Source organism: Demetria terragena DSM 11295, assembly GCF_000376825.1.
Taxonomy (GTDB): Bacteria; Actinomycetota; Actinomycetes; order Actinomycetales; family Dermatophilaceae; genus Demetria; species Demetria terragena.
Window position 1 is genome coordinate 1,031,524 of record NZ_AQXW01000004.1, and the last position, 114,528, is coordinate 1,146,051.

Annotated in this window: 112 protein-coding genes and 1 tRNA gene (2 of these 113 cut by a window edge); 54 read left to right on the forward strand and 59 right to left on the reverse strand. The window is 65.1% G+C overall.

The features are described from left to right. The 4 genes in view from F562_RS0109045 to F562_RS0109060 are tightly spaced (at most 21 nt apart) and all read left to right on the forward strand, a layout consistent with a single transcriptional unit that may run on beyond the window. On the forward strand, positions 1 to 87 hold the final stretch of the coding sequence (locus F562_RS0109045) for a nucleotidyltransferase family protein (RefSeq protein ID WP_018156631.1). 783 nt of this gene lie to the left of the window's left edge; the window shows 87 of its 870 coding nt (coding positions 784-870); its start codon lies off the left edge, out of view; the stop codon is at positions 85 to 87. A 21-nt stretch (positions 88 to 108) separates the two neighbouring features. Further along, positions 109 to 1,989 carry a nucleoside-diphosphate sugar epimerase/dehydratase gene (locus tag F562_RS18590; protein WP_018156632.1) on the forward strand — a complete coding sequence of 627 codons (1,881 nt, stop codon included), beginning with the start codon at positions 109 to 111 and terminating at the stop codon, positions 1,987 to 1,989. After that, complete coding sequence (locus tag F562_RS0109055) at positions 1,986 to 3,146, forward strand: glycosyltransferase (RefSeq protein WP_018156633.1); 1,161 nt, start codon at positions 1,986 to 1,988, stop codon at positions 3,144 to 3,146. Before F562_RS18590 ends, F562_RS0109055 begins: the two co-directional genes overlap by 4 nt. Further along, positions 3,143 to 5,059: a D-glucuronyl C5-epimerase family protein gene (locus F562_RS0109060; RefSeq protein WP_018156634.1), complete on the forward strand. Its 1,917-nt coding sequence runs from the start codon at positions 3,143 to 3,145 to the stop codon at positions 5,057 to 5,059. Before F562_RS0109055 ends, F562_RS0109060 begins: the two co-directional genes overlap by 4 nt. A gap of 16 nt (positions 5,060 to 5,075) precedes the next feature. On the opposite strand, the gene F562_RS18595 is transcribed toward F562_RS0109060, so the two are convergent. From F562_RS18595 to F562_RS0109110, 10 genes are read right to left on the reverse strand one after another with little or no spacing between them, the layout of a single operon-like run. Further along, positions 5,076 to 6,023 carry an MraY family glycosyltransferase gene (locus F562_RS18595; protein WP_018156635.1) on the reverse strand — a complete coding sequence of 316 codons (948 nt, stop codon included), beginning with the start codon at positions 6,021 to 6,023 and terminating at the stop codon, positions 5,076 to 5,078. Then, complete coding sequence (locus tag F562_RS20155) at positions 6,020 to 7,210, reverse strand: glycosyltransferase family 4 protein (protein ID WP_018156636.1); 1,191 nt, start codon at positions 7,208 to 7,210, stop codon at positions 6,020 to 6,022. Before F562_RS20155 ends, F562_RS18595 begins: the two co-directional genes overlap by 4 nt. Further along, positions 7,207 to 8,571, reverse strand: a complete 1,365-nt coding sequence (locus F562_RS0109075) for an O-antigen polymerase (protein ID WP_018156637.1) — start codon at positions 8,569 to 8,571, stop codon at positions 7,207 to 7,209. The genes F562_RS20155 and F562_RS0109075 overlap by 4 nt, the downstream gene beginning before the upstream one ends. After that, positions 8,568 to 9,815, reverse strand: coding sequence for a polysaccharide biosynthesis protein (locus F562_RS0109080; protein ID WP_018156638.1), 1,248 nt, complete (start codon positions 9,813 to 9,815; stop codon positions 8,568 to 8,570). The genes F562_RS0109075 and F562_RS0109080 overlap by 4 nt, the downstream gene beginning before the upstream one ends. Next, a complete protein-coding gene (locus tag F562_RS0109085; protein ID WP_018156639.1) occupies positions 9,812 to 11,104 on the reverse strand; it encodes a glycosyltransferase family 4 protein in 1,293 nt (430 codons plus the stop codon). Before F562_RS0109085 ends, F562_RS0109080 begins: the two co-directional genes overlap by 4 nt. Then, positions 11,101 to 12,081: a Gfo/Idh/MocA family protein gene (locus tag F562_RS0109090; RefSeq protein ID WP_018156640.1), complete on the reverse strand. Its 981-nt coding sequence runs from the start codon at positions 12,079 to 12,081 to the stop codon at positions 11,101 to 11,103. The genes F562_RS0109085 and F562_RS0109090 overlap by 4 nt, the downstream gene beginning before the upstream one ends. Beyond that, positions 12,081 to 13,169, reverse strand: a complete 1,089-nt coding sequence (locus F562_RS0109095; RefSeq protein ID WP_018156641.1) for a DegT/DnrJ/EryC1/StrS family aminotransferase — start codon at positions 13,167 to 13,169, stop codon at positions 12,081 to 12,083. The genes F562_RS0109090 and F562_RS0109095 overlap by 1 nt, the downstream gene beginning before the upstream one ends. Beyond that, positions 13,166 to 13,762 carry an acyltransferase gene (locus F562_RS0109100; RefSeq protein WP_018156642.1) on the reverse strand — a complete coding sequence of 199 codons (597 nt, stop codon included), beginning with the start codon at positions 13,760 to 13,762 and terminating at the stop codon, positions 13,166 to 13,168. The genes F562_RS0109095 and F562_RS0109100 overlap by 4 nt, the downstream gene beginning before the upstream one ends. Further along, entirely contained in the window at positions 13,759 to 15,066 is a 1,308-nt protein-coding gene (locus tag F562_RS0109105; protein WP_018156643.1) for a nucleotide sugar dehydrogenase, read from the reverse strand. Before F562_RS0109105 ends, F562_RS0109100 begins: the two co-directional genes overlap by 4 nt. Before the next feature lie 52 nt (positions 15,067 to 15,118). Continuing rightward, positions 15,119 to 16,867 (reverse strand): tyrosine-protein kinase domain-containing protein, encoded by a 1,749-nt coding sequence (locus F562_RS0109110; protein ID WP_018156644.1) that lies wholly within the window; start codon positions 16,865 to 16,867, stop codon positions 15,119 to 15,121. A 164-nt stretch (positions 16,868 to 17,031) separates the two neighbouring features. Between F562_RS0109110 and F562_RS0109115 the strand changes: the two genes are divergently transcribed. After that, positions 17,032 to 17,325, forward strand: a complete 294-nt coding sequence (locus F562_RS0109115; protein WP_156822598.1) for a PqqD family protein — start codon at positions 17,032 to 17,034, stop codon at positions 17,323 to 17,325. Continuing rightward, complete coding sequence (locus F562_RS18605) at positions 17,325 to 17,843, forward strand: arsenate reductase/protein-tyrosine-phosphatase family protein (RefSeq protein WP_018156646.1); 519 nt, start codon at positions 17,325 to 17,327, stop codon at positions 17,841 to 17,843. Before F562_RS0109115 ends, F562_RS18605 begins: the two co-directional genes overlap by 1 nt. 16 nt (positions 17,844 to 17,859) lie before the next feature. On the opposite strand, the gene F562_RS0109125 is transcribed toward F562_RS18605, so the two are convergent. Then, a complete protein-coding gene (locus tag F562_RS0109125; RefSeq protein WP_018156647.1) occupies positions 17,860 to 19,023 on the reverse strand; it encodes a nucleotide sugar dehydrogenase in 1,164 nt (387 codons plus the stop codon). Positions 19,024 to 19,174: 151 nt separating this feature from the next. On the opposite strand from F562_RS0109125, the gene F562_RS0109130 reads away from it, so the two are divergent. From F562_RS0109130 to mctP, 6 genes are all read left to right on the forward strand, one after another. Next, positions 19,175 to 20,095 carry an ABC transporter substrate-binding protein gene (locus F562_RS0109130; protein ID WP_018156648.1) on the forward strand — a complete coding sequence of 307 codons (921 nt, stop codon included), beginning with the start codon at positions 19,175 to 19,177 and terminating at the stop codon, positions 20,093 to 20,095. After that, entirely contained in the window at positions 20,092 to 21,123 is a 1,032-nt protein-coding gene (locus F562_RS0109135; protein WP_018156649.1) for an amino acid ABC transporter permease, read from the forward strand. Before F562_RS0109130 ends, F562_RS0109135 begins: the two co-directional genes overlap by 4 nt. Further along, on the forward strand, positions 21,123 to 21,953 hold the full coding sequence (locus F562_RS0109140; RefSeq protein WP_018156650.1) for an amino acid ABC transporter ATP-binding protein: 831 nt from the start codon (positions 21,123 to 21,125) through the stop codon (positions 21,951 to 21,953). Before F562_RS0109135 ends, F562_RS0109140 begins: the two co-directional genes overlap by 1 nt. Then, complete coding sequence (locus F562_RS0109145; RefSeq protein ID WP_018156651.1) at positions 21,950 to 22,462, forward strand: hypothetical protein; 513 nt, start codon at positions 21,950 to 21,952, stop codon at positions 22,460 to 22,462. Before F562_RS0109140 ends, F562_RS0109145 begins: the two co-directional genes overlap by 4 nt. 145 nt (positions 22,463 to 22,607) lie before the next feature. Beyond that, positions 22,608 to 22,865, forward strand: a complete 258-nt coding sequence (locus F562_RS0109150; RefSeq protein ID WP_018156652.1) for a DUF3311 domain-containing protein — start codon at positions 22,608 to 22,610, stop codon at positions 22,863 to 22,865. After that, positions 22,862 to 24,532 (forward strand): monocarboxylate uptake permease MctP, encoded by a 1,671-nt coding sequence (gene mctP / locus F562_RS0109155; RefSeq protein ID WP_018156653.1) that lies wholly within the window; start codon positions 22,862 to 22,864, stop codon positions 24,530 to 24,532. Before F562_RS0109150 ends, mctP begins: the two co-directional genes overlap by 4 nt. Here mctP and F562_RS0109160 read toward each other — a convergent pair. Beyond that, positions 24,529 to 25,887 (reverse strand): HD-GYP domain-containing protein, encoded by a 1,359-nt coding sequence (locus F562_RS0109160; protein ID WP_156822599.1) that lies wholly within the window; start codon positions 25,885 to 25,887, stop codon positions 24,529 to 24,531. The genes mctP and F562_RS0109160 overlap by 4 nt on opposite strands. Before the next feature lie 3 nt (positions 25,888 to 25,890). Then, entirely contained in the window at positions 25,891 to 27,240 is a 1,350-nt protein-coding gene (locus tag F562_RS0109165; protein ID WP_026181146.1) for an HD-GYP domain-containing protein, read from the reverse strand. Positions 27,241 to 27,488: 248 nt separating this feature from the next. Here F562_RS0109165 and F562_RS21370 point away from each other — a divergent pair, with 248 nt between their 5' ends. Next, a complete protein-coding gene (locus F562_RS21370) occupies positions 27,489 to 27,563 on the forward strand; it encodes a 50S ribosomal protein bL37 (RefSeq protein ID WP_425386861.1) in 75 nt (24 codons plus the stop codon). Positions 27,564 to 27,638: 75 nt separating this feature from the next. Here F562_RS21370 and rsrA read toward each other — a convergent pair whose 3' ends face one another. From rsrA to F562_RS0109205, 7 genes are all read right to left on the reverse strand, one after another. Beyond that, complete coding sequence (gene rsrA, locus F562_RS0109175) at positions 27,639 to 27,917, reverse strand: mycothiol system anti-sigma-R factor (protein ID WP_018156656.1); 279 nt, start codon at positions 27,915 to 27,917, stop codon at positions 27,639 to 27,641. Further along, on the reverse strand, positions 27,914 to 28,552 hold the full coding sequence (locus F562_RS0109180) for a sigma-70 family RNA polymerase sigma factor (protein ID WP_018156657.1): 639 nt from the start codon (positions 28,550 to 28,552) through the stop codon (positions 27,914 to 27,916). Before F562_RS0109180 ends, rsrA begins: the two co-directional genes overlap by 4 nt. Before the next feature lie 157 nt (positions 28,553 to 28,709). Next, on the reverse strand, positions 28,710 to 29,279 hold the full coding sequence (locus tag F562_RS0109185) for a hypothetical protein (RefSeq protein WP_018156658.1): 570 nt from the start codon (positions 29,277 to 29,279) through the stop codon (positions 28,710 to 28,712). Beyond that, entirely contained in the window at positions 29,266 to 29,625 is a 360-nt protein-coding gene (locus F562_RS0109190; protein WP_018156659.1) for a hypothetical protein, read from the reverse strand. The genes F562_RS0109185 and F562_RS0109190 overlap by 14 nt, the downstream gene beginning before the upstream one ends. A gap of 57 nt (positions 29,626 to 29,682) precedes the next feature. After that, positions 29,683 to 30,684, reverse strand: coding sequence for a glucose-6-phosphate dehydrogenase (coenzyme-F420) (fgd, locus tag F562_RS0109195; RefSeq protein ID WP_018156660.1), 1,002 nt, complete (start codon positions 30,682 to 30,684; stop codon positions 29,683 to 29,685). A gap of 9 nt (positions 30,685 to 30,693) precedes the next feature. Continuing rightward, a complete protein-coding gene (locus F562_RS0109200; RefSeq protein WP_018156661.1) occupies positions 30,694 to 31,320 on the reverse strand; it encodes an alpha/beta hydrolase family protein in 627 nt (208 codons plus the stop codon). Positions 31,321 to 31,355: 35 nt separating this feature from the next. Next, positions 31,356 to 32,192, reverse strand: a complete 837-nt coding sequence (locus tag F562_RS0109205) for an SOS response-associated peptidase (protein ID WP_026181147.1) — start codon at positions 32,190 to 32,192, stop codon at positions 31,356 to 31,358. Positions 32,193 to 32,317: 125 nt separating this feature from the next. Between F562_RS0109205 and F562_RS20580 the strand changes: the two genes are divergently transcribed. The 4 genes from F562_RS20580 to F562_RS0109225 are packed head-to-tail and all read left to right on the forward strand — an operon-like array spanning position 32,318 to position 36,341. Then, a complete protein-coding gene (locus F562_RS20580) occupies positions 32,318 to 33,211 on the forward strand; it encodes a DoxX family membrane protein (RefSeq protein ID WP_018156663.1) in 894 nt (297 codons plus the stop codon). Beyond that, positions 33,208 to 34,515 carry a 3-phosphoshikimate 1-carboxyvinyltransferase gene (gene aroA / locus F562_RS0109215; protein WP_018156664.1) on the forward strand — a complete coding sequence of 436 codons (1,308 nt, stop codon included), beginning with the start codon at positions 33,208 to 33,210 and terminating at the stop codon, positions 34,513 to 34,515. Before F562_RS20580 ends, aroA begins: the two co-directional genes overlap by 4 nt. 7 nt (positions 34,516 to 34,522) lie before the next feature. Then, positions 34,523 to 35,527, forward strand: coding sequence for a ribosome small subunit-dependent GTPase A (gene rsgA / locus F562_RS0109220; protein WP_018156665.1), 1,005 nt, complete (start codon positions 34,523 to 34,525; stop codon positions 35,525 to 35,527). Between the two features lie 25 nt (positions 35,528 to 35,552). Further along, complete coding sequence (locus F562_RS0109225; protein ID WP_026181148.1) at positions 35,553 to 36,341, forward strand: inositol monophosphatase family protein; 789 nt, start codon at positions 35,553 to 35,555, stop codon at positions 36,339 to 36,341. Here F562_RS0109225 and F562_RS0109230 read toward each other — a convergent pair. Genes F562_RS0109230 through F562_RS0109250 form a run of 5 tightly spaced genes read right to left on the reverse strand, consistent with a single transcriptional unit; the run spans position 36,288 to position 42,315 of the window. Beyond that, positions 36,288 to 37,592: an MFS transporter gene (locus tag F562_RS0109230; protein WP_018156667.1), complete on the reverse strand. Its 1,305-nt coding sequence runs from the start codon at positions 37,590 to 37,592 to the stop codon at positions 36,288 to 36,290. The two genes, F562_RS0109225 and F562_RS0109230, sit on opposite strands and share 54 nt — an antisense overlap. After that, positions 37,589 to 38,197 carry an ArsR/SmtB family transcription factor gene (locus F562_RS18615; protein WP_018156668.1) on the reverse strand — a complete coding sequence of 203 codons (609 nt, stop codon included), beginning with the start codon at positions 38,195 to 38,197 and terminating at the stop codon, positions 37,589 to 37,591. Before F562_RS18615 ends, F562_RS0109230 begins: the two co-directional genes overlap by 4 nt. A gap of 59 nt (positions 38,198 to 38,256) precedes the next feature. Further along, entirely contained in the window at positions 38,257 to 39,615 is a 1,359-nt protein-coding gene (locus tag F562_RS0109240; protein ID WP_018156669.1) for a M16 family metallopeptidase, read from the reverse strand. Beyond that, positions 39,615 to 40,889, reverse strand: coding sequence for a M16 family metallopeptidase (locus tag F562_RS0109245; protein ID WP_018156670.1), 1,275 nt, complete (start codon positions 40,887 to 40,889; stop codon positions 39,615 to 39,617). The genes F562_RS0109240 and F562_RS0109245 overlap by 1 nt, the downstream gene beginning before the upstream one ends. Positions 40,890 to 40,923: 34 nt before the next feature. Next, on the reverse strand, positions 40,924 to 42,315 hold the full coding sequence (locus F562_RS0109250) for an NAD(P)/FAD-dependent oxidoreductase (protein ID WP_040385690.1): 1,392 nt from the start codon (positions 42,313 to 42,315) through the stop codon (positions 40,924 to 40,926). Positions 42,316 to 42,439: 124 nt separating this feature from the next. Between F562_RS0109250 and F562_RS0109255 the strand changes: the two genes are divergently transcribed. From F562_RS0109255 to F562_RS0109275, 5 genes are all read left to right on the forward strand, one after another. Beyond that, positions 42,440 to 43,690, forward strand: a complete 1,251-nt coding sequence (locus F562_RS0109255; RefSeq protein ID WP_018156672.1) for an FHA domain-containing protein — start codon at positions 42,440 to 42,442, stop codon at positions 43,688 to 43,690. A gap of 69 nt (positions 43,691 to 43,759) precedes the next feature. After that, a complete protein-coding gene (locus tag F562_RS0109260) occupies positions 43,760 to 46,324 on the forward strand; it encodes an FHA domain-containing protein (protein WP_018156673.1) in 2,565 nt (854 codons plus the stop codon). 75 nt (positions 46,325 to 46,399) lie between these two features. Next, entirely contained in the window at positions 46,400 to 47,140 is a 741-nt protein-coding gene (locus tag F562_RS0109265) for an ABC transporter ATP-binding protein (RefSeq protein ID WP_018156674.1), read from the forward strand. After that, positions 47,137 to 47,871 carry an ABC transporter permease gene (locus tag F562_RS0109270; RefSeq protein WP_018156675.1) on the forward strand — a complete coding sequence of 245 codons (735 nt, stop codon included), beginning with the start codon at positions 47,137 to 47,139 and terminating at the stop codon, positions 47,869 to 47,871. The genes F562_RS0109265 and F562_RS0109270 overlap by 4 nt, the downstream gene beginning before the upstream one ends. Then, positions 47,868 to 48,455, forward strand: a complete 588-nt coding sequence (locus F562_RS0109275) for a TetR/AcrR family transcriptional regulator (RefSeq protein ID WP_026181150.1) — start codon at positions 47,868 to 47,870, stop codon at positions 48,453 to 48,455. Before F562_RS0109270 ends, F562_RS0109275 begins: the two co-directional genes overlap by 4 nt. 14 nt (positions 48,456 to 48,469) lie before the next feature. On the opposite strand, the gene F562_RS0109280 is transcribed toward F562_RS0109275, so the two are convergent. Next, on the reverse strand, positions 48,470 to 49,300 hold the full coding sequence (locus F562_RS0109280) for a T3SS (YopN, CesT) and YbjN peptide-binding chaperone 1 (RefSeq protein WP_156822601.1): 831 nt from the start codon (positions 49,298 to 49,300) through the stop codon (positions 48,470 to 48,472). Between the two features lie 188 nt (positions 49,301 to 49,488). Here F562_RS0109280 and F562_RS0109285 point away from each other — a divergent pair, with 188 nt between their 5' ends. The 3 genes from F562_RS0109285 to F562_RS0109295 all read left to right on the forward strand — a co-directional run bounded on the left by F562_RS0109285 (position 49,489) and on the right by F562_RS0109295 (position 53,479). Then, positions 49,489 to 50,394, forward strand: coding sequence for a methylenetetrahydrofolate reductase (locus tag F562_RS0109285; RefSeq protein ID WP_018156678.1), 906 nt, complete (start codon positions 49,489 to 49,491; stop codon positions 50,392 to 50,394). A gap of 76 nt (positions 50,395 to 50,470) precedes the next feature. Beyond that, on the forward strand, positions 50,471 to 51,778 hold the full coding sequence (locus F562_RS0109290; RefSeq protein WP_018156679.1) for a glycine cleavage T C-terminal barrel domain-containing protein: 1,308 nt from the start codon (positions 50,471 to 50,473) through the stop codon (positions 51,776 to 51,778). A gap of 24 nt (positions 51,779 to 51,802) precedes the next feature. After that, complete coding sequence (locus tag F562_RS0109295) at positions 51,803 to 53,479, forward strand: formate--tetrahydrofolate ligase (RefSeq protein WP_018156680.1); 1,677 nt, start codon at positions 51,803 to 51,805, stop codon at positions 53,477 to 53,479. A gap of 183 nt (positions 53,480 to 53,662) precedes the next feature. Here F562_RS0109295 and F562_RS0109300 read toward each other — a convergent pair whose 3' ends face one another. After that, entirely contained in the window at positions 53,663 to 54,139 is a 477-nt protein-coding gene (locus tag F562_RS0109300; protein WP_026181151.1) for a peroxiredoxin family protein, read from the reverse strand. Positions 54,140 to 54,240: 101 nt separating this feature from the next. Here F562_RS0109300 and F562_RS0109305 point away from each other — a divergent pair, with 101 nt between their 5' ends. After that, positions 54,241 to 54,894, forward strand: a complete 654-nt coding sequence (locus F562_RS0109305; protein WP_018156682.1) for a TetR/AcrR family transcriptional regulator — start codon at positions 54,241 to 54,243, stop codon at positions 54,892 to 54,894. Positions 54,895 to 54,930: 36 nt separating this feature from the next. Here F562_RS0109305 and F562_RS0109310 read toward each other — a convergent pair. Further along, positions 54,931 to 55,004 (reverse strand) — tRNA-Met (locus tag F562_RS0109310). Between the two features lie 61 nt (positions 55,005 to 55,065). Beyond that, positions 55,066 to 58,149, reverse strand: a complete 3,084-nt coding sequence (locus tag F562_RS0109315; RefSeq protein WP_083915512.1) for a UPF0182 family membrane protein — start codon at positions 58,147 to 58,149, stop codon at positions 55,066 to 55,068. Positions 58,150 to 58,220: 71 nt separating this feature from the next. On the opposite strand from F562_RS0109315, the gene F562_RS0109320 reads away from it, so the two are divergent. Further along, positions 58,221 to 58,748, forward strand: a complete 528-nt coding sequence (locus tag F562_RS0109320) for a PPA1309 family protein (protein ID WP_018156684.1) — start codon at positions 58,221 to 58,223, stop codon at positions 58,746 to 58,748. A gap of 22 nt (positions 58,749 to 58,770) precedes the next feature. On the opposite strand, the gene F562_RS18620 is transcribed toward F562_RS0109320, so the two are convergent. Together F562_RS18620 and F562_RS0109330 are read right to left on the reverse strand one after the other, a co-directional pair. Then, positions 58,771 to 59,868 carry a YlbL family protein gene (locus tag F562_RS18620; RefSeq protein WP_156822602.1) on the reverse strand — a complete coding sequence of 366 codons (1,098 nt, stop codon included), beginning with the start codon at positions 59,866 to 59,868 and terminating at the stop codon, positions 58,771 to 58,773. Beyond that, positions 59,865 to 60,302 (reverse strand): molybdenum cofactor biosynthesis protein MoaE, encoded by a 438-nt coding sequence (locus F562_RS0109330; protein ID WP_018156686.1) that lies wholly within the window; start codon positions 60,300 to 60,302, stop codon positions 59,865 to 59,867. Before F562_RS0109330 ends, F562_RS18620 begins: the two co-directional genes overlap by 4 nt. A gap of 268 nt (positions 60,303 to 60,570) precedes the next feature. Between F562_RS0109330 and F562_RS18625 the strand changes: the two genes are divergently transcribed. Together F562_RS18625 and F562_RS0109340 are read left to right on the forward strand one after the other, a co-directional pair. Continuing rightward, complete coding sequence (locus F562_RS18625) at positions 60,571 to 62,064, forward strand: zinc-dependent metalloprotease (protein ID WP_018156687.1); 1,494 nt, start codon at positions 60,571 to 60,573, stop codon at positions 62,062 to 62,064. Then, the gene (locus F562_RS0109340) at positions 62,061 to 62,645 is read left to right on the forward strand and encodes an NUDIX hydrolase (protein WP_018156688.1); all 585 of its coding nucleotides are present in this window, start codon (positions 62,061 to 62,063) and stop codon (positions 62,643 to 62,645) included. Before F562_RS18625 ends, F562_RS0109340 begins: the two co-directional genes overlap by 4 nt. On the opposite strand, the gene F562_RS0109345 is transcribed toward F562_RS0109340, so the two are convergent. Further along, a complete protein-coding gene (locus tag F562_RS0109345) occupies positions 62,642 to 63,223 on the reverse strand; it encodes a M48 metallopeptidase family protein (protein WP_051080213.1) in 582 nt (193 codons plus the stop codon). The genes F562_RS0109340 and F562_RS0109345 overlap by 4 nt on opposite strands. 132 nt (positions 63,224 to 63,355) lie before the next feature. On the opposite strand from F562_RS0109345, the gene F562_RS0109350 reads away from it, so the two are divergent. Then, positions 63,356 to 64,222 (forward strand): TOMM precursor leader peptide-binding protein, encoded by an 867-nt coding sequence (locus F562_RS0109350; RefSeq protein WP_026181153.1) that lies wholly within the window; start codon positions 63,356 to 63,358, stop codon positions 64,220 to 64,222. On the opposite strand, the gene F562_RS0109355 is transcribed toward F562_RS0109350, so the two are convergent. Continuing rightward, a complete protein-coding gene (locus F562_RS0109355) occupies positions 64,172 to 64,870 on the reverse strand; it encodes a GntR family transcriptional regulator (protein WP_040385695.1) in 699 nt (232 codons plus the stop codon). The genes F562_RS0109350 and F562_RS0109355 overlap by 51 nt on opposite strands. A gap of 116 nt (positions 64,871 to 64,986) precedes the next feature. Between F562_RS0109355 and F562_RS0109360 the strand changes: the two genes are divergently transcribed. From F562_RS0109360 to F562_RS0109370, 3 genes are read left to right on the forward strand one after another with little or no spacing between them, the layout of a single operon-like run. After that, on the forward strand, positions 64,987 to 66,045 hold the full coding sequence (locus F562_RS0109360) for an SIS domain-containing protein (protein WP_018156693.1): 1,059 nt from the start codon (positions 64,987 to 64,989) through the stop codon (positions 66,043 to 66,045). Then, positions 66,042 to 67,244, forward strand: a complete 1,203-nt coding sequence (nagA, locus tag F562_RS0109365; protein ID WP_018156694.1) for an N-acetylglucosamine-6-phosphate deacetylase — start codon at positions 66,042 to 66,044, stop codon at positions 67,242 to 67,244. Before F562_RS0109360 ends, nagA begins: the two co-directional genes overlap by 4 nt. Further along, complete coding sequence (locus F562_RS0109370) at positions 67,241 to 68,563, forward strand: ABC1 kinase family protein (protein WP_018156695.1); 1,323 nt, start codon at positions 67,241 to 67,243, stop codon at positions 68,561 to 68,563. Before nagA ends, F562_RS0109370 begins: the two co-directional genes overlap by 4 nt. A 79-nt stretch (positions 68,564 to 68,642) precedes the next feature. Here the strand turns inward: F562_RS0109370 and F562_RS21280 are convergent, their stop codons facing one another. The 5 genes from F562_RS21280 to nudC all read right to left on the reverse strand — a co-directional run bounded on the left by F562_RS21280 (position 68,643) and on the right by nudC (position 72,707). After that, on the reverse strand, positions 68,643 to 68,771 hold the full coding sequence (locus F562_RS21280) for a hypothetical protein (protein ID WP_018156696.1): 129 nt from the start codon (positions 68,769 to 68,771) through the stop codon (positions 68,643 to 68,645). 44 nt (positions 68,772 to 68,815) lie between these two features. Continuing rightward, on the reverse strand, positions 68,816 to 69,106 hold the full coding sequence (locus tag F562_RS0109380; RefSeq protein ID WP_018156697.1) for a WhiB family transcriptional regulator: 291 nt from the start codon (positions 69,104 to 69,106) through the stop codon (positions 68,816 to 68,818). A gap of 140 nt (positions 69,107 to 69,246) precedes the next feature. After that, positions 69,247 to 69,507 carry a hypothetical protein gene (locus tag F562_RS0109385; RefSeq protein WP_018156698.1) on the reverse strand — a complete coding sequence of 87 codons (261 nt, stop codon included), beginning with the start codon at positions 69,505 to 69,507 and terminating at the stop codon, positions 69,247 to 69,249. 132 nt (positions 69,508 to 69,639) lie between these two features. Continuing rightward, a complete protein-coding gene (locus tag F562_RS0109390; protein ID WP_018156699.1) occupies positions 69,640 to 71,757 on the reverse strand; it encodes an ATP-dependent DNA helicase UvrD2 in 2,118 nt (705 codons plus the stop codon). Between the two features lie 47 nt (positions 71,758 to 71,804). Beyond that, positions 71,805 to 72,707: an NAD(+) diphosphatase gene (nudC, locus tag F562_RS0109395; RefSeq protein ID WP_026181156.1), complete on the reverse strand. Its 903-nt coding sequence runs from the start codon at positions 72,705 to 72,707 to the stop codon at positions 71,805 to 71,807. A gap of 41 nt (positions 72,708 to 72,748) precedes the next feature. Here nudC and F562_RS20160 point away from each other — a divergent pair, with 41 nt between their 5' ends. After that, entirely contained in the window at positions 72,749 to 74,008 is a 1,260-nt protein-coding gene (locus F562_RS20160; RefSeq protein WP_018156701.1) for a protein kinase family protein, read from the forward strand. 9 nt (positions 74,009 to 74,017) lie between these two features. Here F562_RS20160 and F562_RS0109405 read toward each other — a convergent pair whose 3' ends face one another. Genes F562_RS0109405 through moeB form a run of 4 tightly spaced genes read right to left on the reverse strand, consistent with a single transcriptional unit; the run spans position 74,018 to position 82,039 of the window. Continuing rightward, entirely contained in the window at positions 74,018 to 77,377 is a 3,360-nt protein-coding gene (locus F562_RS0109405; RefSeq protein ID WP_018156702.1) for an ATP-dependent helicase, read from the reverse strand. Further along, positions 77,374 to 80,511, reverse strand: a complete 3,138-nt coding sequence (locus tag F562_RS0109410) for an ATP-dependent helicase (RefSeq protein WP_018156703.1) — start codon at positions 80,509 to 80,511, stop codon at positions 77,374 to 77,376. Before F562_RS0109410 ends, F562_RS0109405 begins: the two co-directional genes overlap by 4 nt. A gap of 53 nt (positions 80,512 to 80,564) precedes the next feature. Further along, positions 80,565 to 80,930, reverse strand: coding sequence for an MGMT family protein (locus F562_RS0109415; protein WP_018156704.1), 366 nt, complete (start codon positions 80,928 to 80,930; stop codon positions 80,565 to 80,567). Beyond that, complete coding sequence (gene moeB / locus F562_RS0109420) at positions 80,930 to 82,039, reverse strand: molybdopterin-synthase adenylyltransferase MoeB (RefSeq protein ID WP_245553636.1); 1,110 nt, start codon at positions 82,037 to 82,039, stop codon at positions 80,930 to 80,932. Before moeB ends, F562_RS0109415 begins: the two co-directional genes overlap by 1 nt. Before the next feature lie 192 nt (positions 82,040 to 82,231). On the opposite strand from moeB, the gene F562_RS0109425 reads away from it, so the two are divergent. The 3 genes from F562_RS0109425 (at position 82,232) to F562_RS0109435 (ending at position 83,528) form a co-directional block, all read left to right on the forward strand. After that, positions 82,232 to 82,804 carry a TetR/AcrR family transcriptional regulator gene (locus F562_RS0109425; protein WP_018156706.1) on the forward strand — a complete coding sequence of 191 codons (573 nt, stop codon included), beginning with the start codon at positions 82,232 to 82,234 and terminating at the stop codon, positions 82,802 to 82,804. A 112-nt stretch (positions 82,805 to 82,916) separates the two neighbouring features. Next, positions 82,917 to 83,138, forward strand: coding sequence for a DUF3107 domain-containing protein (locus F562_RS0109430; RefSeq protein WP_018156707.1), 222 nt, complete (start codon positions 82,917 to 82,919; stop codon positions 83,136 to 83,138). A gap of 117 nt (positions 83,139 to 83,255) precedes the next feature. Further along, the gene (locus F562_RS0109435) at positions 83,256 to 83,528 is read left to right on the forward strand and encodes a GlsB/YeaQ/YmgE family stress response membrane protein (protein ID WP_018156708.1); all 273 of its coding nucleotides are present in this window, start codon (positions 83,256 to 83,258) and stop codon (positions 83,526 to 83,528) included. A 22-nt stretch (positions 83,529 to 83,550) separates the two neighbouring features. On the opposite strand, the gene F562_RS0109440 is transcribed toward F562_RS0109435, so the two are convergent. Next, positions 83,551 to 84,243, reverse strand: coding sequence for a ferritin-like fold-containing protein (locus tag F562_RS0109440; RefSeq protein WP_018156709.1), 693 nt, complete (start codon positions 84,241 to 84,243; stop codon positions 83,551 to 83,553). A gap of 193 nt (positions 84,244 to 84,436) precedes the next feature. Here F562_RS0109440 and F562_RS0109445 point away from each other — a divergent pair, with 193 nt between their 5' ends. From F562_RS0109445 to F562_RS0109455, 3 genes are all read left to right on the forward strand, one after another. Further along, on the forward strand, positions 84,437 to 85,966 hold the full coding sequence (locus tag F562_RS0109445) for a DEAD/DEAH box helicase (protein ID WP_018156710.1): 1,530 nt from the start codon (positions 84,437 to 84,439) through the stop codon (positions 85,964 to 85,966). An 11-nt stretch (positions 85,967 to 85,977) separates the two neighbouring features. Next, positions 85,978 to 86,946, forward strand: a complete 969-nt coding sequence (locus F562_RS21045) for a LuxR C-terminal-related transcriptional regulator (protein ID WP_018156711.1) — start codon at positions 85,978 to 85,980, stop codon at positions 86,944 to 86,946. 406 nt (positions 86,947 to 87,352) lie between these two features. Further along, on the forward strand, positions 87,353 to 89,119 hold the full coding sequence (locus F562_RS0109455; protein WP_018156712.1) for a BCCT family transporter: 1,767 nt from the start codon (positions 87,353 to 87,355) through the stop codon (positions 89,117 to 89,119). Here the strand turns inward: F562_RS0109455 and F562_RS0109460 are convergent. Next, positions 89,116 to 89,964 (reverse strand): PHP domain-containing protein, encoded by an 849-nt coding sequence (locus F562_RS0109460; protein WP_018156713.1) that lies wholly within the window; start codon positions 89,962 to 89,964, stop codon positions 89,116 to 89,118. The two genes, F562_RS0109455 and F562_RS0109460, sit on opposite strands and share 4 nt — an antisense overlap. A gap of 117 nt (positions 89,965 to 90,081) precedes the next feature. Here F562_RS0109460 and F562_RS0109470 point away from each other — a divergent pair, with 117 nt between their 5' ends. Together F562_RS0109470 and F562_RS0109475 are read left to right on the forward strand one after the other, a co-directional pair. After that, entirely contained in the window at positions 90,082 to 90,609 is a 528-nt protein-coding gene (locus F562_RS0109470) for a hypothetical protein (protein WP_018156715.1), read from the forward strand. 81 nt (positions 90,610 to 90,690) lie between these two features. Then, a complete protein-coding gene (locus F562_RS0109475) occupies positions 90,691 to 91,362 on the forward strand; it encodes a hypothetical protein (protein WP_018156716.1) in 672 nt (223 codons plus the stop codon). 7 nt (positions 91,363 to 91,369) lie between these two features. Here F562_RS0109475 and F562_RS18635 read toward each other — a convergent pair whose 3' ends face one another. After that, positions 91,370 to 92,824: a threonine/serine exporter family protein gene (locus F562_RS18635; RefSeq protein WP_169333375.1), complete on the reverse strand. Its 1,455-nt coding sequence runs from the start codon at positions 92,822 to 92,824 to the stop codon at positions 91,370 to 91,372. An 84-nt stretch (positions 92,825 to 92,908) separates the two neighbouring features. On the opposite strand from F562_RS18635, the gene F562_RS0109485 reads away from it, so the two are divergent. Next, positions 92,909 to 94,426: an aminopeptidase P family protein gene (locus tag F562_RS0109485; RefSeq protein WP_018156718.1), complete on the forward strand. Its 1,518-nt coding sequence runs from the start codon at positions 92,909 to 92,911 to the stop codon at positions 94,424 to 94,426. Between the two features lie 12 nt (positions 94,427 to 94,438). Here F562_RS0109485 and F562_RS0109490 read toward each other — a convergent pair whose 3' ends face one another. After that, positions 94,439 to 94,945, reverse strand: coding sequence for a general stress protein (locus tag F562_RS0109490; RefSeq protein ID WP_211206445.1), 507 nt, complete (start codon positions 94,943 to 94,945; stop codon positions 94,439 to 94,441). Between the two features lie 315 nt (positions 94,946 to 95,260). Between F562_RS0109490 and F562_RS20165 the strand changes: the two genes are divergently transcribed. Genes F562_RS20165 through F562_RS0109515 form a run of 4 tightly spaced genes read left to right on the forward strand, consistent with a single transcriptional unit; the run spans position 95,261 to position 98,803 of the window. Continuing rightward, positions 95,261 to 95,677 carry a hypothetical protein gene (locus F562_RS20165; protein ID WP_018156721.1) on the forward strand — a complete coding sequence of 139 codons (417 nt, stop codon included), beginning with the start codon at positions 95,261 to 95,263 and terminating at the stop codon, positions 95,675 to 95,677. A gap of 28 nt (positions 95,678 to 95,705) precedes the next feature. Next, complete coding sequence (locus F562_RS0109505; RefSeq protein WP_245553637.1) at positions 95,706 to 97,025, forward strand: magnesium transporter MgtE N-terminal domain-containing protein; 1,320 nt, start codon at positions 95,706 to 95,708, stop codon at positions 97,023 to 97,025. Continuing rightward, a complete protein-coding gene (locus F562_RS0109510; protein WP_018156723.1) occupies positions 97,022 to 97,633 on the forward strand; it encodes a DUF1003 domain-containing protein in 612 nt (203 codons plus the stop codon). Before F562_RS0109505 ends, F562_RS0109510 begins: the two co-directional genes overlap by 4 nt. A 24-nt stretch (positions 97,634 to 97,657) precedes the next feature. Then, a complete protein-coding gene (locus tag F562_RS0109515; RefSeq protein WP_026181159.1) occupies positions 97,658 to 98,803 on the forward strand; it encodes an Mrp/NBP35 family ATP-binding protein in 1,146 nt (381 codons plus the stop codon). A gap of 17 nt (positions 98,804 to 98,820) precedes the next feature. Here the strand turns inward: F562_RS0109515 and F562_RS20170 are convergent, their stop codons facing one another. Genes F562_RS20170 through sigE form a run of 4 tightly spaced genes read right to left on the reverse strand, consistent with a single transcriptional unit; the run spans position 98,821 to position 101,818 of the window. Then, positions 98,821 to 99,255: a twin-arginine translocase TatA/TatE family subunit gene (locus F562_RS20170; RefSeq protein ID WP_018156725.1), complete on the reverse strand. Its 435-nt coding sequence runs from the start codon at positions 99,253 to 99,255 to the stop codon at positions 98,821 to 98,823. Positions 99,256 to 99,273: 18 nt separating this feature from the next. Continuing rightward, positions 99,274 to 100,554, reverse strand: coding sequence for a S1C family serine protease (locus F562_RS18650; protein WP_156822607.1), 1,281 nt, complete (start codon positions 100,552 to 100,554; stop codon positions 99,274 to 99,276). 38 nt (positions 100,555 to 100,592) lie between these two features. Next, positions 100,593 to 101,177, reverse strand: a complete 585-nt coding sequence (locus tag F562_RS18655) for an anti-sigma factor family protein (protein ID WP_018156727.1) — start codon at positions 101,175 to 101,177, stop codon at positions 100,593 to 100,595. Further along, positions 101,174 to 101,818, reverse strand: a complete 645-nt coding sequence (gene sigE / locus F562_RS18660) for an RNA polymerase sigma factor SigE (RefSeq protein ID WP_051080163.1) — start codon at positions 101,816 to 101,818, stop codon at positions 101,174 to 101,176. The genes F562_RS18655 and sigE overlap by 4 nt, the downstream gene beginning before the upstream one ends. 145 nt (positions 101,819 to 101,963) lie before the next feature. Here sigE and F562_RS0109540 point away from each other — a divergent pair, with 145 nt between their 5' ends. Continuing rightward, the gene (locus F562_RS0109540; RefSeq protein WP_026181160.1) at positions 101,964 to 102,596 is read left to right on the forward strand and encodes an O-methyltransferase; all 633 of its coding nucleotides are present in this window, start codon (positions 101,964 to 101,966) and stop codon (positions 102,594 to 102,596) included. 96 nt (positions 102,597 to 102,692) lie between these two features. On the opposite strand, the gene F562_RS20585 is transcribed toward F562_RS0109540, so the two are convergent. After that, positions 102,693 to 102,860, reverse strand: a complete 168-nt coding sequence (locus tag F562_RS20585; protein WP_018156730.1) for a DUF3117 domain-containing protein — start codon at positions 102,858 to 102,860, stop codon at positions 102,693 to 102,695. Positions 102,861 to 103,016: 156 nt separating this feature from the next. Between F562_RS20585 and F562_RS18665 the strand changes: the two genes are divergently transcribed. Both F562_RS18665 and F562_RS0109555 read left to right on the forward strand, forming a co-directional pair. Further along, positions 103,017 to 103,847: a PaaX family transcriptional regulator gene (locus tag F562_RS18665; protein ID WP_018156731.1), complete on the forward strand. Its 831-nt coding sequence runs from the start codon at positions 103,017 to 103,019 to the stop codon at positions 103,845 to 103,847. Next, positions 103,844 to 104,647, forward strand: coding sequence for an enoyl-CoA hydratase/isomerase family protein (locus F562_RS0109555; protein WP_018156732.1), 804 nt, complete (start codon positions 103,844 to 103,846; stop codon positions 104,645 to 104,647). The genes F562_RS18665 and F562_RS0109555 overlap by 4 nt, the downstream gene beginning before the upstream one ends. Before the next feature lie 12 nt (positions 104,648 to 104,659). Here F562_RS0109555 and F562_RS0109560 read toward each other — a convergent pair whose 3' ends face one another. The 6 genes from F562_RS0109560 to F562_RS18675 form a co-directional block, all read right to left on the reverse strand. Beyond that, positions 104,660 to 105,883 carry an MFS transporter gene (locus F562_RS0109560; protein ID WP_018156733.1) on the reverse strand — a complete coding sequence of 408 codons (1,224 nt, stop codon included), beginning with the start codon at positions 105,881 to 105,883 and terminating at the stop codon, positions 104,660 to 104,662. Position 105,884: 1 nt separating this feature from the next. Beyond that, on the reverse strand, positions 105,885 to 106,433 hold the full coding sequence (locus tag F562_RS0109565) for an ArsR/SmtB family transcription factor (protein WP_018156734.1): 549 nt from the start codon (positions 106,431 to 106,433) through the stop codon (positions 105,885 to 105,887). 64 nt (positions 106,434 to 106,497) lie between these two features. Next, positions 106,498 to 107,697 (reverse strand): hypothetical protein, encoded by a 1,200-nt coding sequence (locus F562_RS0109570; protein ID WP_018156735.1) that lies wholly within the window; start codon positions 107,695 to 107,697, stop codon positions 106,498 to 106,500. Continuing rightward, positions 107,694 to 108,275 (reverse strand): DNA-3-methyladenine glycosylase I, encoded by a 582-nt coding sequence (locus F562_RS0109575; RefSeq protein WP_018156736.1) that lies wholly within the window; start codon positions 108,273 to 108,275, stop codon positions 107,694 to 107,696. Before F562_RS0109575 ends, F562_RS0109570 begins: the two co-directional genes overlap by 4 nt. Then, positions 108,272 to 108,733, reverse strand: a complete 462-nt coding sequence (locus tag F562_RS18670; protein WP_018156737.1) for an SRPBCC family protein — start codon at positions 108,731 to 108,733, stop codon at positions 108,272 to 108,274. Before F562_RS18670 ends, F562_RS0109575 begins: the two co-directional genes overlap by 4 nt. Continuing rightward, the gene (locus F562_RS18675; RefSeq protein ID WP_018156738.1) at positions 108,730 to 109,059 is read right to left on the reverse strand and encodes a DivIVA domain-containing protein; all 330 of its coding nucleotides are present in this window, start codon (positions 109,057 to 109,059) and stop codon (positions 108,730 to 108,732) included. The genes F562_RS18670 and F562_RS18675 overlap by 4 nt, the downstream gene beginning before the upstream one ends. A 141-nt stretch (positions 109,060 to 109,200) precedes the next feature. On the opposite strand from F562_RS18675, the gene F562_RS0109590 reads away from it, so the two are divergent. Beyond that, entirely contained in the window at positions 109,201 to 109,767 is a 567-nt protein-coding gene (locus F562_RS0109590) for a hypothetical protein (RefSeq protein WP_018156739.1), read from the forward strand. On the opposite strand, the gene F562_RS0109595 is transcribed toward F562_RS0109590, so the two are convergent. Further along, positions 109,764 to 110,525, reverse strand: a complete 762-nt coding sequence (locus F562_RS0109595; RefSeq protein ID WP_018156740.1) for an LOG family protein — start codon at positions 110,523 to 110,525, stop codon at positions 109,764 to 109,766. The genes F562_RS0109590 and F562_RS0109595 overlap by 4 nt on opposite strands. 3 nt (positions 110,526 to 110,528) lie before the next feature. Continuing rightward, a complete protein-coding gene (gene dapE, locus F562_RS0109600) occupies positions 110,529 to 111,596 on the reverse strand; it encodes a succinyl-diaminopimelate desuccinylase (RefSeq protein WP_040385713.1) in 1,068 nt (355 codons plus the stop codon). A gap of 72 nt (positions 111,597 to 111,668) precedes the next feature. Here dapE and dapD point away from each other — a divergent pair, with 72 nt between their 5' ends. From dapD to F562_RS18685, 3 genes are all read left to right on the forward strand, one after another. Beyond that, complete coding sequence (gene dapD / locus F562_RS0109605; protein WP_018156742.1) at positions 111,669 to 112,610, forward strand: 2,3,4,5-tetrahydropyridine-2,6-dicarboxylate N-succinyltransferase; 942 nt, start codon at positions 111,669 to 111,671, stop codon at positions 112,608 to 112,610. A 36-nt stretch (positions 112,611 to 112,646) separates the two neighbouring features. Further along, positions 112,647 to 113,606, forward strand: a complete 960-nt coding sequence (locus F562_RS18680; RefSeq protein ID WP_018156743.1) for a hypothetical protein — start codon at positions 112,647 to 112,649, stop codon at positions 113,604 to 113,606. A gap of 80 nt (positions 113,607 to 113,686) precedes the next feature. Next, positions 113,687 to 114,528 carry the 5' portion of an alpha/beta hydrolase gene (locus F562_RS18685; RefSeq protein ID WP_018156744.1) on the forward strand. 118 nt of this gene lie beyond the right edge of the window, so only the first 842 of its 960 coding nucleotides appear in the window; the start codon lies at positions 113,687 to 113,689; the stop codon falls past the right edge of the window.

A 114,528-nucleotide genomic window follows, 5' to 3' on the forward strand; every position in this document is an offset into this window, starting at 1 on the left:
GGTGTGTCACTGAACCGGATCTGGCGTGGCGCGCGACAACTGCCCGGAATCGCCGTGCGACTGGCCTCCTATCGTCGTTCACGATAGGGCTTAAGAAGGAGCCAGCCGGTGTCACGAGAGTTTGCGCTGACGCGCGTCATCCGCAGTCGGGGTCGTCTGCCCGGCATGGACGCCTTCGTCTGGCTCGCCAGCCTTGCGGGGGCGGTGTGGCTGCGCTACGACTTCGATATCTCCCGCCTTGGATCCGTCGCCTTGCCGTGGTTCATCCTCGGCGCCATCGTGATGCAGATCGTCTTGGGCTCGGTCCTCGGCCCGTACAGCCGCGGGCACCAGCGGGGCTCCTTCGAAGAAACCCTGGACGTGGTGCGCACCGCAAGCATCGTCGGGCTCACCCTCATCATCATCAACTTCATCATCGGAACGCCGCTCCCGCGGTCCGTGCCGTTCATCGCCATGGTGTTAGCCATCGGCGGGATGTTCGCCGCTCGCTTCGTCAAGCGCTCCTGGGACCTGCGTCGTGCCACCAACTCCGAGGGAGCGCAGGCCGCGATCATTCTGGGCGCCGGAGAGGCCGGCCGCCGACTTGCTCGTTCCATGCTGCGCGATGACAACAGCGGCTATCTGCCGGTGGCCTTCCTCGATGACGATCAGCACAAGCGCAAGATGCGCATCGAAGGCGTTCGCGTCCGCGGTACTCGCGACCTCATGGCTTCTCTCGCCGAGGAGACCGGCGCCACCGTTCTGGTCGTCGCGGTGCCCAAGATGGACGCTGCAGAACTGCGTGAGGTCTCCCAGCTCGCAACCGAGGCCAACCTTCGGGTCTTGACCATTCCGCCAGTACGCGACCTGCTCGACGGCACCAGTGGCGGGGTCAAGGATCTGCGCGATGTCGACCTGACCGAGCTCCTCGGTCGGCGTCCGGTCGATCTCGACAGCACCTTGGTGTCTGGCCAGCTCAACAGCCGCCGAGTCCTGGTGACCGGCGCGGGTGGCTCCATCGGATCGGAACTGTGCCGCCAGATCGCGCGCTTCGGACCGGCCAAGCTCTACCTCCTGGATCGGGACGAGTCCGGACTGCAGGCCACCCAGATGACGCTGGTCGGCAACGGTTTGCTGGACAACGACGAGGTCGTCCTCGCCGACATCCGCGACCCACGCACCCTCAATGAGTTGTTTGATCGCCTACAGCCCGAGGTTGTGTTCCACGCCGCGGCACTCAAGCACCTGCCGCTGCTGGAGAAATACCCCAGCGAGGCATGGCAAAGCAATGTCCTGGGCACGCTCAACATCCTCAGCGCCGCAGCGCGGGTCAACGTCAAAACCTTCGTCAACATCTCCACCGACAAAGCTGCCAACCCCACTTGCAACCTCGGCTACAGCAAGCGATTGGCTGAGCGACTCACCGCAGACTTCGCCCAGCGCGAGGAAGGCCGCTACGTCAGCGTCCGCTTTGGAAATGTGCTGGGCTCCCGTGGCTCGGTGGTGCACGCGTTCACCGCACAGATTGAACGCGGCGGACCAGTCACCGTCACCCACCCTGACGTCGAGCGCTACTTCATGTTGATCCCCGAGGCGTGTCAGCTCGTCCTGGAGGCCTCCTCCATCGGCGAAGACGGCGAAGTCATGGTCCTCGATATGGGCGACCCGATGAAGATCGTCGACGTCGCCAAGTCGCTGATCCGCCATTCCGGCAAGGATGTCGAGATCGCCTTCACGGGCTTGCGGCCCGGTGAAAAGCTCAGCGAAGAGTTGTTCTCGCCGTTCGAACAACGGCGGACGACTGACCGCGACTGGGTCGACAGCGTCGATGTTCCCAGCCTTGACCCGTTGACGGTCACGACGACCTCGCACGAGACTCCCGAAGCCGCGCATGAGTGGATGAAAGAGCACGCCTTCGGCGGTCTGGACCTCTCGGTTCGCCCGGGCGCGCCCGAGGTCACCGCCGCTGACTCGGCCACGCCGGGGGACGGAATGACAGCGCAAAAGTGACGGCGGGTCACCAGGCTGGCACCTCGTCGACCGCCACGCAGGTGGTCATCGATGCCAGCAACATCCATCAGGGCGGGGCCTTGCAATCGGCGGCCTCGGTCGTCGATGAGATCACCCACATCCTGCGCCAGGGCGAGCTGCGCGATCGTTATCCCTGGCTCGAGTGGCTACGTATCGTCATGTCCCCCGAGGTTGCAGCCGAGATGGGCCGCGAGCCGCTTCAGCATGAAGTGGTCAGTCGCCGGTGGCACTCGCCCGCACTGTGGCATCGGCGGGGACCCCTGCCCGACGTCTACGTGACGATCTTTGGACCTGCCTACGGTGTGCGTCGGGGGCGGGTCGCGATCTCCGGCTTCGCCGATGGAACTGCGATCCTGCGTGATCCCACGCTGTCCGACCAGACCTTGAAGCGCCGGCTGCGGCGTCGTATCAGGACCCGCGCCTCGCGCTTCTTCTTCGCTCGTCAGGACCTCCTCTACACCGAGGCCGAACGGACGGCCACCGAGTTGTCGCGTTCGCTGCGCTTCGACGCCACCAGGGTTGGTGTCATACCCAATACGCCCAATGGCGTGCTCTCCCAGCCAGCATTGTGGAGACCCGCCCCGTTGCCCGCTAAAGAACCCGGCACCTTCGATGTCGGCTTCGTGACCCGGTGGTACCCGCACAAGAACTTCGAGATTCTCGGCAGCGCGGCACAACTGTTGCAAGAGAACGGAATTCGAGTTCGCTTCATCGTGAGCCTACGTCCCGATGAGCTGGAGCGCCTCGACCCGGCAACTCGTGCGTTCGTCTATTCCGTCGGTGAGTTAAGTATCAGGCAGGTGCCCTCGGTCTATGAGTATTGCGACGCCATGGTCTTCCCCAGCCTGATCGAATCCGCATCGGCAGCACCCCTGGAGTCGCTGCGATTGAACGGCCATCTCGCGGCCTCCGATCGCGACTTTGTGCGTATCCCCTGCGGAGATGCGCCCCACTATTTTGAACCGACCGACCCGCGCGCATGCGCCGAGGCGTTGGCCGAGATATTGACCAATGAGAACGTGCGTACGCAGCGGGCCGAGGCCGCACGCGTGATCGCAGGAACCTTCCCGAGCCCCAGGACACGCGCCGAGGACTTTCTGCAGTTCGTTGACCGAGGAACCCGAGGAGAACCATGACGCCCGTGAGCATGAACCCGCCTGGACGTATCGCCGTTGTCGGAGCATCTGGCTTCGTCGGAACCGCCGTTGCCGGTGCCGCTGAGAGGGCTGGGCACGAGGTCGTCGCGCTCTCGGCGCCGCGGTTGAGCGGGCCGTGGACCTCGGCCGATGTCAGCGCCTTAGCCGATCGGCTTCGCGGCTGCGATGCGGTCATCAACGCCGCGGGCTGCTCCGACGCCGGGGCTGGCGACGTGGACACGCTGAACGCCGCCAACGGTCACCTGCCAGGTCTGATCGGTGCGGCAGCGGTCGCGGCGCGGGTCCCCCGGTTCGTGCACATCAGTTCGGCCGCCGTTCAGGGGCGACGCCCGATGCTCGATGACTCGATGCACCGTGAGCCCTTCTCGCCGTATTCAGAATCCAAGTGCCTCGGCGAAGATCAGGCGTTGCGGCACGGCCCGGAGCAGACTGTCGTCTATCGACCGCCGGGTGTGCACGGCGCTGGTCGCAGGACCACCTCGTCGTTGGTGCGCATCGCTCGGAGTCCCGGCGCCGTGGTCGCCGCGCCAGGCACCGACAACTCCCCCCAGGTTCTGGTGGGCAATGTCGGGTCCGCCGTGACGTTCTTGGCCGCGGTGTCCGATGCTCCGCCGCGCGTCGTCATCCATCCCTCCGAGGAATTGAGCACGCGGGACATCCTGTTTCTCCTCGGCGGCAAGGAACCACGGCGGATTCCTCGGAGGGCCGCGATAGGTGCCATCGCCGCGTTGGAGCGCGGCGGCCCGTCCGCTCGGATCGATGCCCATGTTCGTCGTGCTCGGATGTTGTTGCTCGGACAGCAACAAGCCCATAGTTGGCTCACCGGGGCCGGGTGGCGCCCGCTGTACTCGCGGGACGCCTGGAAAGCACTCGGCGACTTACCCGCCACGGAGAACCAGGAGAACGTCACTGAGACCGCAGAACAGGGCCCTGGTCCAGGTGCGCCTGGCCTCTTCAGTTCAGCCAAGAACTTCGCACCCGAGTTAGGCGGACACGTCGAGCGCGGAACTCTCGGGGGCTACTTCATTGACTTCCGCATCAAGACTGACGAGGCCTCTTGGCCGCCACCGTGGATGGCGGATGAGGGCTCACGGCTACCCGTTGCCGTGGCGCAGTGGGCCTTGGGATGCTACGAACGCTATCTCGATGGCGAGGGCGACCAATGGCTCCAGGCTGCAACAGACGCTGGCGAGTACCTCTTGGACACCCAGGTGAGTGGCGGCCCCAAGGACGGTGCCTGGCTGTATCCCAAGCCGTCGAAGCACACCTACAAGATCTCTGCCGGTTGGGTGTCCGCGATGGCACAGGGCGAGATCGCCAGCCTGCTGGTGCGTTTGCACAAAGAACATGGCGGGGATCGCTATGTCGACGCGACCCGACGGGCCATTCGATTGATGTCGATCCCGGTTTCCGAGGGAGGCGTTCAAGCGCCGCTGGGCGATGGGTTCTTCCTCGAGGAGTACCCCACGCAGACCCCGTCGCTGGTCCTGAACGGTGGCATCTTTGCCATTTGGGGCTGGTACGACGTCGGCGTCGCCTTCGACGACGCTGAGACCACCGCGCTATTTGCCGCGTCTGCACGAGCGCTCGGCGACAACCTGCATCGCTACGACCTCGGGACCTGGTCCCGCTACGACCTCTTCCCCTTCCCGGTCGTCAACATCGCGAGCTCGGCGTACCACCTTTTGCACATCACCCAGTTGAGGGCGATGGCGAAATTAGTGGATCACCCCGAATACACCCGAATTGCAGACCGATTCGAGGCCTATAACGCGTCGCCGATGAAGCGCAGGATCGCGTTTGGGCGTAAGACGGCGTTCCGTCTGGTAATTCCGCGCAATGCGCATTTGGCACACCGGGTGCCGTGGGGGCCGCGCGGCGAGCGGAGCTAAACGGCGCGAAGGGCTCCTAGCCGCGCGGCCGGACGCGCGGCACCCAGACCCCGGCTGACAGATAGGCACCGGCGACGGTCGCCACGATTCCGCCCTGCGCGCCAGGCGAAAGCGGAGCACGGACGGCGGCGGCGATCGCCGTCGCGGCGATCGCGTGAAGCGCAGCGATCTCGATATGGCTCGCCCCACTGCCATCCAAAGCCTGTTGGTACACATGCCGTCGGTGCGCCTCAAAGAGGTTCTCGCCACGGCGAGCTCGCAGCACGATGGCTTGGGCAACGTCGAGCACATAGAGCGAGTACGGCGCGGCCACCCTGATGAGCGCGGATGGCCCGGCGCTGCTCGCGCCAATCAGGCAGGTCGCGATGAGACCACCCACGTAATAGCTGCCCGCATCCCCAAGGAAGAGCCATGCCTTCGGCGCGTTCCAGGGCAGGAAACCCACAGCGGCTCCAGCGCCGGCGAGCGCCAGCGCTCGAGTGTCGGCGTCAAGTCCGCTTTCGAGCGCCGCGTTGGTCAGCACCACCGTGGCAGTCGTCGCCGAGATGCCGTTGATGCCGTCCATAAAGTTGAACACGTTGACGGAGGCGGGCACTGCCACCAGACCGACAACCGCTTCCCGGAGGTTTCGGCCAGACAGAGCACCGATGGCTGCCTGGGCACCCAAGCGAGCAGAGGCGGGAAGTCCGCCCGTCACGTCATCGGCCAACCCGAGGGCGAACGCGGCGGTGGGTCCGACGGCTCTTCGGCTCTGTGCGTGGTGAAGAGCAAGCCCAGCGGCTGAGCCACCAAAGACCGCGAGCCCTCCCCCGCGCGGAATCGCCTGCGAGTGGGAGGAACGCGCATTGGGAATGTCCACGACGTTGGCGCGCAGGAGACCCTTCCGCACGATCGGGACGAGCAGCCCGGTTGCCACAGCGCTGGCGACGGCCAGCCCGACACAGCGGCCAAGAGTCGAGGTCATCGCAGAGCCTCCAGGAGTTGTTGTGCGCAGGCTGGTGCGGAGAAGTCCTGCTGGACGCGCTCGGCGGCACGCTCGGCGAGTGCGCGGGCGAAGCCAGGATCGGTGAGCACCCTGACCAACGCGTCGGCAAGCGCCTCGGGATCTTCCGCGGGTACAAGTAGCCCGGACGTACCGTCTTCGATGAGTTCTGGGATCGATCCGGTTGTGGTCGACACCACGGGAACTCCAGCCGCCATAGCCTCCATCAGCGACACCGGAATTCCTTCGTGCAGACCTTGTCCCAAGTCCACGCTGGAGAGCACCACTACGTCGGCGAGTCCGTCCGCGTAGCGCTTGAGCACATCCGGACGATGAAGTTGGCCCACGAAGTTCACCGCGTCGGTGAGATCGTGCTGGGCCACCAACGCGCGCAGCTCGGCGTCACGTTCGCCGGAACCGATGAGGTCTAGTTCCGCGGCGATACCGCGATCGCGCACGAGTCGGAGAGCGGCAATGAGGTGTTGGTGTCCCTTGACCGGAATCAGGTTGGCCACCATCGTGATTTGCTTGGTGGCCTCAGGTGGACTCGGGGCCGAAGGCGCCGCGATGTCGTCGATCTCCACGCCCATGTGAATGACCCGAACTCGTTCATGCAGATCGGCGTCGATGCGATCTCGCACGAGACCGGCTGCCCGGTCGGAGATGACCCTGACGAAGGTGGCGGCGCGAGCCTTGGCGTTCATCAAGTTGGCGTCGTAGATGTCCCACCGGTGGCAGCTGATCGATAGCGGAACGTCCGCGAGGTTGGCCGCCACCATGGCCAGGGTGGAACTGGTCGACATCCAGTGCGCGTGCACTCGGGTGAGTCCGCGCTGAGTGATCATCGCGGCCACCGCGGCACCGCCCGGGACGGTCAGGAGGTTTTTGGTCAGGTGAGCTCGGTCGGCCGGCAGGGTGCGTGCGACTCGGGCCAGCGCGCCCGACCGTCGAGCTGCCATGCGCAGGGCCACCATGGGCTTGGCGGCCTGCCACTCAAATACCGGAATCGCTGCCAGGTCAGGTGGGAGGTCACGCTTTCGCATGCCTCGATAGTTCGTGGGGACAAGGACCGGCTCGACGCCCTGGTCGAGCAGCGCGCGCAACTCGGCGTCAAGAAACTCCTCACCGACGCCGAAGGGGTAGCAGGCCGTGACGTAGGCGATCTTCACCGGCCCACTCCCACCGGCATCTTGGCGGCCGCACGTCGCCGGACGCCCTTCTCGCCGAAGACCTCAGAGTTTTCGCTCGAGGTTCGACACAGCGCAGCCACGATCGCGAACAAAATCAGATACCTCACTGATGTCGAGACGCTGCTGGAGAACGGTCCACGCATCGACAGGAAAACGACGTACATGACGGCGGAGTAGAACACCGAGAGACGCAACGCGATCGTGCTGATGTTTCCCGGGTCGAAGCAGATGTTCCGGATCTTGCCGACCAAATAGCCACAGATCGCGAGCAGCACGACGACGCCCAAGTAAGACCAGATCTGGATGCCCTCGGCGGGCAAGGAATAACCGAAGCCCTGGCCTGGCCGCCAGTCATTCATATTGTCGCGCGCGAACTGTTCGGAAAGGTCCGTCGGCCGACCCGGCCACACCGAACGCGGTACCCACTGAAAGAGCCCCGTCAGGAATGAGCTTCCGTAGTTGTAATCCAGGCTGGCCGATCCCGACTTATCGAGCGTATTCACCAAGCTGAACATCGGTCCGGATGGCTCAGTACTGGTGAAGAAGCCACTGCTTTGGGTGACTTGGCCAACGGTTCGGGTATTTCCGCCTCGGTTCACCGAGTAGACGACGACAATCACCGCTGAGCCCACAACACCGCCGCCGAGCGCCAGCATGAGCGCGAGTCGACTCTTGAACCGTTCGCTGTGTCGGACGTACAGGCCACTCAGAGCCAAGGCGCCGACGAGCATCGAGTCCTTATCATTCGACCAGACCGACCAGCCGATCATGAGCGCAACGACCACCAGACCAATGGGCCGCGAGATTCCGATTCCGAAGGCCAGCAGATAGAAGGCGACGGCCCCACCAACAACAATCGCGAATCGCAGCAAGAGCGCATAGGTCGAGTTCTCGTAGCCTTGCGCAACGTTGGCTTCGTAGTCGCTGGCGGCGATCAAGTTCGATGAGTAACGCAAGACCAAGATCCCGACGAGGAAAGCGAAGGAGCCAAGCAACACCCATACGGTTCGACGATCCGCGAACGCGCTTGGATAGATCTCTCCGATCTTGTGCGACTTATCAATCGTGGCTGAGTAGGCGAGGCTGAAACTGAGATAACTGATGAGGGCCACGAGAAGCACGCGGATCTTCATGCCATCGTCCATCACGTAGCCCTGCCCGCCCTGCAGAACGACCTCCGTCCACCCGCGAAGGTGCAGCTCCAGCGGCACTCCGACCAGGTAGTACAGCGTGGCGAACCCGAAAATCATCGGCGGCGAGACGAACGAGTCATAGGTACGCAGCCGAGCCGTCATGACGACAACCGACAGGAAAACCAGGGCACTGAGGGCAATAATCATGTTGCCTCTCCACGTCGAATCAGTACGAGCACGGCGGCCGTGACAGCCACCCCTAGAACGCCGTAGGCCACACCCACGCCTGAGAGTAGCCCGTCGAACTGGGAGTCAGCCTGAGTCATCGCGATCAGCACGGCAAGCGCTAGCAGGGAGGACAGCGGTGACAGCGGGACATTCGACCAGCCATCCAACAAGGTGCGTACAGCCGCGAAAATGGACAGTCCGATCGGCGCCAGCCACATGGCCTCCAGCACGTAGGCACCGGATCGGTACTCCTCGCCCAACGCGATCGCGATGAAGGGCTCAGCCGCAAACTTCATGACCAGTGCCACCATGAGGCCGATCGCTGCGCTACCCGCCAACAGAATGAACGCCAGCCGTCCTCGCCTGCCGCTCTTGGCGTCCACACCCGCTACTCGCGGAAGCAGGACGATCGCAATGGGCTGCGTCGCGGCCAGCACCATGCTCAACAGCACGAAGAAGTAGTTGAAGACGCCGCGATCCGCAGCCGCGATCGACGCCGGGGCCATCAGGACGGGCAGCACAAAGAGGCCAGCGAAGGCGGCATCACCAGGAACCCGGGCCAGCGAGCGAAGGAAGAATTTCTTGGAGCGAATGCGGCGTGGGAGAGTCTGAGCGCCAAAGCGACGCGCCAGCCCGTAGGCCAACAGCAGGTTCGCACAGCCCCACCCCACCAGCGCAGCCCAGAGGCCACTGGGAACAGCAAAGACAGCCGCCACCGCGAAGACACCATTGGCCAGCACGTTCAGGATGGCCCCTGCGGTGAACCTCTCGTGCCCGCGCAGGTAGGCAAACAGAATCGTGACATAGGTGATGGATGCCGTCAGGAAGATCGCCGCCAGGAGCACTTCGTACGGCAACAGAAGCAGGTCCTCAACCGGGTTCCGGAAGATCACCACCAGTGCCGCGAGGACCAAGGCGAGGATGATCGTGGCGGCGTACTGCTCTCCGGCTAGTCGTTTGGCGGCGCGTGGCCTACCCGGATTCTTCGCGATGAAGACCGGCAGAGTAATGACATAGCCGAGAGCGGCGATGGGGAGAACGAAGGACACCAACCGCCGTGCGGTGGAGTAGTCGACGAGCTGGTCCGGGTCGCCGATCCGGCTGACCAGGCTGTAGGTCGCGGCGCTCAGAAGGGCCACGAACGCCGTACTGGCGATCGTGACGACGTACGGGTTGGTCACGGCGCGGCGTACGCGACTCGGCGCGGGCGCCGCTGCGGTCACCGTAACCGCCGCCCACGTCCTGCCGAGAGGCGCCGGCGCTCGACTGCCGACCGCAAAACTCCGGCCAGCCGGCGTCCGAGTTTGTTCATATCGTGCTCGGCCTCGGCATAGGCGCGACCGCGCGCGCCCATCGCGTCCCGCTGTTCAGGGGACAGATCGGCGACGAGTTCATAGGCGTCGGCGAGGGCCACCGGGTCCTCGGCTGGCACCGTCACTCCGGCTCGCGCGCTCGCAACCGGGTCCAACTCTGGACGCAACGACAGACCCTGCACGACCGGACGCTGAGCTGCGAAATAGTCGAAGATCTTGTTCGGGCTTACGCCGTGCTCATACAGCGCCGTGTCCCGCCAGCACAGGGTGAGCCCATCGGCGGCTTCCAGGATCCCGGCGACTTCACTCTTGGCCACGAACTCGTGGAAGATCACGTTCTTCAGATTCTTGGACTGCGCCCGCTCCACCAGATCGGCCTTGCTGACCCCGTCGCCATAAAGGTGGAACTCCAGGTCGTGGCGACCGCGATCGCGCAGAATCTCGGCTGCGTCGATCAAGGTGTCCAAACTGTTGGGTACCCCGTGAGTTCCGGTGTAGGCGAAGACAAATGGGCGATCGCCGCGAGTCCGTTGCGAACTCGTCGATGGTTCCGCGAGCTCGACACCGTTAGGAATCCAGGTCACCTTGTCGCGCCCGCCGGGGACGACCTCCTCGACGCGGTCCCCCACGCCTGGGAGCACCCCGACGATCTGGTCGGCATTGCGGTAGAGAACCTTCTCGATCACGCCCAGGCCTAGCGCAACCGGATGGTTCGGGCTCATCCCGGTCATGTGGATGAGCGAGCCGGGCCACATATCGCGAACTTCGAGTACGAACGCCGAGCCCACCCGCCGCGCCAGCAGCCAGGCACCAAAGGCACCGAAAAGGTGCGGGCTGGAACCGATGATCACGTCGGGCTTGGGCCCCTGAACCGACACCCGAGCCACGGTTGCCCCAAAGGCCAACATGCTCAGGACGCGCTCAAAGCCGTTGCCCTGATAGTTACGAACCGGAAGCCACCGGTACTCGACGCCCTCCAGGATCTCGCTGCCGGCGCGGCCCAACATGTTGGACGTTTGGCGGGCGTAATGGCGACCACCCGCAAGGATGCTCACGGCGATACCACCCTGCGCGAGACGCTCGGCCAGCATGTTATGCCGCGCGATCCCTGCGTCGCCGGGCCGGATGGCGTACTGGTTAACAAGCCATACAGTAAGCGATTCGGGCTGCGAATCCGCAGGTTCGGTAAGGGAACTCATAGATCGATGCTTGCTCCGTTGGACTTGATCATCGCCTCGGCGACGCGGACAGTCTTCGCACCTTGAGCCAAGGTGACGATGTCAGCGTCCTTGCCCAGCACCGCGTCGCGGAAGTTCTCATGCTCAACCTTCAACGGCTCCGGCTTTGCGATGGCGTAGCGAATGACATCTCCCTCAGAGACGCCGCGGAACTGCTGCATGCTGGCCCAGGTGGTTGGCGTACTGCCATTGCCATAGAAGGTCAGGTCCGCAGTCAGGGTATCGGCGACGAAGCAGCCCTTCTCACCCGTGATCACGGTGAGACGCTCCTTGAAGGGCGTCAACCAATTGACCAGGTGCGACGTGACGACACCCCCACTGAGGTGGCCCACGGCCGAAACCATGTCTTCATACTCACGGCCCGAACGGTGGTTGGTACGCGCGGAGACCGAGACGTAGTCCTGCTGGGTCACCCACGCGGTGAGGTCGATGTCGTGCGTGCCCAGATCCTTGATCACACCAACGTCGGCGATCCGGCCGGGAAAAGGGCCCTGCCGGCGCGTCGCCACCTGGTAGATATCGCCGAGGTCACCCGCTTCTAGACGGCGACGGGCCTCCTGCAGCGAGGGGTTGTAGCGCTCAATGTGGCCCACCGCGCCCACGAGCCCGGCCTTGTCGAACGCCTCCGCGAGACGGCCGGATTCCTGGGTGTCGTTCGCGAGTGGCTTCTCGATGATCGCGTGGACGCCGGCCTCGGCGAGTGCCAATCCGATCTGCTCGTGAAAGACCGTCGGCACCGCAACCATGCAGTAGTCGATGCCCACGGCGATGAGTTCCTCGACCGAGGAAAGCAGTGGACGGTCACCTGCCACGCCGTGCGGGTCTCCGCCGGGGTCAGCGATCGCGACGAGTTCGACGCCCTCAAGGGAGGACAGCACCCGGGCGTGGTGACGCCCCATCATGCCGACACCAATCAGGCCGGCGCGCAGCGTGCTCATCAGCTTCCCGCCTTAGCCAGCGCGTTGACAGCCTCGACGATTCGCTCACGGTCGCCATCGGACAGCGAGGGATGCACCGGAAGCGACAGGCATTCACGGGCCGCCTTCTCGGTGACCGGCAGATCGACGTCGGCCTGGAACGGCTTCAACCGGTGGTTGGGAACGGGGTAGAACATGCCCGATCCGATGTTGTACTCCTCGCGCAGAGCGGCGGAGAAGCCATCGCGATCCTGCGGGACGCGCACGGTGTATTGGTGGTACGCGTGCACGGCACCGTCGGCCAACGGCGGAACTACGACACCGGAAAGGTGCGCGTCGAAGAAGGCCGCGTTGTCGCGGCGCTGCTGGGTCCACGCGTCGACCTTGGTCAACTGGACGCGGCCGATCGCCGCGTGAATGTCAGTCATCCGGTTATTCAGACCGACCACCTCGTTGTGGTACTGCTTTTCCATGCCCTGGTTGCGGTAAAGCCGCAGCAGCCGGTCGGTCTCAGCGTCCGCCGCCGAGACCATTCCGCCCTCACCGGAGGTCATGTTCTTCGTCGGGTAGAGCGAGAACATCGCGAACGCGCCGAACGCGCCGACGGGAGTGCCGTTCAGGCTGGCTCCGTGTGCCTGCGCCGCGTCCTCGAAAACCTGCAGATTGTGACGGCCCGCGATCTCCAGGATCTGGGGCATCTTGGCCGGGTGACCGTAGAGGTGCACCGGCATGATGCCGACGGTCCGATCGGTGATGGCCGCCTCGATCGCCTGCGGCGAGAGGCAGAAATCGTCCTCGTCGATGTCGACGAAGACCGGGGTCGCGCCCGTCAGCGCCACACTGTTGGCGGTCGCGGCAAAGGTGAATGACGGGACCAGCACCTCATCGCCAGCTTTCACACCCGCGGCGAGTAGCCCCAGATGCAGACCTGAGGTTCCGGAGTTCACGGCGACGCAGCTTCGGCCGAGGCCGAAATGCGCGCTGAACTCTTCCTCAAATGCCTTGACCTCGGGGCCTTGCGCGAGCATTCCACTGCGCATCACCCGGTCAACAGCCGCGCGCTCGTCATCACCAACGATTGGCTTCGCTGGAGAGATGAATTCGGTCATGCCACTTCCTCCGTCAACTGACCTTCGGTTTCGATGTACTTCGCCCCCGTGCTCGGGCAGGTCCACTGCCCGTTGCTGCCCTCTTCAAGCGGTACGCCCGCCTTACCAACCCATCTGATCCGTCGGGCGGGAACCCCCACGACCAAAGCGAAATCCGGAACGTCCTGGACCACGACGGAGCCAGCGGCGACCATTGCCCAGCGCCCAATGGTGACGGGTGCGACGCAGACTGCGCGGGCGCCAATCGAGGCACCTTCTCGGCAGGTCACACCGACCGGCTCCCAGTCCGAAGCCGACTTCGCCTCCCCCGTTGGAGTAACCGCGCGGGGATAGTGGTCGTTGGTGAAAACCGCTGCAGGACCAACGAATACACCGCGTTCAAGCGCGGCAGGCTCGTAGACAAGGGCGTAGTTCTGGACCTTGCAGGCATCGCCCAAATGCACGCCGGTGCCGATGTAGGCGCCACGACCAATCACACAGTCGCGCCCCAGCACGGCATTTTCCCGGATCTGCGCCAGGTGCCAGACCGAGGACCCATCGCCCACCTGCGCACTCGCATCAACCTCAGCCGAGTCGACAATCCGTGCTGTCACTGGCTCGACTCTTCGACAGGGCGACCGACGGATACGACGGTCACGCCGGGCAACTGGCTCGCATCGAGGATGTTGCGCCCATCCATCACAAGACTGACGCCAGGCAACTGCTCAGCGGTCACATCCTTGTACTCGGCGTGGTCGGCCTGGACGATCGCGATGTCCGCCTGCTCACCGAGCGCGTATGGCTCCCAACCGAATTGGCGCAGTTCGTCATTGGTGTACATGGGGTCGTGGACGACAACCTCGCCGCCGGCGGTGCGTACGGCCTCTACCGTGGGGAAGACACCCGAGAAGGCCGTTTCTTTGACACCGCCGCGGTAGGCCGCACCGAGTACCGCGACCTTCTTGCCGGCCAGTGAGCCGCCGCTGAGCGCGGTTGCCTGAGCGACGACGTAGTCCGGCATGGCGGCGTTAGCGGCTCGTGCAGCGCTGACCACGGTTGCCTCCGGGTCGTTCCACAGGTAGAGCCGCGGATAGACCGGGATGCAGTGACCGCCCACGGCGATGCCGGGCCGGTGGATGTGGCTGTAGGGCTGAGAGTTGCTCGCGTCGATGACCTGGTAGATGTCGATGCCGTTGTCCGCTGCAAAGCGGGCGAACTGGTTTGCCAGGCCGATGTTGACGTCACGGAAAGTGGTTTCGGCGAGCTTGGCCATCTCGGCGGCTTCGGCCGAGCCCAGATCCCACACGCCGTTGCCGCGCTCGAGGTCGGGTCGCTCGTCGAACTGCAAGACCTGCTCGTAGAAGTGCAGCGCCCGCTGCGCGCCTTCCTCGCTGAGGCCACCCACCAGTTTGGGGTACTTGCGCAGGTCGGCGAAGACTCGACCGGTCAGCACCCGCTCGGGCGAGAACACCAGGTGGAAATCGGTGCCCTCAGACAGGCCGCTTCCTTCTTCCAGGCGTGGCTTCCAGCGGGTACGCGTGGTGCCTACCGGAAGGGTGGTCTCGTAGATCACCGTGGTGCCAGCGGTGAGCCCCTCGGCAATCGCGGCCGTGGCGCTGTCCATCATCCCGAAGTCGGGACGTGCTTCTGCATCCACGAAGAGCGGAACCACCACGACTACGGCTTCGCTGTCGCGGACAGCCCCTGCCGTGTCCGTGGTCGCGGTCAGCTGGCCAGGAACGACCTCGGCGAGGTAGTCGTCAAGGTGATCTTCACCAGGAAAAGGTGCCTTGCCCGAGTTCACGATCTCGACAACGGCCGGATTGGTGTCTGCCCCAAACACCCGATGGCCGGATTTCGCGAACTGGACGGCCAGCGGCAAGCCAATCTTGCCGAGGCCAACAACGGTGATGTTCATTTATCCTCTACAGCTTTGAAGGGACGGTCTCGATGTCATGTCGCGCCCGGGACTACTTGCCGTGACGATGGCGATACGCACGACGACTCATCACCGAGATCGGAGCGGTGTCGTCACTCGACTCTGGCTCAGTCGCCGCGGCGCGGGGCTGGGAAGCACCCGCCGGACTCGCCGCCTTCGGTGCGGGCGGCGGTGATTGCTTGGCGGGCGTCGTCGGCGGTACGGCCTTGGACGCCGGGTTGACGGTCACCGCACGGTCGGGGATCGGCGCGGCGGCAGGCTCGGGGTCGGCTTTGACAACCTGCTTGTCGGCCTTCGCCGCAGACTTCTTGTCGGCCTTCGTCGCAGACTTCTTGCCTGCCTTCTTGGCACCCGGACCCGCGGTCGGGGTCGCTTCGTTATCGCCGCCCGACTTCTTGCTGGAGTAGCTCGCTCCGCCGTACGTCCCGTAGGCGCCGTAGCCGTACTGGCTCTCGCCGTAGACGATTCTGTTGAGGCGCTTGGTGTTGACACGGTTGAGGACAGCACCGAGCACCTTGCCGCCGACGTTGCGGATGTTCTGGACCGCGCGGGCGACCTGTTCCTCGCGGGTCTCGCCAGCGCGCACCACGATGAGTGCCCCATCGGCGCTCGCCGTCAGCAGCGCGGCGTCAGTCACCGGAAGCAGCGGCGGCGCGTCCAAGATGACCAGGTACGTCTCGGTGAGCTGATCGAGCAGGCTCTCCATGCGGTGGGAGCCCAACAACTCACTGGGGTTCGGCGGAATCTGACCGGCAGTCAGGATCGACAGGTTGCGGTGTTCAGCGAGCTGCACCGCGTCGGCCAGTGTGGCCGTCCCGGCCAGAACCTGCGTCAGTCCGACAGACGCGTCCAGGTCGAAGATGCCTGCCACGGACGGACGCCGCAGGTCGGCATCGACGAGCATGACGTTCTCGCCACTCTCGGCGAGAACACGCGCCAGGTTGACGGACGTCGTCGACTTTCCTTCACCCATGCGCGCGCTACTCACCACAATGCTGCGCGGCCGGTGGTCGACGTCCACAAAGCGCAGATTGGTGCGCAACTGACGGAGCGCCTCTCGGCTTTGGAAACTGTCTTCACCGGCGGCCTGGCGCGCTCCACCTGCAAGCGCCTTGGTCTCGGGAACGACCGCCAGCACGCTGGCGCCGATCTGAGCCTCGACGTCTTCCGGCGCGCGCAAACGAGTGTCCTGTCGGCGACGGACGATGGCGACACCGAGGCCGAGCAGGACACCAAGCAAGGCGCCAAAGGGCAAGATTCGCTCGGGCCGCGGCGAACTGGGCCGGGTCGGGAGGTCGGCGTCGGACACCAACTTGATCGTCACGGTGGAAGACTTGCCCTCAAGCGACTTGGCCTCAGCGGCAGTTGACCGCACAACAGAGTTGGCAATTTCTTGAGCCCGCTCCGGTTCGTCGGACGTGGCCGTCACCTTGATGTTCGGCGTGTCCGGCGTCAGCTCGGCCGTCAGGGTCGCGGCCAATTCGTTCGGGGAGTCCTGGAGTTTGAGGTCCTTGACGACGCGCTCAGCCACCCCGGTGCTGTTGACGAGGTCGACATACCCCTTGGCTTTGACCTGGGCCAGCAAACTGTTGGAGTACGCCGCGCCAGATCCGCCCTGCTGGTCGGAATCGCCGACGACCACTACCGCGGTAGCGTTCGCGGTATAAACAGGTGTGCGGGTCCAGACATACACAGCAGAAAGAGCCGTACACACGACAACGCTGATGAGGATGAGCGTCCAATAGCGACGGACGATCTTCCAGAGGTCTTCAAGCGTCAACGAGTTGTCTCCGTCATGGTCGAGTTCGGGAACTCCCCGAACCGAGTGCGTTGCTGTCCTACCCCCAGTGGCCAGATGTGGCTCCGCGACAGCATGTGGCCGTCCGTATGCTACCGGCCAGGAAGCACATCACCCAACCATGACGGCCAAAGGGGAACTTGATCATGATCACAGTTAGCCCAGCGCCGGACATTAGTTGGGTGGTCTCCGACACCACCGGACAGGTCTCCGTCTGTCCGCTGCCCACTGGCCCTATCCAAGTCTTGAGTGGCGCGGCTGCGCACCTGTGGGAGCTCAGCGTTGAGGGCATAGAGCGGGCGGACCTCATCGAGCGCACCCTCGCCCAGTTCGACGATGCGCCGCCCGAGGCTCGAGACTCCCTCGAGGACATGGTCGACCAGTTGCTCCATCAAGGACTGCTGACCACCTCTGACCACGAGAACGGAGCGATCCCCTGATGCGCGTGCTGTTTGTGTGTACCGGAAACATTTGCCGTTCCGCCTTTGCCGAGCGCTACGCCCAGTCGAGTGCGCCCGACCCGCAGTGGCAATTCACCAGCGCGGGCACGTACGCCATGGTCGGCGATCCGATGGACCCGCCGATGGCGGCGGTGGCCCAGGCGCATGGTGCTGACCCCATCGGATTTGTCTCCCAGCAACTCGACCGCGACCTCATCGATCAGGCCGATCTGATCCTGCCGATGGAGAGCCACCACCGCAGTTACATCCTGGACGACTTCCCCACCCTGGTGAAGCGCACCTTCACTCTTGGCCAACTTGACCGGTTGATTTCCAGCGTGCCGGACGAACTCACCGGCGCCGCGCTCGTGGCTGAGGTGGGAGCCCGCCGTGACCGGGCTCGGTCTCGGGACAATGTCGCGGACCCCTATCGGCGCGGCGATGAAGCCATGAACGCCGCCGCATCGCAGATCGCGGGCGCGCTGGACCGCATACTTCCTCGCCTCACTGAGGGGTAAGGGACGTCCACGGCCTTCAGTCGCGGCCGAACAGATCTCGCGTGTAGACCTTGTCCGAGACTGGCTCGAGTTGGTCGGCCCACCGATTCGCGACAATCAACTCGGCGCGCTCGGCGAAATCGTCGAAGTCAGCCACGACCTCAGAATGGAAGAACTCTGGTTCATCCAACGCCGGCTCAAAGACCAGGACCTCCAAGCCCTTGGCCTTCAACCGCTTCATGATTCCCTGGATGCTGGAGTCGCGGAAGTTGTCCGAACCTTCCTTCATCACCAACCGATAGAGCCCGACGACCTTGGCGTCACGCTTCAGGATGTCCTGGGCGATGACGTCCTTACGGGTGGTGTTGGAGTCCACAATCGCGCGAATGAGGGTCTGCGGGACGTCCTCATAGTTCGCCAGGAGTTGGCGGGTGTCCTTGGGCAGGCAGTAGCCGCCGTACCCGAACGAGGGGTTGTTGTAATGCGCACCGATGCGCGCGTCGTAGCCCACTCCCTCGACGACCGCGCGGGCGTCGAGATCGTGCGCCATCGCGTAGGAGTCCAGCTCATTGAAGTAGGCGACGCGCATCGCGAGGTAGGTGTTGGCGAACAACTTGATGGCCTCGGCCTCGCGGGCTCCGGTGAGGAGCACCGGCGGCTCCTCGAGAGCACCTTCGCGGAGCAGGTCGGCGAAGACCTTCGCCTCGCCGTCGTCGCCGCCGACGACGATGCGACTCGGGTGCAGGTTGTCGTAGAGCGCCCTGCCCTCACGCAAGAACTCTGGGGAAAACAGAATCTTCAGGCCGGGATATTCAGCGCGCATCCGCTCGGTGAAACCCACCGGAATCGTCGACTTCACCACGACGGTCACGCCGGGCGCCAACCGGGAAACATCGTCGATGACCCGCTCGACACTCGTGGTGTCGAAGAAGTTGAGGTCAGGGTCATAGTTCGTCGGCGTCGAGACCACGACCAACTCCACCCCGTCGTAGGCGATCTCCGGGTCGGTCGTGGCCAGCAGGTTCAGCTCGCGGTGAGCCAGGTAGTCCTCGAGTTCGGCGTCGACGATCGGCGCCTTGCGGGCGTTGACCAGGTCGACCGTTTTCGCGATGACATCGAGACCGCGTACGTCATGCCGCTGAGCCAACAGCACCGCGTTGGCTATGCCGACATATCCCAACCCCACGACCGCAATCTTCATGGCCGCGAGTCTAGGTCACCGATCCGATCCAGCTTGAGCGTCGGCAGGATCACGGACCGGCCACGGCTTGCCCGAGTCGCCCACCTCATGTCCGCTCATAGGACACACTGGGCCAGTTCATCCCCATCTTGACGTGAGAGGCCCGTTCACCATGAACCTCGCAACTCGTCGGTCCCGTACCGCATTTGTCGCCGCCTGCGCGGCTCTTAGCCTGTCGCTTGCTGCGTGCGGGTCCGACTCCCTTGAGGAGGGCGGCGAGACCAAGTCGTCCGCTCCCGCCGTGAAGGCCACCAAGGATTCGGCGCTTGCCGACCTGGTGCCGGCCGACCTCAAGGACAAGGGGACACTCTCCATCGGCACCGACGCGACCTACCCGCCTAATGAGAGCTTTGCCTCCGACGGCAAGACGATCCAGGGGATGGATATCGACCTCCTCCGGGCCGTCCTAGGCAAGTTGGGCCTGAAAGGCACGTTCCAGAATGCCGGTTTCGACTCGCTCATCCTCGGCGTGAAATCCGGCAAGTACGACGCCAGCATCTCTTCCTTCACGATCAACGAAGAGCGCAAGAAGCAGGTGTCAATGGTGAGTTACTACACCGCGGGCACCCAGTGGGTCGTCGCGAAGGGCAACGCCAAGAAGGTCGACATCGACGACCCGTGCGGGCTGACCGTCGCAGTGCAAAAAGGCACGGTGCAGGTCTCCGACTTGGACAAGCGCAGCAAGAAGTGCGTGAGCGATGGCAAGAAGCCGATCAAGTCGCTCATCGACGACGGACAGGACAAAGCCACGCTGAACGCGGTCTCGGGGCGAGCCGACGCGATGGTCGCCGACCTTCCCGTGGCGGTCGACGCCGTGAACAAAAACGACGGCAAGATCGAACTCCTCGGCAAGCCGTACGACACCGCGCCCTACGGCATCGTCATCCCCAAGGGCGACAAGAAGTTTGGTGACGTGCTCGTCAAGGGCCTCGAGGCCATCAAGAAGGACGGGACTTACGACAAGGTCCTGAAGAAGTGGGGTACCGAGGGTGGGGCGTACGACACCTTCGAGATGGACCCTGCGACCTCGTGAGTGGGGTCTCGACAAGCTCGACCGGCGACGGCAGTTCGACCGGCGACGGCAGCTCGACCGACGACGGCAGCTCGGCCGGCGGGAGTGGCTCGACCGGCGCGAGCGCGCGGCCAGGCCGGATTGAGGCCCGCCCGGTCCGCCATCCATGGCGTTGGGTGGCCGTCGCGGCCATCGTGCTGCTGCTGGCGATGGCCGCGAACTCGCTCATCACCAACGACAAATGGGACCTGTCCTATGTCCCCAAGGTGATGAACTTCTCCCCCGTCCTAGAGGGCATGGTCAAGGGCACCCTGGTCGTGACCGTCGGCGCGATGATCATCGGCGTCGTGGGTGGGGTCGTCCTAGCCATCATGAGGCTGTCGGACAACCCGGTACTCAAGGGTGTGGCGTTCGTCTATACGTGGTTCTTCCGGGCGGTGCCCCGCCTGGTGCTCCTGGTCATGCTGGGAACTGGCGCGGCCTACCTGTATCCGCAACTCGACCTGGGGCTTCCGTTCGGCAAGGAACTCGCGTCATTCATCGGACTCTCCAGCGATCTCACCATCGCCAGCCTCGACATCAATGCCCTCTCCCAAGGTGTCTGGGTCGGCATCATTGGGCTCGGTCTGTCTGAGGCTGCGTACTTCGCCGAAATCGCGCGCGCCGGAATCCTCTCGGTCGACGACGGCCAATCCGAGGCGGCCAAGGCCATCGGCATGAGCAACGGCAAGACCATGCGGCGCATCGTGCTCCCGCAGGCCATGCGCGTCATCGTTCCGCCGACGGGCAACGAGACCATCGCGATGGTCAAGGACACCTCCCTGCTGTTTGCGGTGCCGATCTCGATGGAGTTGTGGTTCCAGATCGATCAGGTCGCCAACCAAACCGCGCGCATCATGGGCGCCTACCTGGCGGGCTTCCTCTGGTACCTCGTCATCACCACCGTCCTCATGGTGGGGCAGTACTTCCTCGAGCGGCACTTTGGCCGCGGTCATGGCACGCAGGCCGCGAGTCGCACCAAGCTGTCGATGATTGGAAAGGGCGCCTGATGGTGGTTTCGACAAGCTCAACCGACGTTTTGGTCGAGGCCATCAACGTGACCAAGGCCTTCCACAAGGTTGAGGTGCTCAAAGGCATCGACTTGTCCGTACGCGAAGGTGAGGTGGTTTGCCTGCTCGGCCCGTCCGGGTCGGGCAAGACCACCTTCCTGAGATGCATCAACCAACTCGAGGACATCGACGGTGGCCGCATCTTCGTCGGCGGCGACCTCATGGGCTACGCCGACCGCAATGGCCAGCTCTATCGGCTGTCCGACAAGGCGATTGCCGACCAGCGCCGAGAGATCGGCATGGTGTTCCAGCGGTTCAACCTGTTCCCCCACAAGACCGCACTCGAGAACGTGATCGAGGGACCCATCCAGGTCAGCGGTGTGAAGAAGAAGGAGGCGCAGGTCGCGGCACGCGCCCTGCTCGAGCGGGTCGGTCTCGGCGACAAGGGTGACCACTACCCCTCGCAATTGTCGGGCGGGCAGCAGCAGCGGGTTGCGATCGCGCGGGCGCTGGCCATGCAGCCTCGACTCATGCTCTTCGATGAGCCAACCTCAGCACTCGACCCAGAGCTGGTCGGTGAGGTGCTGTCCGTCATGCGCGAACTGGCGTCCGAGGGGATGACGATGATCGTGGTGACCCACGAGATGTCGTTCGCGCGCGAAGCGGCCGATCGGGTGGTCTTCATGGATGGTGGCGTCGTGGTCGAAGAGGGCCCGTCCGGGACGGTGATCGACAATCCGCAGCACGAGCGGACCAAGTCGTTCCTGTCACGCATGCATGCCGATCTGGAGTCACGGGCACAGGCCGCGGAGCAACTTCTCGACGAATGAGCCCACCGCGCACGACGTTTCGGCTGCGAGTCGCGACATCCGGGGCGACCGGGTTCGTCGACCTGGTCGTGTGCTGCCTGCTGATCGCGCGCACCGGAGTTGCCATTGCCCTTGGCGCGGGCATCCTCGGTGCAGTGGGATTCGCCGCGACTTCGGCGTTTCTCCGTCGTCGTCGCGAGGACCAGCACGACGGTGAAGACTTGGCTGACCGAATGGAGCGGGTATCCGAGGAGGTCGAGGACCATATCGACGAGTCGAGGCCGGATCCGTTACTGGTCCGGTGGGGGCTCAATGTCGTTCTCGCACTGGGATGGTTGGTGTTTTCCATCCTCACCGTGGCGGCGGGCAGCGTCCGCACGATTGTGGTCGTGGTGCTCTTTGGTTCGCTGACCCCGGCGGTACGCGTAGCGGACGTCGTCATTGCCCTCGGCGTGTGCATCGGGTTGGCATTCGCCCTGCACTATCTCGTCTTCGAGCCGATCGCCCGGCGCCACGGCGTCGAGTTGTGATCTCACGTCACGGTGGTACCCAAAACAGCGGCATGGCGTTCAGCGCGACAACTCGACGAAGCGGAGCGTCCTCGTTTGACCACGAGGACGCTCCGCTTTCGCATACCTTGTCCCGAGTAAACCCACCTCCTCGATCGGAGCTTTCATGTCGCAACCGTCTCGCCGCGACACGGCACCGCCCACGGATTCCCGCTACCTGTGGGCTGCAGGCGTTTTCCTCGTGATTCCACTCATCGCATTGGCAGCCGTGCCGACCTACGCCAAGGTCGGGCCCGAATTGGGTGGCTGGCCGTTCTTCTTCTGGTACCAAACGCTGTGGGTATTCATCACCGCCGCCTGCACCACCACGGCGTTCTACCTGGTCAAGAAGGCCCGTGCTCCACGTGACGGTGGTGAATCATGACGAGCCTGGCGCAGCTCCTGCCCGCTGCCGCTGACCCCAGCCGGCCCAACACCGGCGTCAACACGACCGCGTTGGTCATCCTCATCGCCATCTTCCTCGTCGTCACGGTGATGGGCTTCATGGCCTCCCGATGGCGCCGCACCGAGTCGATGGAGTCGCTCGACGAATGGGGCCTCGGTGGGCGCTCGTTCGGCACCTGGGTCACCTGGTTCCTACTCGGCGGCGACCTCTACACCGCCTACACCTTCGTCGCTGTCCCGGCCGCGATGTTCTCGGCGGGCGCGGTCGCGGGCTTCTTCGCGGTGCCGTACACCATCATTGCCTACCCGATCATCTTCTTCTTCATGTCACGCCTGTGGTCGGTGAGCCACTCCCACGGCTATGTGACCACGGCGGACTTCGTCCAAGGTCGTTACGAATCAAAGGGACTCGCGCTTGCGGTCGCGGCAACGGGCTTCCTCGCGACCATGCCGTACATCGCGCTGCAGCTGGTCGGGATCCAAGCCGTGCTGGAGGTCGCTGGCGTCGGTGGTTCCGAGAACATCATCGCCAAAGACGCGCCGCTGTTCATCGCGTTCGCCATCTTGGCGGCCTACACCTATTCGAGCGGGCTGCGCGCACCCGCGATGATCGCGTTCGTCAAAGATCTGCTGATCTACATCGTCATCATCGTCGCGATTGTCTACTTACCGGCCAAGGTCGGCGGTTGGGACGCGATCTTCGGCGCTGCCGAGGAAAAGATGAACACCACCAACCCGGCAACCGGAAAGCCCACCGGAGTCTTCGTTCCGGCCGCCGAGCAGCACCTGGCCTACGTCACGTTGGCCTTCGGCTCGGCGATGGCACTGTTCATGTATCCGCATTCGGTCACAGCGGTGCTCTCCTCCAAGAACCGCAACACGATCCGGCGGAATGCCTCGATCCTGCCTGCATACTCCTTCGTGCTGACACTGCTCGCGCTCCTGGGCTGGGTTGCGATCGCGGCCGGCACGACACCCATCGGGTTGGATGGCAAGCCCAACCCACAGCTGGTCGTGCCCCAACTCATCGAGGACCAGTTCCCGGACTGGTTCACGGGAATCGCGTTCTCCGCCATTGCGGTTGGAGCGTTAGTCCCGGCGGCGGTGATGTCGATCGCGGCCGCAAATACGTTCACGCGCAACGTCTATCGCGCCTGGCTCAAACCTGACGCGACGCCCGCGCAGGAGGCAAAGGTCTCCAAGATCGTCTCGCTACTGGTCAAGCTGTTCGCATTGGCCTTCGTGCTGACCATGGACAAGCAGAACGCGATCAACTTCCAGTTGCTCGGCGGAATCTGGATCCTGCAGACCTTCCCGGCGGTCGTGATCGGGCTCTACACGCGGTGGTTCCACCGATGGGCTTTGCTTGGCGGCTGGGCTGTCGGCTTCGCCTACGGCACGTACGCCGCCTACACCGTCGCGAGTCCTGCGACAGACCACTTTGGCGGGTCGCTGCTGACGATTCCAATCATCGGGAAACTCGGCTACATCGCGATGACAGCACTCATCCTCAATCTCGTCGTGGCGGCAGTCTTGACCTTCATCTTCCGCGCAATGAAGGTGTCTGAGGGCCGCGACGAGACACGGATCGGCGACTACCACGCCGATGCGGGCGACCCTCGAATCGAACGCGCCGACAACCTTTAGGGCCGGCTCGGCGCCGCCTCGTCCTCGGCGCCAGCCGGCACTTCGGTCGGTGGGGTGAGATTGACGGTGACCGTTCGCAATACGTCGACCACCGCGGGGTCGTACTCATAACCAAGACCCAACATGATGCGCTCTAGTGCAGGCTCGCGGCGGAGCGGGTCACCTCGAGTGAGGTCGTCGTACGCATTGCACACCTTCAGGATTCGCGCTTCGACAGACAACCGCTTCGCCTCTTCGTGCAGCACCCGAAATGAGGTCGGATAACTGCGGATGATGGCCGCCGACTGCGTGAGGTAGACCGCCTCCTCCACCAGGTCCGCACTATCGTCGGCGATCTGCTCTTGGTCCAGTGGGGCCAGGTTGATGGTGGCGCCGTAGGGCACTGAATGTCGGAGTCCGATCTGTCCGACATCGTGCAGAAGTGCGGCGGTTTCAAGGTGGATGATGGATCGAGCAGGCAGATGAACCTCGCGCCCGACCAGCCCGCAGAGAACGGCCACCCGCTCCGCATGGCCGGGCTCGGTGTAGCCCGCAAGGTCGGTCAGTCGGCTGAGCGCCGTGATCGATTGGCGCCGCGCCTGGATAGCACCCGTGCGGCGAGCGATCGAGATGCGCATGAGCACCAGTGGCGCCAAGAACAGCACGATCGCCATGAGCCCAAGGCTGCGTAAGCCGATCGCGACCACCACCCCCGTGGACATCGCGGCGGCCGCAATGGGCAGCATGTCCCTGGCGTCCTCGGCCAGAATCTCTCGCCATTGTTGCCGCCCGAGCGCCGTTCGCATCCACACGTGGAGGCTGAGTTCTAGGAGCTGCGCCAGACAGGTCAGACCCAGCATGGTCAACGCAAGCGCCCACGGTTCGATCTCGCCCTGGGCCGCTGCGTGCGCAAGGCTGCCGCCCTCCATGAGGGGGAGCTCGCGGAACGCGACGGCGAGAAAGCCCATCACGATGACCCGAATGGTGTGCCCGGCGATGCGGAAACTCAGGTTGTCGGGCTTCTCCAACCACACGGCCGTGAGCAAAATGATCAGTGCCACGGTGACCACGACGAGCGGAGCGCCATAGGCCAACTCGTGATTGTCTGACACCGAAGCCAGCGCGAGCGCCACGGCTGCACCGGTTGCGACAGGGGCAATACTGCGGTGGGTCGGTCCGCCGACCCGCAAGAATTCACCGCCCGCCATGGCGATCGCCAGGGCACCCACCACCATCGCGTCGCCCATCCCCAGGTCATCCGCGCGGAGCACCCCGAGGTACGCCAAGGCGAGCAGCGTCATCCCGATGAGCACGATGATTCGGGGACGGTGGCGTCGCGTGGCGGCGACCGCTGGCGACAATCCGCTACTGGTCAAGGGTCAACGCCCTAAAGCAGCGATGCGATCGGCGACCTCGGGAGCATCGTGGTCAACCAGCAACTCGCTGCCCTCGGGGGCCGGCACATGCTCGATTCGTCCCCTTTTCAGTGCCCCTGCCAGCGCGGCTACGCAGGTCGGGTCGAGGTGCGAACCCGCTCGCTCTTCAGCCACGGCCAACGCCTTCTGGGGCGACATCCGTTCCGGCCCCCACGTGAGCGCGACGTACAGATCCGCGACCGCAAGGATGCGGGCAAAAAGGGGAATCTGCTCACCGACCAGGCCGTCCGGATAACCCCGCCCGTCCCAGCGCTCATGATGGTGAGCGATGGCATCCTGAGACTCCGCGAGGAAATCGATGCCCTCGACCATCGCGCGACCGCGGGCGGGGTGTTCGCGGATTTGCTCCAGGGTCAGTTCCTGCCCAGAAGCCGCAGCATCAGGAGGCGCAATGAGGCCAAGGTTGTGCACCGCGGCGGCAAACTGCAAGACCTCGGCCCGCGTCGTGGACAAGCGCATCCCCTCGCCCACCGCGGCGCATACCTCGGCGACCCGCTCACTTTGTCCGCGGCGCTGCGCTCCCCGGACCTCGACGGCCGCCACCAACGTGCGCGCCATGCGTTGGCGCGCCTCGCGCTCCCATGCTGCGTCCGTGACCGACCACTGCGCGATTAGCAGCGGCCCAGCAATGAGAAACACGCTCAGCGGCCCGACCCCCTCCACGCGCCACAGCACAACGAAGAGAAACGACACCGCGCCGTACCCCAGAAACACCAGGCGCGCCTCACGCATGATCTGCAGTGCTGAGGACCGCACAGGGATGCCTTCGGCTAGCCGGATGATCCCGCCGAGCACAACGCCGTTGGTAATCAACATGAAAACCGACGCCGCCACCAGCGGCAACAGCACCCGGCCCAACAGGTAGGGAACACCGGCGTCGCTGACGGTCGCCGTCGCGCCACCACACCACAGATAGACCAGACCAGAGGACAGCCCGAGCAGGCCAGCTTGAGCGAAATTGAACAGTCGAGCATGGAGCCGCGTGCTAGACAGTCGCACGATTAACGCTGGCAGCGCACCGACCAGAGCGGCCCCGACCGGTCCCGTCAACGGGATTGCGGCGACGATGACGACCGCCTGAACGCTCCCATTGGTACTTCGGTGAGCCCCCTGACGGCTCGCACGCTGAAACCCAAAGGCAAGTAGCAGAAGGCTGGCGAGTGCCGTCCCGTCGATGGGGACGTCGAGTAGCGTGTAGGCCAGCAGGCAGCCCACTCCCAGGAGAACGAGCAGGGCAGCCACATAACATAGGACCGGTCGCCGAGGCCCGGCCATGCGGTTTGCGGTCGTCACCTAGGGTTCGTACGACCAGACCCTGGTGATCGAGGGATCAGCCACCATGGGACTGCCCGAGAGAAGCGCCAAGAGCATCGCCAACATGTCTTCCTCCGTTTCTGCACCATCCGCCAGGGAATATCACCAGGCGCAACAGGTACATCTTGCCACGTGAGACGATGAGATGGGCCGTCTCGTCACGACCGATTCTGTTCAGCAGTCATGTAGTGGCCACTATCTGACCTGCCACCTCAAAGGAGACCAAGATGAGCAAGCGTGGACGCAAGCGTCGCTCCCGCAAGGGCAAGAGCGCCAATCACGGTAAGCGCCCCAACGCCTGACCAGGTGTTGTGTGGAAACAGCCCCTGCCCCGCCGTCGCGGGTCAGGGGCTGTTCCGTGCCGACACGGCGAACGGTCAGCCGTCCGCGCGGTACTCCACTCGGGTGTAGGACACCGTCGTAATCTGCGTCATGATCTGCGCGCGCAGCGTCGTCGGGGCTTGCTCACAGGCGCACGAGCGCTGCACCAACCGCTTCAGCAGCTGGTCCCGTTCATATTCAGTGACACACGGTGGGCATTCCTCGAGATGGGATTTCAGCCGACTCACCTCGGCGCCTTCGAGTTCACCGTCGAGATAGGCGTAGATCTGTTCGACGACGGTGCGGCAGTCAACGTCTTCTCCTTCGCCACTCACGAGGACGCACCTTCCACCTTGAAGCCGCGCTCGATGGCGTAGTCGGTGAGCATCTCGCGCAACTGCCGGCGACCACGGTGCAACCGCGACATGACCGTGCCAATCGGGGTGCCCATGATCTCGGCGATTTCCTTGTAGGCGAAGCCCTCAACATCGGCGAGGTAGACGGCCAACCGGAAGTCATCGGGAAGATCCTGCAGCGCACGCTTGACGTCGGCGTCTGGCAGGTGGTCGAGAGCATCCACTTCGGCCGAACGCAAGCCCGAGGAGGAATGGGCCTCGGCTCGGTGCAGCTGGTAGTCCTCAATATCCGCCGCGTCGGATTGAAGCGGCTGGCGCTGCTTCTTGCGGTAGGAGTTGATGTAGGAGTTGGTCAAGATGCGGTAGAGCCACGCCTTGAGATTGGTCCCCGGCTTGTACTGGTGGAAGGCCGCGAAGGCCTTGGCGTAAGTCTCTTGAACCAGGTCCTCAGCGTCGGCCGGGTTGCGGGTGTTGCGCAACGCCGCACTGTAGAGCTGGTCAAGGTAAGGCATCGCGTCGCGCTCGAAACGGGCGGCGCGCTGCTCGGCGGTCTCGGTGCTGACGTCGACCTGGCCGTCGTCAGCGGTCACCTCGGACGTGGGTGTGTCACTCATCGTGGTCCAGCCTAGTGCTCCACTCTTTGGGCTTCCCGTCCCGGACAGGACAGGCTCGGCGATAGCACCACTGGATGGATGTGTAGCCAACAACAACAGGACCTCCAACGCGTCGGTTTTCGCCCTGGTCAACAGTCATTGGCGCGCTGGCATTCCCTCAGAACGACCCGCTCACGTCGGGAGGGATCACCAGCAGACCGGAGATCTGGTCGCCGTCGTCAAAGGCGACCTTGGCTTGCCAGTCGCCGCCCTGGTGAACCAGCGCCATGCACACCACGGCGGGACCTTTGACCATGGGCACGTCTTCGGCAACTGCTACGCCACTCTGCTCGACCGTCAGCAACTCCACCGCACGCAGGGGGCCAATCGCCGCGGTCGTCTCCGCCCACGCGGTGCGCAGCGCTTCCTCACTAATCACGTCTAAAGCATGGGGTGTCAGCGATTTTCGGAGGGTAGCGATCTGGCCGGAGTCGAGTTGCCGTACGGCGCGCTCAGCTGCCTCGAATAACGCCTTAGTCGTACGCACTGAAGACACCTTTGCCTCCCTGATGCTCGTGGCAAAGCGCTTGAACGCAGCCTGCCGGGTCATGCCGAGGACGTCACCGATCTCAGCCCAGGTATGCCCGGCCTCACGCGCCGCCGTAACGGATTGTGCGAGGTCCACCCGAGCCGCAGCGAAGGCGTCGTCGCTTGCTCGAATGCGGGCCAGCGGCTCAGGCTGATTCACGAGATTCCGAGATCGAGGAAAACGACCCCACGACCCCTCCCATGATGAACGCCGCCGGCCAGAATAGGTAGCCCGCCATCGCCACCAGAACACCGCCGAGAAGCAGCGCGATCACGGCGGCGAGTTGATAATCCCGGGCAGGAACTCGGGCCTTGTGGATGCCGACCTTGCCGGCCGCTCCCGAGAACAACATCAGCCAAAGGCAGACGGCGAGCGCGGCGCCGAGGAGGGTGGTAGCCAGCACGGAGGGTTCGTCGTCGATCAGCCTTGTCACGACCGGCACCACCACGGTGATGACTGCCGCTGTCGCGAGGTGGCTTTGCCAGGCCCGAGTCTCGGTATCCACAGATTAAGTAAGCCTCACGCCGCGTCGCGTGTCAACCAATGGTTTACGCCTCGCGATTCACAGCTCGCGCAACGCCGGGAGCACATCCGCCGAGAACTGGTCCAGAAAGCGCCGCTGGTCATGGCCAGGAGCGTGGACCACAAAATGGGTGAATCCCAGGTCTACGTACGGCTTCACCTGATCGACCACCGTCTGCGCGTCACTGGCGACAATCCAGCGCTTGGCGACCTGCTCAATGGGCAGGGCGTCGGCCGCCGCCTCCATCTCCTGCGGATCATGCAGGCTGTGTTTCTGCTCAGCAGTCAGTGACAGCGGCGCCCAGAACCGGGTGTTTTCCAGCGCGCGCTCCGGATCGCGGTCGTAGGAGATCTTGACCTCGAGCAACTGCTCGACCGAGCCTTCGGCTCGCTCACCCTTGGCCATGCCCTCGTGCATCGCGGGCACGAGTTGGTCGGCATACAGCTCCATGCCTTTGCCCGAGGTGACGATCATGCCGTCACCCATCCGCCCGGCGTACTTCGCCACGGTCGGGCCACCAGCGGCGACATAGACCGGGATCGGCTGGTCGGGCCGGTCGTAGAGGGTGGCATCGCTGGTGCGGTAATAGTCGCCCTCGAAGGTCACCCGGTCTTCACGCCAGAGCCGCCGCATCAGACGTACGGCCTCCCGCAAGCGACCGAAGCGCTCCTTGAAGTCCGGCCACTCCCCGAGCCCGACCGCGACCTCATTGAGAGCCTCGCCCGAACCAGCGCCCAGCACGATCCGACCCGGATACAGGCACCCGAGCGTGGCGAATTGTTGCGCCAGAACGGCCGGGTTGTAGCGGAAGCTCGGCGTCAGCACCGACGTTCCCAGCGTGATTCGCTCGGTGCGCTCCCCTACTGCGGCGAGCCACGCCAGCACGCTGGGCGCATGCCCGCCCTCATGGCGCCACGGCTGGAAATGATCGCTGGCAAAAGCCGAATCGAGCCCAGCCTGCTCCGCATGGACAGCGATCTCGACCAGTTCACGAGGGTCAAACTGCTCGGCGGAGGCCTTATAGCCGATGGTAAGAGTCATGCGACAAGGCTACGTCGTGAAGGTGCTGAGCCAGCGGCGTACGGCATCAAGGACATCCTGCGGATGCCGACTAAACGAGTGGTCGCCGCGCGCTTCAAAAACCTGTGCGCGGTCACCGAGCTCTGCCCGCACGTCGTGCGGGCTGCCGAACGGGTCACGCAGACCCTGAACGACACCCAGTGGGAGGCCGGCGTCGAGCACGCTCTGGGCTTCCGGCGCACGCGTCGTGTCGGGTTTACCCGGAGGACGCAAGGGAAATGACAGTGCCAAGACACCATCCACGCCCACGTCGACCGCAGTCCGGCAGGCCACTCGGGCACCCGCAGAGCGCCCGCCCTGGATGAGCGGGGTCGGCAGTCGCCAGCGCCCCGACGTCAACGCCGACATGACAGGCAACCAGGCCTGATCTAGCGTCGGCGGGCGCGGTGCCATGCGCTTTCCCGCGACCCGCCATGGCTGCTCCACCAGGACGTAGGTCCAGCCATCCTCGGTCAGCTCGCTCAACGCCGTGAGATCGGCGGCGTTGATCCCGCCGCCAGCGCCGTGACTCAGCACGATCGCGCCGCGGGCACGTGGCACTCGGCGGATATGCGCCCGAGCCAGGCCGACGGGTGTCTCGATGTCGCGGACTCTCATGACTCCATCTTGCCCACGTCGTCCCCGTGGCGAACTCACTCCCCGCCGATGACCTCGCCCGTCATTGGGTCGACGACGCCCACCAGATCGCCAGCAGGAACGGGCTCCAGGAGCCCCGCGCCCTGGGCTCGCCCGCCCCCAACAGCCCGTGAAACAGGCCAGGCCTCGAATCGTCCCGTCGGCTGGTCCTCCAGGAGTGCGCGGACGTCGTGCGCAGCCGTCACGCTCGGGTCCAGCCATGAGTCCCACTGGTCGGGATCCAGCACCACGGGTTGACGGTCGTGGATCCGATCGAGGCCGGGCTCGGCGGCACGAGTCGCGATCGTGAAGGTCGTCAACCAGGCACCCGGATCATCGTCACCCCGGGTCGCATCGCGCCAGAACTCATAGAGCCCGGCAAAGGCCAGCGGGGTCTCATCGGCACGATGGATAAAGAACGGCTGCTTGCGCGGTTTGCCTTTCGCATCCACCGCAGTCGGGCTGACCTGCCACTCGTACCAACCATCGGCTGGGACCAGACACCGGCGTGCCGTCGCTGCCTTCGCGAACGCGCCCTTCTCCAGCAGCGTCTCTGAGCGGGCGTTGATCATCCGCAGCCCGACCTTCACGTCCTTGGCCCAACCTGGGACGAGCCCCCAGGTGAGGAGTCGGAGTTGACGGGTGGGGGCGGCGCTCCGGTCGTCCCGAGGCGCCCGGGTGAGAACCACCGGCGCCTGCTTGGTCGGGGCCATGTTGTAGTCGGGCGCACCAGGTGGCGGCTCCTGCGGATTCTTCAAGATGCTGCGACCAGGATCCGCGAGGTGCTCCTCGTCGATGTCGAACTCCGCCATGAGGTCACCAGGGTCCGCGCTGGAGGCGTATCTGCCGCACATCCACCCAGCCTAAGGTCGAGTTGTCGCCCCGCCCATGTCCGATTCTCGGACAAGCCGCATGTGCCGCTCACCGTGGAGCGCATACCGTAGGCACTCACGACCCGAACCACACAAGGAGTTGGAACATGCTCGTCCGCCGTCTGGCACGACCTCTGCTCGCCTCGTACTTCATCATTGACGGACTGGACCGACTGGGCGCTCCCCAGATTGCCGCCAAGGAAGCCGCTCCGATCGCAGAATGGCTCTCGCAGCGCACGCCCGTACCCAATGACCCCGAGCTTCTCGTCAAGGGCGTGGCGGGCGCCTCGGTCGCTGGCGGCGTTCTTCTCGCGACGGGCAAACTGCCTCGCCCGGCGGCGGCGCTGCTCGCCGGCACGGTGATCCCGAGTACGTACGTCCACCAGAACTTCTGGGCCGAGACTGACCCGACGCTCAAGGCACAGAAGAAGTCCAACTTCCTGCGCAATGTCTCCCTCCTTGGCGGCGTGGTGCTCGCCGCGGTCGACACCGCCGGTCGCCCGAGCTTGCGCTGGCAGGCAAGCCAGAACATTGAGCAGACGCGACGCGATGCCCGACGTGCAGCCAAAACCGCTCGCCGCGAGGCCAAACTGGTCGCCCGCGGAGGGTTCGGTGGCGGTAGCAACCAGATCAGCGACGCCGCCCACAGCGCCTTCGCGACCACCCGCACCAATGCGGAAAATCTGGCGTCCACCGCTCGCCAGAACGCCGAGAGCGCCACGACCACCGCCCGCTCTGAGGGCGGCAACCTGGCCGACGCCGCTCGACGCAATGTCGAGAGCGCCGTCTCCACCGCACGCTCCGAAGGCGGTTCCTTGGCCGACACGGTCCGCAGCGAGGCCAAGCACGTTGCCAAGGTGACGCGCAAGGCGGCCAAGAACACCCGTAAGCAGGCGGCGAAGACCGCTAAGACAGCTCGGCGCGATGCCCAGCGTGCGGCCAAGAACACCCGGCGTGAGGCACGGTCCCTGGCGAAGAAGGCCGAAGGCGCATTGCCTTGATCGAAGCTCACACCAATCCCGGAACCGCGGCTGACGACTGGCCAGCACCACGCGCGGCGGCGCCGCTTGATGCCTCAGTCGCGGTTCCGGGAAGCAAGTCCCTGACCAACCGGTTTCTTGTCGTCGCATCGCTGGCTGGCGACGAATCGTTGCTCCGCTCGCCATTGCGCTCGCGCGACACCCTGTTGATGGTGCAAGCGCTGCGCTCACTTGGCACCGAAATCGAAGACACCGCCGATGGCTGGCTGGTCAACCCTCGACCCCTCGTGGGTCCAACTCAGGTCGACTGCGGCCTGGCTGGCACGGTCATGAGATTTCTTCCGCCAGTCGCCGGGCTTGCCCAGGGGCCAGTAGAATTCGATGGTGACCCACATGCCAGAGAGCGTCCAATGGGGCCGATTCTCGGCGCACTCGGCGACCTCGGCGTACGCATCAACAGCGAGGGCCGAAACTCCCTCCCGTTCACGATCAACGGAACCGGCCAGGTCGCCGGCGGTCGCGTGGTCGTCGACGCCTCGGCGTCCTCGCAGTTCATCTCAGCCCTCCTGCTCTCTGGAGCACGCTTCGATCAGGGGGTGACCGTCGTCCACGACGGCAAGCCCCTGCCGTCCCTCCCCCACATCGCCATGACCGTCGAGGTGCTGCGCGACGCCGGTGTCGTGGTCGATGACTCCGACGCGAACACCTGGAATGTCGAGCCTGGCGAGATCCACTCCCTCGATGTCGAGGTTGAGCCGGATCTATCCAACGCCGCGCCCTTTGCGGCGGCAGCCCTGGTCGTCGGTGGCACCGTTCGCATCCCCGGCTGGCCCCAATTCACCACGCAGGCTGGCGATGCCATCCGCGACATCCTGGATGCCATGGGCGCCGATGTGTCGTTGGAGCGCGACGGTCTCACCGTCTCGGGTACCGGCGAGATCGTCGGCCTCGATATCGATCTGCACGATGTCGGCGAACTGACCCCTGTCGTCGCTGCCATCGCCGCCTTGGCCGATTCCCCCTCACACCTGCGCGGAATCGCCCACTTGCGTGGACACGAGACTGACCGCCTGGCCGCTCTCAGCACCGAGCTCAATCGACTCGGCGGTGACTGTGAAGAAACCCCCGACGGATTGATCGTGCGTCCCCGACCCATGCGGGGGGATCTGTTCCGGACGTACGCCGACCATCGGATGGCGATGGCCGGTGCCGTCCTCGGCCTGAGCGTGCCCGACATCGTGGTCGAGAACGTTCAAACGACCGGCAAGACCCTTCCCGAATTCACCCGGCTGTGGTCCGACATGGTCCACCCCGCTGGGGCCTGAGCACGCCGTGGCGACTCGCCGGACTTACGACGAGTCCGACATACGCATCCGTCCAAATCGCCGAGGATCACGGCCACGCACCAAGGAGCGACCGGCCCACAAGAACGCGGTCATCGGCATGGTGACCGCCGTCGACCGTGGCCGCTGGCGAGTCCTGGTTCAGGGTCGCGCCGTGACCGCGATGCGAGCCCGCGAACTGGGCCGCACCAGCATCGTGGTCGGCGATGAGGTTGCGCTCGTAGGAGATTCGTCGGGCGATGAGGGCAGCTTGGCGCGCATCGTACGAGTGGAGAATCGCCGAACACTTCTGCGGCGTACCGCCGATGACACCGACCCCGTCGAACGGGTGTTGGTGGCCAACGCCGACCAGCTGGTCATCGTCACGGCCCTCGCCGATCCGGAGCCAAGGCCGCGCATGGTCGACCGCTGCTTGGTCGCAGCCTATGACGCAGGCATGACCCCCCTGTTGCTGCTGACCAAGGCCGACCTGACGGCGCCAGGGCCTTTTCTCGATCAGTACGCCCCCCTCAACGTCGACGCGCTGGTGACGCACATCAATGGATCCAGCATTGAGGGCCTCGATGCCGTGCGGTCTGCCCTAGAGGGCAAGGTGAGCGTCCTCGTCGGTCATTCTGGCGTCGGAAAATCAACTCTCGTCAATGTCCTTGTGCCCCAGGCAGATCGGGCAACTGGCGACGTCAATGCCGTCACCGGACGCGGCCGACACACTTCCACGTCCGCCGTGGCACTTGCCCTACCTGAGGGCGGCTGGGTCGTCGACACCCCCGGTGTCCGCTCATTCGGCCTGGCACACATCGACCCAGACAAGATCGTGCACCTATTTCCCGACTTGGCTCCCGGGACTGACGGTTGTCCTCGTGGATGCACCCACGACGAACCCGAGTGCGGACTCGATGCGTTCGTGGCATCCGGTGATGCCGGCGCCGCTGGCGACTCACGGTTGGAGTCCTTGCGCCGCCTCTTACGTTCCCGCGCGGGTGACAGTCGCTGAGAGCGCCATCCGCTACGGTCGGCGGGTGCCCACCTATGACGATGACCTCCGCCTCGCTCACGTCCTCGCTGATGCCGTCGAGCCCACCACGACGGGTCGTTTTCTTGCCGACGACCTCGTGGTCGAGACGAAGCCAGATCTCACCCCCGTGTCCGACGCGGACCGCGCGGTCGAGGAACTGATCCGCGCCCAGCTCAAGCGAACTCGCCCGCGGGATGCCGTCATCGGCGAGGAGTTTGAGAACACCGGGCACGGCCCGCGGCAGTGGATCATTGACCCCATTGACGGAACGAAAAACTACGTCCGCGGCGTCCCTATCTGGGCGACACTGATCGGCTTGGTCGTCGACGGGGAGCCAGCACTCGGACTCGTCGCGGCTCCAGCTCTCGGTCGTCGCTGGTGGGCCGCTGCCGGCTCGGGGGCATGGACCGGTCGCAGCATTACGAGTGCCCGGCGGATGCAGGTGTCGCAGGTGAGCGAGGTGGCCGATGCCTCGATCTCCTTCGGAGACCTTGAGGAGTTCACTCGCACGGGGCGACGCGAACAGGCACTCGCGCTGATGGATGACTGCTGGCGGATGCGGGCCTACGGAGATTTCTGGTCGCACATGTTGGTGGCCGAGGGCGCGATCGACGGAGCACCCGAGGCGGCCTTGGCCGTCCACGACATGGCCGCGCTCGCGCCGATCGTCACCGAGGCCGGCGGTCGCTTCTCCGGACTCGATGGCAAGGATGGGATCTGGTCGGGGAACGCGCTCTCCTCAAATGGTCTCTTGCACGACGACCTGCTCAACCGACTCACTCCCTGCGACTGAGGGGTCTGGTCGGCGACCAAACTCGCGAAAACTCTTCCGCGCCAAAGGCACCAGCGTCGTCAGGAAGTAGGCCGCTCCGATAGCGATCGTCGCCGTCGCCGTGCTGGTCCAGGCGATCAGGACACCACCGAGCAGGCCGCCGAACGGAATGAGCGACCAGCACAGGGAGGTGTTCAACGCGCTCACCCGGCCCCGCAACTCCTTGGGGATGCGTTCAAAGATCACCGCACCCAGGATGGGGTTGATGAAGCCTGAGGCGAATCCGCCGATAGCCAGAACCGGCAGCAGAAGCGCAAGCGGTGCTTCGAGTCCCAGCGCGAGATAGCGCGGCAGACCGGTCAGGATGAAGGCGACCGCGTATACCGGCAGTCGAGGCAACCGCTCGGCCCAGACAGACGCCAGCACGGCTCCCAGGATGGAAAATCCGGAGAACACCGCAAAGACGAGACCGATCGCGCTGGCGCCGACACCTGTCTGTTGGGCCCATACCGGAACCAACACGACCGTGTAGGCCTGGTCGAGCAGGTTGGTGAGAGCGACCATCACCGTGATGCCCACCAGCACCTGATCGCCACGCAGGAACGTCCAGCCCTCGCGCAACTCGGCGAGATAGCCGCGCACCCGGTGAGTGCTTGAAAGCGCTGCGCCCTCAGGCGTTTTCGCCTCAGACGATGTTGGCGTCGCCCCTGGAACACCCCACGAAAGAACCAACGCCGCGATGCAGAAGGTGGCCGCGTTGATGCCCAACGCGGCAGTTGGACCCAGCACCGCCACGACGCCACCGGCAAGCGCCGCGCCAGCTGTCGAGCCAAAGCGCTCGACCGCACCGCTGAGGCCAGTGACCCGCTCTAGGGGCAGGCCGCCGACCTCGGCCACCTCTGGCGCCAACGCGTGCTTCGCGGCATCAGCCGGGCCTCTGAGCAGGCCAAGCACAGCAACGACGGGAAAGAGAAGCTGGATCGACAACTGATCCGCAAGGTGCAGGAGCGGAACGAGTGCGAGGACTGGCACGGACAAAACATCCAGGAGGACCGCGACGCGCTTGGCACCAAGCCGGTCGATCATCGGACCACCCACGGCTTTGGCGAGGACGTACGGCAACATCTCGGCCATCGCGACGGCGCCGGTAAGGATCGCGTCGCCTGTCGTGACCAACACCAACCAGGGGATGGCAATGGTCGATAACCGCGTTCCGGTGATCGAGAAAGCCTCGGCGCTCAGGAGAGCGACGACGGGGCGGCCGAGTTTCATGAGTGTTGCTCGTCCCGATGTGTGAGGTGTCCGGGACGAGGGAATGCATGCACTTGAAAGATGATGGGCTCAGCGTCCGGCGGAAGCTCATCGTCGGGAAGCTCATTGGCCATCGCCTCGTCGATGAGCGCGCCGATCCGGTCAGTGAGCTCGCGCGCCTGGTCTGCCGTAAGCCGAATCCCCCAGTCACTGCCCCCAGAGACGTCGGCCCACTCGCGCGGCAATTCATCCAGTTCGGCTGCCGCCGCCTGGATCTGGCGCACCTGCTCGCCGATCGCGGTCTTCCAGAAGGCCATCGTGGCCGCTCGCGCGTCTGGGTCGTTCTCCTCGGATAGCGCCGTGCGCGTCGACTGGTGCGCCGCCTGCCACCACCGGTCACGCTTGTTGCCACGGTCTGGCGCGTCCTTCACGAGGCCGTAGTCGGCCAGTTGCCGCAGGTGATAACTGGTCGCTCCCGAGTTGAGGCCAAGGCGCTGGGCCAATTGACTCGCCGTGGCCGGGCCCTCGGAGCGCAGCAGCCCAAGCATGCGCAACCGCACCGGATGCGACATCGCCTTCAGGGTGTCGGTATCGGGGTGAATCGTCGGAATCTCACGGTTGGCCATGGGCCAACTCTAAAACTGCAAAGACTTCTTTGCAAACATTCCTTTGCGATCGTTCTGGGTCATCCCGAGACGACGGTTACCTCACCTCGCCCCAGCGCCGTCACGGCACCGGCATACGCTTCGGCATCGCCGACCAGGACCACGCTCCACGGCTGCGCCGCAATCGGGGACCAAGCCTGCTGCAGTTGATCGGGAGTCACCTCCGCAAGATCCGCGAGATAGGTCGTGACGAAGTCTGTGCCCAGGCCGTCGGCGGCCAGCATGGCTGCCTCATCGGCGATGACATCGGCGGTCGCGAACCGCGCCGGCGCGGTCTTCCCGATGTAGTCGATTGCCGACTGAGTCTCGTCGGCGGAAAAACCTTCAGCCGCAACGGATTCCAACACTCCATGCACCAGGTCCAGCGCCTCAGCTGTGACATCGCCGCGCACCGAACCACTCACCAGAACCTCGCCACCAAATGCCCTCGGCCGGAAGGTGGAGCGCATGCCATAGGTGTAGCCCTTGTCTTCCCGAAGGAGTGCGTCGATGCGGGCGTTGGGCGAGCCGCCGATGAGGTACGACAGTGCTCGAGAGACCGCTCCACCCTGCGGGTCGCGACGCGAGGGACCTGCGGTCCCGAGGTACATCTCAGTCTGCACCGACCCCGGACGGTCGACAAAGACGATGCGTCCGCGTTCGGGCGCGAGCGCGTACGGACTCGCATCGTCGACTGGCATCTCGCCCGGCGAGGGCGGCGCCCAGGTGGCCAGTGTCCGTTGGACTGAACCCAGCACCTCGGACGCCTCGACATCGCCCGCGATCACGACCGTGGCTCGGCTCGGATTCACCTGTGCGCGATGAAAATTCGCACAATCATCCCTGGTAATGGCGGCGACACTTTCGGACCGACCGCCCGATGCGCGCGAGGCCCGGTCCTGGGGCGCGTAGTGAGTTCGCGCCCATTCGAGGGCAGCGCGGGATCCCGGCCGTGCGAGCGTGTGCTCAATCTCCACCAGACGTTGCCGCCGGTGCCGACCGACTTCTCCTTCAGCGAAGGTGGGCATAGTGAGGCACTCCGTGAGGAGATCTAGGCCAGCCTCGAGTTGTGGCCCCGTGGCGTCGATGTCAAGCATCAGGCCCGCCTCCATGGCGCTCGCCCCAAGCCCAATTCCGTTGCGCTCCAGCGCTTCTGCCATCTCGTCGCCCGAACGGCGCTCGGTTCCCTCGTCCATGGTCCGACTGACCAGGGTTGCGACGCCCTCGCGATCGACCGGCTCGGAGCGAAGCGGCGCCGGGATGACCAGTCGAGTCGCCGTGACGTACTGACCAGGCACTGGATAGATCAGCACCGTCATGCCGTTATCGAGTTGGTGGCGCTCGTGCGACGGGAACGCCCACGGTTGCGGTGGTTGGGTCGTCGGTCGGGGCAGGCTCATCAGGCACCTTCCTGCGGGGTGTAGGCCACCACAGCCCGGGACTGCGGGGTGATCCAGTCGCGGGCCACATCGCGGATTTCTTCGGGAGTCACCGCTTGGGCGCGGTCGACAAAGGTGTTGATGATCTCCGGCTCGTCGTGCAGCAACGCATACTGGCCGAGTGTGTCGGCGCGCTCATCGGTGCTGGCCATGGCTGATAACCACCACCGCTCCGTCTCGTGGTGCAACGTCTCCATCTCCACCGCGGTCGGCACGGACTCGCCGAGGCGGGTGATTTCCTCACAGACAGCGGCTTCCACGGCGTCACAGTCAGCGTCATCGCTGACGTCAACCACCAGCAGGCCAAGGGACACGCCGTCCACCAGGCCCATCGCACTACGTGAGACGGATGATGCTGACTGCTCGCGGCGTACCAGCCGTCGATAGAGGCGCGACGAGGCCAGACCGCCGAGGAGATCGAATGCGAGCTCGGCCGCCCAGAACTCCTGCGTGTGGGCGACCGGAAGCCGCCAGGCGAAGTACAGCCGCCGGGTCGGCACCGCCTCGACGACCTCCTCCCGAAGCGGCTCGGACAGCGGGGCTAAGGCCGCGACCGGAGCGCGCCGAGGAGCGGCCGTCGGCTCCAGGTCACCGAAGTACTTCTCGGCCGCCGCGAAGCCATCCTCGACAGTCACATCGCCGACGAGGCTCAGGACCGTGTTGTTCGGTCCGTAGTGCTCGGTGAAAAAGGCGTGCACATCATCGACAGAGGCCGCGTCCAGGTCTTCCATCGACCCGATCGTCGAGTGGTGATAGGGGTGACCCTCCGGGAAGATCAGCGCGTAAATCCGCTGCAGCGCATCGCCGTACGGCGCGTTGTCATAACGCTGGCGCTTCTCTTCCTTGACCACATCGCGCTGGTTGTCGAGGTTGGCCTGATTGACCGCGTCCAACAACCGACCATGCCGGTCGGCCTCCATCCACAGCGCCAAATCGAGCGCGCCGGTCGGGACCGTCTCGAAGTAGTTCGTGCGATCGAACCAGGTCGTCGCATTGAGCTGAGCCCCTTCGGCCATGAGGCGACTGAAGTGTTCACCCTCAGCAACGTTGCGCGAACCCTGAAACATCAGGTGCTCGAATAAGTGCGCGAACCCGGTCTTGCCCTTCGGCTCGTGACGGGATCCGACGTTGACCCACAGGTTGACCGTGACAGCCGGTACGAGGTGGTCCGGCGAGACCACCACGCGCAAGCCGTTCGGGAGGGTCCGCTCAGCAATGACATAGTCCAGCGGCATGCGCGCCACCCTAGGCGAGGCGGCTCAGGCGATGTCAGGCGCTGGTATGCCCATCGCGATCGGAACTCTCCAGGCTGGGCCGGAAATCCTTGCCAAGGTCCTCAATCGCGAGCCGCCCAAAGGTCTGCTGCTCGGTCGTGGTCCGTTCGCCACGGCCCTTCCCGAGGAAAGCCACAACCCAGTGCAGCATCGTGGTGACCCGACTCTTGAAGCCGATGATGTAGACGATGTGGACGCCGAGCCACAGCACCCAGGCGATGAACCCGGAGAACCGAAGATTGCCGATACTGGCGACCGCGCTGAACCGCGAGATGGTGGCCATGCTGCCTTTGTCGCGGTACTTAAAGCCCGCCTGGGGCTTCTGGCCGGCAAGTCGTCGTCGAATGCTGCGGGCGGCATAGCGGCCACCTTGGATCGCGACCTGAGCCACTCCTGGCAGGTTGCGCAGCGACATCATGTCGCCGATGACGTAGACATTGGGATGACCGGCGATGGTCAGGTCGTCCTCCACCTGAACGCGGCCCGCGCGGTCGATGTCGGCGTCAGATTGGTCGGCGAGTTGTTTCCCGAGCGGGCTGGCCTGCACGCCGGCCGCCCATACCTTGCACATCGAATCGATTCGCGAACGGCTTCCGTCGGAGCGCTCGACATCGATCCCCGTGGTGTCGGCATCGATCACCTTGGCACCGAGTTGGACGTCGACCCCCATGCGCTGCAGCCTGGCCTGGGCCTTTGCGCCCAGCCGATCACCGAAGGCGGACAACACCGTCGGCGCAGCATCGAGCAACACCACGCGCGCGCCGGTTGGATCAATGTGCCGGAAGTCGCGCTTGAGGGTGCGCCGAGACAGCTCGCTGATCTGTCCGGCCATCTCCACACCGGTCGGACCGGCGCCGACCACCACGAAGGTCAGGAATCGCGCGGCTTCCTCCGCACGACCCGCGGACGCCGCCAACTCGGCCATCTCGAAGGACCCGAAGATCCGACCGCGGAGCTCAAGAGCGTCATCGATGCTCTTCATTCCGGGCGCATAGCGGGCAAAGTGGTCGTTGCCGAAGTAACTCTGACCGGCGCCTGCCGCGACGATCAGCGAATCGAAGTCGTAGGTCGAGTCCCGGTCTACGGCCCTGGCGGTCACGACCTGCTGAGCCAGATCGATGTCCGAGACGCGGCCGTAGACCACCTCGGCGTTGTCCTGTCCAGCAAGAACTTCGCGCGTCGACGGTGCGATCAGGCCCTCGGACAGAATGCCGGTAGCAACTTGGTACAGCAGGGGCTGGAACAAGTGGTGGGAGGTCCCCGAAATCAGGGTGACCTTGACGTTCTTGTCTTTACGCAGGGCCCGGGCGGCGAACAACCCTCCAAACCCGGATCCGATGATGACGACGCGGTGCGGTTGGAGGGTGGAATGCGGCGCGCTGGTCATACCTGCAGGATAGTCGCGGATACGCGCATCGAGAATGTGATCTTCACCGGCGATACGCTGTCTGAGAGCACGAGGCACAGTCGAGACGTTTCCGGCGTACTCGCCAAAGTTTGGAGAGCACCACATGTCCAGTCCGTACGACGCGCACGGCCAGATGCCCCCTGCCCAGCAGTCCGCGCAGCAAGGTGGCCATTCGTGGTCGTCGCAGGGCGGCCAGGCGTCGGCACCTCCGGGGTACCAGGCGCCGAAGCCTGCGCCTTACGACCAGGAGCAGTACGCCATTTCACCGCGTGATCCTGCCACGATCGTGCGGGGGCCGCGTCGTCCTGCCACTCGACCGGCGGCTTGGGCTGGCCCACCGGCAGGTGGCGGCTCCGGCTCGACGCCTGCCTTCGCCTGGAATGGCCAGCAGGCACCCGCACAGCCTGAAGCGCCCGCACAACCAGAGGCGCCCGCCCAAGCCTGGGACGCCCAACCAGAGGCACCCGCCCAGTACGAGGCGCCGGCACAAGCTGACGTCGACGGCCCTAGCTGGGCAGGGTCTGCGAGCGCCGAAAGCGCCGCCGCCTACGCCCCCCAGCAGACTGAGCAGCCGGCCCAGCCCGCACCATCAACACCCCCGGCGTGGGGTCAACCTCACCAGGAAGCGCCACCGGCTGAGCCTGCCCAGCCCTACGAGCCACCGGTTCAGCAGGACGAGCCCGCGCCGCCGTACCAGCCCTACGAGCCACCGGTTCAGCAGGACGAGCCCGCGCCGCCGTACCAGCCCTACGAGCAACAGCAACAGGCTCCCTCATGGGACGAACCCGCCCCGCAGCCGCCCGAGCACGACAACTCCAACTGGGCTGCTGCTGGCGCGGCGGGTGCTGCCGGTGCGGTCGGAGGTGCCGCGGCATACGGGCACCAGCGCTCCGAGCCCAGCCCGGCAGAGCCGCAGGAGGCTCAGGCCCACCAGGCGGAGCCGCCTGCTCAGCCCCCGCAGGCCCAGCAGCCCCAAGCTGAGCAGTACCCATCCGAACCGCAGCAAGCGGAGGAGCCCGGGAACGTACCGGCCCCGGACGAGGCCGAAGAACTCCCCACCCAGGTCACGCCTGCGGTGGCAGAGCCTCCGACCGGCGACGAGCCCGCCGAGGAGGCCCTCACGATCGGTCGTGGCCGCTCCAACTCGATCGTGCTCGATGACATGTTGGTTTCCCGCCAGCATGTCCGCATCACGGTGGACGATGAGGGCTTGGTGATCGAAGATCTGGAGAGCCGGAACGGCACCTTCGTGAATGGCCGACGTGTTGAACGCACCCACCTACACGAGGGCGATCGCATCGGCATTGGCGCCTCGACGTTCGAGGTCCGCGACGGCTGGCTCGTCTCCGTGTGATCGAACGCAGTACCGACACCGCAGCACGACGCACACGTCGCATCAACGCAACACGCCAAGGGGTAGGGCATGACACAGCCGGCAGGTGGCTCTCAGGGGGCTCTTCGACTGGCCTATGACAGTCAGGTCGTTTCGCTCTCGCCTGGCCAGGAGGCCACGATCGGACGAGACCGCTCGTGCGATGTCGTCGTGAGCGACAGCCGCGCGTCTCGTCGACACGCGCAGGTGCGCCATGAGACTGGCCAGTGGGTCGTCGTTGACCTGGGCAGCAGCAACGGAACCTACGTTGGTGGCCAGCGCATTCCAGCCCAGAGCCCCACGCCACTGGGTGGCGGCGGGTCGCTACGCCTGGGCGCCAGCGACGGGCCGCAGGTACGCGCTCAGGCAACCGCCGCTCCCCCACGCGGACAGACTCCACTTCCCGGCGCGCCCGGGCGTAGTGGGCCTCTCCCCGCTCGCCCCGAGGCCCATCCCACGCCGGCGCCCTCAGCCCAGAAGCCAGATCAAGACCGGGCGGGCGCCATGTTGCCCGACTCCCCTGGGCAGCACGCCGGTGTGGTGTTCGAGCGCTGGACGCTGCCGAGTGGTCCCATCCCAACCAAGTCGGGCCATTCCACGGTCACCGGTCAGGTGCCGCAGATCCTGCCGATGGCACAGTCGTCCAGCGGCTCGCACTCCCAGGTTCTGACCATTGGTCGCGGCCTGGAGAACCAGATCGTCATTGACGATCTGCTTGCCTCCCGACATCACGTACGCCTGAGCCCACGGCAGGGCGGCTTCGACGTCGAAGACCTCGGCAGCCGCAACGGCACATACGTCAACGGACAACGCATCGATCGCGCCTTCCTCGGCGACGGCGGCCTCCTCGCCGTCGGGCATAGCCGGTTCACCGTGCGCCATGGGCAACTTGTCGCCAGCGTTGATGAGGGCGACGTCAACTTCGTGGCCAACCACCTGTCGTTCACTCTCGACAACGGTGTGAAGCTGTTGGACGACATCACCTTTGCGCTCGAAGGTTCGAGTCTGCTCGGCGTCGTCGGCCCTTCCGGGGCTGGAAAGTCCACCCTCCTGAAGGCCCTCACCGGTTCGCAACAGGCCACCGAGGGCGAGGTCTATTACGACGGTCGCGATCTCTACGACAACTACGACGATCTGCGTCACCGCATCGGTGTCGTTCCGCAGGATGATGTCGTCCATCGGCAACTGACCGTCAAGCAGGCGCTGCGCTACGCCGCCGAGCTTCGCTTCCCGGACGACCTCGATGCCCACCTTCGCGATGAGCGAGTCAGCGAGGTCATCGAAGAACTCGGCCTCACTCAGCACCAGGACACCCGCGTCGATCGGCTTTCTGGCGGACAACGCAAGCGCACCTCCGTGGCCCTGGAGTTGCTGACTCGACCGTCGCTGTTGTTCCTCGATGAACCGACCTCAGGGTTGGACCCGGGTTTGGACAAGCAGGTCATGACACTGTTGCGTGACCTTGCTGACGGCGGTCGCACGGTCGTGGTCATCACGCACGCGGTCGCCAATCTCAACGTGTGCGACAAGGTTCTCCTCCTGGCTCCGGGCGGCAAGGTGGCGTACTTCGGACCGCCGCAAGGACTCCTCGGACACTTCCACGCCACCGATCACGCCGACGTCTTCACCGAGGTGGCGCGCGATCCGGAGCGGGCGAAGGCGGCCTTCCGCAGTTCGCCGCTGATGGAGGAACAGGTCTCGGCGCCGCTGCGAGCGCCGCGCCGACATTCGGCGGCCACCGGGGAGAAACCTCCACGCCAGCAGTCGATCCCCTCCCAGTTGTCGACCCTGGCCCGGCGACACCTCAAGGTGATCTTGGCCGACCGCGGATATGCCGCCTTCATGCTGATCATGCCGGTCATCCTTGCCGTGATCACGATGGTGGTGCCCGGCGAATTTGGTCTTGGCGCCCAACCCGAGACCGGCCCAGACGGCCGACCGACGGCGCCGTTGAGCGAGCCCATGCAGATTCTGGTCGTGCTGATCGTGGGAGCGATCTTCATGGGCAGCGCTGCGTCCGTACGAGAACTCGTGGGTGAACGCGCAATCTTCCTGCGGGAGAAGGCAGTTGGTCTGTCACCGCAGGCTTATCTCGCCAGCAAACTGGTGATCTTTGGGATTCTGACGCTCATTCAGAGCGCGATCCTGGTCTTCCTGGTGTTGCTGGTCAAGAGCCCGCCGGCAGACCCGATCATGCTCGGGTCTCCCACGGTCGAACTCATCATCGTCTGCTGGTTCACCTCGTTCTGCGCCGTGTCCTTGGGGCTGCTCATCTCCTCAATCGTGAAGACCTCTGAACAAGTCATGCCGCTCTTGGTGATCTCGGTGATGGCTCAACTCGTCCTGTGTGGTGGGCTCTTCCCGCTGACCGGTCGCCCGGTCCTTGAGCAGCTCTCGTGGTTGAGCCCATCGCGCTGGGGGTACGCCGGCGCCGCCGGCATCACGGACGTTCAGCAGATTTTCACGCGGCAGGGCGTCATCCAGGGCAGCGGCGTCGATGACCCGCTATGGAAGCACTCGGTCACCTTCTTCGGCCTGTCACTGGCGATGCTGACCGTGCTCGGACTCATCCTCGCCGCCGTCACGCTCTGGAGAGTTTCCCGCGAGGACGACTGAGCTCGGCCCCTGATTGGTCGCGCCGCCGCGGCATCATCCTTGACAGTTCGGGCTCTTGTGCCGCATATTCAACACATGATGAATTCAACACTTGTTGACATCGCGGTCTCGGCCCGCGCCGTGGTGGTGGCACGCGGCAAGAACAGGGTCTTGCACTCCCTGACCTTTGATCTCCCGACCGGCACCATCACCGGACTCATGGGGCCATCGGGCTGCGGCAAAACCACCTTGATGCGCACGATCGTCGGAGTGCAACATCTGAGCGGAGGAGACCTTCACGTCCTGGGCCAGGCTGCTGCGTCTGCTGGGCTTCGCCGGCGTCTGGGTTATGTCACTCAGGCCGTCAGTGTCTATCGCGACCTCACTGTGCGTGACAACGTGCGCTATTTCGCGGCGCTGCACGCGACGGATCCGGCCGAGGTGGAACGCGCCATCGACATGGTTGGCCTCACCTCCCAGACCACCCGACGCGTCGAGAACCTCTCGGGCGGCCAAGCCAGCCGCGCCTCGCTGGCGTGCGCTCTCGTGGGTTCCCCCGAACTCCTCGTGCTGGATGAACCCACCGTGGGTCTCGACCCGGTCACCCGCGAAGACCTCTGGACCTCGCTGCGAGATCTCGCGGACTCGGGCGTCACGATGCTGGTTTCCAGCCATGTGATGGATGAAGCCACCCGGTGCGACGGCGTACTGCTCATGCGGGACGGGCGATTGTTAGCCCACCTCACCCCACAACAAATGCTGGATCGGACCGGGACTCAATCCCCCGATCAGGCGTTCCTGCAGATCATTCGCGACGACCAGGGAACGGCAGCATGAGCGCACAGTTGACCTTGGCAACGGCCCGTCGCATCCTGGCGCAACTACGCGCCGACCCCCGAACGATCGCCTTGATCGTGGTCGTCCCATCGGCGCTGATCACCCTGCTCTACTTCGTCTACAACGGGAGCCCGGCATTTGACCGAATTGCGGTGTCAATGCTCGGCATTCTGCCGATGCTGGTCATGTTTCTCATCACCAGCATCGCCATGTTGCGCGAGCGAACATCCGGCACCCTCGAACGCTTGCTGACCACCCCTCTTCACCGAGCCGACCTGCTCCTGGGGTACGGCATCGCGTTCTCGGTGATGGCCGGAATTCAATCGCTCGCACTATGGGCCATCACCCGGTGGGCCCTTGGCGTCGAGACCGCTGGGCCCATGTGGTGGCTCCTGGCCGTTGCCGCTGCGTCCGCGGGAGTGGGCGTGGCCACTGGGTTACTCGCCTCCGCCTTCTCGCGCACCGAATTTCAGGCGGTGCAACTCATGCCGATCTTTATTGGTCCACAGATCTTCTTGTGTGGACTGCTCGCAGCCCGCGACTCCATGCCGGATCTGTTGCAGTGGGTCTCCAACGCCCTTCCCATGACCTACGCGGTGGAGGCTTTGGGCGCCATCGCCACTACATCGCAGCCTGGCTCCGAAGCCAGCACTGACATCGCCATCCTCTGCGGGTTCGCCCTCGCGGCGCTGGCATGTGCAGCAGCCTCGATGCCGAGGCAGACTCGATGACGCCACCAACAGGTCGCCCGAGTGGGACGTCGGACTCGCGCGAGCGAATCCTCGCCTCAGCCCGAAAATTGTTTGCTGCCAAGGGTTTTCAGCAAACAAGCCTGCGGTCAATTGCGGCGGACGCCGGGGTGGACGTCGCCCTCATCAGCCACTACTTCGATCACAAGCGCGGTCTTTTCCTCGCCGTTGCCGACATTCCGATCGACCCCGCGCAGGTGGTCTCCCGCCTTCACGACGTGCCGATCGAGCACATGGGGTCTGCGCTCTTGCGTCAGGTCCTGACGATCTGGAGCTCGCCGGCGGGTCCGGGGCTCATCGCCGTGTTTCGGTCGAGCCTGGGCGGCGAACCAGAGATCGTCCGGGACCTGGTCACCAACCTTGTGGCCCCTGCCCTACGCGCCCGCCTCCTCGACTCCGTTTCGGATGTGGACCAACGACTACCGCTCGCGGCAACTCAGATCACCGGGGTGATGGTCGTGCGCCACATCCTCCAGATTGAGCCTGTCGCCAGCATGAGCATTGACCAGGTGGTGAAGGCTGTCGGCCCGAACGTCGACCGCCTCCTCACGGGAGACCTCGAGTGAGCCGCTGCTGACGGTCAGCCGACCACGGAATCTCCCCACCGCTCAAGGAGGTCTCGACGCACTTCACGGTGGTGATGCGCAAAAACCAGCAACAGCTGATCGAGTAGGTCTGGCGAGAACGGATCAGCAGGCACCTCCATCACGTGCGAGATCACCTGGCCGCGGCGCACTAGCCGCGACCACACGTGCTGTCGATTGAACGCCTCGGCCTCCGCACCCGCGGCGTGCGTGACGGGCACTCCCTGAGCGATGGGGCGAAAGACCAGGATCTCTGAAGCGTCGGGGCTGGCCCGGATCCACATACCGACGCCGCCGATCTCGATGGCGAGGTCACCGTCCTCATCGGGCGTCAAGCCATGACCACACCGCATCCGCAGGTGATCCAGCACCACCAAATCCAGTGCCGCGCGGCGTTCACCCGCCTCATCCGAGACAGCGCCGACCTGCGTCGCGTCGCATGCTGGGTACCGCCGATGACCCACGGCATCCTCTCCGACGCTGCCGCTATCCGCGAGCCTGAGCGCAGCCACCCGATTCACGAACACGCCAGCAGCCCGGACCGTGATCAGCGCCGGATGCGGCACCCAGGTGCGCAGTACTGCGCAGAGTCGCTGCGCCGCCTCGACTGGCGTCACCTCCGACTCCGACGACCACGGACCGCCGGCCACTCGCAGTTCTCCTCGGCGGAGCTTGAGAGCGATCAAACCGCCACGGGCCGGAGCCGAAAAGGTGAGGTCTCCGGATGAGGTGCCGACACCGAACTCTTGTGCCAGCGCCGCAAGACGCGACTCGAACTGACGCCACGGAATGGCCCAAGACTCCCGACCAGCATGCCGGTCCGTCATGCACTCCACCATGCACCTGCCTCCTCGACTTCTCCCGATGCCCGCAGAGTGCCATCGACCACCGACAACCGGTGCTGCAACACACCACAAACCTCTCGTCAAATTTGCCTCCCTCACCCCCTTTTGCATCGGGCTCGGGAGTCGTACCGTGTGACCCAGGAAGTGCGTATTATGGAATGAGTTGAGCAATGCGCAATCTGCACTGGGCGCGAAAGCGCCTTCCGCAGCCGATGCAGCGCCGCGACGGGTGTTCTACCCTGGCGCGCCTGCTGGAGCGTCCGCGCTATGAAGTGCTCCCCACTCCCGACATCACCGCCCGCGTGACTGAGCACCTCCCCGCCGGACGAATCGTGACGGTGACGGCTTCGCCAGCCCGCGGCCTTGACGCCACGCTTGAGACCACCGAGCGGCTGTCCCAGGCAGGGTTCACCGTCGTCCCGCACCTCGCCGCTCGGATGGTTGCCGATCGCGCCCATTTGCTGGACATCGTGGCGCGCCTGCAGTCCCTCGGCATCCGGCAGATCTTCGTGCCGAGTGGCGATTCAGACACCCCGGGCGACTACCCCGACGCCTTCAGCCTGTTGGGCGAACTGGAGTCTCTCGGTCGACCTTTCGCCGCCATGGGCGTCACCGCCTATCCCGAGTCGCATCCCATCGTCTCGGACGACCGAGTCATCCAGGCCATGTGGGACAAGCGCCATCTTGCGACCGAACTGGTCAGCAACCTCACATTTGATCCGCGCATCGTCGCCACCTGGCTGACCCGCGTGCGTGCCCGCGGCGTCGAACTTCCCCTGTGGCTCGGGATACCGGGCGCGGTCAGCAGCGCGCGGCTGGTGGCGATGGCAACGCGCATCGGCGTGGGCGATTCGACGCGCTACCTGATGAAGCATCCAGGTGTCGTGGCTCGGCTCGCCGGGCCGCGAGAGTTCTCCGCCGAGAAGTTCTTGCGGCACCTGGCACCAACCCTGGCCAGGCCCGACGCAGCAGTTGCAGGGCTGCACATCTTCACGTTCAACCAAGTCGCCGAGACCGAAAATTGGCGAGTCGAGCTGGCCACTCGGTTGCAGGAGGGAGGTGGGCTCCCTCGCTAGACCACCGTCCCCCGAAACCCCTTCTGCTGTCAGCACATTCATGCCCGGCCCTGGGCACCGCGAAGTGAGGAAATCCATGAGCCACAACGTCCCCTCCGTCGACCAGTCCGACCGTCTTGTTCCCATCAACCTGCGACAGTCCGGACGAACTCCGGTCGAGATGCTGATCGATACACGAGTGCGCAAGTCGCCCTACTGGCACCTGTCCGCTGAAGCCGGATGCTGGCGCGCCTCGATCTACAACCGCGTCTACCACCCCCGCGGCTATGTCCGTCCCGAAGACGGCGGCGCGATGGTCGAGTACGACTCGCTGGTCAATCACGTGACGCTGTGGAATGTTGCCGTGGAGCGGCAGATTCAGGTCAAGGGGCCGGACGCAGCCGAGTTCGTCAACTTCGTTATTACCCGGGATGCCACCAAGATTCCCCCGATGAAGGCCCGCTACGTCATCTTGTGCAATGAGGCGGGCGGGGTACTCAACGACCCAGTCTTGCTGCGTATCGCCAAGGACGAATACTGGTTCAGCTTGTCCGACTCTGACCTGCTGTTCTGGCTTCAAGGAATCAATGTTGCCAAGGGATTCGACGTCTCGATCAACGAGATCGACGTGGCGCCGGTCCAGATCCAAGGACCCAAGTCGATTGACCTCATGACCGATTTATTCGGTCCAGCAATCGCCGAAATCCCGTCCTACGGCTTGTACGCCGGGCAGGTCGCCGGGTGCGATGTGATCGTGTCGCAGACGGGATTCTCCGGGGAGAAAGGATATGAGATCTACCTACGCGACGCGTCCGTTCACGCCGAGACCATGTGGGACGCCGTGCTCAAAGCAGGCGAGGCACACCAGTTGGCCGTCATCGCGCCAGCGCACCACCGGCGGATCGCCGCGGGCATCCTGTCCTGGGGGCAGGACATGGACCAGGAGACGCTGCCGTTCCAGATCAATCTGGGATATCAGGTTCCGCGCAACAAGGCAGCCGCCTATGTCGGCAAGGAGGCGCTCGAATCGGCGCGCGCCGAGATCGAGGCAGGGCGCCCGCCGTTCACCCACACTCTGGTGGGTCTGCGGCTCGATGGCGGCCGCCAGATCGACGATTACGCGCCCGACTTCTGGCTCATCTCTGAGGCGAAAGACGCTGACCCCACCGGCTACGTCACCTCACCCTGGTATTCCCCTGAGCTGGGCACCAACATTGCCATGGGCCACGTCCCGGTCACGGCGAGCGAACTCGGGACCGACCTCTGGGTGCACCTGCCCGATGAGTACGCCGACGAGCCGGGCGTGCCCGTCCCCGCCGAGGTCGTGGAGATGCCCTTCCGCCCATCGGTCAACCCCAACCAACGTGAACTGCTCAAAGCCCGCGGCCTCGACGCCGCTGTCTGACGACGATCAAGGAAGATTGCCTTTATGCGAAGTGATGCTGAGATTGCCGACTCCGTCGAGCTGTGGCCGATCGAGAAGGTCGCGACAGAGATGCTGGGCCTTCCACCGGAGTCGTTGCATCCGTACGGCCGACACATTGCCAAGGTCGACCGGTCGACCATTGCCGGACTCGAAAGCAAGCCGCGCGGCAAACTCGTTCTGGTGACTGGCATTTCGCCGACTCCAGCTGGCGAAGGCAAGACCACCACCACGGTCGGCCTGACGGATGCCCTGCGACGGATTGGCGTCCGCGCCACAGCGGCGCTGCGAGAACCGAGCATGGGACCGGTGTTTGGGATGAAGGGCGGCGCCGCCGGTGGCGGACATTCCCAGGTTGTGCCGATGATCGACATCAACCTGCATTTCACTGGTGACTTTGCCGCGATCGCCGGAGCCAATAACCTGCTGGCTGCGTTGATTGACAACCACATTCACCACGGCAATGCGCTCGGGATTGACCAACGGCGCATCGAATGGAAACGCGTTGTCGACATGAACGACCGGGCGCTACGGCAGTCCGTGATCGGCCTAGGTGGAACGACCGGCGGCGTCCCCCGTGAGGAGGGCTGGGACATCGTGGTCGCGAGTGAGTTGATGGCAATCTTCTGCCTGGCAACCTCCCTACGCGACCTCAAAGAACGCATCGGCCGGATCGTGGTGGCCTACACGCGCGATCGCAAGCCAGTCACTGCGGCTGATCTCGAGGCGCCAGAGGCGATGACCATCATGCTGGCGAATGCCTTGCAGCCCAATCTTGTTCAGACACTTGAGCATTCGCCTGTTTTCATCCACGGTGGACCATTCGCGAACATCGCCCATGGGTGCAACTCGGTGTTGGCAACCCAAACGGCGTTGGCGACCTCAGACGTGGTGGTGACCGAGGCCGGGTTCGGTGCCGACCTTGGGGCCGAGAAGTTCATTGATCTCAAGTGCCGCATGGCCGGGCTTGCCCCAGATGTGGCCGTGGTGGTCGCCACGGTGCGGGCGTTGAAGTATCACGGTGGGGTGGGCGTACCCGACCTCAATGTCGAGAACCTCGACGCGGTGCGCGCAGGCGCCGCCAATCTCAGGCGGCACCTACAGAACATGCGCGAGGTCTTTGGTGTGCCGGCGGTGGTGGCAATCAACCGATTCCCCTCCGACACCGATGCCGAGGTCGCACTCGTGCGTGAACTCGCCATGGCAGAGGATGCGCCTGCGGTGGAAGCAACCCATGTCGTCGATGGCAGCGCGGGAGCGACTGCCCTTGCTGACACGGTCAACAACCTCCTCGACAAGAACCTCGCCAATCTGACGTACGCCTACCCCGAGGACGCCGACATCGTGGCCAAGGCGGAGGCCGTCGCGCGCCGGATCTATCGAGCCGACGCGGTGTCCTGGAGTCCGGCAGCGCGGCGCAGCCTGAAGCAACTGACTGAGGACGGCTACGGCAAACTGCCGGTCTGCTTTGCCAAGACGCAATACTCGTTCTCGACCGACCCCAAAGCCCTCGGCGCGGTGGATGGCCACACGGTCGAGGTACGCGAGGTGCGGTTGCGTGCAGGCGCTGGGTTTGTCGTGCTGGTCACTGGCGACATCATGACGATGCCCGGCCTGCCCAAGGTGCCCGCGAGTGCCGGCATGTCGATCGACGACGACGGGACGGTGCGCGGACTGTCGTAGCCGGTCGACCCCAACGCCGGTCGACCCCAACGCCGGTCGACCCAACGCCGGACGAGCCAACGCCGGACGAGCCAACGCCGGACGAGCCAACGCCGGTCGAGCTTGTCGAGACCCATCACCGGTCGAGCGAAGTTCGGTCAGACCATCCGTGCGCACATGCTCACGGATGGTCTGACCGAAGCCTTAGACGTTGGACTTGATGTACGCGATGAGTCCGAGCACGTCGTCGGGCACCAACCTGCCGATCGCTCCCGATGAGTAAACGGCGGTCACGATGGTGCCGTCGGGTGCGAGCACAAACCCCGTCGACTGGATGTAATTGGGGTCATCGTTGGTGTACGCCCCAGTCGCTCCCGCGAATTCGCCCGCGTTGACGCTATGCCCGACCGGGAAGGACAGGTTGTGCTTCGCCACCAGCGCGGCACTCGTTGCCTCGTCGTCAACCGACAGCGCGATCACTTTGATGTCCTGATCGGCGAACTTGTCCATCGCCCTCGAGAAAGACGCCAACTGAGCCCGGCAGTACGGACACCATGAGCCTCGGTATGCCAAGACCACCCCGAATGAGCCGGCGAGGTCGGATGGCAGCGTGATCGTTCCTCCGCCTACAGCGGCGATCTCGAGGTGAGGAAACGTCTCATTGTTGTGAAGTAGCGACATGTTGATGGTTCCTGACGGGTAGGGGCTAGTGATCGCCACCCTGCCCATTTATAACTGGACCCACAAGTCCATTTACGTTACGGTCGACGATAGGAGGTCGCATGCGAACCGGTCAAACGACACAACGGGGCGCGCAGACGCGTGCGCGGATCGTCACAGCGGCCGCAGATCTCGTATTCACGAATGGAGTTCGAGGCACCACACTTGACGAAGTCATGACGGCGAGCGGGACAAGCAAGTCGCAGTTGTACCACTACTTTGCTGACAAAGAAGCCCTCGTCAGCGCCGTAATTCTGGAGCAAACGCGCCGCGTTCTGGCGGTGCACCGCCCACTCCTGGACACGATGGAGTCCCTGGAGGACATGCACCGGTGGCGCGATGCGGTCGTCGCCTTCACTCGAACCGGCGGCGGGATCGGCGGCTGTCCAATCGGTTCGCTCGCCAGTGAGATGGCCGAGTGGTCTGATAGCGCTCGCATCATGTTGTCCCACAGCTTCGAGATCTGGGAGACCCTGCTCAGTGATGGGCTCGCGACGATGCAAGCTCGTGGCGAATTGACGCCATCGGCGAGCCCACGCGAGCTCGCGACTGCAGTCATGGCAGCACTCCAGGGCGGGCTCCTGCTAACCCAGGTCGCACGGAACACACAGGCCCTCGAACTCGCACTCGACATGGCGCTACAGCACGTGGCGAACTTCGTCGAGCCGACGAGCGCTAGACGGAGGGGTACCCAGCACACGCAAAAGTCCCTCTGACTAGCATTTCTGCTGGTCAGAGGGACTTTCACACAGTAGCGGGGGCAGGATTTGAACCTGCGACCTCCGGGTTATGAGCCCGGCGAGCTACCGAACTGCTCCACCCCGCGGCGATGACTCCACTCTACGGGCTGGTGAACACACCTCCAAATCGAGGTGACGTGATCTGCGCTACCCCGACGACTTAGGCGTTCCCGAGGGCGCCGGGGTGACATCAACCGAACCGCCTTCTGGGTTCTCCTGCGCCAGACGCTGGATCGCTTGACCGAGCTTCTTCTGCGCTTCGCCGTACGCGTCCCAGTCGCCCTTTTTCAGCGCAGCCTGGCCCTCGTTGTAATACTTCTGCACGTCAGCCGCCGCGGAACCCGGCTTTGGCGTACCCGACTTCGAGGACTCCGACGGACTCGACGAAGACGATGGCGGTGACGAAGATGAAGGCTTCGGTGACTCAGAGGGGTCTGCGTCACCCGACTGATCAGGTGTCGTCGGTGTGTCCGCATCGCCAGCCTCGGCACCAGAACTTCCGCCGAACAACTCATCGAGCGCGTCGTCCAACGTCGCCGACCACGCCAACTTATTGCCGAACGAAGCCACCACGATCCGTTGCAACGGATAAGAGGTCTCGCCCTTGGCTTGCACGTAGATCGGTTCGACGTAGAGCAGTCCACCGCCCACTGGCAAGGTCAACAGGTTGCCGAGGCGCACCGTCGATCCCTGCTGGCGCTGAATACTCAAGAACTGCGACAGCGTGGTCTCAAATCCAGGTGTATTGGCATTCGAGGATTCGATCTCGTTCTGGAACTGCCCAGGCCCTCGGATCGTGAGATTTCGAGGCATCTCGAGCAGCCGTATCTTGCCGTAGCCCGGCCGTTTCTTCCCTGGCGTATCGCCAGGATCAGCATCCACCGACATAAAGCCAGACAGGTTTTGCTTGTCACCTGTCGGTTTGAAGGTCGAAGTCAACGAGAACGTCGGGTCCTTCTGATCGGGCATCGCGATCGACAGGTAGTAGGGCGGCGTGGTGGTCTTGCTGCCCTGCGTCGGGTCGTTCGGCACCTCCCAGAAGTCATTGCCCTGGTAGAACGCCGACGCGCTGGTGACGTGATATTTCCCGAGGAGATCGCGCTGCACCTTGAACATGTCCTCGGGGTAGCGCATGTGGCTCATCAAGTCGCCGCTGATCGCGGACAGCGGCTTCACCGTGCCACCAAAGGCACTCCGCCACGCCTTGAGGATGGGGTCCTTGTCATCCCAGGCATAGAGATCAACCGACCCGTCGTAGGCATCAACCGTGGCCTTGACCGAGTTGCGGATGTAGTTGACCTCACCGCTGCCGATATTGCGCACATTGTTAGAACGAGAGGTCACCGAGTCGGTGGTCGCGCCACCGAGCGAGGTCTTCTGCGAGTACGGATACTGCGCGGTCGTGGTGTAACCCTCGACCACCCACTTGATCCGACCGCCCGTGACCACCGGATAGGTGTTGCCATCGAGCGTGAGCCACGGCGCGGCCTTGCGCACTCGCTCCCGGGGCTCGCGGTGATCCATCAACCGCGAATCAGGGTTGGCCACGTCCGACAGCATGATGTTGTATTCGCGGTACTTGATGGCATAGGCGAGACGACGGGCCACCGAGCTCATCTGGACGCCACCGTCGCCCTTGTACGTCGTCTTCTTCTCGCCTGCACCGCCGCTACCGGACTCGGGGTAGTCGATCTCGCGCTCAGTATTACCGCCGCCGACGATCGAGTACTCCGGCGAGGACTCGCCGAAGTAGATCCGCGGCTCGTACTTGCCCAAGTCGCCGGTCGGCGGGATGTTCTTCTCGAAGAACTGCGGTTCGCCATCAGCGTTGCGCTTGTTGCCATAGGCAGCGACCACACCAAACCCGTGCGTGTACACCGCGTGGTCGGTGACCCAGGTGCGCTGCCCGTCCGGCACGCCGTTCAGGTCGAGTTCGCGGACCGCGATCACGGTGTCGACCTTCTTGCCGCCGACGTCATAACGGTCGACATCCAAGGTGTCCGGGAACTGGTAGTAGTTCACCCGACCCTGAAGTTGGCGAATAGTGGGCGACACCACGGACGGGTCAACGATGCGGATACCCGGCACGGTCTCGGCGTCCTCACGCAGCTGACCCTCGCTGACGTCAGTCGTCGGCTTGTAGTCGTCCGCCTTCGTGTCATCCAGGTTGTACGCCGTTCGCGTCGCCGCGATATTCCGCTGGATGAAGGGAGTCTCGAGTTCCTGCTCGTCGGGCCCGACCTGGAAACGCTGAATGATCGAGGGATAGACCCCGCCCACCACCACGGCGAGCACCACGAGCAGCGCGGTACCCACCAGCGGCAGCCGCCAGGTGTTGGTCCAGATCGCCGCCACGAAGAGCAGGGCACAGAACACCGCGGCCAACGCGAGGATCGCCTTGGTCGGCATCACCGCGGCCTGATCGGTGTAACTCAACCCATCGAACTTGCCGCTATCCCCCGTCAACAACTCGTAGCGGTCGAGCCAGTAGGAGACACCGCGCAACAGGACCAGGCTGGCGACGAGCAACGCGATGTGGATGCGCGCCGCGCGCGTCGTCCGAGCACCACGGCCCTGCAGGCTGATCCCGCCGTAGATGTAATGCGTAATCGCGCCAGCCAGCGTCGCGAGCACGAGTGCCATCGTCAGGAACGACAGCAGGAACTGCACCCACGGCAGCGTGAAGACGTAGAAGCCGATGTCGTGACCGAACTCGGGGTCTTTCTGCCCGAAGGGCTGACGGTGCACCCACAGCAGAGCCTGCTGCCACTGCGACTGGGCGGCCAGGCCAGAGAACAACCCGAACATGCCCGGAATAACCCAGAAGGCGAGTCGGCGGAACGGGTCGATGGCCTCCCGATAACGCTCAAGGTTGTCTTGCTCGACGCTCACCGGCGCATAGATCGGGCGGAACCGGTACGCGAGCCGCAAGCTGCCCCCGACCAGGACGCCGGAAATTAGCGCGCCCACGATGAACATCACTGTCCGAGTAACCAACTCGGTGGTGTAAACGGATTCGAAGCCGATGCTTTGGTACCACAGACGCTCAGTCCACAGCCGCGACCACAGCAGGGCCAGGCCGATCACTGCAACGACAACTACACCCGCGACAGCGAGTGGCGAACGAGGCCGGGATCGACCACCCCCGGGGAAGCTGGGACGTTCAAATCGTCGTCCGCTGTTGCCGCCTGAGTTGTCGGGCTCGGCCGGACCGTCGTCAGAGGTACTCACGCAAGATTCCGATCGCAGGTGGGGATAACCTCCCCTAACCTAACCCGCGAACCTTAAGGCACCATGAGCGGGTGAGTGTTCCCGCCGGCCTGATGCCCAACCCATTAACCGACTGTGCGATCGACACCGAGCGACACATCGCTCGATCTGGCTGGGACCAGCCCATTCGGCTGTTCGCCGTCGCCCGCAATGCCGACCTCATCGAACGGGAGCCCGCCATCGCGGCCCAACTCGGCGCGGCCGATCCGGAGGCATACAGCACGATCGAGCAGGAGGGTTTGCTGCCCACGCGCAGCATCGACGATCTTCTTGCGAGGATTGCGTGGCCCGACGACGTCGACGGCGCTGTCGTCTCAGTCGAGCGACTCGTCGTACCCCCCGGCGCCGAGCGCGACCTGCCGGCCGATCCCGATCAGGCAACGGCCGCCCTGGCTGCCCATCCGGATCGCCAAGACGTACGCCTCGTGGTGGCGGTGCTGCGGGAAGGCCAATCGGTATGCCTGCTCCGGCAGCGTGCTCACGACACCGACGACAAGGTCGCCATCGGGAACGACATCGCCCCTGGTCTCGTCGAGGCGTTGCGCGCGACCTTTGAGTAATCGGTCGCGCGCGTAGTCAGGCTTAGCAGGTGGGCAAGCCAGCGGTCGTGCCTGCGGCGACCTTCTCCACCACGTTCTTGGCCTCATCGAAGGTCCCGACCTTGAAGACCTTCAGTCCCTCGGGCACATGTCCCTTCACCTCCGGGCAGTTCTGCGCCGGCGAGAGGAAGTAGTCAGCGCCACTGGACCGGGCGCCCACCAACTTCTGCTGGATACCCCCGATTGGTCCCACGGTCCCGTCGAACGCGATTTCACCGGTTCCTGCGAAGTTCTTCCCGCGGGTCAGGGCACCTGGGGTGAGTTTGTCGTAGATCGCCAGGCTGAACATCAAACCGGCGGACGGTCCTCCGACCTCCCCTGCGTTGATCTTCACCTCAAAGGGGAAGTCGAAGCGTGGCGCGATCCGGATGCCCATGACGGCACGCCCTTCGACGTTCCGCGTCTTGACCGAAACCGTCCGGGCTGACCCCTCGCGCATCACCGTCACCTTGACCGTTGCCCCAGGCTTGACCTTGCCCATGACGGTCTGCACCGAGTCGATCGAGGGAATTGGCTTTCCATCGATCTCCTGGATGAGGTCCCTGGCCTTGAGTTTGCCGACAGCCGGGGAGCCCTCTTCCACTCCGCCGACGTAGACCTTCTCGGTCACCTTCGCCCCGGTGGCTCGGACCGCCACCACCTCAGCCGACTGCTGCGAACCTGTCATGGCGGCCGAGGATTCGTCCTTGATCTCCTTGCTGGTCTTGTCCCCGAAGACGTCCTCCTCCGGCAGGATTTCGCTGTTCGAATCAGTCTTGGCACGCAGATAACGCCACACACTCACCGGGTGATCCGGGCCGCCGTAGAGCGAGACCGTCGTGAAGTCGAGTTCTCCTGAGGTCGGGTAGGTCTTCGTACCCTTCACGGACACGATGTCCTTGCCGTTGATCTTGCCCAACGTGTCCTGGGCGGGCCCCGGGCTGAAAATCACATAGGGCACCTGAACCAATTGCCCGAGCGCGCCAATGAAAAGGCCTGCCAACACCACGACCACAAGCACCACGGTGCGGCGAGACGCGCCCGCTCGGGCAGGCTGGCTCGGGCGGGCCGGAAGGTGCTCCCCACCGGGAGGAGCGCTCACGGCAACCCCACCCACTCATCCGAACCGTCGTCGAACTGCTGGTGCTTCCAAATCGGCACCGTCTTCTTGAGGGTGTCAATCAACTCGCGACAGACCTCCAACGCGGGCCCGCGATGCGCGGCGCTGACGGCCACGACCACCGCGGTGTCGCCAATGTCCAGGTGTCCAGTGCGGTGTGTCACGGCGACCGCGGTGATGTCCTCGCGTAGCACCTGCTGAGCCGTCTGTTGCAGCAGCGATTCGGCGGTTGGATGTGCTGAGTAGTCGAGTGCCGTCACGCCATGGTTGTGGTCATGCTGACGGACGACACCGACGAAAAGGCCAATGCCTCCGGCGTCTGGATCGCGTACGGCGTCCAGCACCTCATCCACCGACAGCGGCGTCTCGCGAAGTTGTGCGAGTCGCACCCGCTTGTCGCCTGCAGTCTCGGTCACGATGTTCCTCGTCGTTCTCGGTTTAGTCAGCGCAGCCTGTCGGTCGGCGCCCAGGATGGCGCCTCAACCTGCATGTCACCTGGGCCTCGTCGCCCCACGGCATCCTGCCGCAGGCGCGGCACGTCGCGCGAATGACCCCTCGACCTCTGACAGTGAACCGCGCATCACGAGGGCCATGGAACTACATCGGCCCCTCACGTGGTTACCTGGAATGAGGTGCGGCGAAGATGCCGTACGCCACGCCACCACGGCGACGAAGGAGCCACCCGTGTCTGATCAGCCACTTCAGCCCCGCTCGGGCGGGGACGACGAGCCATCTCTGGAGGAGATGCTGCGTGCCATGCTCGGCGGTGAAGGCGACGATCCAGAACTCGCCGACGCCCTTCGCCAGATGGGCCTTGACCAGATTGACCCCGCGACGCTCGGCATGGTTCAGGCCCAGATGCAGGCCATGATGGCCCGGCCCGTGGATGGCCCATTCGACGTCGCGATGGCAACCGACGTCGCCAGGAAGACCGTTGCGGCAGAGGGGGATCCGAGCGTCAGCGAAAACACGGTGAAGGACGTTGAGCAGGTCGTCTCCGTCGCCAACCTCTGGCTCGACGAGGTCACCGATCTGGCCGCTCCCTCAGCATCGGCGCAGGCGTGGTCTCGGTCGGAGTGGGTCGAGCAGACGATGCCCGTATGGAAGAAGTTGGTTGATCCGGTGGCCTCCGGAGTCGGCAACGCCATTCGCGGCGCGATGCAACAGCAAATGAGCCAACTCGGTGACCAGGAACTTCCACCCGAACTTGGGCTCCCACCCGGCTTTGACCTGTCCCAGATGATGGGCCAGATGGAGCCCATGATGGAGCGGATGAGCGCTGGCATGTTCGGCATGCAGGTCGGGCAGGCGGTGGGCGCTTTGGCTGGCGATCTGGTCACCGGTACCGAAGTGGGGCTGCCTCTCATCGAGGATCACGCTGTGGTGATCCTGCCGTCGAATGTGTCGGCCTTCGCCGAGGGCCTTGGTATCGACGCGGGTGAAGTGCACCTCTACCTCGCCGCGCGCGAGGCCGCCCGCGCCCGTCTCTTTGCTCGCGTGCCATGGATCGCGCCAGCGCTCATCGCCGCCGTGCAGTCCTATGCCGCCGACATCAATATCGACACTGACCAGATCGAGCGTGCCGTCGGCGAGGTCAACATGTCCGATCCCGCCGAACTGCAGAAGGCGCTACAGGGCTCGCTCTTCGCCCCGGAGCCGAGTGAGTCACAACGACGTGCCGTCCTCCAGCTCGAGCGACTGCTGGCGTTGGTCGAAGGCTGGGTCGAAGTGGTCGCCAACCGGGCCTGCGAGCCGCATCTGCCGCACGTGGGAGCGCTGGCGGAATCCGTACGCCGCCGTCGTGCCGCGGGTGGCCCTGCCGAGCGACTGTTCGCATCCTTGGTGGGTCTGGAATTGCGGCCGCGCCGCCTGCGCGATGCGGCCACCCTGTGGACCTCGTTGGAGGAGGCGACCGACGCCGCCGGCCGGGACGCGGCCTGGCAACACCCCGATCACGCGCCGACCGCAGATGACCTTGAGGACCCGGCGGCCTACGTTGCGCGCCGCACGGGCGGGACGGTGGAGCCGGAGCGCGATGACATGGACGACGCCCTGGACGCGCTGCTGTCTCAAGGTCGGGCCGAGCTCGACGCGGAGAACCCCGCCGACAAGAAACCCGAGGACGAGGAACCCGACGCGGGTAGCGACGAGGACGGCCCCACCGACAGCAACCGATGACCATCCCGCCCGGCTTCCTCGCGCTGCGCGAAGAGGCCAGCACGACCCTGTCGGCTTGGCACGCGAGTTCGGCCGAGCAGCATGGGCTGCGGGAGCGTTACGTTGCCCACCTGGCGGAGGAGCCCGCCGGATGCTGGCGAGATGGGCCGCCCATACACCTCACCGCCGGAGTGTTGCTCCTGGACGCTGCGGGCGAGCATGCGCTGTTGACCCTGCACCCCAAGGTCGGGCTCTGGCTTCAACTGGGCGGCCACTTGGAGGCTGACGATTCCTCTCTTCGGGATGCAGCGCTGCGCGAAGGCACCGAAGAGTCAGGCATCGACGGCATCGTCATCTCGGCGGATCCCATCGACCTCCACGCGCACCCGCTGGGAGGCAACTTCACGAGGTGCACCGAGCACCTCGACGTGCGCTACGCCGGATGGGCCCCGCCCGGCGCGTCGCCCGTGCGCTCGGATGAGTCGGACGATCTCGCGTGGTGGCCGGTCGATGACCTGCCGACCAAGACCGACCCGGACCTCAGCAACCTGGTCGCCGCCGCCCGCGCATGCCCACGCCCGAACACGCCGAGGTCGACTTAGTCCTCCGTGATTTCATCGGACGCCTGGGACATCCCGTCGCCGATGCCGACCTGATCCACGTGGGACACGCCGTCGAGAAAGGCCCGGGCCCGCACTAGATCGGGATAGGCCTCCATGAGTGCGTGGAATCGCGGCCCGTGGTCGGGCACCAACAGGTGTACGAGCTCGTGCAACAACACATAGTCGATGACATACCTGGGCATGGTCTGCAGTCGGGCCGACAGCCGAATGTGCCCAGTGGTGGGGGTACACGACCCCCACCGGTTGCGCTGGTTAGTCACCCACCGCACCACGGTGGGCTGGGCACGACCCTCAAGGTATCGACGGGACAACTGGCTTGCGCGGGTGAGCAACACCTCATCGCTGACGCCCCGCTGCGTGCGTCGTTGCTGGGACTGCACCTTGGCGACCATTTCCTTGACCAGCTTGGCTTCCTCGCGCTGAGACAGTCGCGCGGGCACCATCACAATGATCCGGCCCTGCTCCATGCGGGCGCTGACCGTGCGCTTGCGCCGTGCACTGCGTCGGATCTCGACCGGAGGGCCGGCCGGATCAGCGTCGAAGGGCAGCGGGTCCATGACGCCACGGTAGGGCCACCCACTGACACGCTCTAGAACCGGGCGATTCTGCGACTCCATCGCGGGTGTGGATAACTTCCGCCACGCGATCGCGAACTTTGTCACGCTATGGCCTCACCCTCAGGAGACACCATGACGAGCAGCCACCCCGTGATCCCGTTGCGTACTACGCGTAGCGATTCGACGCTGCTGGTGCGGCTCCCCCGCGCTCCGGGAATGCTGGTCGAGGGCGTGCATGACTCGCCTGCACGCATCCTGCTTGGACTCGGCGCGACCTCGACGCTTGAGCTGCGGGCTCTGGCCAAGCATCACCGTACGCCGGAGGCCGTCGCGAACATCTTGGGACGACTAGCGCAGGCCGCCGAGGAGTCCGCTTCGCGCCATCGGCAACTCGACCACGTCGTCGTCACCGGTGGCGGCACAATCGCGGCTGGACTCCTCACCCTGCTCGATGGGTACGCCGCCACAGTCACACCACCAGAGCTCGCCGACCCTGCGCTCATACCCGATCACGGCCCGCTCGATCTGGTGATTGCGGTGACCCATGAAGCCCTCGACCTCGACCGGTGCCGAGAGTGGCTCGCGCGCGGCGTGCCTGTCCTTCCCGTGGTGGCCCGCGGTGACCTGGTGGTGATCGGGCCGATCTTCATGACCGGGTGCTCACCCTGCCCGCAGTGCGTTGAGATGCATCGCCACGATCGCGATCCACGTCGGGGCCAACTCCTTCTCAGCCCTGACCCCGGCCTCCACGATCCCGAACAACTTCAGGTCGAGCCCGCGCAAAACGCGTTGGCCCTTGGGCTGGTGGCCACCCTGGTCCGGTGCCTGGCGCAAGGCATTCCGCTACCCCGAGCACTCTCCTTAACGGTCCGACTGCCCTACCCCGAAGTCGGTCACCACGAATGGACTACTCATCCCCGGTGCCAGCGATGCGCGCCGCAACCACCCTCAGAAGGAAGACTCGGCGGCGAACCTAAACCGGTCCCCGCGAAAGGCTGACCGGGTGAATTCGACTGGCGTGCCGTCGATCCCATAGGCGGTACGCCGCACCACCAGCATCGGAGCGCCGCTATCGACGCCAAGCAGAGCGCTCTCCTGCGGCGAGGCCAACGCTGACTCCACGACATCCTCGGCCCTGCCGAACTCGACACCATAGGACTGCCTCAGAGTGACGTACAGCGAGTGATGCCGCTCAAGCTCCTGCCGCAGGCGCGGCAACGGTCCACGAAGGTACGCAACCTCATGGGCCAACGGTTCCCCGTCGACATGGCGAACCCGCTCCACTCGATAAACCATCGTGCTCAACCCGAGCGCGGCCGCCACTTCCCGATCCGGCGCAACTCGGGACACATCGATGATCGTGCTCGCGGGCTCGCGCCCTTGAGCCACCAGATCGTCGTGATACGAGGTGAGTTGATGCACGACAACGCGATTAGGTTCAGCGACAACGGTCCCGCTTCCCTGCGTTCGAGCGATGCGTCCGTCTGCCGCGAGCGCAGCGAGCGCCTGCCGAACCGTGGTCCGCGACGTCTCGAACCTCAAGGCAAGTTCCCGCTCGGTGGGAACCTGCGTGCCGGCCTCGGATTCCCCGATGAGATCGGCGATTTGCCCCATGACGACGTGATAGCGGGGCACTCGCACCGTCATGTCTGGTTCCCTTCCGACCGCTGATCCCGTGACCATAGTTCGCCCATTCCATGTTGACCAAGGCATTGGTCTATGCCAATCTTATGATTGGACTAGACCATTAAACAAGGAGACCTGTGAGCGCGCGCGACCACCGCCCCGGCAGTCTGATGGCCGCAGAGATAGCCGAGCAGCCCACAGCGTGGCGGCGCCTCCTGGAATCCGGTGCGTCCGGCGACAGCGACATCGCTCGAGCAGCCGCACTCATTCGTGCCTATCGACCGCGATTCGTGCTGTTCGTCGCGCGTGGCACCAGCGACCACGCAGCCCTCTACGCGAAGTACCTCGCCGAGATCACCCTGCAACTCCCCTGCGGACTGGTCTCACCATCAACGATGACGGCGTACGGCGCGCGCCCCGACCTCACGGGCGTTCTCATGATCGGGGTTAGCCAATCCGGCGGGTCACCCGATCTGGTGCAGGCCCTCGAGGTTGCCCGCTCTCGCGGCGCCCTGACAGTCGCAGTGACCAACAATGGAGACTCACCGCTGGCCACTGCGGCCGAGGCACACGTGCATATCCACGCCGGACCAGAACGTGCCGTCGCCGCCACCAAGTCCTACACCTGCCAGCTTCTCGCCCTTCACCTGCTCATCGCTGCCGTACGCGAGCGGGCCACCCCCGCCGACACCCTGTGTGACGCCGCCGATGCACTCATCGACGCCGAGTCGGGACTGGCCACGATCGCCCAGCGCTACCGGTTCGTCAGCCAACTCGTCACAACCGGACGGGGCTACTCCTACCCCACCGCGCGGGAGGGTGCCCTGAAGCTCATGGAAACCTGCTACATCTCGGCCCAAGCCTTCTCCGGCGCTGACCTCTTGCACGGACCGCTGGCCATGATCGACCCGCAGGTTCCCGTCCTGACGATCGCCGCTGACGGCATTGGCGGAAAGGCGATGAGCCAGGTTTTTCCGCGCCTGGCCGAGCAACATGCCGATGTCTTCTGCGTCGGAACTCCGGCCGCAGTCGCGGCATCGAACGTGGGAGTCGCGCTACCGTCAAACGTGCCCGAGGAGTTGTCGCCGATTGTGGAGATCATCCCCTTCCAGCAGCTCGCACTTCACGTAGCGCTGGCCCGTGGAGGAAACCCGGATTCGCCACGCGGCCTGCAGAAGGTGACCGAAACCCTATGACCACCAACGTCGTTCAGCGCACGACCGTCGTCTCCGACACAGTGGTTGCCGGGGGCCAGGTCCATCGTCCGGGATACGTCGAGATGGACCGCGACACAGTTGTCGACCACGGATCCCTGACCGGACCCCGCGACATGCGCGCTCAAGGCTCCGGAGAGCACCACGACCTCGGACAGTCCATCGTCGTCCCGGGGTTCGTCGACATGCATGTCCACGGCGGAGGTGGCGGCGCCTTCACCTCTGAGTCGATGACCGAGGTGCGACTGGCCGCTGCGACACATCGCGCGTACGGCACCACGGCATTGTGCGCGAGCCTGGTCAGCGCGACCGCTCCAGTCTTGGAAGCGCAGGTCGCTCGCCTTACGGACCTCGTCGCTCAGGGCGAGCTCCTTGGCATCCACCTCGAAGGCCCGTGGCTCGCGCCCTCGAAGCGTGGAGCCCACGACCCGGGAGTGCTGCGCGACCCGGACCTGGGAGAGATTCGTCGACTCATTGACGTTGGCCAAGGGGCGATCCGCATGGTCACCATCGCACCCGAACTTCCGGGTGCGATCGAGGCCATCGCGATGCTCCGTGAGCACGGCGTGGTGGCGGCCGTGGGTCATACCGACGCGACCTACGACCAGACGAGAGCCGCCATCGACGCTGGCGCCACCGTCGGCACCCACCTGTTCAACGCGATGCGCCCGATCGGGCACCGGGAACCTGGTCCCGTCGTCGCCCTAACCGAAGACCCCCGCGTGGTGGTGGAGGTCATCGCCGATGGCGTACATCTCCATCCGACCATGGTCGAGCAGGTCCGGCACTGGGTTGGGGCCGACCGGATGGCGCTGGTGACCGACGCGATGGTCGCGACCGGCATGCCTGATGGGCAATACACCCTGGGGACCTTGGAGGTCACGGTCGCCGACGGGGTTGCCCGGCTCACCCACGGCGACTCGATCGCGGGAGGCACCGGCACCACCGATGCACTCTTCCGCGCTGCCGCGGCTCCGGGCGACATTAGCGACGACGAGCGCCTGTTGGATGCGGTCCGCATGACCTCCGCAGTGCCCGTACGCGCCCTTGGCCTCGCCCCACGCGATCTGTCAATCGGGTCACCGGCGGACCTCGTAGCCCTCACCCCCGCACTTCACGTCGACAAGGTGATGGCCGGTGGGGTTTGGGTTGACACCCCATCAGCGACAATGGAGTCATGACCGACCTACCGCGCGGAGCATTCCGTCGATCCGCACGGCTCGCCTCCATCCCGCTCGGCATCGCTGGCCGCGCCGCACTGGGGATCGGCAAGAGAGCAACTGGCCAGCCGGCCGCGCAGGTATCAGCCGAAATGCAAGCACGCACGGCAGCGCAGGTCTTCGAGGTTCTCGGAAGCCTTAAAGGCGGGGCATTGAAGTTCGGCCAAGCACTGTCCATGTTTGAGTCCGCGGTCCCCGAAGAACTCGCCGAGCCCTATCGCGCCACGCTGGTGAAGATGCAGGAAGCCGCACCCCCCATGGCGCCCGAGACAGCAAGAGCCACGCTGCGCGCGGACTTAGGCGATGACTGGGAACAACTGTTCACCGAATTCTCCGACGAGCCAGCCGCGGCGGCATCGATCGGCCAAGTGCACCGCGCCGTGTGGTCAGACGGACGCGAGGTCGCCGTCAAGGTGCAATATCCAGGTGCCGCCAAGGCGCTCATCTCCGACCTCAACCAAGTGACACGAGTAGCGCGAGTCAGTGCCGGCTGGGTTCCCGGCCTGGATCTGCAGCCGGTCCTGGACGAACTCAATGGGCGCATGGCCGAGGAACTCGACTACCACCTTGAGGCGTACTCCCAAGAGCAGATGGCCGACGCCTATGCCGGCGATCCGACCATCTGCGTCCCCAACGTGCTCATGGCCGCCGAACACGTCATCGTGTCCGAATGGGTCGAGGGCAGGCCGCTTTCCGACATCATCGCCCACGGGACCCCGGCCGAGCGCAACGTGGCCGCTGAGCGCTATCTCGAGTTCATCATCAGCGCGCCCTCCCGCTCTGGCCTGCTGCATGCGGATCCCCACCCGGGCAACTTCCGCATGCTTGAGGACGGACGCCTTGGCGTTCTCGATCTCGGAGCGGTCAGCCGCCTCCCTGACGGACTGCCTACTGCCCTAGGTGAACTCGTGACGCTTGCGTTGCGTGACGACGCAGACGGAGTCTTGGAGATCCTGCGTGAGGAGGGTTTCGTACGCTCCAGCATCGACGTCGACGCCGAAGACTTGCTGGCCTACTTGGGCCGCTTCCTCGAGCCGTTGCGCGAGGACTCATTCCACTTCACCCGTTCGTGGCTGCGGGGCATTTTCGCCTACATCAACGATCCGCTCGGTCAGGACTTTGCGGTGGGCCTGCGGCTCAACCTTCCCCCGCAGTATCTGCTCATACACCGATCCTGGATGGGCGCCCTTGCAGTGCTGTGCCAGATGGATGCCACGGCATCACCCCGGTCGATCATCGATGCTCACGTTCCCGGCGCAGCGCTACCCGCCCTCGACTAATCGCGCCGCAGACAGCACAACGCCCCGGCCGGGACGACCGGGGCGTTGCCCTTAATCTTCACCTTCGGCGAGAAGGGATTCACCGCTCGAGGCGAGCCTGCTCGCGGCGGCGCCCCTGGAGGGCGACCTGGAGCGAACGGCGTCGCACACCGTGAAGGCTCCGTGGCTCGCGTTGGAGCGCGAGTTGTTGGTGGACGTTCTGAAACATGACAGTTCTCCTGAAATACGAGCATGGCGTGGCAGCGCATTGGACTATGCGGCCACAGGGTTCTTGCGCGGACGACCGCGCGGACGCTTGCGAGGGATGACAACTCCTCGCTCGAAGAGTTCGCCGCCCCAGACGCCCCACGGTTCTTCCCGCTCTTGGGCGCCGCTCAGACACGCTTGCTGCAAGGGGCAGGTAGCGCAGAGCGCCTTCGCGAACTCGACATCTGCCGGGCGGTCAGCGAACCACAGCTCGGGGTCGTTGACTTGGCACGGCATCTGATGCCCGAGTTCACGGGCCTGTTCGGCCCGATCGATCAGGTCGGTCAGCATGATCATGGGTTCCTCCTTCATCGTCGTGGGCTGGCTGGAAGCGGTGTGATGTGACATCTCGTGCTTTCTGCTAGCGGCCCCGCGACAGCAAAAAGGCCGCGGACCCTGGTATCGGGTTCCGCGGCCTGAAGGAGGCTTGGTCTGAGCTAGACCGGAGGACTCCAGGAAACGGACCTGCCGACACCATCGGCAAAGTTCTGGGTGGTAAATGCGATAACGCGAGGACGCTGCGAGACGACGCCTGCGGCGATGCCCTGCTGCGACGCGGCACCTGCGGCGATGCCGGACACACTGGTCCCCTGGACCGCGGCGTAGAGATCACGGAGGATCGGCTTGGCGACGCCCAGGGACAACGTGGCGACATCGACGTCGAACGTCGACTTCGTCATGGTCTTGGTGGTGTTCATCGGCCTACCCTCCTTTCAACTTCGCGGTCCCGCCCGGAACGCCTGGATCCGGCGGGCTGATCGAGATAAAACTAGAGCGCGGGGTTCTTACCCAGCAACTGAATTAACGTCGCAAGTCTCACATTGTGAGACTCAAGCCGAACCCTTCGCCAATTTGATTGCCGCACAACACTTTTCGGCTTCACCCTCCGGGTCAGAACCTTCCAAGACAGCGAGCACGGCCGGCCCGTAACGCTCAAGTTTGGCGGCACCCACGCCCGCGATCGTGCGCAGTTCGCTGTCGCTGCGTGGCCGGCGTTCTGCGATCGCAGTCAACGTGGCGTCGGTAAAGACGACAAAGGCCGGCACGCCTGAACCCTTGGCTACCGCGAGGCGCCAGGCCTTGAGTGACTCGAACTGCGCCTCGTCATAGGTCGGCGGACAATCATGGCAGCGCCCGACCTTGCGTTCAGCAGCTGACTCCAGGTCACGCCCGCAACCCGAACACCGCGAGGGACGCGCCACCTTGCGCGTCGTAGGGCGACGCGGTGTCGACCGGGAACGCGCTACCTCGCCCAACAGAGACGATGCGTGGTCCAAGAATCGCGACGGCTTGCGACCCGCCCGTCCGCCCGGTGCCCGAGCCAGCGCGAATGACAAGACGATCCGGCGGCGCGCGCGCGTCAAACCGACGTAGAGCAACCGACGTTCCTCTTCGATGGCCTCCGCCCCTTGGGCCATCGAGATCGGCAACAGGCCGTCGGATGCTCCCACAAGGAAGACGGTGTCCCATTCCAAACCCTTGGCCGCATGCAAGGACGCCAAGGTCACTCCTTGAACCGTCGGCGCATGCTGCTCGGCGGCTCGACGATCTAGCTCAGTGACCAGATGCGGGAGGCGTACCTCCTCGCCCGCCAGCCCGAAGTCATCGGCGAGCCGAGCCAAGGCATGCAGCGACTCCCAGCGCTCACGCTGCGCGCCTCCCGACGGAGGCTTCGAAGTCCAGCCGGCGCCGGTGATCACGTCTCGGACCAGGTCGCCAAGCGGAACGCTCCCGTCGTCGGACCGGGCTGCGCCACGCAGCAGTAGGACCGCGTTTTTGACCTCCGAACGGTGAAAGAAGCGCTGACCGCCACGGACCAGATAGGGCACGCCGTGATCAGCGAGGGCGGACTCAAAGGCCTCGGACTGCCCATTGGTGCGGAACAGGATCGCCATCTCGGCGGGGGCTTCGCCACGGTCGATCAGCCGGCGAATCTCGGCCGCAACACCGCGCGCCTCGGCCTGATCATCCGCGTAGGCCGTCAGTTCCGGATCCGGCCCACTGCCGCCCTGCGCCTGCAATTCGACTCCAGCCCCGCCTGCTTGACGCAGCACCACATTGGCCAGGCCAATGATCTGCGGCGTCGAGCGGTAGTTGCGGACGAGGCGCACCTGTTCGGCGTCAGCGTGGCGTTGAGCAAATCCCAAGAGGTGCCGTGGCGAGGCGCCGGTGAACGAGTAAATGGTCTGGGCCGGGTCACCCACGACACAGACATCCCTGCGTTCTCCGACCCACAGGTCGAGCAGTCGCTGTTGCAGAGCGTTGACATCCTGATATTCGTCGACGACGAAATGCCGGTACTGCCCACGTATCTCACGGGCGATCTCCTGATGCTCGCCCATGATGCCGACCATCAAGAGCAGCACATCTTCGAAATCGATGACGTTGCGCTCGGTCTTGACCTCCTCATAGACCTCGAGCAACCGGGCCATCGCGGTCGGGTCCAGGTCGGCGGGACTGCGACCTGCCCGCCGAGCCGCCGCGGGGTAACTCTCAGCCGTGAGCATCGAGACCTTGGCCCACTCGATCTCGGATGCCAGGTCACGCATGACCACCCGGTCGAGCTCCAGCCGTAGCCGACTCCCGGCTTCACCCACGAGCGAAGCTTTGGTGGGAATGATCTCGGGCGCCGCTCCACCAATGACCTTGGGCCAGAAATAGTGGAGTTGGCGCAGAGCGGCTGCGTGAAAGGTGCGCGCTTGCACGGTCGGCACACCAAGGCTGCGCAGGCGAGTACGCATCTCCCCCGCCGCGCGGGCCGTGAACGTGACGGCGAGAACCCGTTGGGGTTGATAGGCGCCACTATGCGCGCCGTAGGCAATCCGGTGGGTGATCGCGCGGGTCTTTCCGGTGCCAGCACCAGCAAGCACCGCCATCGGTCCCAGCGGGGAGGCCGCGACCCGGCGCTGCTCAGGATCAAGGCCCTCGAGTACCCGGTCTGCGTCCATCACGGGCAGTCTTCCATCACACCCCGACAGCCCCCACATGCGGCGAGTTATGGAGCATCGATCTCGCCGCCATACCAGCCTTCAATGAGGTGACGGGCAATCGAGATCCGTGAGGCGATCGCCAGATCACCGGACGCGATCTCACGGGTGAGTTCGTCTCGACTCACCCAACGAGCTTCAGCAATCTCGGCCGGGTCCAAACGCAATGAGGTGTCGGTGGCCAGCGCACTGAAGCCCAACATCAGCGACGCCGGGAAGGGCCACGGCTGATTGCCTGCATAGCGCACGTCACTGACGGGGACCCCCACCTCCTCCATCACTTCTCGGGCGACCGCGGCCTCCAACGACTCCCCGGGCTCCACGAATCCCGCCAGCACCGACAACCGCCCAGGTCCCCATTGGGGTCCGCGCGCCAACAGCAAGCGCTCATCTGGATCGACGACCGCCATGATCACGGCGGCGTCCGTCCGAGGAAACTGAACCTTTGAACACCCCGAGCAGACCCGCGTCCAACCTGCATCTCGAATCACCGTCGGGTGCCCGCATATCGGACAAAACCCTTGGGCTGCATGCCAGTTCGCGAGACCAAGCGCCGTCGTGAAGAGCCCGGCATCCCGGTCATCGAGCGCCACCCCGAGACGCCGCAAGTTGGCCCGCTGGTCATCGCCGTCGTCCTGCGGCGGATGAACGATCGCCACCATGGCGCGATCGCCCTCCTGACCGAGCCACAGCGCCGTGGCATCCCGGTCTGCTGTCGTTGGTGAGCGCAAGCGAAGGCGTGGCTCACCCGGCCCGCCGACATAGGGAGCCCGGTCGCCGAACAGGTCAAGGACTCCGGTCCGTTCGTCCGCGAGGGCCCGCGGGAGTAGGGCTGGGTCGCGGCGTTGCAAGCCGGATCGATCGACGGTGGCACGGGAAAGGGCAAAAGGACGCGGCACAGAGTCGGGCACGCTTCCCAGGCTAGGCGGTCGCCTACCCGTACCGTGGGGGCGTGCTTCGCCGACCACTCGTGCTCGCCGCCCTCGCCGATACTGCGGTCCCTGGCCTGCTCCCGACGCAGGTCCAACCAATGTCCGCCAGACCGGGGAGCCCCTACCAACGCGTGCGGGTGACCGGACAAGATCAGCGCCACTGGACGGTGCAGTCCGCACTGACTGAGGCCGCAGGCTCGGCGTTGGACCAAACGCAGTCCCTCGTACGCCTCCTCAACGGACGCCTGACGGTCGGCCTGCCGCACATTGCGGGCATGGCCACCGGTCCCGAAGGCACCACCGTCGCGGTGTATCCAGAGTTGCCCGGAGCACCCCTCGCGTTCGATGAACTCACGCCACGGTCCGCTCTAGCGCGCGCCCTGGGTGTGACTCTGGCAAACCTTCATGACCTGGAGCCGGGGGTCTATGAAGAAGCGGGTGTGCCGTCGTACGACGCCGAGGGCTATCGCGCACGTCGTCTCGCCGAACTTGATCTTGGCGCGGCGACCGGGCACGTTCCTGCAGGCCTCTTGGCCCGCTGGGAGCGGGCGTTGGAAGACGTGGCGCTGTGGCACTTTCCCACCGTGCCGACCCATGGCTCCGTTGACGAAGATGATGTCTATGTCGACGGGGACGACGTCGTGGCCCTGGACGGTTGGCACGTTGCGGCCGTGAGCGATCCGGCGATCGACTTCGCCACCCTGTTCCTTGGCGCCACCCCCGATGCTGTCGACACCGTGATCGAGTCCTACGCCCAGGCGCGGCGCGAGCGGCCCGACACCCAATTCGAGCGCCGAGTTCGGCTCGCTGCCGAGTTGCGGTTGATGACCGACCTGCGGGAGGCGAGTACGGCCGGGGACGAAGCGATGGTGCACCGGTGCGCCAAAGCGCTGCAGCGCCTGGAGGCGCAGACGCAGGACGACACCAGCCTCACTCCGCCGCCGCCTGGGCCGCGCAGCAAGCCGGGCGCGGCTGTCGTTGATCCGGAGGACATCGAAGTGGTCGACGAGAATCCCACGACCGACGACGAGGACACCCTGGACCTCCCGGTCGCCCACCTGCATGACGACGAGCTCGATGCTGCCGACGAACCCCCTGCCGAGGAGAGTCTCATCGAGGACGATCTTGATGATGAGGAGCTTGGTGACGATGAGCTCGGTGACGAGGAGAGCCTCGTCACCGATGAAGAGCACCCGGGCACGGATGAGATGCCCGAGCGCGGAGCAGACGAGGCCCGACCGCGCCGCGACACGTCGAGCGAGCAGGACCCGACCTCCTGACTGAGCATGTCATCCGGGGATCGAACTCAAGACCTCAATGAGTGCCTCTTCGCCCGGAAGCTCCGGCCAGACCGTCTGCCCGCTCGCTGCATAGAAGAACGCGGCCCGGACGCGCGCGGTCGGCACATTGCGCAGTCGCGCATAGGCCACGCGATAGGCCGCCAACTGCAGTGCGCGGACCCGTGCCACCTCGTTGTTCGGCGGGTGACCGGTCTTCCAGTCCACGACCGTGTAGCCGAGCCCGGTGGCTGCGTCTGCGTCTGGGTCAAGGTCCCAGGGAAAGACCGCATCGATGCGGCCGCGTACGGCAACACCGTCCAGCACTGTCTCGACCGGGACCTCCAATTCGAGAGGGACCTGGGTCGCCCACTCCGAAGCCAGGAAACGCTCCTTCAGGTGCGGAAGGTCAGCGTCCTGGGCCGGGTCATGATCGGCCGCACCGGGCAACTCGGTGATGTCCACCAGCGCTGCCTGCGCAAAGTGCTGCTCGACCCAGGCGTGGAAGGCTGTGCCCCGGCGTGCGGCAAGCGCCGGCGGCTGTGGCATCGGACGCCGCAGGGACCGGACGAACTTCTCCGGATCGCTCGCCAAGGACACGACCGACGAGGTCGAGAGGTGCCGGGGCACTGTCACCACCTGCTCGTGCCGCGTCCGCGCGGCGGCCCGCTCAGCCAACAATACGAAGACTTCGTCTTCGTGTTCGTCCAACGGAAGGTGACCTTGGTCAGGCACCTGGTCCCACAGTTCCATGACTCGTGTGGCGCCAGCTGACAACTGAGCCCGGCGGATGCCGAGTGGGTCATGGGGCCATACCTGCTCGTATGCCGCGTCCAACCGTGGGTTGATCGGATCCTGCTCATCGAGTCGATCAGGCAGGTCGACCCACGTGTCGAGGCGGGCTCGTTGTCCCTCGATCAGTTCGGTGAGGAAGCGCGAGGTCAGCCGGGGTGCCTTCGCCTCCCCCCAGACGTGGGCCGACAACATCATGTGGTGCTTGGCTCGCGTGAGCGCGACATAACTCAGCCGCCGCTCCTCGGCAATGCCGTGCCGACCTGAGACCTCCTTGAACTGCAGATACCGCTGCTCCAGCTCGCTGGTATCCGCCGCCGTACGCCAATCGACCTCGGGCAGACCCTCGGCATCTCCGCGAAGGTCATAGGGCACGCCGGGCAATCCCCCGGTCCATCCACGCTCGTTGACGACCCAACTGTCGGGCTCACCAGGACGCCCGTCGCGGCTGATCTTCCATCCCGACGCTTCGCCCTCTCCCTCTCGCCAGGTCACCTGCCCCGAATGTGCCGGGAAAGAGCCCTCCACGAGTCCCGGAACGGCGACGGCATCCCACTCGAGGCCTTTGGCAGCGTGCACCGTGAGGATCTGGACCGCCTCGGTCTCGACCTCCAGGTATCCCAGGTCGAGACCGCGTTCTTCGTCTTCGGCCGCATCGAGCCAGTCGAGGAATCCGCCCAGAGTCGTTCGCTCGGCCGACCCCGCGAATCGGGCGGCGACGTCGGCGAAAGCATCCAGGTGAACTCTGGCCGTCGACGGCGTGTGCTCCGGGCGCGCCAGCACCTCAATATCAAGGCCCAAGGCCCGCTCGGTTTCTTGAACCAATTCAGCGAGCGGAAGGCCGGTCAGGCCACGCAGCCGTCGAATGATGGCGGCAAGTCGGCCGAGGCGGCGAAGCGCCACCTCGCTCAGGTGTTCGCCGTCACGACCGGCCCACTGAGTTTCCGGCAGTTCCTCCAGCGCTTCGACCAAAGACGCCTCATCGCGGCTATCGCCAGAGATGTCCGACGCCGACCGATCATTTTCGGGCGAGCGTTCCCGAAACACCTCGCGTGCCCAGGCGGCCAGCCCGTCAAGATCGGCCGCGCCGAGGCGTACGACCGGCCCAAGGAGCAGCCTCATCAGCCGGTCTCCCCTGGTCGGGTCCTGAACGACCCACAGCAGGCTGACCAGGTCGTTCACCTCCGGCGTGGTCAACAACCCCCCGATGCCAACAACTTCGACCGGTAGCCCGGCCTGGGTCATGGCCTCGGCGAGGTAGGGAAACTGAGATCGCTTGCGGCACAGCACTGCTGCGCTGCACTGGGTATGCACACCGGAGTCGTCGAACCAGCGTTCACGCACCCAGTCCGCGATCGCTTTGGCCTCATCCTCGATCGTGAGGAAACGAGCCGCCGTCACCGACCCGGACCCTGCGTCAGGCCGTGCCCGCAAGGTGCTGACCGGAACCAGACTGGCCGTACGCAAGGGCGCAGCGGTGTGGTTAGCCGCGTCGAGGATTGCGTGATCATTGCGCCATGACGTCGACAGCGGCAAGACCGCGGCGGGTCCCTCGTCGTCAGAAAAACGCTCACGGAATGCGGTAAGCGTCGTCGCGCTAGCGCCCCGCCATCCGTAGATCGATTGGTGCGGATCGCCTACTGCCGTAACCGGACTCGGCTCTCCACGCGCGACGAATAGTGACTGAAGGAGAACCAGTTGCGCCTCGCTGGTGTCTTGGAACTCATCCAACAAAACGGCCCGGAATCGCTGGCGCTCGAGGACTCCAATAGCCGGGAACCGTTGCGCCAGTTGAGCGGCCACCAGCACCTGGTCGGCAAAGTCGAGCGAGACTCGGGCGGCCTTAAGCTCGGCATAGCGCTCCACCATCGGCAAGAGCTGCCGTCGCTGGGCCAACGCATCGCGCCACTCGCGCGCCTTGCCCCAGGCCTTCTTTCGGCTACTCCCGGTGGGGAGCGCGTCGCCCGCGGCGATCACCTCGTCGAGGTAGTCGCGCACCTCATCGGTAGTACGCAGGTGTTCGGCGAGCTCACCGCCGAGGGCAACCACCGCGTGGGTGACCGTCGATTCGGCCTTGTCGATGTCCTCCATCGGGCCGTCATAGGCTGCGACCACCTCATGGGCGAACTGCCAGGCGGCGGCCTCGGACAGCATCCGAGAGTCCGGCTCGATCCCTAACCGAAGGCCGTGCTCACGCACCAGCCGGCCAGCGTAGGCGTGGTAGGTAGAGACGGTAGGGCTGTCCCCGAGGCCTGGGGTGCCGTCGTCGTCGACGCGGGGCGTCCAGAGGCCTTCATGCTCAAGTCGGCGAAGGCGACGGCCAATTCGCTCTGCAAGCTCCCCCGCCGCTTTGCGGGTAAAGGTCAGGCCCAGCACTTCCTCCGGTGCCACGAAGCCGTTGACGACCAACCACACCACTCGCGCGGACATGGTTTCGGTTTTTCCCGAGCCCGCACCTGCCACCACCAATAGGGGTCGGGCGGGTGCCTCGATGATCGCGACCTGTTCCTCGGTTGGCGATGGCTGGCCAAGTGCTGCCGCGATCTCGCGTGCGGAACGCACCGGTTGTTGGTTGGTCAACCCACCACACCTCCCTCGGGAAACAGCGGGCAGCAGCGTTTGACCGAACAGGTCCCACAACGCTCTCCCTTGATGGCCATGACGGTTGCGGCGCCCATACCGTCAGCGACCTCGGCCACCCGTTCGTGTGCCCAGGTCTCGTCACCCACGATCGGCTCTTGCGGCTGCACCATGCCAGGCAGCTTTCCGGTGGGCGTGCCGCCGGCCTTGCCAATCTGGACGAGGGCGGCGCCACCCGACGTCGCGCCTTCGGGAAAGGCGCCTTCCACCACCGCGACTTGGTAGGCGCCGAGTTGTCCGTGCTCGGCCAGATCGTCCTGGCTCGGCTTGCTACCTCCGGTCTTGTAGTCGATGACGCGCAGCCCACGGTCATCATGGCGTTCGATGCGGTCGACTTGCCCGGCCAGACGCGCGCGCCCGACCTGCGCGGCGAATCCGCGCTCCACATCGACCGCCGTCCAACCGTCGGCCGCAGCGCGATCTAGGTAGACGCGCAATCGGGTGAGCATGTGGTGCGCTTCGCTGCGCTTCTTTTCCGCCATCCAGGTCGAGCCCAAGCCGAGTCGGACCCAACGCTCATCGAGCACTTGGTGCATCTGCTCAGGGGCGGTATCGGCGAATTCGGCAGCGATCTCATGGATCAGCGTGCCGACGGCAGCCGCGCCGATATCTGGGCCGTGCCCCCCACGGGTCGTGAGCAACCAGTTGAGACCACACGTCGTGAAGGACTCCACCTTTGAGGGGCTCACGCGCACCGGTTGTTCGGGTTCCCGCAGCGGTCGCTCGTCAGAGATTTCGGCTAGCGCCCACCAGGAGGTCGGGTTGGCGCCATGAACCCCATCGCGCGCCAACCGGGCCACATCGACCGCTGCGCATTCAAGCTCGTCAGGCGAGGCAACTGGCGATGCCAGGGTACGCCGCAGGTCGGCGACCACCGCGGGCAAGGACATGGGCCGCTGCACCTCCGTGAACTCCCGCAGTAGCTCCAGATGATCGACTGAACCTGATTGCTGCTCAAGCGGATCCACAATGTCGAGATAGGGCGAAGGCTGCTCGTCCTCAGACCGAACTGCCGTGACGACCACTCGCTCCCGGGCCCGAGTCAGGGCGACAAGAAACTGCCGCGTCTCGTCGTAGCGCACGGCCGCTTGGGCCGCTCGAAGCGAACTACCGCGCTCACTCAACACATCGACCAATTGCTCGGACCCCAAGAGGGATCCGCGCAGCCGTAGGTCCGGCCAGACACCCTCCTGGACACCGGCCACCACCACCGTGTGCCATTCCCGGCCCGAGGCGCCCGCAGGTGTCACGAGCGCGACGCACTCATCATGGGGTGCCCGCGCGATCAGACTGTCGCCCGGAACATCGAGACCGCGCACATGCTCCAAGAAGTCGCGCGGGCCAAGCCCAGGAAGACGATCGACGTAGGCGGCCGCCGCCCCGAACAGCGCGACCACCGCGTCGAGATCGCGATCGGCACGGCTTCCCGACACCCCGCCAGCGAGGGCTCGTTCCTCCCACGACGCGGCGAGATTGCTGGCATCCCACATCGCCCACAGCACAGACTCGGCCGTTGCGCCCTCCTGCGCACAGGCCGTCGTACCCGCCGAGATCACGGCAGCGACACGGCGCACCGGGAGGGCGTCCGGCCCCTGAAGAGCCAGGCGATCGACCGGTTCCGTGACCGAGTCGGCAAGTAACTCATCGCTGCTACGGGAGCCTGCGTCCGCAATCTCCTGCGCCCGCAACACCCGCCGCAGCCGACGGAGCGCCACCGCGTCAGCACCACCGAGCGGCGAGGTGATGAGATCGACAGCACGATCCGCAGTGACTTCAGGGTTGCTGCCGGCCGCGAGCGTGCTGGCCACGTCAAGACAGTCCAAGAGCGGGCGAACGGCGGGCTCTTCGCGGAGCGGAAGGCTCCCAGGCGGCACCGCCACCGGGACACCTGAGGCGGCCAGGGTCCGACGCAAGGCGGACATACGCGACTGTGCGCGCACGACGACCGCCAGATCGGACCACGGCACACCGTGAAGCAGGTGGACCCGTCGAAGGACGCCGGCGATGTGCTGGCCTTCTTGCGCCACCGCGCGAAGGAGGGCGACCTCTACCGAACCGCCGGGCCGGCTGTGGACCTTACGGTGCTGTGCACCATCCACGGCACCAATGCGGGTACTCACTCGGGTGGCGGCCTCACGCAACCGGGCAGGCTGTCGGTGCGAGGTATCCAGCACCACCGGGTCCTTCGCCCCCCACTCAGCGGCAAGCGTCGCGGCAAGTCTCGGGTCCGCGCCACGAAAGCCCTGCACGGTGCTGTCTGGGTCGGTCAACAGGCGCACCGAGGTCTGCGGACCCACCGCTACCCGGAGTAGGCGGGCGCCTGCGAAGGTCAACTCCTGGGCGTCATCCACCACGATGAACCGCATAGTGTCCCGGACCCTGGCCAGGGCGTCGTCGTCATCAAGGAGAAGGTCGGCGGCAGCGCCGAGAATCCACGCCGGGTCGTAGGCACCTGGCCGCGATAGCGCGGTGACCTCGTCGTAGTCATCCAGGACGTGCGCAGCGGCCGTCCAAGCGGGCCGGTCATGCTCCACCGCGAGTTGCCGAAGATCGTCGGCTTCGAGGCCCCACTCAACAGCGCGCATCAGCAGATCGCGGAGCTCTGCCCGAAATCCCCTGGCCCCCAACGCTTCTCGCAACTCTTCGGGCCACTCAGGCGCTGGCGCGATCCCCTCCGCATAGCCCTCGAGAATCTCTTTCAGCACGACGTCCTGTTCCGGGCCGCTCAAGAGGCGAGGCGTGGGATCACCGCGCAACGCCGCGGCCTGGCGCAACAGCCCAAAGCCCAACGCCTGGTGAGACCGTGACATCGGTTCGCTAGTGGTGCCGCGCAATCTGCTCGTGACGCGATCGCGGGCAGCGCCCGCCGCCTGGCGGGTCGGCGACAGGATCAGGCAGTGTTCCGGCGGGATGCCCCGAGCGGCAGCAGCAGCCACCATCTCGGTCGCGACGGTGGTCTTTCCCGTACCGGGCGCGCCCCGCACGAGCAGGGCTCGCTCGACGCAGTCGACCGCCCGGCGCTGGCTCTCATCCAAGTCTGGTGGCGCGGCGCCGACTTCGGGTGCGCGATGCATCCTCAACACGACGTCATCCCATCATTCGCCACCGACAGACCTTGCTTTCCAGCTCAACCCTCGTCAGCGGACCGGCTTTCAGCAACCGTGGGTACACGCAAGGGCGTGAGCGCGAACCGCGCCTGCGTAAGGACGACTCGGTCGCCGCGCATAGGAGTCGCCTCCGCGCGATAGTTGGCCATCGCTGTGTCCAGGTGTCCCTGAGGCGGGCGGCCATCGGCGCGTAACACTCGCCACCACGCGACCAACGAGCCATAACGGGACATCACCTGGCCAACCTGCCGTGGTCCGCACCCGGCGATCTTGCCGATGTCGCCGTACGTCACGACCCGCCCCGCGGGCACCTGATCAACGATGGCCAACACCCGATCGGCAATATCCGGCAGATCCTCGACGCGGTCGCCAGCCTCGTCGTCCATCAGTAGGTCGGCATCGTCGGATCAACATCCCGAGCCCACGCCGTGACCCCACCCGCCAGCGATCGCGCCTCGCGGCCTGTTGCCGCACGCAATAAGCGGGCCGCCTCGGCCGAACGCCCACCGGACTTACAGACCAGGACGATCGAACCGGCGGGCAGCACCTCAGCCGCCGTGCCGTCGCGGAATCGCTCCAGCTCGACTGCTTCGGCTCCTGCGATCTCAGCGATCGCTCGCTCATCCGCACCACGAACATCGACCACGGTGACCGCACCGCGCGCCAATTCGCTTGCGAGGTCTATCGGTTCAACGGTGGGTACGTCATCAGCCGGAACCACAGACGGCTGCTCGACCTCCTGCGGCGAGGTGATCGTCGGATGATCTCCGCAGACCGCGCACTCCGGATCGCGGCGCACGGGCATCTCATCCCAGGCTTGGCGCAGGGCGTCGTGAATCAGCAGCCGACCCACCAGCGGTTCGCCAATGCCAAGCACCACCTTGAGCGCCTCAGTCGCTTGCACCGCACCGACCGTCCCAGCCATCGCACCCAGGACGCCACCCTCGGCGCAGGAAGGCACCTGACCCGGCTCCGGTGGGCGCGGAAACACACAGCGATAGCACGGCCCGTGACCGGCCCACCACACCGCAATCTGCGCGTCAAAACGCAGGATTGAGGCCCATACCAACGGAATTCCCGCCAGCACACACGCATCGTTCACCAGGTAGCGGGTGGTGAAGTTGTCGGTGCCGTCGACGACGACATCAGCGCCGCGCACCAACTCCCCGACGGTTTCCGCCGTGATGCGCGTGGGGCTGGCGACGACCTCGACATCGGGATTGAGCGCCGCCAGGCGAGCCGCGGCGGTCTGCGCCTTTGACCGGCCGATGTCATCCGTGGCGTACAGCACCTGGCGCTGCAAGTTGGTCAGGTCGACCTGGTCGTCGTCCACGATCGTCACGCGACCTACGCCCGCCGCGACCAGATAACTCAGAGTTGGCGCGCCCAATCCCCCCGCTCCCATAACCACCACGCGGGCTTCGCGCAGACGCTCCTGGCCGCGCACTCCCACCTCGGGCAGAAGGAGGTGGCGGGCATAACGAGGACTGGTCACCTTCCTATTGTGACCTGATCCGCCGAGGACGGCAGACAACCCGCCATCTGGGTTCTCGACATGAGTGACCGGCGAGTAGATCGGGAGCATAGGATCGGCAGAACACACATCAGGAGGCGATCAACGGTGTCGATCCAGGAGTCTCGGGGCCGATCGGGCCGGCTGCCCCGCTCGGCCCGACGTGCACAACTGATGGAGGCTGCACAGTCAGTCTTCGTCGAGTCGGGCTATCACGCGACCGCCATGGACGAGATCGCTGATCGGGCGCAGGTCAGCAAACCGGTTCTCTACCAACACTTTCCAGGCAAACTGGACTTGTACCTCGCCCTGTTGGACACCCATACCGCCGAGTTGCCTGTCCTGGTGCAAGCGGCCCTTGATTCCACCTCAGACAACGGCGAACGCGTCGCCGCGGCAGTGGAGGCCTTCTTCGACTTCGTCAACCGCAAGGACGCCGCCTTCCGGATGGTCTTCGAGTCCGACCTCGTGAATGAACCCGAGGTCGCGCGCCGCGTCTTACGGATGTCGGACAAATGCGCGGATTCGATCGCGGCCGTCGTGGCGGAGGACACCGGCCTCCCGGATGAAGAGTCCAAACTCATTGGCGTCGCCCTTGTCGGGATGAGTCAGGTCGTCGCGCGGTACTGGATCGCGAGTGGATCAGACATCCCGCGCGCCGAAGCATCCCGCATTGTGGCGGTGCTCGGCTGGCGTGGTCTGACCGGATTCCCTAAGCAAGATGAGGACCTGGCGACCTCCAGTTGATCCGGCCGGTTGAACGGCTGGCCCACCCCACTCGTTCAACCCACGGGTCGCGTTTCTACAGTGAGCGGCACAGGGATGCGACTCGCGTGTCCGTGGCAGAAAGGTGGCCCTCGTGCAGGTCAAGATCGGTGTGCAGCGTGTTGCCCGCGAGGTCGTGGTCGACACCGAACTGAGCACGGACGAGGTGACCAAGGCGGTGTCCGAGGCGCTCGCCAACAACTCCCCACTCGTCCTTGCTGACTCCCACGGCCAACAGGTCATGGTGCCCGCGCAGGCCATTGCCTACGTCGACATCGCTGGCGAGCCCCGCGGCCGCGTCGGGTTCGGCGGCTAGCCGCCACGCCGCGGCGGTCCTTGCCGAGACTTGTCGGCCAAGGAAAAATAACCTGGCCGAGCGCAACCGCCCGGCCACGACACCTGCCGTACCCGCAGGTTGGTCAAAGGAGATCTCATGGCGAACATTCTCGGTGCAATCGTGATGGGTGCCGTGATCGGCGTCCTGGCTCGACTGGTCCTCCCCGGCAAGCAGAAGATCGGGTTCCTGGCCACCATTGGTATCGGCATCGTCGGTGCACTCATCGGCAATTTCCTGAGCATGGCGATCCTCAACGTCGGGGAGAGCGACGGCATCAACTGGATCCCGTTGATCATCAGCGTCGCGGTCGCTGCGCTTGGTGTCAGCCTCTACGCCGGATTCGTAGGAAAGAAGTCCACCTCCAACTGACGGGTCCGACCCGGTTGGCGCATTAGGCGGAGAGGCCCAGCGCTTCCATCCGCTCGGTGTGCCGCTGCGTGATTCGGGCAAACATGCGCGCCAGCTCGGCCAGGTCGGCGCCGCCGCCACCTGGCCCGCCGCCCATGAGGAGCGCGGTCATCGCATCGCGGTCAGCCGCGACTTGCTGCGCCTGGGTGAGCGCCTCACCCACCATGCGCCGCCCGAACAGCGCCAACCGGCCCGCGATCTTCTGATCCTGGGTGATGGCCTCGCGCAGGCGTCCGGCAGCGAACTCCACGTGGCGTCCTCGACCCAACACATCAGCAACCAACTGCTGGGTCTCGGGGTCGACATACCGGGCAATCTCCCGATAGAAGTCCGCGGCAAGCGAGTTTCCGGTGTAGACCTTCATCAGCCCCTCGTGCCAGGACCCAGGCTGAGTGCGCTGGTGCCATGCGTCAAAGCTCTCCGCGAAGGGCTCCATCACCGCCTCCGGGTCGCCGCCGAGTTCGCTGATACGGCCGGTCAGGCGCTCGTACTCGCTGTGCTCAGCGACCGCGACCTCGGCCAGGCGCATCCGCAGACCGATCTCGGGTGCGCCTTCGGCGTCACGCACGATGGCGAAGAAGCCGACAAGTTCGCCGTACGCCAACGCGCCCAACACATCGAGAACCCCCTTGCGGAAGTCCGGGTCGGTCAGGTCGCGGGCAGGCGTGTCAGACATGGCTCGATGCTAGTCGGGCGCGGGTCGGCAGTTACCCTGTCAACGTTAAGAGGTGCCCGGTCGGCATACGAAGACGTTGAACTACGGGTAGGGCGCAGTACGCCTCCCGTTTCGAAGACCTCCGATCGGCTCCCGCCACCGTCGCCCCGCATGGCATCCCGTGCGTGCGGCCAGCCGATCGAAAAGAGTCCGCATGACCGACGACACCATCCCCACCATCGAAGGCGCGCCCGAAACGGCGACGACTACCTTCGCCGACTTTGCCGTCCACCCCGACATCGTCCAGGCCCTGCAGAGCGCGGGCATCGTGCACCCCTTCCCCATCCAGGCCATGACCCTGCCGGTGGCGCTCGGTGGTCACGACATCATCGGACAGGCCAAGACCGGAACCGGTAAGACCCTCGGCTTTGGAATCCCCATCGTCCACAACGCGGTCTGCCCCGGTGACGAGGGATTCGCCACGCTCGCTGCCTCGGGCAAGCCCCAGGCACTCATCGTCGCGCCGACCCGTGAGCTCGCAGTTCAGGTGTCAGGCGACCTGGAACAGGCCGGAAAGTTGCGCGGAGCACGCGTCCTCACCGTCTACGGCGGCCGCGCCTACGAACCCCAGATCGAAGCTCTTCGCCGCGGAGTCGAAGTGGTCGTTGGCACCCCTGGGCGTCTGATCGACCTCGCCAAACAGGGTCATCTTGATCTCGCCCACACGCGCACCGTGGTTCTGGACGAGGCCGACGAGATGCTCGACCTCGGGTTCCTCCCTGACGTCGAAAAGCTCCTCGCGATGACCCCGGCAAGCCGCCAGACCATGTTGTTCAGCGCCACGATGCCGGGTGCCGTCGTGACCTTGGCACGGCGCTACATGACCCAGCCCACCCACATCCGCGCGATGTCGGAGGAAGGCGAGGACGGCCACACGGTCAAGGCCATCGAGCAGTTCGTCTATCGCGCCCACGCCATGGACAAGGTGGAGATGCTGGCCCGCATGCTCCAGGCGCGCGATCGCGGCTTGACCATCATCTTCTCGCGCACCAAACGCACCGCTGCCAAGGTCGCCGACGATCTTGCCGACCGAGGGTTCGCTGCCGCGCCGATCCATGGCGACCTGGGCCAGGGTGCCCGCGAACAGGCGTTGCGCGCGTTCCGCAGCGGCAAGGTAGATGTCCTGGTGGCGACGGACGTTGCCGCGCGCGGCATTGACGTCGAGAACGTGACCCATGTCATCAACTACCAGTGCCCCGAAGACGAGAAGACTTACGTCCACCGCATCGGGCGTACCGGGCGGGCCGGCAACACCGGCATCGCGGTCACCTTCGTGGACTGGGACGACCTGCACCGCTGGACGCTGATCAACAAAGCACTGGATCTCGGGATCCCCGAACCGGCAGAGACCTACTCTTCCTCACCCCACTTGCTCGCCGAGTTGGACATTCCTGAGGGAACCACCGGCGTCCTCCCCCGCACCGAGCGCACTCGCGCCGGCCTTGGCGCCGAGCGGGTCGAGGACTTGGGCGGCACTCCGAAACAATCCGGTGGCGCGCGCTCTGGGCGATCCGGCGGACGCTCCGGCCAGCGCGATGGCCGAGGGTCCAGGACGCAAGGAGCGAAGGGGCGGTCCGGCGAGCGTCAGGGCGCGTCGACCACGCAGCGGGCCGATGGAGAGGCGCCACGCCGTCGCCGTCGCCGTACCCGTGGCGGACAAGGGTCTTCTACCGGCGACAGCTGACCGGAGAATCTATGGGCACCGGAGAATTCAGCGCCAACACGATTGCGATCTTGCGCAACGCAGACCGCAGGTTGCGTTCGGCTGACCTCGGGGATCTCACCGCTCGCTACGCCGCCGTCAAAGCGGCTCTCGCCAGCCTTGCCCCGCTCGATGCGTTCTATATCGGGCACTTTCACCAGGACAGCCTCATCTTGTCCTACGTCTTTGACGGGGATCAGCGCATCGCCTCAGAGGTCCTGACCATCGGAAAGGGCGGCGTATCGGACTGGATCCGCATCTCGCGCAAGCCCTACATCTACGCCGAGGATCGGGGGCACCGGCTCCACCGCGGAGCACCGATCGGCGACGCGACCCAGTTATCTAAGGACTGCGTTTTCACACCGATCATGTCCGGGAACGAGGCGATCGGGCTGGTCAGTTCGCAAAGTCTGACGGCGAATACCTTCTCTGAAGAGTTCCTGCGAGCGCAGATGTGGATGACTCGGGCGCTTGAACTGTCTTTGCGTCACGACACTGATTCGCTCCACGACGACCTGTATGCGGTCTATCCCGAGCTCAACAGCGAGCAACTGCGCAACGAGGGCGACCTCATCAACCGTGTCGGGGAGCGTCTCGACGAACTTGCACAGTCTCTCCGCAGATTGTCGGACGAGGCCGCGGAGCACGGGCTCGCACACCTGGCTGAACATGCCGAAGCGGCGGTCACGTCCTGCGACCGAGTCCAGACCGAGGTCAGCGACCTTGTGCGTACATTTCAGCCGTGGGCACCTCCCACTGACCTCACGCCGCGTGAAATCGAGGTTGCGCTGTTGATCGCGAACGACGGACTGACGAACGCTCAACTGTCCGAAACACTCCACATCTCGATCAAGACCGTCAAAACGCACGTCGGAAATGTGTTGCGCAAGTTGGGGATTACCCAGCGGTCGGAGATTGCCTGGACCCTGCCCCCAGCATTGCGGCAGCAATCTCCAGCCTGAGCCGCCCCGGGGGTCCTAGGACCTCGGGTGTGGATAAATCGGCCCGAGTCCCATAGCGACCTGCACCCGGTCTGCATTTGACTAGGTACTAACAGCCAGGGTCTTGGGTTGGTGCTGGGCGCGGGTTCGGGGGAATCGCGCCCAGGATCGCACTCGCAGATGGCCGGCGTTGCGAGGTCGGGGGGTCGCAACAACTGGTGTGTTGTGGAGGCTGGTGAGCGACCGACAGGGGGTCGCTCACCAGCTTTTTCTCGATGCGGGCCAACCTACCGATGTGCCAAGTGCGGCAGATCCCTATACGGTCGATGGGCACATGAACCATCTGCTTGAGACGAGCTGAGGGAGTTCCTTGTCAACAACAGAAGAGCAATCCGGGCAATCACCGGACCGTAAAAAAACCGGACACGTGCTACTCGGCGGAATCAACGCGCCGATCAGTGAGCGGTCTGCACGCCGTGGCAACGGCATCGACTGGGTGATTTTTGGCATCACTGCCGTCCTCGCCATTGGCTTTGTCATTTTCGGGTTTAAGGCGCCGACTCAGTTGAGTAACGCCTCCGATAAGGCACTGACCTGGGTCATGGACTCGACCGGGTGGATGTTCGTCCTGCTGGCGTCCACATTCGTGATCTTTGCGCTCTACCTCGCGGTGAGCAAGTACGGCAACATTCCGCTGGGCGCTGACGACGAAAAGCCCGAGTTCCGCACGGTCTCCTGGATCGCCATGATGTTCTCTGCGGGCATGGGCATTGGCTTGATGTTCTGGGGTGTTGCCGAGCCGCTCGGCTTCTATGTGAACCCGCCGCCAGACACCGGCGTTGAGGGTCAGTCCTACGAAGCAGCACAAGTCGCCCTGGCGACCACGATGTTCCACTGGTCCTTCCACCCGTGGGCGATCTATGCCGTAGTCGGCATTGCGATCGCCTATGGCGCGTTCCGCAAGGGCCGCCGCCAGTTGATCTCTGAGGTATTCCGGCCCATTCTCGGACATCGAGTCGAGGGCCCCATTGGCAAGATCATCGACATGCTCGCGATCTTTGCGACGCTGTTCGGTTCGGCTGCCTCGCTCGGCCTGGGTGCCCTGCAGATCAAGGCGGGCATCGAGGCCAACGACTGGGTCGACTCGGTCGGTCGTTGGACGCTCGTCCTGATCATTGCGGTCCTCACCGCATGCTTCATCCTCAGCGCCGTCTCCGGTGTGTCTAAAGGTATTCAGTACCTCTCCAACATCAACATGGTGCTCGCGCTCATCCTGGCGCTCTTCGTCTTTGTGGTCGGCCCAACGGTTTTCATCTTGGACCTGCTGCCGACGATGATCGGCTCCTACGTCGACTACCTGCCCCACATGGCGTCGCGCAGTAACGCCAGCGGCGACCAGGCCCTGCATGACTGGCTGGCGAGTTGGACGATCTTCTACTGGGCGTGGTGGATCAGCTGGACACCCTTCGTCGGCATGTTCATTGCCCGCATTAGCCGCGGTCGCACGATCCGCGAGTTCGTGACCGGAGTGCTCCTCGCCCCCAGTGGTGTCAGCCTCATCTGGTTCGCCGTCTTCGGTGGAGCGGCGATCGACTCCCAGCGGGAGCACCAGGACCTGGCCACGAAGACCGACGGCGTGCTGTCGGTCAACAGCGACACCGCGTTGTACGGCGTTCTTGACCACTTCCCGCTGGCCGCGGTCATGACCGTGCTGGTCATGGTGCTGGTCTCGATCTTCTTCGTCTCCGGTGCCGATGCGGCATCGATTGTTATGGGCAGCCTGTCCGAGCGCGGCACGATTGAGCCGTCGCGACCTACGGTCGTCTTCTGGGGTGTTCTGACCGGTGCCGTCGCTGCGGTCATGCTCATCGCGGGATACGCGCAGGGCGATGCCAAGTTGGCGTTGGATTCCCTGCAGAACATCACCATCGTGTCGGCGCTGCCGTTCGTGATCGTGATGGCGGCCCTGTGCGTGGCCCTGATGAAGGATCTGCGCCAGGACCCGATGATGCGACGTGGACACCTTGGTGAAGTGCTCGTCAGCCGCGCTGTCATTGACGGCGTCAGCACCTACGGGCACGACGAACTCGCCTTGGTTACCACGGCGAGCGAGTCTGACTCCGCCAAAAATGTCGAGGGAGCCACCGAGGACGACGCGGAGACTCCAGACGATGAACGACGGTCAGATGACTAACTGCGGATGACGGTGATCGGGCCGGTGGCCTGATCCTCGATCTGCTCCAAGACAACCGGCTCGGTGAGGTTCTCACCGAGCCGGTTGTCTTTGCCCGCACCGTGGTAGTCACTGCTCCCTGTCGCCAGCACACCCCATGCCTGCGCCAGGTCGGCGGCATGCCTGCGTGCCGCCGGGTCGTGATCCCGATGGTCGACTTCGAGGCCGGCCAGGCCGGCCTGAATCATCGCCTCGATGTCGGCGTCGTCCACCACTCGACCGCGTTGCTCGGCAAACGGGTGCGCGAGGATCGGAACTCCCCCAGCAGCCCGCACGAGACGTACGGCCGTGACGGGGTCGGGCGCATAGTGCGGCACGTGGTAGGCGCCGCGCGAGTGCAGCAGGTCCACGAAGGCCTCATTGCGGTCGCGAACAATGCCGCGTGCAACAAGTGCGTCCGCGATATGCGGTCGACCGAGAGTCGTGTCGTCCACAACCTGAGCCTGCACGTCGGCCCACGTGATGGGGTAGTCCTGGGCCAGCAGCTCAACCATCCGCCTCGCTCGCGTTGTGCGCGACGCGCGAGCGTGCTCCGACTCCGACAACAACGCGGCATCAGATGGATCGTGCAGATAGGCGAGCAGATGCACGCTGATGTTCCGGATCGCGCAACTGATCTCGATCCCAGGAACCACAGCGATGCCCAGCGAACGGGCCGCTTCTTCGGCAGCAGCCCAGCCACGCGTGCTGTCGTGATCGGTCAACGCGACGACATCGAGCCCTGCCTCGCTCGCAGAACGGATGACCTCGGCCGGGGACTGGGTCCCGTCACTGGCCGTGGAGTGGGTGTGTAGGTCAATCCGCATGGCCGTCAGGGTAGGCGACCCCGACGCGGCAGGTCACAGGTTCGCGGGTGAGGATAGGGATTGCACGTTCTGCCTAATGGGCATTCATCTCATCGCGACTGAGTGGGGACACGACACATGAGCAGCCAAGGCCCGGCACGCGGCCGATCCACCCACCCGGCTAGCTCCGTCCGGCTTCCGGGAACGGGCCGACGGGCGAAGTCGATCGATCTGGCCGTCAACCTGATGTATGCCGGAGCAGCCCTCGAGGTCCTCAAAGTCATCCTGACCTTGGTGCTCGCCGGCACGATCAAGGCAGACATCAAAGAATCGCTAGGCGACAGCGTGGCGCAGGATGTGCTCGATGACACCCTGCGCGCCTTCAACCTCCAGATGCTGGTGGGCGGGCTGATCGCCATTGCCCTGTGGCTACTCATGGCGCGACTGAACGCTCAGGGCAAGTCATCGGCCCGCATCATCGCCACGGTGCTCTTCGCCATCAGCACGATCTCGCTGCTGTTTCGACTGCTGTCGGTCACTCCCATCGTGCTGATCACTATCACAGTGGTGTCCTGGATCATCGGCCTCGCGGCCGTCATCTACCTGTGGCGCCCGGACTCCTCGGCGTTTTTCACCCGAGCCGCCAACCGGCGCGGACAGTCCTAGCCGCTCCCCGTTCGCATCACCGAGCAGCACGTGCGTGCCGCAGTCAAGGCGTCCACCTCAACTCACGTAACCTCAGGAAGCGTGACCCGTCGTGCCCTCCGCCTCCTTGCGCCGCTGCCCCTCGTCGCCGCCTTGGCGTCCTGTAGCGCCTCGGCCGAGAACAGCGCGTTGACCAGCGAGCAGCCCTCGCTCCCCACCACGATCGCCCAGGTGCCGTCGGCGACTGACCTGCGCACGACCGCCGCGCCCGGAGCCATCGCCGCGAAAGACCGCGCCTTTGGCGTCGCTCCGCCCAAGGATTGGGCCGATGAATCCAGCAAACAGGCAGGCGTCGTGCTCTTCCTCAAAGGCCCCAAGCCCGACGACATGATTTTTCCCACCTTCAGCGTGATCAAATCCACGCTGGACAAACCTCTGCCCCTGGATGACCTCGTCGAACAGGGCATGATCGGCCACCGGCAGAAGGGCGGCACCGTCACAAAGGTCGCCAATCGGCAAGTAGGAGGCGCTCCCGCCGCGGGCTATCGCGTGACCCGCACCGCGACCACCAAGGAAAGCGACCAGAGCATCGAGCAGACCCAGTACTACGTCGTACGCGGCGACACGGTCTACATCACCACGATGACCTCGTCTTCCTCAGCGGGCAAGGCGACCGCGCCCGTCCAGAACACCATCCTGGACTCGTGGTCGTGGGGCGACCCGAAGGATCAGACGGCCACACCCTCAGCTCCCGCCGCAACGCCAACCAAGTAGCGAACCGCTACTCGCGGGCGTCGCCCGCCGATCGACGCAACAGCTTTCGCTGTAGTCGGTCCGCCTGTAGCCGACGAACCGGCAACGACCCCAGGGACACCCCTGCGGCGAGCGCCAAGCCCAGGGCTCCCGCGCTCACGAGCGCATTGAGCCCTTCGCCATCGGGTGCTCCATTGACCATCTCGAAGATGCCGCGGTAGACCGAGAGTCCGGGAACCAGCGGCACGATGCCGCCCGTTGCCAACGCGAGCGACGGCAACTTGAAGGTGGCGGCCATGAACTGCGAGCTCGCCCCCACGACGATGGCGGCGACCGCCGTCGCGCCGACGAGCTCCATACCCAGCCCGTTCACCACCCGGAAGATGAACCACGCCAAGGCGCCAATCGCCCCGGCGGCTGCGGTCGCCCGTAGCCCGGTATAAGACACGACGGCGTTGGCGCTGGAACACACGAAGGCCGCGAGAGTCGAGAAGATCAGCGCGTCGGATAACCCGACGGATGGGTCGACCTCGCCCAACGGGACGCGCATCCATTTGCCGATCCACAGCGTGACCAGCACCCCCGCCACTACGCCCGAGGACAGCAAGATCACTTGCAGCGTGCGCCCGGCCGCGGTGACGTAATAGCCATCGAGTACGTCCTGAGCCGTACTCACCACCGAGAGCCCGACCAACAGCACGACCACACCGGTGGCGATGACCACCGAGGGCGTGAGACCCAACTCCAAGGGAACTCGCGTGATCTTGCTCAACGCCCAGATCGACAACGCCACGATGGTCGGAATCGCGGCACCCACCGCCTGAGAGAAGAAGGCCGGTAGCGCGGCGAGCGCCAAGCGACGCTGCACCCGGTCGATCGTCGCCGCGATACACGCCGTCAGCAGGATCTGCCAGATGCCACCGCCCAGCAGGGCGGTAATGCCCGCGCCAAGGAACGCCATCGCCACCGTGACGATGTTCCGCTGGTACGGGTGCGGCTGGTTCACGATCTTGTCGAGTCGATCGCGGGCCTGGATATCCTCGTACGGGTTATCGGCCTCCACGATGTCGCGGACGAGTTCCTGGAGCGCCTCGAGGCGAGTGAAGTCGGCGGCCGTGCTCGGCACGATGCGCATCACCGTGACGGGGTCGCGGAACGGTCCGCGGTGGTAGGACACCGTGATCGAGGTCAAGGTCACGTCGACGCTGATGGATCGCAGCGAGTAGGCCCTGGTCAGCCGCAACACCGTGCCCGTGACATCCGACGCGGACGCGCCCGTCGCCAGGAGCGCCTCCCCCGTGCGCAACGCCAGGTCGATGACCTCGCGCGCGTACTGGTCGCCCGGTCCGTCTTCATCGCCACGCACACCAATGGGCATCGTCGGGGGCACGTGGGAGCGCAGCACTCGTCCCGCGCGAAGGCGAAGTTCCGCTGGGCCGGGGCGATACCGGCGAGGCGGCGGGGTTGGCGAATCCTGCGTCACGGACCAACTGTGCCCCCGCGACCGGTTGCGGATCAACTTGCGCCCGCACCGGTACGACGCCGACTCCATGGCACGATGAGAGGCGTGAGCGAAGAACAGCAACAGTCCGACCACCGCACCCGACCCAAGAGCGAAGCCTTCCGGTCTTTTATCGCGCAGGGATGGGCCGAGCGTTCGACCCAGGCGCCCGCGCGTGCCGACTTTGCCGACTACACCCAGCCCCGGCGGGAAGCGCTCTCAGCGCAGTTCCCAGGCGAGCGGTTGGTGATCCCGGCCGGTGGCTTGAAGGTGCGCAGCAATGACTCCGATTACGTCTTCCGCCCACACTCAGCCTTTGCTCACCTGACCGGGCTCGGCGCCGACCGTGAGCCAGACGCGGTCCTGGTGATGGAACCGATCGTCGACGAAGAAGGCGAAGACGCCGGGCATGAGCCGGTGCTGTTTTTTCGCCCGCTCGCCGGCCGCGACACCGAGGAGTTCTTCGCCGACAGCCGTTACGGCGAGTTCTGGGTCGGTGGCCGACCCACCCTTTCGGAGATCGAGTCCGAGCTCGGCGTGCGCGCCCGCCATATTGATGAATTCCCTGATGCGGTCGCCAAGGACGCTGGATCGATTGGCGTGCGGGTCGTACGCGACGCGGATGCTGAGGTTCGTGGGCTCATCGACCAAGCGCGATCCACGGAGGCCCAGACCGAGGAACGCACCGAGCAGCAACGCGAGATGGACGCGGAGTTCGCTCGACAGTTGTCGACCTCCCGAATGGTCAAGGACGACTACGAGATTCAGCAGATGCGTGACGCGGTCGAGGCGACCGGTCACGGGTTTGACGCCGTGATCGCCGACTTGCCTGAGGCGATCAAGCGGGGTCGCGGCGAGCGCTGGGTGGAGGGCATCTTCGGCCTCTACGCACGCCATGAGGGAAATGGGGTCGGCTATGACTCCATCTGCGCCTCCGGCGACCACGCCAACACGTTGCACTGGATCAAGAACACTGGCGACGTCAAAGAAGGCGACTTACTCCTCCTTGACGCTGGTGTCGAGGTCGACTCGCTGTATACCGCGGACATCACGCGCACCTTGCCGGTGAGCGGGACGTTCAGCGATGTCCAGCGCAAGGTCTACGACGCGGTCTATGCGGCCCAATGCGCTGGCTTCGAGGCGATCAAGCCGGGCAACAAATTCTCCGATGTGCACGCGGCCGCGATCCGCGTCATCGCCGAGCACCTCAACGCATGGGGCTTGCTCCCGGACGGCGTCGGTGTCGAAGAGACGCTCAATGCCGAGACCGGGATGTACCACCGCCGGTGGATGGTGCACGGCACCAGCCACCACCTCGGCCTCGATGTTCACGATTGCGCTCGCGCGCGAGCCGAAGACTACGTCGACGGGGAACTTCGCCCCGGCATGATCCTCACCGTCGAGCCTGGTCTCTACTTCAAATCTGACGACCTGCTGGTTCCGGAGGAGTTCCGCGGTATCGGGGTGCGCATTGAGGACGACGTCCTGGTCACCGACACCGGCTACGACAACCTGTCGGGTTTCATGCCGCGGTCATCGGACGAGGTCGAGGCGTGGATCGCCGGAATCTGGGCGAAGTCGTAGATCGAGAACGGCTCAGTTGGTCAGGCGTGGTCCGCCGGCCATCTGAGCCAGGAGGTCACGACCGCGCTCGGCGAACTTGTGCTCGACGAGGACCTCATACCTCGTAGCGACCACGCGAGAGACGGACGTGAAGTCGCGCTGCCCCCGGCTGACGGCGTAACCCACCGCGGCCCAGCCGATGCCGAACACCACGCCGAGCAACATGGTGGAGAACAACGTGGACACGGCGTCCTCGCTCCCGAACAACGTGAAGATCAGGCCGACGAACAAGCCGAGCCAGAGCCCGGATAGCGCTCCCCCGGCCAACACCCGCCGCCACGTCAGTCGGCCCATGACACGTTCGACCTGCTTGAGGTCGGTGCCAACAATCAGGCAGTTCTCCACGGGGAACTCGTGGTCGGAGAGGTAGTCAACGGCCTGCTGGGCGTGGACGTAGTCGTCGTAGACCCCCAGAGACATGGGGTAGTCGAGGGTGAGCGCGCCCTGACCGGCGCGGGGGGTCATGGCTGAGTTGGACATGCGCCCAGTCTGCCCCATCACACACAAAGCCCCCTGCCAACGGCAGAGGGCATGCAGTGTTCGCGACGTCGACCGAGGAAACCTCGGGATCATCAGCGGCTGAGGAAGCGACCGAAGCGAGCTCGGAAGCGTTCGGTGCGGTACGAGTCGGCAGCGCGGACAAGGGCCGCACCGGCGTGGGTGTACATCCCTGTCACCATGGTGGTTTTTCCTCCTCTCAGGACGTTCAGCATTTCTGGACTGGCTCAATCCTAATGTTCGATATCGAATAGTTCCGAATCCAACGACCGTGATTCCGATCACTAGACTGCTGTCATGTCCGACACCGATGTCCCCTTCGAGGCCGCCCTGGCCGCGAACCTCCAGCGCGGCCTCGCCAAAAGTGGCGTGCTGTGGCTCGGGCCGACCGAGCACGAGGCTGTGCCCGTATGGTTCGCCCACCTGGACCCCTACGTCTACGTTCTGACCGGGCCCGGCGAGCAGAACGTCCCCCATCTGGGTGACGAGGCCGTCATGGTCCTGCGGGACAAGGACACCCGCAGTCGCATCCTGGTCGCTCCCGTCGAGGTCGGTCGGCTCGCGCCCAGCCATGAGCGATGGACCGGCGCCACGGAGGCCCTGGCCAAGGGACGACTCAACGCCGCGGCCCTGCCCTCAGACCTTCCCGAGCGGTGGGCGACCGGCGCCGTCGTCTTCGAACTGCTTCCACTGGTCGAAGACGCGCATCACTGAGCACTCACGACTGGGTACGGTTGGCACCGTGAGTTCCCGCGTCTTCATTTCCAGGATGGTCGGCCAAACTGTCTTCGACCCCGTGGGAGACCAGGTCGGCCGGGTCCGAGATGTCGTGGTCCATTTCTCGAATCCGCAGCGGGCGCGGGCTATCGGACTGGTTCTTGAGGTCCACGGCCGGCGACGCATCTTCCTGCCGATGACCAGGGTGACCTCCATCGACGCCAACGCGGTCATCAGCACGGGCGTGGTCAACATGCGCCGGTTCGAGACCCGTCCCGGAGAGAAGCAGGCCATCGCTGACTTGCTCGACCGCAATGTCGAGGTATCCGGGCCCGAAGGCACCTATGACGCCGTGGTCGAGGATCTCGCGATCGAGGTCAACGCCCGCCGCGACTGGATGCTGGTGCGGGTCTTCGTTCGCACCTCGAGTTCGGCGTCGTCGGCCAGTCGCGCCATGTCACGGTTGACGAGGCGTCGCAGCGGCCGCACCGCACTGGTGTCCATCGACGAGGTCAGCGGCCTCCAGGAGCGCACGCGGGCACAAAGCGCCGAGCGCCTGTTGGAGACCTACCACGACCTGCGCATCCCCGACCTGGCTGAGGTCATTCACGATCTGGATCCGGAGCGCCGCGCCGAGGTCGCTGCGGCACTGGATGATCACCGGCTCGCAGATGTCCTCCAGGAACTCCCCGATGACGACCAGGTCGAAGTCATCGTCGGCTTGGACATCGCCCGGGCGGTCGACGTCATGGAGGCGATGGAACCGGATGACGCGGCTGACCTGCTGGCCGAGCTCCCCGCCGAGAACGCCGAGGCACTGCTCCAGCGCATGCAGCCCGATGACGCCGCTGACCTGCGCCGACTGCTCACCTATGACGAGAACACTGCCGGTGGTCTGATGACCACCGAGCCGGTCATCCTCGGCCCGGACGCCACCATCGCGGAGGCGCTGGCGGTTGTACGCCGCGAGGAGCTGGCCCCAGCCCTCGCCTCTGCTGTGTTTGTGACCCGCACGCCCAACGAAGCGCCGACTGGCCGCTACCTGGGCATGGTGCATACCCAGCGGCTCTTGCGGGAGCCTCCGCACAGCCCGGTAGGACAACTCCTGGACGCCTCGGTCGAGCCGCTCCCGCCGACCTCCCCGTTGGCCGTCGTCACCCGCACCTTCGCGACCTACAACCTGGTCGCGATGCCGGTATGTGATGATGCCGGGCGACTACTCGGTGTGGTCACCGTGGACGATGTGCTCGACCACATCCTTCCCGACGACTGGCGTGAGCAGCGCCATGCGCTGCGCTTTGGAGACCGCCCAAGCACCAAGACCGGAACAGGAGGCTCGCCATGACCGACCGTGGCACCTCCGAGGACCGCGAGCGCGACCGGGATAAGCAAGGTCGTCGACGCGATAGCCGCCGACGCACACCGGACCGGCTCGACCAACCGCAGGAGCGACGGCGCCGGATCCTGCCGGAGATTCCGCTGAGTGGCGAACGCTTCGGTGTGCTCAGCGAGAAGTTCGCGCGGTTCATGGGTACGGCGACCTTCCTGATCTGGATGACGATTTTCGTCGCGGTGTGGCTCGCCTGGAACACTTTTCTTCCCGAGGCGGCGCAGTTCGACCCACGCGAACTCAACTACTCGTTGCTCACCCTGATGCTGTCCCTCCAGGCGTCCTACGCCGCGCCCCTGATCCTGCTCGCGCAGAACCGTCAGGACGACCGCGATCGGGTCGGGTTGGAGCAGGACCGTTCCCGCGATGAGCGCAATCTCGCCGACACCGAGTTCCTGACCCGGGAGGTCGCCTCCCTGCGACTCGCGCTGCGCGACACCGCAACCAGGGACTTCGTCCGCTCAGAATTGCGTTCGTTGCTGGACGAGATGGAACAGCGCGGCATCGTGCGTTCCGAGGCCGCGCCAGAGACGCCACAGCCGGGCAGCCCGCCCCGGGACTGAAGGCGTTCAGGGGCGCGACCTACCATGGGACGTATGCCTTCCTCCCCCTCACAGGACACAGTCCTGGCGGCCCTGGCCACCGTGGACGATCCCGAGATTCGTCGCCCGATCACCGACCTCGGCATGGTCGAGGATGTCGAGATCTCTGACTCCGGGCACGTTCGGGTCACCATCCTGCTCACCATCGCGGGCTGCCCGATGAAGGCGACCTTGACCGAGCGCACCACGGCGGCCGTTCAGAAGGTCGAGGGCGTGACTGGAGTCGAGGTGCGGCTGGGTGTGATGAGTGATGACCAGCGCACCGCGCTCAAGGAGCAGTTGCGCGGCGGGCAGGCCGAGAAGGAGATTCCCTTCGCCAAGCCCGGTTCGTTGACGCGGGTCTACGCCGTGGCCTCTGGTAAGGGCGGTGTTGGCAAGTCGTCGGTGACGGTGAACCTGGCGGCGTCACTGGCGGCACAGGGCTTCTCGGTGGGAGTCGTCGACGCCGACATCTACGGGTTCTCGGTGCCCCGCATGCTCGGCGTTGAGCACAAGCCAACCCAGGTCGACGACATGATCCTGCCGCCGGTGAGCCACGACGTAAAGGTCATCTCGATCGGCATGTTCGTGCCGGGCAATCAGCCCGTCGTCTGGCGTGGACCGATGTTGCACCGCGCATTGCAGCAGTTCCTGGCCGACGTCTTCTGGGGCGATCTGGACATCCTGCTGCTGGACCTGCCGCCCGGCACCGGTGACATCGCGATCTCGGTTGCGCAATTGATCCCCGGAGCGGAGATCCTTGTCATCACCACGCCTCAGCAGGCCGCCGCGGAGGTCGCCGAACGCGCTGGCGCGATCGCGCTGCAGACCAAGCAGCGCATCGCCGGTGTCGTGGAAAATATGTCGTGGCTTGAACTCCCCGACGGGACGCGACAAGAGATCTTCGGTCGTGGCGGCGGTCAGGTCGTCGCAGATTCACTGACCCGCAGTGTCGGGGCCAATGTGCCGTTGCTGGGACAGATCCCGCTCGATACCCGCCTACGCGAGTGCGCTGATCGCGGTACACCCGTGGTCCTGGAGGACCCGACGAGCGCTGCGGCCGCTGCCCTCAACGGGATTGCGCGCTCACTGGGTACGCGCTCCCGCGGCTTGGCCGGACGATCGCTCGGGTTGACGCCCGCCGGACGCTAAGACCACTCAGCGGTCGGTCAGGTCGCCTCGACGTCCCACGGGGTCGCGCGATCGGGGTCGAAGCGAACCCCGTAGGTCGGACGCAGGTCCGGTTCGTGGGAGTCGTCATTCTCATGGAGTAGCGGCTCGACATCGGGCTCGATCGGTTCGACGGGATCGACGTCGGGCACCTCGGGTGGCGACTGTTGGCCCGGCTCGTCGAACAGTGCCTGACGCACAATCGCCCGCGGGTCATACTGCCGCGGGTCGTACTGGCGCCAATCAATGTCCTTGAAGTCGGGTCCCATCTGCTCTTCGAGCTGGGATTTGGCTCCCTCGGCCATACCGCGCGCTTGCCGAATCCAGTCGCGCAACTTGGCGATGTACTCGGGCAACTTGTCCGGCCCGATCAGAACCATCGCGAGCACGAGCAGGATCATGAACTCGGCGGTGTTCACACCGAAGATCTGCACCCAGGCCGTCCTCTCAGGTCATTCCGTCGCGCCGGTCAGCACGACATCGACAGTACGTTCTTTGTCCCCGGACCGTACCAACATGGAGACCGAGTCCCCGACCGCCTTCGAACGAATGGACACGATCAGCATGTCCGGGCTGGTGATCTTGCGGTCGCCGATGCGCAAGATGATGTCACCATTCTTGATGCCCGCCTTGTCCGCAGGCCCGCCCTCCGTCACGCCGGGATCGTCACCGACTTTTGCGCCTTCGCCGGTGTAGTTCAGGTCGAGCTGTGCGCCCAACTCCGGCCGGGAGACCTTGCCGGTGTTGATGAGCTGTTCGGAGGCGCGCTTGGCGGTGGTCGCGGGGATCGCAAAGCCCAGCCCGATATTGCCCTGGGACCCACTGGTTGAACCAGGAGTCCGTGCAATCGCGGTGTTGATGCCCATGACGCGCCCTTCCTCGTCGAGGAGCGGGCCACCGGAATTTCCCGGATTGATGGCGGCATCGGTTTGGATCGCGTTGATGTACGACGCCTGATCCTGGCTCTGCCCGGCCACGACCGGGCGGTCGAGTGCCGAGACGATCCCTGAGGTCACCGTGCTTTCCAAGCCCAGCGGCGCGCCGACTGCCACGACCGGGTCGCCCACCCGCACCTTGCTGGACTCGGCAAACGACAACGGCTTCAGACCCGTCTTGTCCACCTTGACCACGGCCAGGTCATAGGACGCATCCTGACCGATGATCTTGGCCGGCGCCTCACCGCCGTCCGCGAACACGGCGCGAATCGTCCCGCCTTTTGCGGCGGCAGCAACGTGATTGTTGGTCAGGATGTAGCCATCGGCTCGGATGACGAAACCCGAACCGCCTCCGGTGCGCTCGCCGTCACCCACCTTGAGGGTTACGACTCCGGGAAGGACCGACGCGGCCACCTTGCCCACGTCGATGGTGTCGGACACCGTGTCCGCCGAGCGCTCGCCACGATCGGCTAAGCGCGCGCCGCCGAACCCGCCCACAAGGCCCGCGAGAAGTCCGACGATCAAGGCGCCCACGACCAGCCAGCGGCCGCCGCCCCGAGGCTTCGGCGCGGGACTGACCGGCGCCCCAGGACCTACCGGTCCAGCACCACCTGGCCCGTGGCTGGGACTCGGCATGCCGGGACGGGGCGCGGGAGCAGGCGGCGCTGCAGGCGCAGGACGCCGAGGCGTCCGCCACCGGGGAGCGTGTGGAGCCTGCTGCTCTACCGGGGCCACCTGGGATTGCCGGTCGGTACGTTCCACGTTGAGCGGTGCAGTGAACTGATCCTCATCGCTCATGGTGCTGATTCTGCCTGGTCACGGGTCGCCGGGCGGCGTCAGGGACGCTTGATGGCGGCACCCGCTGAGGGGATCGGGACCGAGGCACGTGGCTGCGCGAACGAGGCGGACGCATCCAGGTCTGCTCGGCTCACCGCCGAAGTACCGACACCGCCAGAGGACACCACCGGACGAATCTGCACCTGGGCGGGCGCAACCCGGGGGTTCTGGCCTGGGCGGACCGGCGAGGACGACACGACAAGAGCGACACCGGCACACCCCACGACAGCCACCAGGGCGGCGGTGACCGAGGTCCGCGCCGAGTGATGCTGAGGTGGTGCGCCCTGGGTGACCAATGGCGGGCCCGCTGGCGGTCGCGGAATCGGCTCGTGGTCGGCAAGGCCGATGAGCCCATCGACCAAACTCTGGTGACGGACCGGATCCGGGTGGTGGCCACGCAACTGGTTGATCAGTCGCCGTTCTTGCTCCACCTCATGACGGCATAGGGCACACACCAGGAGGTGCTGATCGGCGCGGTGCGCGACGGGCGGATCCAACAGGTCATCGACGTAGTCGTGGACGAGGTCGCCGAGATGACCACCGGATTCCCGGTGGTCACGCAGGTACCGCGGCCCGACCGTCATGACGTGCCCGCCACCACCTGTCCGGTGGCGGCTTGGGCTGACATGGCCGGGAGGTTGGTTCGCCCAGCGCGGATGGCTGGGTCCCGATGCGCCAAGTCTGCGCGCAACTGCGCGCGGCCACGGTGGATGCGGGAGCGTACGGTGCCGAGCTTGATGCCCAGCGTGGCGGCAACCTCGTCGTAGGACAAGCCCTCGATGTCGCACAGCACCACTGCTGCCCGGAAGTCGGGCGAGAGTCCGTCGAGTGCGCGCTGCACGTCGTCGTCGAATTGCGCATCGGTGTAGGCCTGCTCGGGGCCGATCTCACGGCTGGGGAGACGCGCGGCAGCATCGTCGGCGAGCGCATCGAAACGGATGCGCTGCTTGCGGCGCATCTTGTCCAGGAAGACGTTGGTGGTGATGCGGTGCAGCCAGCCCTCGAACGTTCCCGGGCGGTAGGAGTGCAGTGACCGGAAGACCCGCACGAACACATCGTGGGTGAGGTCCTCCGCGTCGTGAACGTTTCCCGTCAGGCGGTACGCGAGGCGGTAGACGCGCGCTGAGTGCGTCGTCACGATCTCTTCCCACGTGGGCGGTTCCCACCCAGGTGGTGCCTCATCAGGGACTTCGGTGCGGGGTCGTCCGCGAAGGGGCTCGTTCATCAGGGATCCTCTCTCCCGCGACGCCCCCGCGTCGCGCTGGATCCCATCGTGGTGGAGCAACCTGGGTGTGTGCTGTGTCTTGGCTGTCTGCCCACCCAGCATCCGGACTGCCGACATCGCGCCGCGCGCGGATAGAGTCGGAGTCATGAGCACCATGAGACCCACAACGTGGGCCTACGCAGCAGAGTTCCCGATCGAACCGGAGCCCATCGAGGCCGCGCGCCTGCGTGGCGAAGAACTTGGCTGCACACCCGTCGATGCGGCCGTCGGGGCTACCCTCAGCGTTCTGGCTGCCGCGGCCGCGGCGCGCGCTGTGGTCGAAATCGGATCGGGCGCCGGCTCGTCGGGCCTCTGGCTGCTGCGCGGTATGCCCCGCGACGGGATCCTCACCACCATCGACATCAACGCCGAGCACCAGCGCGCGGCCAAGCAGGCATACACCGCGGCTGGCGTGCCCTCACAACGAGTCCGCGCGATTATTGGCTCGGCACTGGCCGTGCTGCCGCGGCTCGCTGACGGCGCCTACGACCTGGTTCTGGTCGATGGCCACAAACCGGAGTACCCCACCTACGTCGAAGAGGCGATTCGGCTGCTGCGCCCGGGAGGCGTCCTGGTCTGCGACAACATGCTGTGGCATGACAAGGTGGCCGATCCGGCCGTACGCGACGACACCACAGTGCTCTTGCGGGATCTCGGCAAACAACTGCGTGCCGACGACACCCTCATCACCACTCTCCTGCCCATCGGCGACGGGCTGCTCACGGCGGTCAAGCGCTGAGCACTCTTAGTGACGCCTCGCGCAGCGGGCATGCGAAAAGGCGGTACTACCAGACCTGGTAGCGCCGCCTTTGTCGCAATGCGGTGAAGGCTAGGACTAGCCGATGCAACCCTGAATCGCGTCCTCGAGCGCCTTCGCCTCTTCGGCGTTCATCTCGACGACCAGTCGGCCGCCACCCTCAAGCGGCATTCGGAGAAGGATGCTGCGCCCCTCCTTAGTCACCTCGAGCGGTCCGTCACCGGTTCTCGGCTTCATCGCCGCCATGGGATCTCCCTTTCGTTACGCGCGACCTTCTTGAGCGCCGAAGTCACACCATCGTCAAGGTGGCCAGCCGCGAGCGCTCTGCTGTTGTGGCCATTATCTCCCGATACCTCGCCCATTCGGAAATCCCCTCCCCACGAACTACGGCAGACTGTGGACATGCACGCCCGCGCTGCCGTCTTCGACCTCTACGGAGACCACCTCTTTCGGCGCGATTACTGGGCGCCGATCGCCTCCACCGTTCGCCTGCTGGACTCAGTGGACGTACGCCCCGAAGCGGTACGAACCTCGGTTTCCCGGCTCGTACGCGAAGGGTGGTTGGAGCCGGTCGAACGGCACGGGATGCGCGGCTATGTGGCCAGCGCGCGGGCTCGCCGCCGCCTCGACGAGGCTCGGGATCGGATTTACCGCGCGAAGACGCCCACGTGGCAGGGCAGTTGGGACGTCCTGGTCTTTCCCGAACGCATCACTGACCGCAGTCGACGGGCGCGACTGACCGACTCACTCGGCTTCCTCGGCTACGCCCGACTCGCGGCGGATACCTGGATCGCGCCACGTCGATCGGCCGAACTCGCAGAGGCAGTGGCCGGCCTGACCGTTCGCAGTTTCACCGCCACCTATGAGGATGACGGTCGCGAGCTTGCCGCCGCGCTCTGGGATCTGGAGGGCCTCGCACATTCCTACCGCGAGTTCATCGCCTGGGCTCACCGTTTGGCAGCCGAGCCTGCTGGTTTGTCTGATCGGGCCGCCTACGCCGTACGCACTGAACTGGTCCACGAGTGGCGCAAGTTCCTCTTCCGCGACCCTGGGCTGCCCGACGTAGTCCTTCCGGCTGCTTGGCCTGGACGCGACGCCGCCACCTGCTTTGATCAACTCAGCAACGAACTACTTCCGCGAAGTCGTGCCTTCGTGGATGAATGTCTAGCCGACCCGCACGCTGCGCGGCCCTCGATAGAGGCGAACTCGTCTCACCCTCAAGGAGTGTCATGACCGACCTGACCGACCCCACCTCTGCCGTTGTACTCAGTCGCGACGGTGGTGTGGCCACCATTCGCTTCAACCGGCCCGACGCCATGAACAGCGTCAACCTAGCCACCAAGGAGGCTCTGCTCGCTGCCCTTCGTGAGGTGGCCGAGGACTCCTCCGTACGCGCCGTCGTCCTCACCGGATCCGGTCGCGCCTTCTGTGTCGGGCAGGACCTGCGCGAGCACGTGGCCGGCCTGAAGTCGGGTGAGAAGCTCGACAGCACGGTGGCGGATCACTACAACCCGGCGGTGACGCTGATCGCGACCATGAACAAGCCGGTCATCGCCGCACTGAACGGTGTCGCGGCCGGGGCCGGTTCGTCGCTGGCCTTCGCCGCCGACTTCCGCATCCTGGTCGACTCCGCGGGCTTCAACCTGGCCTTCGCCGGCATCGCGCTGTCCTGCGACACCGGCGCCTCCTGGACGCTTCCGCGCCTGGTCGGCGTGGCCAAGGCAAAGGAACTGTTGATGTTCGGTGGAACGATCTCTGCTCAAGAAGCGCTCGACTACGGCCTGGCGACCAAGATTGTCCCCGCCGACGAATTCGACTCGGCCGTCAGCGAGTTCGCACTAAAGCTTGCGTCTGGGCCGACCCTGGCCTACGGCTCCATCCGTCGCGCGGTCACCTTTTCGGTCGGCAACGATCTCGCCGACTCCCTCGCGCATGAAGCCGAACTGATGGCGTTGACGGGTGCATCGGCCGATCATCGCGCTGCCGTGGAGGCCTTTCTGGCCAAGGAGAAGCCAAGCTTCGAAGGCCGTTGATCGCGGCGCTGATCACAGCGCCATCAGGTCGCGATTGCGCATAATGCGCAGCGCTGCGAGGACCAAACCTGCGCCATAGACAGCGAACGGCACCCAGATCTGGGTGGTCGATGCAAGGGCGCCGAACCCCGCGAGAGCCAGCGGCATCAGGCAGTCATCACCCAGGCGCAAAATCGAGGACATCCGGCCAAGGTAGGCGCCGTCGACCGTGGCAGCGAATACGGCGCTGATCAGAGCTGAGGCCACGCCTGCCGTGATGCCAATGACGAACGCTGCCGCTCCGACGGTCCATACCGGCCCGACACCGAGCGCCGCGATCCCAACGCCCTGCACGATCAGTGCGCCGAAACCCACGGCGGCAGGTCGCGGTGGACGCCACCGGATGACGGCGATCGCGCCGACGGCAGCTCCCAGTCCACCCATAGCGGTCAGCAACCCAACCGAGGAAGCACCCCACCCAGCTTCCTTGGCGCGCAACGCTATTCCTATTCCGCTGGCCGGCGTGACGGCAAGGTTGACCCCGGAGAGCGCGATGACCAGCGAGCGCGTGGTCGGCGCTTGTTTGAGGTGACGGAAGCCGCCCCGCACTGCTCGCCACGGCGATTCGGGTTCGGCCCGTGGGAGCGCGAATCGCGGCACCAGCCAGAACGTGGCGACGAGGAAAATCAGCACAAAGGTGACCGCGTTGAGCGATGCACTGCCGCCAAGCCCGGCGTACGCCACCAGCGCACCACCTGAGGCTGCGCCGAGCGTCGACCCGAGTCGCCCGCCGGTCTGCATACTCGCCATATAGGCGGGCAGGTCTTCGGTTCGGACCAGTTGCCGGGCGAGGGTGCTCGACGCCGGGTCAAAGATCGCGTCGCACAAGCCGAAAGACACCGCGGCCGCGACCAACAGGGGCACTGTCGGCTCCCCGCTAAGCATCCAGCCCACCACACCGAGAAGGATGATGACGCGAATAAGACTGGTGCTGAGGATGATTCGGCGTGTGTCGAGGCGATCGGCAAGTACTCCGCCATACAACAGGACCGCGGCGCGCGGAATCGTGCCTGCGGCCACGATGAGGCCAGCGACTGCCGGTGTTGCAATCTGAATGACGGTCCATGCGATAGCGATCGTCCAGGCTGCGTCGCCGGCGTCGGACAGCGCCCGCCCACCAATCCATAAGTGCGCCAAACGATCCCGTCGGAGAGGCGGTGGCTCACGGAGCACGACGAGCTCCGCACTAGCGGTCATGTCAGATTTCCGTCGGAAAGCCGTGCGCGAAGGTGAAGATCGGGCGACGTTCTTGGCCGTCGGAACGGTCGATGGCTTGCCGCCACTCCCGGGTTGTCTCCGCAAGTCGGCCCGATAGGTCACTAAGTTCTTCAGGTGTGGCCCACGCGAGACTGTCATTGCTGAAGGCGGCGCCAGCCCAGGCAGGTGAGGCGCTGTCGCGCCGATCCAGCCACTGCTTCAGCCTGGTGAATTGATGGGTGAGGTTGGCGCGTACGGCGTCCCGCGCCTGCATCCGCTGCGCAGGCGAGGAGAAGTCATCCGGTGACCAGGCGAATTTCGTACGCGTGAGCCGCCACCAACTTGTCCGCCCGTCGGACCCCGGGTCGGCAACCTGCTCCACCACGCCTGCCTTGCGCAGCATGCGGAGATGGTGGCTGACACTGCCAACCTGCAGATCGAGCGCAGCAGCAATCGTTCCAACCTGCGCGGTCTCGTGCAGTACCAGGTGGTCGACGAGTCGACGCCGAGTCGGGTGATGGATCGCCACCACGACGTTGATGTTCTCCATGCTCACCACGCTAGGACCAGCCGAAGTGACGTACAAGAGTTCTTGTATATCCCGGATTACCAGACTAAATGGGGTTATCTGACGGTGGGGCGAGTCGCAATAACTCCCAGACCCACCACACTTGCCAAGCCAGCCCGAGCAGCACCAGAACGCTGGCGCGCAGCCCGACGAACCTCATACGAGAACGCGGATCTGAGGCCAGCCAGCCGCCACCAATGAGCACGACGGCCAGCGGGAAAATGAAGAGCAGATAGCGATACAGCGAGGTCCAGACGTCCAGCACTGCCGCCAGGTAAAGCAGGTATCCAAGGGTCCAGACTCTCAGCTCAGGACCCAGCGCGGCAGCCCACGGACCCGCCATCGCCGCGATGATCAGCACCGTTGCGAGGACCAGGACCAGTGGCCCGGCGACGTCGCCGAGGGCATATCGCGCGTTGTCGAACCACGGCGCAAACGGAACGATCTCGCCCGAAGCTCGCCAGGTTGCCATCGTGTCGGTGTAGGCGCTGCTCTCCCCGGTCCGCCATCCCACGTAGGTCGGCCACATCAAACCGGACAGACCACACGCGATCAGCGAGCTGGCCATTCCCGCATAAGTGGACCGATCGATCGGTCGGTCGGCGCGGGAGCGCCACCGCCAGATCACCGCGACCAGCGCGACCAGGCCGAGCGGTAGGGCGACCGGGCGCGCGATTCCCGTGAGCAGCGCAAGCGCCGTGGCCAGCCACCATTTCTCCCGGGTCAGCGCCAGGAGAAAGGCACACAGCAGCAACATTGCCAAGGACTCGGTGTAGGCCAACTGCAGCGTCGGCGAAGGTGGCGAGGCGGCATAGACGGCGACCGCGCAGAAGGCCACGAACGGGCCCACCTTGTCGCGCAGAAGCACCGCCATCACCAGAGCGGCGCCGGCCCCAAGCGCCAGCGCGAGGAGCGGTGCAGCCACGGGGAAAGACAGTCCCGTGATGGCCATGACGGCTCGCACCAGCATCGGATAGAGCGGATAGAACGCCCACTGGTTCTGCTGGAGGTCGCCCGCCGCGTTCCGAGGCAGCTCGCTCGGGTATCCCTCCTCGACGATCCTGAAATACCAGTCGCCGTCCCAGATCCGGGTCATGTCGAAGTAGCCGACTCCGTCCTCGCCAGCCCCGCGCGGAACACCTGCCGGGTCTTGCGAGTCGGCGACGATGCTGATGACCACGAACGAGAAAAACCGCAACAGCAGGTATGCCGACAGCACCGCCGGGAGGAACCACCGACGAATCACTTCGACTCCCCTACCCAGCACCCTTCCAGGTGGTCGTCGACCAGGCCGCATGCCTGCATCGCGGCGTACATCGTGGTGGGTCCGACGTGCTTAAACCCGGCCTGCTTCAGTCGCTTCGCTAGCGCCTTGGAGATGTCGGTCTGTGCAGGTACCTCGCCCATCCCGGCCGGTCGCGACCGCGACGGAGGTTGGAAGCTCCAGAAAATCTCATCAAGGCCACCCTGGGCGCGCAGGTCGAGGACCGCCCGGGCGTTGGCGATCGTCGCGTCGACCTTGCGGGCGTTGCGCACGATTCCGGCATCGGCCATGAGCCGCTCCACGTCTGCCTGGCCGAACTCCGCCACCCGCTCAGGATCAAAGTCGGCAAAGGCCGCTCGGAACGCTGGCCGCTTGCGCAGAATGGTGATCCACGACAGCCCAGACTGGAAGGCTTCCAGGCTGATGCGTTCGTACAGCGCCTGCTCACCATGCACCGCGCGGCCCCACTCCGTGTCGTGGTAGGCGATGTAATCGGGGGTACCGAGCGACCACGAGCACCTCAGTCGTCCATCGGGTCCGGGCTGCGGCCCGTCGCTCATGAGGTCTCGCCTTCGGCATCACGGGTCAAGCCAGTGGCGAGCCGAGCGATCATGGCGTGGGTCATCGCCCGAGATGCCGCGCCTTCGATGCGGCCGAGTCCGGGCACTCGTGCCACGGGACTCACGATCTCCTCGCGCCACACCACCTCGCTACGGCCGGGGGCGATGGCCTTGACCGTGATCTCCGCCCACCCGGTGAGGGCACTACCGCGCTTCTCCAGTCGCACGCGCCCGGCGCCACTCACCGGCGGCTCCCACTGCGTGACTTCCATCAGGTCGCGCAGTCGAATCGGGCCCAGCGCGGTCACGGCGAGGAACTGCTGCCCGACCCCCGCAGCGCCCTGCACGGTGACGTCGGTCAACCACACGTGATCTCCATGCCGTGTCCAGTCGGTGACGACATCCCACACCTCCTGAACCTCGCCAACCACCTCACGGCGTACCTGCGCAACGCTCACTCGGATTCGTCCTCATCGTCAGCACGCGGTGCCAGGAGCGCATCGGGCCAGTCCTGGCCGCGCAGCCGCGCAATCTCGCGATCACGCTCAGCAAGTTCGTCTCGCAAGCGATCAATGACGTGATCTACCTGGGTCATGCGATATCCGCGCATCGTCTGGTCGAACCGCAGGCTTTCCAGCGCGTCATCACTGATCGGCCCAGCCGGAAGTCCCTCATAGGGGGTGGTGGCTGTCGGGTCGTCCATGGGGGTCGCCGGGATGCGACCGATGGCGACCGCGACCGCCAGACCGACCACGACCACCAAGAGCGCGAGAACGAATGCCACGTCACGACCATAAGCGACACGTATGTCAGCCCCGGCACGCGCCAGGTCTCTGGGCTCCCGTCACGCATCACTCGTATCGAATCGCCCGCGCTACCTGCTCCGTATGCTCATCTCCATCATCCGGCTCGAAGGAGAATCGTCATGGCTGCAGACGGACCCGTGGACATGGTCACCCAGGGCAATACCCAGCGTGAAATCTGCAACGCCCTGTTCCGCGGTTTGTCCGCATCGACCTGGTTGGAGGCCAAGGTCTATTTCGCCCAGGCAGGTGACCGCGTCACAGGCACGATGGTCGTGATCGACGACCGGGGCCACCAGGAGTCCCGCCCGGTTCCAGGGGAGCTCTTTCCCTTGCTCCTTCGGCTTCGGGATGAGATGTGGAACCCCCAGACGCTGCCCTGGTATCACGTCATGGTCACCATGTCCCCGGACGGCCAGGCACGCTTCTTCTTCAACTACGAGCGACGGTTTGACCTCAACCGGCCGCGCCTCGACTACCACGCGGTGACCGACAACCCCGACCCCACCGATGCGGACCTGATCGCCGACTTGGCGCTCTTCCCGCGAAGCCCCGAGCACATCCCGTCGTGGTATCCACGACCGGAAGACCTGCCGACGCCACCAGTGGACGCTCCGGCACAAGAAGAGCCGGCGCAGGAGCCCGCACCCAAGAAACGTGGGCTCGGACGGTTCTTCGGGCGGTCTTAGTCCTGGTCCACCCGCGGAGCTGGTGCGGACACGCTGGTGACCCGGCGCACCGCCTCGGCCGGATCGTCCACGACCTGCAACATGTCCAGGTCGCGCTCGCCGATCATGCCTTCCGCGAGCAGGCTCGAACGCACCCACTCCAGCATCGGCTCCCAGAATGCGCGCCCGACCAGCACGATCGGGAAGGCCGTGACCTTGCGGGTTTGGACGAGGGTGACCGCCTCGAATAGTTCATCGAGGGTGCCGAAACCGCCTGGCAGTACCAGGAATCCCTCGGCGTACTTCACGAACATCGTCTTGCGGGCGAAGAAGTAACGGAAGTTGACCCCGATGTCGACGTACTCGTTCACGCCAGTCTCGAACGGCAACTCGATGCCCAGACCGACACTGACCCCACCCGCCTCGCGGGCACCCTTGTTCGCCGCCTCCATCGCGCCGGGGCCACCGCCGGTGATGACGGCATACCCGGCTTCGGTCAGGAGCCGACCGACCTCGACGCCGAGTTCATAGAACGGCGTGCCGGTCTTGGTACGCGCCGATCCGAACACACTGATCGCCGGCCCAAGCTCGGCGAGCGTGCCGAATCCCTCAACGAACTCGCTCTGGATGCGCAGCACCCGCCACGGGTCGGTATGCACCCAGTCCGCACCATCGGAGCGGTCGAGTAGTCGTTGATCGGTGGTCGTCTGAGGAACGTGCTTTCCCCTCAACGTCGTGGCGCCCTTGTAGTACTCGTGCGGCGTCTGTTGATCAGTCATGGCCTAACCCTCCAGCCAGCGGCGCAGCGCCGCTTCGGCATCAATGATCTGCTGCTCCGGGCAACGTTCGTCGTCGGTATGCGCAAGGTTGGGGTCGCCCGGACCAAAGTTGACCGCCGGTACGCCTAGCGTGCTGAACCGCGCCACGTCGGTCCATCCCTGCTTCGCGGTCACGGGCAGCCCCAGCGCGTCGACGAAGGCCCGTGCCGCAGGCCGGTCCAGACCCGGCCGGGCGCCATCGGCCAGGTCGTTTACCGAGACGTCGTAACTGTCAAAGAAGGTCCGGACGTAGGCGAGCGCCTCCTCGCCGGACTTGGTTGGTGCAAACCGGTAATTGACTGTCACCGTGCACGCATCGGGAATCACATTGCGGGCGACACCACCCGAGATCAGCACCGCATTGAGCGCCTCGTGGTAGTCGAGTCCGTCGACCGTGACGGTCTGTGGTTCGTAGGCACGCAATCGCTCCAAGATGTCGGACGCATCGTGAATCGCGTTGTGCCCGTTCCACGGTCGCGCCGAGTGCGCTGCGGTGCCTTTCGTTTTGACGTGCACACTCAAGGTGCCTTTGCAGCCGCCTTCGATGCCACCGTCGGTCGGCTCAAGCAGCACCGCGAAGTCTGCGCGCAACCACTCGGCGTGCTCAACCGCTAGCCGCTTCAACCCGTTGTATTCATCCTCGACTTCCTCCGCCTCATAGAAGACGTAGGTCACGTCTCGAGTCGGCTCGGCCAGGTCGGCTGCGAGCTTGAGTTGCACGGCGACCCCGCCCTTCATGTCGGTGGTGCCGCGCCCGTAAAGCAGCCCGTCGACGCGACGCACGGGCAGGTTCGGCGGGTCGGTCAGCGGCACCGTGTCGAGATGTCCGGCCAGGACGACCCGCTCGTCGCGCCCGAGGTTGGTTCGCGCCATCACCGAGTTGCCGTCGCGCAGCACCTCCAGGTGTGGGTAGGCGCGCAGCGCGGTCTCGACGGCGTCGGCGAGATCCTGCTCTTGGTGACTCACAGAGTGGATGTCGCACACCGCGGCGGTCAGCGTGACGACATCGGTGGACAGGTCGAGTTCGGGCATACCGCCATCTTCGCGCACGCCTAGCGGACCGGGCACGCCGGTCGCAGCGTCGACGCCCGTACCCTTGTCGCCATGACCGACGAGCGCAAAGCATGGGGCTTCGGCCTGGCCACTGAGACCACCTCCGGCGACGTCCTCGACACCTGGTTCCCACAGCCACAACTCGGTGCAGCACCCGCGGACCAGGACGGGCCATACGCTGCCCCGGCGGCACTGGGAGCCCTTGCGGAAGAGGACCCTCGGCGCGGTGTCCGTACCCGCGTCGTACGGGCCGACATCGACCTCGATGAGGCACCGCAAGACGTTCCGGACGCTTACCTGCGCCTGCATCTCCTGTCGCACTGCCTGGTCGAGCCCAACACGATCAACCTCGACGGGCTCTTCGGCGTGCTGAACAACGTGGTGTGGACCAGTGCGGGTCCCTGCCCGGTCGAAGGCTTCGAGGCGATCCGCCTGGAATTGCGCCAGACGGGCCCGGTGCAGGTGTTCGGCGTGGACAAGTTCCCCCGCATGACCGACTACGTCATTCCTGCTGGCGTCCGCATCGCCGACGCCGACCGCGTCCGCCTCGGCGCTCACCTCGCCGCTGGCACCACCGTGATGCATGAAGGCTTTTGCAACTTCAACGCGGGCACTTTGGGCGCTTCCATGGTCGAAGGCCGCATCGTGCAGGGCGTCGTCGTGGGTGACGGCTCCGACATCGGCGGGGGCGCCTCCATCATGGGGACCCTGTCCGGCGGCGGCACCGAGCGGGTATCCATCGGCCAGCGCTGCCTGATCGGGGCCCAGGCCGGTATCGGGATCGCGCTCGGCGACGATTGCGTTGTCGAGGCTGGGCTCTACGTCACCGCAGGCACCAAGGTCACCCTTGAAGATGGAACCGTCGTCAAGGCCAAAGAGTTGTCTGGGCGTGACGGGTTGCTCTTCATCCGCAACTCGACCACCGGCGTCGTGGAGTGCCGGGGCCGCTCGGGCCACGGCATTCAGCTCAACGACGACTTGCACGCCAACTGACCCAGCCCGACCTACGACAACACCCCAGGAGCCCATGTGCCGCGGTGGCGCCGTGACGAATTCGACGACATCAACCCGTCGGGCGATGAGTCGTACGCCGATCAGTTCCAGGAGTGGGACCAGGGCGACTTCGCATGGGAAGAGCACCGAAGGCGTGGAACCGGTCGACGCCTTCTGGGCTGCCTGCTGCCCGTTGTCGTGGTGGCAGGCGTCGGGTTCGGCGGGTGGAAGGCGTACGAATACCTCGGAAACTACTTCGGCGGCGAGACCTGCCTGCTCCGCGGAGACGCCGGTGAAGAAAAGCTCGACCCTGAGCAGGCAGCCAACGCCTCCACCATCAGTACGGTCGCGACGCAGCGCATGAACCTGCCGCCCAAGGCCGCCCATCTGGGCCTGTCGACGGCTATCCAAGAATCCAAACTGCGCAACCTCACCGGCGGCGACCGTGACTCCATCGGCCTGTTCCAGCAACGCCCCAGCCAAGGATGGGGCACCGCCGAACAGATCAACGACCCGGTCTACTCAGCGTCCGCTTTCTACGATGTGCTGATTGAGGTCGATTCCTGGCAAACCCGCCCCTTGACCGAGGTTGCCCAGGAAGTGCAGCGCAGCGGGCATCCTGACGCGTACGCCGACCATGACACCGAAGGCGACATCATGAGCGACGCGCTCACGGGTGCCACGACCGAGGGAGTGGGCTGCCGCTTGGACCCCGCCGCGGATGGCGATCCGGCGCAGGTCGCCACCACGTTGCGCGAACAGACGGGCCACCGCGGGCAGACGAGCGCCTCGGGTGTCACCGTCACCCTTGACGATGCGCGCTCGGCTCGGACCATTGCCGCGTGGGGAGTCACCCATGCGGCCTTTGAAGACATCACCACCGTCACGCTCGGCGATCGCGAGTGGAAGCGGCAACGCGGCCGCGACGGGTGGAGTTGGCACGCTGCATCAGACCCCACCGGCTCTGACCGAGTCGTGCGAATCACCGTCAAATAATCGATTGGGCCGAATAGCCCACGACATCGCTACGTGTGAGTAACCTCACAACTCCTGGCCCGACCTCTCTAGGAGTGACTGTGACTCGCACCGTTCGACCGACTCGACGCCGCCTCACCCTTGCCGCGGCGGCAGCCACGCTCGCCGCGGGATCGCTCGCCGTCTCGAGTGCCGCGCCCGCCCAGGCGGCCGAGATCCGCGAAGGCAATCTGGCGACCGCCGTCTACAAATACACCTTTGCACCGAACAGCACCGCCGGCGCCAACGACTGGAACTGCAAACCGTCCGCCGAGAATCCCAACCCCGTCGTGATGCTCCCCGGGACGTTCTTCAACCACGGCGCTAACTTCATCAAGATCGGCCCACGCCTGAAAAACAACGGGTTCTGCACCTTCGCCCTGAACTACGGACAGACCGCCGCCTCGTTTGGCCGAGTCGGTGGCCTCGGCTCGATCAAGGACTCCGCCCAGCAGTTGGATGAGTTTGTCACCAAGGTGCTCAAATCCACTGGCGCAAAAAAGGTCGACATTCTTGGCCACTCCCAGGGTGGCAACGTTCCCATCTGGTGGATCAAGAAGATGGGCGGTGCGTCCAAGACCGGGAACTATGTCGGCTGGGCACCCAGCAGCCGTGGCACCGACCTCAACGGCCTCATCACCCTGGCCAACGGGTTGGGAGCCATGGGATTCATTACCGGCGTGTCCAACGTGGGCCAGTTCCCCGGGGTGACCGACCAGGCCAACACCAGCGCGTACACCAAGGAGTTGTTCCCCGACGGCTCCTCGGATGTGCCTAGCGGTCCGAAGTACACCGTCATCGCGACCGAGCAGGACAAGGTGGTGACGCCGTACACCCGCCAAACGTTGTCGGGGTCCGACGTCAACAACATCGTGCTCCAGGACAAGTGCCCGAAGGACCTCGC

Bases quoted from the DNA above. Each gene is read 5' to 3' on its own strand.
- F562_RS0109095 (WP_018156641.1), bottom strand. From the start codon at position 13,169: ATGACCGAATTCATCTCTCCAGCGAAGCCAATCGTTGGTGATGACGAG.
- F562_RS0109565 (WP_018156734.1), bottom strand. From the start codon at position 106,433: ATGGAGAACATCAACGTCGTGGTGGCGATCCATCACCCGACTCGGCGT.
- F562_RS0109370 (WP_018156695.1), top strand. From the start codon at position 67,241: ATGACCGACCTACCGCGCGGAGCATTCCGTCGATCCGCACGGCTCGCC.
- nagA (WP_018156694.1), top strand. From the start codon at position 66,042: ATGACCACCAACGTCGTTCAGCGCACGACCGTCGTCTCCGACACAGTG.
- dapE (WP_040385713.1), bottom strand. From the start codon at position 111,596: ATGCCCGAACTCGACCTGTCCACCGATGTCGTCACGCTGACCGCCGCG.
- F562_RS0109250 (WP_040385690.1), bottom strand. From the start codon at position 42,315: ATGACCAGCGCGCCGCATTCCACCCTCCAACCGCACCGCGTCGTCATC.
- F562_RS0109270 (WP_018156675.1), top strand. From the start codon at position 47,137: ATGAGCGCACAGTTGACCTTGGCAACGGCCCGTCGCATCCTGGCGCAA.
- F562_RS20585 (WP_018156730.1), bottom strand. From the start codon at position 102,860: ATGGCGGCGATGAAGCCGAGAACCGGTGACGGACCGCTCGAGGTGACT.
- F562_RS20580 (WP_018156663.1), top strand. From the start codon at position 32,318: ATGCTCGTCCGCCGTCTGGCACGACCTCTGCTCGCCTCGTACTTCATC.
- F562_RS18655 (WP_018156727.1), bottom strand. From the start codon at position 101,177: ATGACGGTCGGGCCGCGGTACCTGCGTGACCACCGGGAATCCGGTGGT.
- F562_RS0109295 (WP_018156680.1), top strand. From the start codon at position 51,803: ATGCGAAGTGATGCTGAGATTGCCGACTCCGTCGAGCTGTGGCCGATC.
- F562_RS0109290 (WP_018156679.1), top strand. From the start codon at position 50,471: ATGAGCCACAACGTCCCCTCCGTCGACCAGTCCGACCGTCTTGTTCCC.
- F562_RS0109075 (WP_018156637.1), bottom strand. From the start codon at position 8,571: ATGATTATTGCCCTCAGTGCCCTGGTTTTCCTGTCGGTTGTCGTCATG.
- fgd (WP_018156660.1), bottom strand. From the start codon at position 30,684: ATGACTCTTACCATCGGCTATAAGGCCTCCGCCGAGCAGTTTGACCCT.
- F562_RS0109440 (WP_018156709.1), bottom strand. From the start codon at position 84,243: ATGTCTGACACGCCTGCCCGCGACCTGACCGACCCGGACTTCCGCAAG.
- F562_RS0109575 (WP_018156736.1), bottom strand. From the start codon at position 108,275: ATGAGCGACGGGCCGCAGCCCGGACCCGATGGACGACTGAGGTGCTCG.
- F562_RS0109510 (WP_018156723.1), top strand. From the start codon at position 97,022: ATGACCGACCGTGGCACCTCCGAGGACCGCGAGCGCGACCGGGATAAG.
- F562_RS0109305 (WP_018156682.1), top strand. From the start codon at position 54,241: ATGCGAACCGGTCAAACGACACAACGGGGCGCGCAGACGCGTGCGCGG.
- F562_RS0109425 (WP_018156706.1), top strand. From the start codon at position 82,232: ATGGAGGCTGCACAGTCAGTCTTCGTCGAGTCGGGCTATCACGCGACC.
- sigE (WP_051080163.1), bottom strand. From the start codon at position 101,818: ATGAACGAGCCCCTTCGCGGACGACCCCGCACCGAAGTCCCTGATGAG.
- F562_RS0109380 (WP_018156697.1), bottom strand. From the start codon at position 69,106: ATGATCATGCTGACCGACCTGATCGATCGGGCCGAACAGGCCCGTGAA.
- F562_RS0109105 (WP_018156643.1), bottom strand. From the start codon at position 15,066: ATGAACATCACCGTTGTTGGCCTCGGCAAGATTGGCTTGCCGCTGGCC.
- F562_RS0109145 (WP_018156651.1), top strand. From the start codon at position 21,950: ATGAGCCCACCGCGCACGACGTTTCGGCTGCGAGTCGCGACATCCGGG.
- F562_RS21045 (WP_018156711.1), top strand. From the start codon at position 85,978: ATGGGCACCGGAGAATTCAGCGCCAACACGATTGCGATCTTGCGCAAC.
- F562_RS0109280 (WP_156822601.1), bottom strand. From the start codon at position 49,300: ATGACGGACCGGCATGCTGGTCGGGAGTCTTGGGCCATTCCGTGGCGT.
- mctP (WP_018156653.1), top strand. From the start codon at position 22,862: ATGACGAGCCTGGCGCAGCTCCTGCCCGCTGCCGCTGACCCCAGCCGG.
- F562_RS0109345 (WP_051080213.1), bottom strand. From the start codon at position 63,223: ATGGACCCGCTGCCCTTCGACGCTGATCCGGCCGGCCCTCCGGTCGAG.
- F562_RS0109180 (WP_018156657.1), bottom strand. From the start codon at position 28,552: ATGAGTGACACACCCACGTCCGAGGTGACCGCTGACGACGGCCAGGTC.
- F562_RS0109410 (WP_018156703.1), bottom strand. From the start codon at position 80,511: ATGCATCGCGCACCCGAAGTCGGCGCCGCGCCACCAGACTTGGATGAG.
- F562_RS0109150 (WP_018156652.1), top strand. From the start codon at position 22,608: ATGTCGCAACCGTCTCGCCGCGACACGGCACCGCCCACGGATTCCCGC.
- F562_RS0109085 (WP_018156639.1), bottom strand. From the start codon at position 11,104: ATGAGTTCCCTTACCGAACCTGCGGATTCGCAGCCCGAATCGCTTACT.
- F562_RS0109265 (WP_018156674.1), top strand. From the start codon at position 46,400: ATGATGAATTCAACACTTGTTGACATCGCGGTCTCGGCCCGCGCCGTG.
- F562_RS0109230 (WP_018156667.1), bottom strand. From the start codon at position 37,592: ATGAAACTCGGCCGCCCCGTCGTCGCTCTCCTGAGCGCCGAGGCTTTC.
- F562_RS0109355 (WP_040385695.1), bottom strand. From the start codon at position 64,870: ATGACGGTGCGAGTGCCCCGCTATCACGTCGTCATGGGGCAAATCGCC.
- F562_RS0109490 (WP_211206445.1), bottom strand. From the start codon at position 94,945: ATGTCCAACTCAGCCATGACCCCCCGCGCCGGTCAGGGCGCGCTCACC.
- F562_RS0109245 (WP_018156670.1), bottom strand. From the start codon at position 40,889: ATGCCGCTGGACTATGTCATTGCTGAGCGGACCCTCCCGAACGGCTTG.
- F562_RS0109590 (WP_018156739.1), top strand. From the start codon at position 109,201: ATGGCTGCAGACGGACCCGTGGACATGGTCACCCAGGGCAATACCCAG.
- F562_RS0109090 (WP_018156640.1), bottom strand. From the start codon at position 12,081: ATGAGCACGCTGCGCGCCGGCCTGATTGGTGTCGGCATGATGGGGCGT.
- F562_RS0109240 (WP_018156669.1), bottom strand. From the start codon at position 39,615: ATGAGCCTGCCCCGACCGACGACCCAACCACCGCAACCGTGGGCGTTC.
- F562_RS20165 (WP_018156721.1), top strand. From the start codon at position 95,261: ATGTCCGACACCGATGTCCCCTTCGAGGCCGCCCTGGCCGCGAACCTC.
- F562_RS0109460 (WP_018156713.1), bottom strand. From the start codon at position 89,964: ATGCGGATTGACCTACACACCCACTCCACGGCCAGTGACGGGACCCAG.
- F562_RS18615 (WP_018156668.1), bottom strand. From the start codon at position 38,197: ATGGCCAACCGTGAGATTCCGACGATTCACCCCGATACCGACACCCTG.
- F562_RS0109540 (WP_026181160.1), top strand. From the start codon at position 101,964: ATGAGCACCATGAGACCCACAACGTGGGCCTACGCAGCAGAGTTCCCG.
- F562_RS0109445 (WP_018156710.1), top strand. From the start codon at position 84,437: ATGACCGACGACACCATCCCCACCATCGAAGGCGCGCCCGAAACGGCG.
- dapD (WP_018156742.1), top strand. From the start codon at position 111,669: ATGACCGACGAGCGCAAAGCATGGGGCTTCGGCCTGGCCACTGAGACC.
- F562_RS0109205 (WP_026181147.1), bottom strand. From the start codon at position 32,192: ATGTGCGGCAGATACGCCTCCAGCGCGGACCCTGGTGACCTCATGGCG.
- F562_RS0109350 (WP_026181153.1), top strand. From the start codon at position 63,356: ATGACGAGCAGCCACCCCGTGATCCCGTTGCGTACTACGCGTAGCGAT.
- F562_RS0109275 (WP_026181150.1), top strand. From the start codon at position 47,868: ATGACGCCACCAACAGGTCGCCCGAGTGGGACGTCGGACTCGCGCGAG.
- F562_RS0109125 (WP_018156647.1), bottom strand. From the start codon at position 19,023: ATGAAGATTGCGGTCGTGGGGTTGGGATATGTCGGCATAGCCAACGCG.
- F562_RS0109200 (WP_018156661.1), bottom strand. From the start codon at position 31,320: ATGAGAGTCCGCGACATCGAGACACCCGTCGGCCTGGCTCGGGCGCAT.
- F562_RS0109470 (WP_018156715.1), top strand. From the start codon at position 90,082: ATGAGCAGCCAAGGCCCGGCACGCGGCCGATCCACCCACCCGGCTAGC.
- F562_RS0109415 (WP_018156704.1), bottom strand. From the start codon at position 80,930: ATGGACGACGAGGCTGGCGACCGCGTCGAGGATCTGCCGGATATTGCC.
- F562_RS0109260 (WP_018156673.1), top strand. From the start codon at position 43,760: ATGACACAGCCGGCAGGTGGCTCTCAGGGGGCTCTTCGACTGGCCTAT.
- F562_RS0109560 (WP_018156733.1), bottom strand. From the start codon at position 105,883: ATGACCGCTAGTGCGGAGCTCGTCGTGCTCCGTGAGCCACCGCCTCTC.
- F562_RS18650 (WP_156822607.1), bottom strand. From the start codon at position 100,554: ATGAGCGATGAGGATCAGTTCACTGCACCGCTCAACGTGGAACGTACC.
- F562_RS0109390 (WP_018156699.1), bottom strand. From the start codon at position 71,757: ATGGACGCAGACCGGGTACTCGAGGGCCTTGATCCTGAGCAGCGCCGG.
- F562_RS0109435 (WP_018156708.1), top strand. From the start codon at position 83,256: ATGGCGAACATTCTCGGTGCAATCGTGATGGGTGCCGTGATCGGCGTC.
- F562_RS0109300 (WP_026181151.1), bottom strand. From the start codon at position 54,139: ATGTCGCTACTTCACAACAATGAGACGTTTCCTCACCTCGAGATCGCC.
- F562_RS0109255 (WP_018156672.1), top strand. From the start codon at position 42,440: ATGTCCAGTCCGTACGACGCGCACGGCCAGATGCCCCCTGCCCAGCAG.
- F562_RS18605 (WP_018156646.1), top strand. From the start codon at position 17,325: ATGCGCGTGCTGTTTGTGTGTACCGGAAACATTTGCCGTTCCGCCTTT.
- F562_RS0109515 (WP_026181159.1), top strand. From the start codon at position 97,658: ATGGGACGTATGCCTTCCTCCCCCTCACAGGACACAGTCCTGGCGGCC.
- F562_RS18595 (WP_018156635.1), bottom strand. From the start codon at position 6,023: ATGACCTCGACTCTTGGCCGCTGTGTCGGGCTGGCCGTCGCCAGCGCT.
- F562_RS0109340 (WP_018156688.1), top strand. From the start codon at position 62,061: ATGACCATCCCGCCCGGCTTCCTCGCGCTGCGCGAAGAGGCCAGCACG.
- F562_RS0109285 (WP_018156678.1), top strand. From the start codon at position 49,489: ATGCGCAATCTGCACTGGGCGCGAAAGCGCCTTCCGCAGCCGATGCAG.
- F562_RS21280 (WP_018156696.1), bottom strand. From the start codon at position 68,771: ATGTTTCAGAACGTCCACCAACAACTCGCGCTCCAACGCGAGCCACGG.
- F562_RS18665 (WP_018156731.1), top strand. From the start codon at position 103,017: ATGCACGCCCGCGCTGCCGTCTTCGACCTCTACGGAGACCACCTCTTT.
- F562_RS0109595 (WP_018156740.1), bottom strand. From the start codon at position 110,525: ATGACTGATCAACAGACGCCGCACGAGTACTACAAGGGCGCCACGACG.
- F562_RS0109115 (WP_156822598.1), top strand. From the start codon at position 17,032: ATGATCACAGTTAGCCCAGCGCCGGACATTAGTTGGGTGGTCTCCGAC.
- F562_RS0109060 (WP_018156634.1), top strand. From the start codon at position 3,143: ATGACGCCCGTGAGCATGAACCCGCCTGGACGTATCGCCGTTGTCGGA.
- F562_RS0109385 (WP_018156698.1), bottom strand. From the start codon at position 69,507: ATGAACACCACCAAGACCATGACGAAGTCGACGTTCGACGTCGATGTC.
- F562_RS0109140 (WP_018156650.1), top strand. From the start codon at position 21,123: ATGGTGGTTTCGACAAGCTCAACCGACGTTTTGGTCGAGGCCATCAAC.
- F562_RS0109130 (WP_018156648.1), top strand. From the start codon at position 19,175: ATGAACCTCGCAACTCGTCGGTCCCGTACCGCATTTGTCGCCGCCTGC.
- F562_RS0109555 (WP_018156732.1), top strand. From the start codon at position 103,844: ATGACCGACCTGACCGACCCCACCTCTGCCGTTGTACTCAGTCGCGAC.